This window comes from Neisseria lisongii (assembly GCF_028463985.1).
Taxonomy (GTDB): Bacteria; Pseudomonadota; Gammaproteobacteria; order Burkholderiales; family Neisseriaceae; genus Neisseria; species Neisseria lisongii.
The window spans coordinates 917,788-1,033,130 of sequence record NZ_CP116766.1; the positions used below are offsets into that span (position 1 = coordinate 917,788).

A 115,343-nucleotide genomic window follows, 5' to 3' on the forward strand; every position below is an offset into this window, starting at 1 on the left:
TCAAACACTGCTTCGGGTGTCGGCACTGCGCCGCCGCTGCGGTACAGCAACGGTACGGCCGAATTTCCGCCGCCGTATTCAATCAGCTTTTCATGTTCCCGATAAAAAAACGCCTCGCCCTGCGGCGGGTTTTCTTCAATCAGCATAATTGGATTCCACTTATCGTTGTTGTCGGAATAATTGCGGAAAACAGGTGCAAAAACAGGCAATTTCGGGTAGGATTAACCATTTTTTCAAATGCCGCATTTTTCCGCCCGCTCCGGATATAGCAAATCAATCTTCCAAACAAATTGATTTGCTATAGGCAGCTATAATATAGCAGAGCGGACTTTTCCGCCATACACAGAAACAGGCGGCCGGCAACCTCATGAAAACCTCATTAAGGAGACGCAATGAAATCAGTGAATATCGGGCTTTTGGGTTTGGGAACAGTCGGCGGCGGTACGGCCGCCGTGTTGCAGGACAACGCAGCGGAAATCAGCCGCCGTTTGGGTCGCGATATCCGCATCAGTGCCGTGTGCGATGCCAAAGCGGAACGTGCGGCGCAATTATGTCCGGATGCCGCCTTTGTTCAAGACCCGTTTGAACTGGTGGTGCGTGAAGATGTCGATGTCGTGGTCGAGCTGTTCGGCGGCACCGGCATTACCAAAGACGTTATCCTCAAAGCCATTTCCAGCGGCAAACACATTGTTACCGCCAATAAAAAACTGCTCGCCGAATACGGCAACGAAGTGTTTGCGCTGGCGGCAGAAAACAATGTGATGGTTCAGTTTGAAGCAGCCGTAGCCGGCGGCATTCCGATTATCAAAGCCCTGCGCGAAGGCCTTGCCGCCAACCGTATCCGCAGCATTGCCGGTATCATCAACGGCACCAGCAATTTCATTCTCACCGAAATGCGTGAAAAAGGCAGCGCTTTTGCCGATGTGTTGAAAGAAGCGCAAGCCTTGGGCTATGCCGAAGCCGACCCGACTTTCGATATCGAAGGCCACGATGCCGGCCATAAAATCACCATTATGAGCGCTTTGGCTTTCGGTATGCCGGTGGACTTCTCCGCCTGCTATCTCGAAGGTATCAGCAAACTCGACAGTCGGGACATCAAATACGCCGAAGAATTGGGCTACCGTATCAAGCTCTTGGGCATTACCCGCAAAACCGATAAAGGCATCGAACTGCGTGTCCACCCGACCCTGATTCCCGAATGCCGCCTGCTGGCCAATGTAAACGGCGTAATGAATGCCGTGCGTGTCAATGCCGATATGGTCGGCGAAACCCTGTATTACGGCGCAGGCGCAGGTGCTTTGCCGACCGCCAGCGCCGTGGTTGCCGACATTATCGACATCGCCCGATTGCTGGACGCACCGAGCGGATACCGTGTGCCGTATCTGGCGTTCCAACCCGATCAAGTGCAGCCGCAAACCCTGTTGCCGATGGACGAAATCACCAGCAGCTACTATCTGCGTGTCTGTGCCGCCGACAAACCGGGTACGCTCGGCCAAATCGCCAACCTGCTAGCCAAAGAAAACGTTTCCATCGAAGCCCTGATCCAAAAAGGCGTTATCGACCAAAGTACGGCAGAAATCGTGATTCTTACCCACAGCACGGTTGAGAAAAACATCAAAAACGCCATCGCCGCCATCGAAGCACTCGACTGCGTGGATACGCCGATTACCATGATCCGTATGGAAAGCCTGCATGACTGAGCCAAGCCCGCAAACCGCCGAAGAGCGTGCCGCCGCCACCCGCAAAGCCAAAGCCAAAATCCGCACCGTCCGCATTTGGGCATGGGTGATTATGGCTTTGCTGCTGGGTTGCTTTTTCCTGTCCCAATGCGCCCTTTCCAAGCCCAAAGCCAAGCAGGCCGTGATTGAATCCTGCGTGAAAAACATACCGTTTTCCGAAAAATGGCAGGCAGATTTAGCGCAGCAGGGGCTTGCCGGAAAAGGCGAACAAGTGGTCGAACAATACTGCGTCTGCGTTTGGGACGAACCGCTGGAAAAACTGACCGACAAACAGATTCAGTCGCTCAGCAGCATCAGCGCCGAACAGCAACTCGCCCTTTTGGGCGGCGCAGCCGCTTTCGAACAGCGCGACCGGCAATGTATTGCCGCCCTAAAGGCAGAATAACAACCGCCGCCATGCCGTCTGAAAACGCACCATCCGGTTTTCAGACGGCATTCTCTTGATTTTCCAACCGCTAACCTACCCTTAACATCATGTCCAAAAAAAGCAAACAAGAATTAGAAAACAACAAACTCAGCAAACGCCTGCGCCATGCCGTGGGCGATGCCATCAACGACTTCAATATGATCGAACCGGGCGACAAAATCATGGTCTGTCTCTCCGGCGGCAAAGACAGCTACGCCCTCTTGGACATTCTGCGCCAACTTCAAGCCAGCGCCCCGATTGAATTCGACTTAGTCGCCGTCAATCTCGACCAAAAACAACCCGGCTTCCCCGAACACGTTTTGCCCGAATACCTGCAAAGCATAGGCGTAGACTACAAAATCGTCGAAGAAGACACCTATTCCACCGTCAAACGGGTTTTGGAAGAAGGCAAAACCACCTGCTCACTGTGCAGCCGCCTGCGCCGCGGCATCCTCTACCGCACCGCCAAAGAACTCGGCTGCACCAAAATCGCCCTCGGCCACCATCGGGACGACATCCTCGCCACCCTGTTTCTCAACATGTTTTACGGCGGCAAACTCAAAGCCATGCCGCCCAAACTCGTGAGCGACAACGGCGAACACATCGTCATCCGACCGCTGGCGTATGTCAAAGAAAAAGATTTGATTAAATATGCCGAATTAAAACAATTCCCCATTATCCCATGCAACCTCTGCGGCTCACAGCCCAACCTGCAACGCCAAGTCATCGGCGATATGCTGCGGGACTGGGACAAACGCTTCCCCGGCCGCATCGAATCCATGTTCTCCGCCCTGCAAAACATCGTCCCCTCCCACCTTGCCGATACCGAACTCTTCGACTTCGCCAATCTGCAACGGGGTCAAACCCTCAAACACGGCGGCGACTTGGCATTCGACAGCGAAACCGTTCCCGAACGCTTTTCAGACGGCAGCGAAGATGAAGACGAAAGCACAACCGCCAAAACCGAACGCAAAATCATCAACATCCTCGCCAGCAAACCCAAAACCGGCTGCAGCGGCTGAACCGGAACACCCGTCATATGCTGAAACAGACTAATAGATAGCAGCTGACACATCATTGACTAACGCTGGGCAGCAGCTGATTTCAACACACAGCCGCCTGAAGGCGGCTGCTGATCGGTCGTTATGGCATTGGCATTGTCGGGCAGGTTTCAACACGCAGCCGCCTGAAGGCGGCTGATGGTATTTACATAATTTTTTTCCGCAATCGTTTAGTTTCAACACACAGCCGCCTGAAGGCGGCTGATTTTCAGACGGCCTAAGCGATAATGATATTGTTTGTTTCAACACACAGCCGCCTGAAGGCGGCTGAACAGACACTCCAAGCCCAACCAACCCATACCGAACGTTTCAACACACAGCCGCCTGAAGGCGGCTGAGGGAGTGGCGTTTTTTTACGGACTTGAGCAATAAGTTTCAACACACAGCCGCCTGAAGGCGGCTGATTTCTTTGCGTCCGACAGGTCGGGCTTCCTTGTTTTGTTTCAACACACAGCCGCCTGAAGGCGGCTGATGGTGCTGCGGTCGTTGCACCACCCGAAGTGATGGTTTCAACACACAGCCGCCTGAAGGCGGCTGACTATTGGTATGGCCCAGCGCTAAATCAGTCGTCAGTTTCAACACACAGCCGCCTGAAGGCGGCTGACGGGACACGAAAATCAACGCCCCGCCCGAAGTTGTTTCAACACACAGCCGCCTGAAGGCGGCTGAGAAGCCATTCGCCTGTTTAAAGAAGAGTTTGGTTTGTTTCAACACACAGCCGCCTGAAGGCGGCTGAAGCAGCGTTGCAATACGGCTGGCAGAGTATGCTTGTTTCAACACACAGCCGCCTGAAGGCGGCTGATGACCATCACGTTTTCAAAATTTCTAAACGATTGCGTTTCAACACACAGCCGCCTGAAGGCGGCTGAGGGAGCAGATGGAAGCAGAAAACAAGCAGCGGAAGGTTTCAACACACAGCCGCCTGAAGGCGGCTGATCTGAAACTTCAGTTCAAGGCAGCCCAGCGGGAGGGGTTTCAACACACAGCCGCCTGAAGGCGGCTGATTCACGCTGCTTGTCTGCCAAGTCAATCCAGCGTGTTTCAACACACAGCCGCCTGAAGGCGGCTGATTTCGTAAATACCACACCCCCGAAATGATAAGTAGTTTCAACACACAGCCGCCTGAAGGCGGCTGATTATCCGTTTTTCAGTTTGCCGCCACAGTAAATTGTTTCAACACACAGCCGCCTGAAGGCGGCTGAGTATGCCGCCGCCGAATTTTTCGCACCGGGTGCCGTTTCAACACACAGCCGCCTGAAGGCGGCTGAATGCCGAAAGCCTGCCCTCTTTTTCGGTTGCCGTGTTTCAACACACAGCCGCCTGAAGGCGGCTGAGTTGCTGCTTTCGACTGCAACCTGCAAGACTACCTGTTTCAACACACAGCCGCCTGAAGGCGGCTGAACATGGGTTAAGTCATTGATTTTCAGATGTGCTAGAACGGTTTCAACACACAGCCGCCTGAAGGCGGCTGATTCAGCGATGAACAGTTTAAGCTGTTGGAGGAGGTTTCAACACACAGCCGCCTGAAGGCGGCTGAGCCGGACAGCGTCAGGCATTGCAGACCAAAATCGTTTCAACACACAGCCGCCTGAAGGCGGCTGACAGCGTTTCTGTATTTAACCTTAGCGCATTAAGGAGTTTCAACACACAGCCGCCTGAAGGCGGCTGACCGCCCCGTTATTCGAAAACGGAAATTGCGGTTGTGTTTCAACACACAGCCGCCTGAAGGCGGCTGAAAAATTTTGAAAACGTGAAGTGAAAAATGGTTTTTGTTTCAACACACAGCCGCCTGAAGGCGGCTGATGGATAACATATTATTTAATAAGGTTTGACATAGTTTCAACACACAGCCGCCTGAAGGCGGCTGATGGTATTTACATAATTTTTTTTCCCCTTTCGTTTAGTTTCAACACACAGCCGCCTGAAGGCGGCTGAGGCGGCGGTTTGGGAAACCGTTTGCACACGTGCCGTTTCAACACACAGCCGCCTGAAGGCGGCTGACATCAAGATGTCTGCCCAAAGCAATCACGGTTTCCGTTTCAACACACAGCCGCCTGAAGGCGGCTGAAGCCTTTTTTGAGAGCCTTGCTGTATCAGGTTTTGAATACCTGTTTTCGCTAATCCCTCAAAAAATTGGATAAAATATACCACAATCGGAAATATTGACACAATGTTATCAAATAATATATTGATTATTAAAGAACTATATTCATCGCTAACTTACAAAGCTTTCTATGATTACTACAGGTTAGCGATGGATTAATTGAAATGTGAAAATAGCTGATTTTAGTCTCTGCTATAAAATCAAAGTATCTTGGAAAATATCAATTGCAATTTTTGTGCCATGATGTTCTACTTTCCTACGCCATTTGCTGCCTAGGTGGTAAAAGCGCAGGCTATCGGTTTTTGGGTTATAGGTTTTTAGTAGTTTTTCTCTTAAGACAACCCATTGATCAGGTGCAATATCGCATTCAAATACGGAATATTGTACGCGTACGCCGTAATCAAGGCAGTGTTTGGCAATTTGTCGCAACCGTGTTTTACCCGCTTTGTCTGCCAAGGATATATCGTAGGTAATCAGCATCAACATGTTTATTGGCTCTAAAAAGACATAAGTTTTCAGACGGCCTGCCGTTATTTAACGTACTAAAAACGGTGGGTATTCTGCCAAATCGCCACGCAGATGGCGTGCGAGCAGCAGGGCTTGGATATGAGGCAATAATCCGACAGTGATTTCTTCCTGTAGAAACGGATGTATTATTTTTTCCTGTTTTTTTGCTTGCAGTGTTTTGAAAATCAGTTTGCGGGTATCTTCTTTAATATTGACTGCGCCACTGACTTCCTGAACAAAATCAGTAGGTTTAATTTATCCTCGGTTAATTAAGGCCAGCACCATACTGTCTGCCCACCATGCCCGGAACTCTTCCAAAATATCTTGAGCCAAACTGTCTCTCCCCGAACGGTCGGCATGCAAAAAGCCTACCTGCGGGTCAAGCCCTATGCCTTGCAATGCGCCGCTGATGTCTCTCCCCAATATGCTGTATAAGAAGGATAATAAGGCATTCATACCATCTTTTGGCGGTCTTCGGTTGCGGCCTTGGAATATAAAGCCGCTTTTTTGGGAAATCAAATTTTGGAACACGCCGAAATACCGTGCGGCTGCATCGCCTTCGATGCCTCGTATCAGTGGCAAGGTATCGGCCTGTTTGAGCTGCTGCACGCTGTATGTCAGCGATAAAATAGCAGACTGCACCTCCGGTTGGTTTCCGTGATTGCGGATATGACGTTGCAACAGGCGTTTTTGGGATTGGATTTTGGCTGCGATAATGTTTTTGGCAATGGCAATCGGATTGGTTTCGGAACATTTGTATTGCGCTCGCCGCAAAAAAACGTTGCCGCTTTGCCTGCCTTGCAATCTTGCTAAAAAACGCCCGTGTTCACTGAAAAATACTAAGTTTACGCCTTTTTCTCCGCAAAAACCCATAAGATACGGCGATACCATGACGTTACCAAAGCAGAAAATATGTCCGATAGAATGAATCGGTAACTGTGCTACTTTTCTGCGTTCCTGTTCGACTACTAAGGTTTCCCGCTCTTTGTGTAAATAGCTGCCCTGAGTGGTAATGTAAAGAGTATTCTGCAGTTTTTTCATCGTTTTAACCCAGATTGCTCTCAAATATAAGATATTGGTTTGCAGTAGAGGGATTTTCAGACGGCATTAAATTTCAAATAATTCTCTGACATAACGTTTGGATTGATCCGATTTAAATAATTTGGGGCGGCAAATATCCAATAATGAGCAGGCTTTACAATGTTTTCCGTAAACCGGCGGCGGTGTGCTGCCGCTCTCCAATAATACCTGAACCTGACGAACCGTATCCAAAGTTTGCGCTCTCAGGCCGTCTGAAAATGCGACTGCATGGCGGTGTCTGGTTTGACCGTACCAAAGCGCTCCTTCCATGATATGTTTTCCGGTCATTTCTTCCAAACACAATGCCCCGGCACACAATTGGATTTCATCCATAGCCGTCGGTTTGGGCTTGCCACGCTTATATTCGACTGGCTTCAAGTAACCCGAAGCCAAATCGTGTTCCACCAAATCTAAAATGCCCGACAAGCCCAAACACTCTGCCGACACATGAACACTGCGCTCAAAACGTACCCCTTTACGGGTTTCAGGTTCACCTGAATCAACACGCTCGTGTAACGCATTGCCTTGTGCCGTCAAAATATTTTCCGCCCACGCCTGTTCGTTATGAATCAAGGCACACTGACGCGGGCAAAAAGCGTAATGTTGCAGGGCGGAAAGTGGGATAAGCATCTTAAAATCCGTCAATCTCTTCCGGAATCAAACCGTCTAAAGCAGCCAGAGTATAACTGCCGTCTGTATCAACATTCAGGCTGCTGTGTACTTTGGCGGAAGAATATTGTCCGGATTTGCAATCGTGTTCCCACCAAATCAATTTTAATACCTGCATACTGCCGTCAGGTCGGGCTGACGACGCATCGCCTTCAAACAGTTTGGTTAAAACCGTTTTGATTTTTGCTGCATCTTCATCAGAAAAGCCCGTGCGTTCTGCCAGTTGGGGCGACATCGCACCATAGGTAACGTAAATCCCATGATCAATACGGTGTTTCATGCCCATCGTATCGGAACTTTTCTTACTGCCGTCGCCTTCCCCGCTGACACTTTTGGTAATTTGCGTACTGGTAACGGTAACCGGTTCGACACTGAATGCGGATTGAATGGTTACAGGACCTCTCACCGCAATGGAAACACCGTCTTTACCATCGCCGCTAAAGGCAAATACTTGCCCGAAACTGCGGACATCCAACCATTTTTCACAGGCTTTTTTAGCAGTTTCATCTTTATTGGCTTTTTTACCATTAAACGCATCTGCTCCCAAACCGACTTCTTTGTCTTTGGCACGGTTGGCAAGACTGGTCATCCCGTCTGTTTTCTTTTCGTCAGATTGCACAAAAATGTTTTCCCCAAAATCTTGCAAGCGGTCACGGATTTTACGTTTCAGACACACATCAGTCATTTCGCCATAACCTTGAAAATCGGTACGCGGCCGGTTACCGTTTAGCGGATCGCCGTTCGGATTGGCATGATTTACTTTAATAATTAAGGCAAAATCGATTTTTTTGCTTAATGAAGAAGTAGTCAGTACATGATTCATTTTGGAAAATCCTTATTTATTTCAATCTGATTTAATCATTATTTGATTTATTACTCAATTCAGCAATCCGTTTGGCGATGGCCATTTTCTGACAATGATAACCCAATAAAAACTCACCGCTTAATTTACTGTCGTTAACAAAATCTGCACCGTCAAACAATTCCATAATTTCACCGATTGCCTGGCTACCCGTGTCCTTCCCATGGTTTCTCAAACGTTCCTGATAAGGGGTGAGCGCCAACTCGATATTCCGCCAAGTGCTGAACGGACGTTCGGCAAAACGTTGCATATAGCGCTCGGCGGTAGTGGAGCGCTTTTCTCCGGCCTGGCGCAAAGCATATGATTCTATGTTTTCAGCGATGGCCAATAATCTGCCGTATAAATAATCCCGCGAACAATTATTTAAGTCTAGGCTCATATCATAACTCCTTCGTTGCGATAAATTTTGATGGCGGGCACAATACCCTCGATATAAGGAACAGGCTACGCCAATGTTTCTTTCCCATTCCCAATGTTCATATCCGTTAGGATTACAGGCCGTCTGAAAACTCTGCCGCACCAAATCATAAGGGATATTAACAGCCGGGCCACCCGAAATCACTGGTAATAACCGAGTGTATAATTGCTTTTTAATCTTACCATCTTTATCGGCTGATTTCCCATACACAGCTTCGAAAACAGTATAAGGCGAAGGTGGTGCCATGCCCCAAACAATCCTGTTTTTTTGTGATTTTTTTGCATCGTCAGTTTGGATACTGTAACGTTGATACCATGAAAAATCATCAATCCACGCATCCAAATTGGCAAAATAATCTTTGGGAAGAAATTCTTGATAGTAAGTCAGGGCCGCCCGTCCCGGTGTTGCCGAATCCAATACCAGCAAAGACAGTTGCTCTGATTCGGACAATCCGGCTTGATAACCATGCAATTTCCGTTTCATTAATTTAGCCGCTTGATAACCGATATTAAGCGAATGCTGCTGAACATCTGTATGCTCTGCTTGCCTGGTTTGATCCGTATTGGCCGTGTATTGCGGACTGAAATCGGGGTTATCCCAATCGTCAATCCATTCCGTTGGTTCTATAAATACTTGCGGGACATCTGCTCCCGACACTGCCCACGTCACAATGACTTGATCTCCGTTGCGGATACCTTGTCTGTCAATCAACCAGCGTAATGCACTATGGGCTTTAGCAGAAGCTTCACGGGAGATACTGGCAAGATCATCGGCATGATAAGCTCGACCACGAAATGTGTAACCGCTGGTATCATTTGAAGAAATCAGCTTTGCCTTATCGCCTGTATGGCGTAACTTGGCCGGATGCATGGTCGCCAAAGGCGCTACTTTCCCTTGAATGATACAAAATCCTGTTTTATCAGACTGATCTTTCAAATAATCAATCCATGATTGATGAATTTCATGATCCAGCCATGTTTTTGTCTGAGGGTCGTTGTCTGATTCAACCTGCCAACATACCAATGCCGATCCAAAATCCAAATCAGCTGATTTCGGCAAAGTATTGAAAATGTCAGGTACTTCTCCCTGTTGATTCCATTTGGTCAAGAATTGATGATTGTCCACAGGTAAAACGTTGGCACGAACCAAATCGGCAACCACTTGCCCTTTCCGGACATATTCTAAAACTGCCTTTACTTTTGGGTGTCCATGCTCAGAATGGCACCACTTTTCTAATTGCGCCAAATAACCTTCAAAGTAAGCTTTTTTATGGCCACCGTAGTCTGCATAATCTTTGGCAACATATTGAATCTTATCTGCCAACGGATGCGGCGCTTCGCCACTGGTTCGGTTTTCCGAATTTTCAGTAGCCGGCAATATGATGTTGGTTTTAGGCGGTAAAACATGTGCCGTTCGGAAACAGCCTGATTCGCTGAGTGTAATGACAATATGTGCTGTCTGAACAGTATGTCCAATAGGTGTCAATAATTTATCATGCGGTAAATCTTTCTTAGAAATAAAATCATACGTTTCATACAGTTTCCGCATCCAGCTCATAGCCCCAGCTCCCTTGCCTCATATTCCACATTTTTGACATTATTGCGGTTAAACGGTTTTTCAGACGGCATCTCTCGAATAAACCGGGTTTCCAGTTTATCATGCTGATGAATTTGCGGAAGTTCGATAATGCCTTTTTCCATTTTAGCGGCCCAAAACCGGCTAATCAGTTCATTTTTTCCGGTTTCTTCAGGATAACCGAAACTGTGAAACATCAACCCAAATGCCAATACATCCACATCGTCATATGCACCTTTTCCCTCTCCGAATACGCATGGTTCGACATATCCCTGGCAATCTCGAGTCCCCAAAAAAATATCCTGTCTTCCGCCACGTTCAATCATACGTTTGGTAATCGCAAAGTGTTTGCCGTCGATTCGGTCGTCTGCCAATTCCTGCCAATGCTCGTTCCAAGTAAAATGTGCTTCCACTTGATATTCTACATCGTGTAAAAACGTATATAATGCCAAAGTATTGCCACCATCCCAATTTAACGGTTTCATGGATTTGCTCTGCATTCGGATCGGTTTCATGATACGGATACGGTCGATATGCCATATCAATGTAGGTTTCCAATAAATGCTTTTTAATATACCTTTAATGGCTTCATAGGTAGGAATTTGATAACTAAATTTTTCTCCGCCGATTTTTGTAACAGGATCAGTAAACAATGCCTGTCTACCCCAAACTTTGAAACTCACTTGATTTCGCATCTCAATCCTTTTCCTTACACATTAATGACATAGAAAATCCATCAAACCGACTTCATCTACCGATAAACCGTATTCGTCACTATAACAATTTTCACCCACTAAATCGACATAGTAAATGCCTGTATCCGCAATCTCCCGAATTTTTTCATCGTGAAGCAAACGGTTAAAAATATTAGGGAAAACATTCACGCTATAGCGCTGTGCTTTTGCTAAAGTTTCACGCATTTCTTTCGGATTCCATTCGGAACACAGCCTTCCAATCAGATCTTTTCCTTTCCCATACGGCACAATCACGGCACGAGTAGGCGCATCAATCACATTAAATTTCTGCCCTGCGCTTTTAAACGACTGTCTCAATAACAAAGGAAACTGCTTTTCCTTATATGAATATCGGGTCATATTGCGCTCATTATTACTCAGCCAATTAAATAAATTATCTTTATACTCTGCTAATGGATACACCATTTCATCGGCACGTTGATAAAAATAATATTTGAAATATTGCTGTAAATATTCAGGTAATAATACATCAACTTGTTCAAATTCTTTGCGGGAAGCCTGCTGCTGGGCTTCAAAAATTTCGGGGAGTGTATTTTGCAAACGCTCATTTTGCAGATTCAACACCCAAACAACTCCTTTATTTTCCTGACCCAATTCACCATGACGATTACACCGCCCTGCTGCCTGAGCAATACTGTCCAAGCCTGCCAAGCTCCGAATGACACATTTCATGGAAATATCTACGCCTGCTTCAATCAATTGCGTGCTGATGCACAAAACAGGCTGATTTTGCTGCAGTCGTTGTCTAATGGTATCTAGAATTGCTTTACGGTGTGCGGCGCATTGATTGGTACTTAGATGAAATAATGCTTCTTGATCAATTTGATTATTTTGGCAATAACGATATAAATCCTTTGCCCATCGTTTGGTATTAACAATAAACAAACAGCTTGAATATCGTTCAAACTGCTGCAATAAAAAACTGCCCGCCTCTTCTACCGACCAACCTTGCGTTTTTTTATTAAACTGCACATCAACACGTTTTAACTGATTGAATAATTCAGACACATTCTCCATAATTTCTGCATTATCAGGCAATCTTAGACCATTGAATTTAGAGTGAGGCAATTTATCTAAAACAGGTTGTGTTGCCGTACACAAAATTACACTGCTTTTCCCAAATTGCACCAGCCAGTTTAAAACATGGCAAAACAAATATGTACATTTAATAGGTAATGTTTGAATTTCATCAAAAATCAAAACACTGCGTGTCATAGCATGAAGATGGCGGACACCTCGCGTCCCTCCGGCAAACCATGCATCTAAAAATTGTACCATCGTGGTAAATACAATTGGCTTATCCCAATTTTCAGATAATAATTTGTTCTGCCAAGTTTGTTTTTCAGGATCAAGATTAGAATGATGCTCCAAAACCCAATCTTCGCCTAAAATATTGCGAACGGCTTGTGCGTTTTGGTCAATGATAGAAGTATAGGGAATAATATAGATGATGCGGTCAAGGCTATGCTTTTGGGCATGATGCAAGGCATAACGCAGACTTGCCAATGTTTTACCGCCGCCCGTCGGAACAGTCAGTGTATAGATATTTTGCTCATCGGTTTGTCCGCGTTTCAAACAGCCGTCTGAAATTTGTTGTCTAATTTTATCGATGGGGTAACGGATTTCAAATTGTTTTAAATGATATTCTAATTGTTCAATTGCGGAGTGCCAATCGGTTTTTTGCGTAAGCGTGCGAATACCTTTTTGTTGCTCACATTCAAAATCAGCACTATTAATTCGGTCGGCATCAATCAGACAGCTAAATAAAAATCGGGTAAAACAACCAAGATAAAATTCATTGATTTGACGACTATCCAGTTTTTGATGATGCTCTTTTAAAATATCTTTAAAGGTTTGATATAACTGCTTCGCAGCCGGTTGAATCAATGCCTCCGCTTGTTCAATAATCTCCTGATCCGCATTCATGAGACATTCAGTTAAATGAGTTTCCTCATCAGCTTTATCAATTAATCGTTTCCCCCAAATATTTTCGCCGTCACTATCCAAACAATCAATCAGCCCTGCTCCATGATGAGAGGCAATGCACAACCCCAATATCTGCCCAAATAATTCACCGAAATTTGGATTACAGGTGCTTAATTGCCGATAGACCCATTGCGCACCTGCCGTAGAATGGTCGATTTTTTTACCGTTAGGCAAGACATAATCATCAGCATCCGGATCGAACCCCGTTACCGCCATAATGTATTTTTGGAAAACTTTCGAATACTTACCAAAATCGTGCATCAGCCCCAACAATTCCCCAGCCGCATCTAAATTTAATTTCGCAGTTAATGCTGATGCAATTTGAGCAGTTTCGGTTAAATGGGTAAATAAAGTCTGTTCGACTTTATCAGATTTCCGAACATGCGCAATATAAGCTGATTTCATCAAATTGCTCTCAGAAATTTTATACCCGTTATTCCAAACATACCTATTACATTCAGCCCATTGATTAACGAACGCATTCGCCTGGCCATATTCATTATATCTTACTGATTTATATATGAAATTCTGGTTCCACCTATATAGCATTAGGCTTCTATCCAATTTTCAGACGGCTTGACTGTATTTTTCCGGCAACAGCGGTTTATTTACTGTGTAAAAAACGCTGTCCGCCTTCCCAGTCGCCTGCCAGCAGCATGGGGATTCCCTGCACGGATTTGGCGATGCTGTCGTCAATCTGTTGGCGCTGTTCGGCGCTGGGTTTGTTTAAGACATGGGCGTGTACCAAGGCTTTGTCGCCGGGGTGTTCGATGCCCAGCCGCAGGCGGTAGAAATTCGGTGTGCCTAATTTTGCCTGAATGTCTTTCAACCCATTGTGGCCGCCGTTGCCGCCGCCAAGTTTGAATTTGATGCGTCCGCACGGGATATCCAGTTCGTCGTGTACCACCAGAATTTCTTCGGGTTTGATTTTGTAAAACTGCGCCAGTGCCGCCACGGATTTGCCTGAAAGGTTCATAAAGGTTTGCGGTTTGAGCAGCCATACGTCGCCGCCCTCAACTGCCGCCCTCGCTGCCATGCCGTGAAATTTCTTTTCATCTTTGAACGTGGCTTTCCATTTCCACGCCAATTCGTCCAACAGCCAGAAACCGGCGTTGTGGCGGGTTTGTTCGTATTCTTGGCCGGGGTTTCCCAAGCCGACAATCAGTTTGATTTGGTTAGACATTTTCTGTTTCTCTGAATGATGTTTGGTTTCCGCCGAATGCGGTTTGATTGTGCATTCACGATATAGTTTCGCAGAAATCCGCTTTGCTGATTTTCAGACGGCCTCTGCCGCTGTTTCTTTTTCCAATACTCTGCGGCGGCGGGCTTCTTTGGGGTCGATTAACAGCGGGCGGTAGAGTTCGATGCGGTCGTTGGCACGCACGGGGGTATCGTCTTTGACTTTTTTGCCGAAAATACCCAGCGGAACGGTGTGGACATCTATGCCGTCAAAATGGCGGTCGATACCGCTTGCAATAACGGCTTGGCGCACGGTTGTGCCTTCTGCTGCCTGCACGGTCAGCAATACTTGGCGGTCGGGCAAGCCGTAAACAATTTCGATTTCAAGCATAACGGCGGTCGGCCTCTTTGATAAATGCGTCCACCAGCGTGGCGGAAAGGTGGTTGAACACCGGTGAAATCAGCGCCGACAGCACCGATCCGGCAAAATCGTATTCCAATTTAAATTCGACTTGGCACATATCGTCGCCCAAGTCGATAAAACGCCATGTGCCGCGCAGGGTTTTAAACGGCCCTTCGAGCAAATCCATTTTGATTTCCTGCCCCGGAATATTGTGGTTATGCGTGGCAAATGACTGGCGCACTTTCATATAGTCCATAAACAGTCGGGCTTTCAGCTCGTTGCCGCTGCGTTCGATGATTTCGGTTTTGCTGTACCACGGCAAAAACTGCGGATAATCTTCCACTCTGTCCACCAGCTCGAACATCTGCTTGGCACTGTGCAGCACCAGCACGCTTTTTTCTACTTTTTTCATGTGGTTTGAACCATTCGGAAAAACGCCATTATAAACGAATTTAAATGCTTTTTCAGAAACACTTTGCCTGATTATGCCGTCTGAAAAAGTCAAAACAAAACATAATCAAATCATTCTACACAAAGAAAAACGGCAACCCTCGGGGCTGCCGTTGCTTAGTGTTCCGCTTATGCTTTGTGTTCAGGCTGCTGCGGATGGTCGCCGGATTCGGAAGTGTCCACAGGCTCGGCCGCTTTATCTTCCGCAACCGGTGCTGCTTCGTTATCGGATTCTTTGCGGACGTTGTGGCTGTAATCTTTAGGCGGGCTGGGCTGTTTGCCTGCCATGATTTCCAACACCTGATCACGGTCGATGGTTTCCCAATCCATCAATGCCTTGCACATTACTTCCATTTTGTCTCGGTTTTCATCCAAAATTTTATAGGCAACGGCATATTGCTCGTCCAAAATGCGGCGGATTTCCGCATCGATGTCCTGCTGGGTTTTTTCCGAAATATTCTGAGAACGGGTTACGCTTCTGCCTAAGAACACTTCGCCCTCGTTTTCGGCATAAACCATCACGCCCATTTTGTCGCTCATGCCGTAGCGGGTAACCATTTCACGAGCCATTTGAGTTGCACGTTCAAAGTCGTTGGATGCGCCGGTCGAAATTCTGCCGACAAAAATATCTTCGGCAATGCGGCCGCCGAACAGAATCGAGAGTTGGCTCAGCATTTGGTCTTTATACAGGCTGATACGGTCCCGCTCCGGAAGCTGCCAAGTCAGACCCAAGGCACGGCCGCGCGGCATAATGGTTACTTTATGCACCGGATCGGTAAACGGTAAGCTTTCGGCAACAATGGCATGGCCGGCTTCATGATAGGCGGTGGCACGTTTTTCGTCTTCGTGCATCACCATCGAGCGACGCTCCGGCCCCATGTAGATTTTGTCTTTGGCATCTTCAAAGTCGCTTTGATCGACTTTGGTTTTGTTGCGGCGGCCAGCAAACAGCGCTGCTTCATTGACCAAGTTGGCCAAATCGGCACCGGAAAAGCCCGGCGTACCCCGTGCCAGCGAAGTCAGATCAACTGATTCGTCCAACGGCACTTTTTTGGCGTGTACATTCAGAATCTGCTCGCGCCCCCGGATATCCGGCAACGGCACAACCACTTGGCGGTCGAAACGGCCGGGACGCTGCAATGCCGGATCCAACACGTCCGGACGGTTGGTCGCCGCAATCACGATAACGGTTTGATTGCTTTCAAAGCCGTCCATTTCCACCAGCAGCTGGTTCAGCGTCTGCTCACGTTCATCATTACCGCCGCCCAAACCGGCACCGCGCTGGCGGCCTACGGCATCGATTTCGTCAATAAAGATAATGCACGGGGCGTTTTTCTTGGCCTGCTCAAACATATCCCGCACACGGCTGGCACCCACGCCGACAAACATTTCAACAAAGTCGGAACCGGAAATGCTGAAAAACGGCACGCCTGCTTCACCGGCAATCGCTTTTGCCAGCAGGGTTTTACCCGTACCCGGCGAGCCTGCCAGCAAAATGCCGCGCGGCACACGTCCGCCCAAGCTCTGGTAGCGGTTCGGCGCTTTCAGGTAATCGACGATTTCCTGCACCTCTTCTTTGGCCTCGTCGCAACCGGCAACATCGGCAAAAGTTACTTTATTGGTGTCTTTGTCCAGCAGGCGGGCGCGGCTTTTGCCGAACGAGAATGCGCCGCCTTTGCCGCCGCCTCCGTTTTGCATGCGCATAAAGTAAAACCATGCGCCAATCAGCAGCAACACCGGCAACAGGCTGTAAAACAGGCTGGCCAATGCGCTCGGTTTTTCTTCCGGTTTGACTTTGAAGCGGACATCTTTTTCCAACAGGGTCGGAATCAGTTGGTTGTCAAACGGGGCGTTGGTGAAAAATTCGCTTTTATCGGTGCGCTCGCCCTTAATCAGGTAGCCGCCGATAACCGAACCTTCGATATTCACACTCGCCACTTCGCCTTTATTGACTTGTTGGATAAACTGCGAATATTCGATCTGCTGGTTGTCTTCTTTTTTGCTCTGTACAGCGTTAAACGCCGCAATCGCTCCGATGCCGAAAACAACCCAAATCAATAAATTTTTAATGGTATTCCTCACTGATTCAGGCTCCATAATGAAGAGGTCAAACGAAAAAAGATTTTAAAACACGCTGCCCGTATTGTCAGCGTTTATTTTTGCCCAATAAATAAATCTCACTGGACCGATTGCGGGAAGCTTCAGGCTTGCGGGTCTGCACCGAGGTGAAAATCTGCCGCATTGCTGCCATATATTCCTGATAACCGTTACCCTGAAACACCTTCACCAGAAAATGGCCGCCGGTTTTCAAATGTTCGGCGGCAAAATCCAGCGCCAGTTCGCACAAATAAAAACTTCTTGCCTGATCGGTAACGGCATTACCCGACATATTGGGTGCCATATCGCAAATTACAAGGTCTAGCGGGCGATTATCCAACAATGCTTCAAACTGCGCCAACACATCGTTTTCCCGAAAATCGCCCTGAATAAACTCAACGCCCTCCACCGCTTCCATCGGTAGAATATCCAGCGCAAACACTTTGCCGCTTTTCCCCGCCAGCTTGGCCGCCACCTGCGACCAACTGCCGGGCGCACTGCCTAAGTCGGCAACCACTGTTCCGGGTTTAATCAATTTGTCTTTTTCATTGATTTCCAACAATTTATATGCCGCTCTGGCACGATAGCCGTCTTTTTGCGCCATATGCACATAATAATCATTGACATGCTCGTGCAGCCACGCTTTGGAAGATTTCGATCTTACTGCCATAACCGTTTCTTTAACAAAAAATATCTGCGCCATTGTACGTTATTTTTCTCCCGAATGAGCATTAAATAACGTACAATAACCTATTTTCACTATTTCAATCCCAAGCAATCATGACAGACCAAAAATTAAGCACCCAAGAAATTCTTGCCCTCAAAGCCCAAGCCCACCATCTGCATCCGGTGGTGATGGTCGGCCAGCAGGGTTTGACCGAAGCCGTAATTAAAGAAACCGATGCGGCGCTGACGGCACACGAATTGATTAAAGTCCGTGTTTTTGGCGACGACCGTGCCGAACGCATCGCCATCTGCGAAGCCTTGTGCGAAGCGGTTGATGCGCAACTGGTGCAGCATATCGGCAAACTGTTGGTGTTGTGGCGGAAAAACTTGGAAGCCTGATATATCGTGAATTCACGACAATAATGGGCTTCATTTGAACACTTAAGGCCGTCTGAAAACAGCGTTTCCCAATAAACCCTGTTTTCAGACGGCCTTGTCGTATGTCGCCCCAACTTTAAAATAGGGCGGGCCAATTCCGCCCCGTTTTAAAGTTCACGTTCAGCCACCCTCATTGCCACTAAAACCAACGCCACCACACAAACACCGCCGCCGCAATCATCACCAAATTGGCGACAACAATCGGTGTCCACCGGCGTGGCGCACGCTGCAACTTGACACCCCGTTCCGAGCGGCGCAGATAGAAAAACGGACTGAGCAGCATGGAAGCAGCGCAAATCAGAATCACCACCGCATAATAGATTTTTTCGCTACCCATCGTTTTTCCTTTCCCATCTTTCGCCAAAGCGTATTTTCAGACGGCATTATAGCAAAATATGCTACAATTCAGCCGTTTGCAACGGGCGGCATTGCGCCCGACATCTAGCAGGTTTACTGGAATTTCTACAAAAATCATTGATAAAGGTTTGATATAACATGATTTCTACCAACGGCATTACCATGCAGTTCGGCGCCAAGCCGCTGTTTGAAAATGTATCTGTCAAATTCGGCGAAGGCAACCGCTACGGCCTGATTGGTGCGAACGGTTCGGGCAAGTCCACATTTATGAAAATTTTGGGTGGCGATTTGGAACAAACCGCCGGCGAAGTGGCGATTGAAAACGGCGTGCGGCTGGGTAAGCTGCGCCAAGACCAGTTTGCCTACGAAGAAATGCGTGTTTTAGACGTGGTGATGATGGGCCACACCGAAATGTGGGCGGCGATGACCGAGCGGGATGCCATCTACGCCAATCCCGAAGCCACCGAAGATGACTATATGAAAGCCGCCGAGCTGGAAGCCAAGTTTGCCGAATACGACGGCTACACCGCCGAAGCCCGTGCCGCCGAGCTGTTGAGCGGCGTGGGCATTTCCGAAGACTTGCACAATGCGCAGATGAGCGAAGTCGCTCCGGGCTTCAAGCTGCGTGTGCTGCTGGCACAGGCACTGTTTTCCAAACCCGATGTTCTGCTCTTGGACGAGCCGACCAACAACTTGGACATCAATACCATCCGTTGGCTGGAAGGCGTGTTGAACCAATACGATTCCACCATGATCATCATCTCGCACGACCGCCACTTTTTAAACGAAGTCTGCACCCACATGGCGGATTTGGACTACAACACCATCACCATCTATCCGGGCAACTACGATGATTACATGCTTGCCTCCGCCCAATCCCGTGAACGTGCGTTGAAAGACAATGCCAAAGCGAAAGAGAAACTGCAAGAGCTGCAAGAATTTGTCGCCCGTTTCTCCGCCAACAAATCCAAAGCCCGTCAGGCAACCAGTCGTCTGAAACAGGCGGACAAAATCAAATCGGAAATGGTCGAAGTCAAACCTTCGACCCGCCAAAATCCGTATATCCGTTTTGAAGCAGACGAAAAAGCCAAGCTGCACCGCCAAGCCGTAGAAGTAGAAGGTTTGGCCAAACGCTTTGAGACCCAGTTGTTCAAAAACCTGAACTTCATTTTAGAAGCCGGACAACGCCTCGCCATCATCGGCCCCAACGGTGCCGGCAAATCCACCTTGCTCAAACTTTTGGCAGGCGCATTCGACCCGCAATACGCCGAAGGCATCGCAGCCGATTCCGGCAGCATCAAATGGGCGGAAAAAGCCAATATCGGCTATTACCCGCAAGACCATGAAAACGACTTCGATGTCGATATGGACTTGAGCGAATGGATGCGCCAATGGGGTCAGGAAGGCGACGACGAACAAGTTATCCGCGGCACGCTCGGCCGTCTACTGTTCGGCAGCAACGATGTCGTGAAAAAAGTACAGGTTCTCTCCGGCGGCGAAAAAGGCCGTATGCTCTACGGCAAACTGCTGTTGTTGAAACCCAATGTATTGGTTATGGACGAACCGACCAACCACATGGATATGGAAAGCATCGAATCCTTAAACATGGCGCTGGAAAAATACAACGGCACCCTGATTTTCGTTTCCCACGACCGCCAGTTCGTCTCCTCGCTCGCCACCCAAATCATCGAATTGGACGGCAAAGGCGGCTACGAACACTATCTGGGCGACTACGAAAGCTATCTGGAGAAAAAAGGCATCGCCTGATTCCAAATTCGCCAAAACACAAAAAGGGTTGATGATTCAACCCTTTTTTTCTTAACCATGCCGTCTGAAAATGAACAAAGTGAATTTCAGCACAGCTATAGTTAAAACACCGAATTTTCTGTACAAATCGGCAAGCTAAGTTGGTCCACCTGCACTTTGTTCCCCGTCCCGCTGGCGGGAAGGGGCTAGGGGAAGGGTGGCTCGTTGGAGTGTCATATTTTTTTCGGTTGATTTACTATAAAACCGAAGGTTTCGCTAAAATGAACAAAGTGAATTTCAGCAAAGCTAAAGTCTGAAACAGTTTATTCACCAACCACAGCTTATCGCCAAAGCCCACCTTTCCGACACTATTCCGAGTATAATATCCGGCCTGAACTGACCGATTTACCCGGAGCCGCCGATATGTCTGATTACCCTGATTATTCTGATACACCGTCTGAAAATGCCTTAGCATTGCCGCCGCATTCCATGGAAGCCGAACAGTCGGTTATCGGCAGCCTGCTGCTGGAAAATTCAGCGTGGGACCGCATTGCCGATGTGGTTTCAGTCGATGATTTCTACCGCCACGAACACCGCCTGATTTTCCGTTCGATTGCCTCGCTGATTAACGAAAGCCGCCCCGCCGACATCATTACCGTGCAGGAAGCCTTAGAACGCAACGACGAACTCGAAGCCGCAGGCGGCTTTAACTATCTGGTTACGCTGGCACAAAACACCCCCTCGGCCGCCAACATCCGCCGCTATGCCGAAATCGTACGCGAACGTTCGATTATGCGCCAACTGGCAGAAGTCGGGACCGACATCGCCCGCAGTGCCTACAACCCGCAGGGACGCAACGCAGGACAACTGTTGGACGAAGCGGAAAACAAAGTATTCCAGATTGCCGAAAGTACCGCCCGTTCCAAACAAGGCTTTTTAGAAATGCCGGCGCTCTTAAAAGAAGTGGTCGAACGCATCGATATGCTGTATTCAAGAGACAATCCGGACGAAGTAACCGGCATTTCCACCGGTTTTATCGATTTGGACAAAAAAACCTCAGGCCTGCAGCCCGGCGATTTGATTATCGTTGCCGGCCGCCCATCTATGGGTAAAACCGCATTTTCGGTGAACATCGCCGAAAGCGTCGCCATCGACAGCAAACTACCGGTAGCCATTTTCTCAATGGAAATGGGCGGCGCACAGCTGGTAATGCGTATGCTCGGCTCGGTCGGCAGACTGGACCAAAGCGTTTTAAAAACCGGCCGCCTGCAGGACGAACATTGGGCCAATCTGAACGAAGCCGTAGTCAAGCTGTCGGACGCACCGATTTACATTGACGAAACACCGGGCCTGACCGCATTGGAACTGCGCGCCCGAGCCCGCCGCCTCGCCCGCCAGCAAAACGGCAAACTCGGCTTAATCGTCATCGACTACCTGCAACTGATGAGCGGTTCCGGCCGCAGCGACAACCGAGCTTCCGAACTGGGCGAAATTTCCCGCTCACTCAAAGCCTTGGCAAAAGAATTGAACGTACCGGTGATTGCCCTCTCCCAGCTCAGCCGTACCGTCGAATCCCGCACCGACAAACGCCCGATGATGTCCGACTTGCGGGAATCCGGCGCCATCGAGCAAGATGCCGACCTGATTATGTTTATGTACCGAGACGAATACTACAATGCCGACAGCCAATACAAAGGCTTGGCAGAATGTATCCTCGGCAAACACCGTAACGGCCCGACCGGCAAAGTATATCTGACATGGTTGGGACACTTCACCAAATTCGACAACTCCGCCTTTACCCCTGATACTGCAGAAGATTAAAGCCGTCTGAAAACCGGTTTCCACACATACACAGGCCGTCTGAAAATCAGAAAACCCGATTTTCAGACGGCCTGTTTTTTTAATACTTGCCGCCCTGCAATGTATTTTGTATGATAAATGCCATAAAAATAAAGCCGCCAATATCGGCTAAATTAATCATACAAAAGCAGAAGGAGAAAACCATGTTCCGGCAACAAGGCTTGACGCTGATCGAGCTGTTGGTGGTGATGGCGCTTGCCGCCATTACCGCTGTGATTGCCTTGCCCGAAATGGTGCATTGGGCGGCAACTCGGCGGGTGGTGGCGCAGGCGGAGCGGTTGGCTAATCTGATCCGTTTCGCCCGTCATGAAGCCGTCCGCCTCAATCTTCCCGTCTATATCTGTCCCGTTCAAATCCGTAAAGACGGCAATCCTGATCAATACTGCGACACCCGCTACCTTAATCAGGGCATCGCCGCTTTTGCCGATGCCGACCGCAACCGGGCATATACCCGCAAAACCGACCTACCGCTACGCACGGTGATTTTCAACAGCAATGGCAGCGACACTTTGGCAAGCCGTATTGCCGTTACCGGTTTTTCCGGCAGTGCTTACGCTCAAGACCCTGTCTGGCTGTTTCAGCCTGACGGCCGTTTCGGACACGCTCCCGATGTTTCCGCCCCTTTTGCTTTTTCAGACGGCCTCGTCAAAATCATTCTGACCGACAGCCGTGCCGATACGCAGCAACAACGCCGCCAACGTGCCGCTATCGTCCTTATCGACCACAGCGGCCGGGTCAGCACCTGTCGCCCCGACGACAATCCGCGCTGCAGCTATACCGAATAGGTGCCACGATGTCCAATCCTCCGACTTCCCGCTTGCAAGGCCGTCTGAAAACGGGCATTGCCAATCCCAAAATACACGGCAACACCTTGCCGGAAGTGTTGGTTGCCATGCTGATTCTGAGCATCGGCATTTTGGCGTTTTTGTCCGACCAAACCCGCAGCGTGCAAACCGTCCGCACGGCCGAACAACACAGCGCCGTTGCCCAAATTCTGCAGAACCTGAGTGAAAATATTGCCGCCAATCCCTTAATGATTCAGGATAAAAACAGCGGCAGGCTGCTGAAATCCCATGTTCTGTATCACCGCAACGCCCAAAAAGTCCGCCCCTGTCATGCCGCCACACACACCGCCGCCGACTCCGGCACGCTGGCGGAAATCCACCTTTGCCGTTTCCAACAAGAACTGGCCGCCGCTTTGCCCGACACCGAGATTTATTTCAGCATTTGTGCCGACAGCGCCGGCATTCCGCCCGATATTCAAAACGGTGTGTTCAACGACTTTTGCGACCGGCGCACCGGCCTGAGCGCCGTTAAAATCGCTTGGCAGCCTGCAAATACCCAAAACGTTTACAGCCATCAGGCCTTGATTGCGGAGTAAACAGCATGAAGTCGAACAGCCCGCCCCTGCGCCACCACATTCAAGGCTTCAGCCTGATGGAATTTTTAATCGCCGGCCTACTGGCAGTTTTGGTATTGCTTGCCATACAGTCGGTTTATGCCAACAGCCGCCGCCTGCACCAAGCCGCAACGGCAAGATTGGCTGTGCAGCAAGACATTCGGCATACCGCCGCCCTAATTACACGGGACGCACGTATGGCAGGCAGTTTCGGCTGTTTCAATATGGCAGCGGCACACGCCGACACCGTAACGGCCGACAGCGCCGCCGACCATGCCGCATTCAGCCTGCGTTCGGACAAACAAGCATGGTTGCAGCCGATAAAAGCCCTTTCCGCCAATCTGCTGAACGCCGACGGTTTTCACGCTTCGGGTACAGTGCTGCTGTTTCGCTACGGCAGCGATACGCCGTCTGAAAACGCCGATATTTTCAGCAGCTGCACCAGCCTTGTCCGCCCGTCGGGCAAACCGCAGCAGATTCACAAATTATTGAACATTTCCGCCGCCGAATCCGGCGAAATTTCCGCCCTGCGCTATACCGTCCATGCCTACGCCGTCGGCAGCGCAGACGGGCAAAACGGCCTGTTCCGCCTGAGTATGCAAAACGGCGGCTGGAGCCGCCCCGAACTGCTGATTGCCGACATCAACAGTTGGCAAATCCAATATCTTTACGCCGATTACAGCGACTGCTCCGCGCCCGTTTTCCGCCACAGCAGCACCCTGCAAAACGGCACGCCGCAAGCGCTGACAATCGTCCTCAACCGCAACAGCCTGACCAGCCCCGACGGCCACCGTTTCTATCTACCCGACATCACCGCCCATATCCGAGGAGCAAACCAATGCACCGCCGATGCCGTCTGAAAACGAGTTTTTGCAAAGCTAAAACCGGTTTGAATACACCCCAACCGGCAGGCTGCGCCAAACAACAAGGCATTGTTTTATTTGTTGTATTAATGATGATGTTGGTAATCGCCCTGTTCAGCATCGCCGCCTCGCAGTCCTACCACACCGAGCAGCGCATCAGCGCCAACGATGCCGATCACCGCTACGCCCTCAGTCTGGCAGAAGCCGCCCTCAGCGCAGGCGAACAGTATGCTGCAACTTTGGCAGGCAAAGCACAACATTTCAGCGCCGATTGCCAAAACGGTTTATGCAGCGCCGTCAATACCGTCTCCCCGCACGACTACCCCGACATCACCGTATCCGGCACACCCACACAACCCGCATGGCTGCGGCAATGCGACAGCAAAAAAACCTGTCTTGAAAAAAACGGTAGAATATTCAATCACAAAAACAGCAAACCCAAACCGAGATACATCATCGAATTTATCAAAATCAACCCCGAAAACCATACCCCCGTGTACCGCATTACCGCCCAAGCATGGGGCAAAAACGCCTACACCAGCGCCATGATTCAATCATATATCGGCTATAAATAAATTATATTTTATTGATATATAAGGAAAAAGATGAAATATCCAAATACCGTCGGCGGAATGTCGCTGCTGGAAATGATGATTGCCCTCGCCATCTCCGCCGCCCTCTCCGCCTTTGCCCTGACCCAATACCGAAACCACCTTGCCAAAGGCAGACAAACTTTGGCATACAGCGAGTTGCTCCGCATTCACCAAAACCGGCAAACCGCACTGCTGAAAAACCCGTCTTGGTCGCTGCAAGAACGCCAAGCATACCTCGACCGCCTGCTCAAACACGACACCGTTCCCAAGGATTTAACCGACCATTACCACATCAGCGCCGTCCACAGCGACACCCAAAGCCATCTCACCGCCCAGCCCAAAGACCCTGCATTGCCAACCGTCTGGCTGGACGACGCAGGCCACGGCTATCTCTGTCAATCTCCCCATATCACAACCGACCCCGCAGAACGAGCCGATTGCCAAGCAATCCGATAGATACAAAAAGCCGTCTGAAAACCATGGTTTTCAGACGGCCTATTTATGCAATGGCTTCAATACCTTTATTTTTAACCAAGGTCAGCAGTTTTAAGGCTGTCCCGCTGGGTTTCTTTACTCCCCGTTCCCAATCAGAAACTTGGTTTTTGCTGATATTCAGATGAATGGCAAAAGCCGCTTGGGTCAATTCTTCCCGCTCTCTGATGGCTTTAATGTCGGCGGGAGCGAGTGGCTCGACTTGAGTCAGGTGTGCTTTGTCGTAACGTTTCATTTCACTATCGCTGATTACGCCGATTTGATGCAATCCGGCTGCCAAGTCGTGTAAAACTTCGCTTACTTCACTTTTATATTTCATGGTGTTATCTCCGTAAAAATACCCAATTCGACCAGCCTGTCCAGTTGGATACTGCTAACATTCAGATATGTAGCGGCAAAGGTTTTAAATTCCATCAGTTCTGCATGGCTGATATTTTCACGCTCGCTTTTGGCAAAGCCGTAAACGAAAAATGCTTTATCCCCGCATTTGAACAGAATAATGCTGCGATAGCCGCCACTCTTGCCCTGCCCTTTTCTGGCAATACGCTGTTTGATTACCCCGCCACCCAAATCAGCATCAACCAAGCCACTTTCAGCTCTGGCTACAGTTTCTTTTAATTCTTGGTCGCTTATGCCTTGCTTACGGGCAAATTTGGTAATGAATTTATTCTTGAATATCCGTATGATAGCCTTTCATTCATGCTAAGCATTATAGCATGACAAACACTTCTGCAACACACCAAGATACTGTATCTCAACACAAAAAAACCGCTAAATCCCTGATGAATTTAGCGGCTTGGGTATTACGACATATTCTGGAATTTGGTGGAGGCGGGGGGAATTGAACCCCCGTCCGAAAGTCCTCTACAAAGCGTTCTACATACTTAGTCGTGTCTATTTAAAAAATCTTGCTTCCCGCACGCCGACCGACAGGCCCTTGGGAAACCAGTTACCTTAAATCTTATTTTCCGACAAGTAACCCGGCGGAAAACCAGTCAATGTAAAATGACGTTGCGGTAGTCTAAACTACACAGCCCATTGACCAACTGCTGCAACGGCAGGCCTTAAGCGGCCAGTGCGTAAGTTTCGTCGTTTGCGACTATTTTGATTCAGTGTTTTACGGGAAATCTGAGACCCCGGTATGCCCGCATCTGCTTCGCAACCCCCGTCGAAACCAAGATCGCCCCCAGATAGGAACAGTCGATTATACGCAGTTTGCCCCTGCTTGCCAAGCGAAATGCTTGAGGCCGTCTGAAAATCGGGCGGCGGCAATGCCAAACCGGTTTTCAGACGGCCTGTTTGCTATCGTATCACTCAAACGCCGCTGCGTTCTTGTGCCAGAATCATCGAGCCGATACCGGAATCGGTAAAGATTTCCAGCAATAAGGCATTCGGCACACGACCATCGATGATGTGGGTGGCTTTTACGCCATTAACGGCGGCTTCGACGGCGGAACTGATTTTCGGCAGCATACCGCCATAGAGCGTGCCATCAGCAATCAGCTCGTCAATCCGTTTCGGGGTCAGATTGGTCAGCAGATTGCCCGCTTTATCCATCACGCCTGCGATGTTGGTCATCATCAGCAGCTTTTCCGCACCCAGCCGCTCGGCGAGTTTGCCCGCCACCAAGTCGGCATTGATGTTAAATGCCTCGCCGTTGCTACCGACACCGATTGGGGCAACCACGGGAATTTGGCCTTGCTCGACCAAGCCTTGAATCAGGTCGGTATCGATACTCTCTACCACGCCGACCCGGCCGATGTCGATGTTTTGCTGTTCGGGCGTATCCACCAGCAGTTTTTTGGCACGGATAAAATGGCCGTCCCGACCGGTAACACCGACGGCTTTGCCGCCGTGCATATTAATCAGCGACACAATTTCTTTATTGACATGGCCGCCCAAGACCATTTCGACAATATCCATGGTTTCCGAATCAGTTACCCGCATACCTTGGACAAACTGTCCTTCTTTGCCCAAGCGGTTGAGCATATCGTTGATTTGCGGGCCGCCGCCGTGAACCACAACGGGATTAATACCGACCAGTTTCAATAAAACAATGTCTTTGGCAAACCCTTCTTTCAAGGCGGGATCAATCATGGCATTGCCGCCGTATTTCACCACCACGGTGGCACCGGAAAAGCGGCGGATATAGGGCAAGGCTTCGGATAACACGGCGGCTTTAGCCGCTGCGGATAAATGTTCGATTGGGTTCACGGATACTCCTCGGATTGTTTTTCTTAAAAATACGGTAGATATTAATACCAACGGCCGTCTGAAACAAGCCGCTGCGTAAAAGGTTTCATCATTGCACGGAAATGTTTTAAAATGGCAGACATTCCGCAAGGAACTCTTTAGGACAATTCCATGATTAAAATCAGCACTTCATTCGATGCCGGCTCCGTTGTGGTCAAAGACGCAGGCGATCCGGCCAATATCCGCTTGGCGCTGCGTCCCGACAATGCCTCGGATTTCGCCCAATGGTTTTATTTCCGCCTGCAGGGTGCGGCCTACCAGCATTGCACCATGCACTTTGAAAACGCCGCCGCTTCGGCATATCCCGAAGGCTGGGAAGACTATTGTGCCGTCGCCTCTTACGACCGTCAAAACTGGTTTCGTGTGCCGACCCGCTACGAAAACGGCGTATTGACCATCGACCATACGCCGCTTGCCAACAGCGTTTACTATGCCTATTTCGAACCTTATTCTTACGAGCAGCATTTAAACCTGCTGGGCGACGCACAAGGCAGCGGGCTGTGCCAGATTGACGACTTGGGCAGCACGGTTCAGGGTCGCGACATCAATCTGCTGACCATCGGCAACCAAGTGGAAAGCGATTTGAAAATCTGGCTGATTGCCCGCCAACACCCCGGCGAAACCATGGCGGAATGGTTTATCGAAGGCTTTTTGGGCCGTCTGCTCGACCCGCAAGACCCAACCTCGCGCGCCCTACTCGACCGTGCCACATTCTACGTTGTCCCGAATATGAATCCCGACGGCTCGGTGTTGGGCAATCTGCGTACCAACGCCGCCGGTGCCAACCTCAATCGGGAATGGGAAAACCCTTCTTTAGAACGCAGCCCCGAAGTCTATTTCGTGCGTGAAAAAATGCAGCAGACCGGCGTGGACCTGTTTTTAGACATTCACGGCGACGAAGCCCTACCGTTTGTCTTTGTAGCCGGAACCGAAGGCGTGCCGTCTTACGACAGCCGCATGGCGGATTTGGAAACGCAGTTCAAACAGGCATTTTCCGCCGCCAGCCCCGATTTCCAAGACGAATACGGCTATGAAAAAGATGCGCCGAGCCAAGCCAATATGGGCATGGCAACCGCATGGGTAGGCGAACATTTCCGCTGTCTTGCCTACACGCTGGAAATGCCGTTTAAAGACAACCACAACCTGCCCGACGACGATTTCGGCTGGAACGGCCAACGCTCGCTGCGGCTGGGCGAAGCAATGGTTTCCGCCATTTGGAACGTGTCGGACAAACTGCGCTAAACCCAATCCGGCCAAACCCGTTTTCAGGCTGTCTGCATTTTCAGACGGCCTGTATCGTTATGATTTACCCTCGAAAGAATCCCAGACACCATGATTATCCACCCCCAATTCGACCCCGTCGCCCTCAGCCTCGGCCCGCTTGCCATACGCTGGTACGCCCTCAGCTATATCGCCGGCTTTATCCTGTTTCTCTGGCTCGGGCGGCGGCGGATTGCCCAAGGCAACACCGTTTTCACCCGTGAAATGCTGGACGACTTCCTCACATGGGGCATTATCGGCGTGATTCTCGGCGGCCGCTTGGGCTACATCCTGTTTTACAAACCGTCTTACTACCTCGCCAACCCGCTGGACATATTCAAAGTCTGGGAAGGCGGCATGGCATTTCACGGCGGCTTTCTCGGCGTTGTCGTTGCCATGTGGCTGTTCAGCCGAAAATACAAAATCAACACCCTGAAAACCATGGATTTTGTCGCCCCACTCGTCCCGCTGGGTCTCGCCTCCGGCCGCATCGGCAACTTTATCAACGGCGAACTCTGGGGACGCATTACCGACATTCACGCCGCATGGGCAATGGGTTTCCCGCAGGCACGCTACGAAGACCTCGAAGCCGCCGCCCATAATCCCCAATGGCAACAATGGCTGACCCAATACGGCACACTGCCCCGCCACCCTTCCCAGCTTTACCAATTCGCACTCGAAGGCATCTGCCTGTTTATCATCGTCTGGCTGTTTTCCAAAAAAGCCCGACCCACCGGCCAAGTCGCCGCCCTCTTCCTCGCAGGATACGGCTGCTTCCGCTTTATCGCCGAATTTGCCCGCCAACCCGATGATTATTTAGGCCTACTCACCCTCGGACTGTCCATGGGCCAATGGCTGAGCCTGCCGATGATTATCCTAGGCGCAACCGGTTTCATCTATTTCGGCAAAGCCAACGCTTTAAGCAAACAATGATACAGAAACAGCCGTCTGAAAACGGCTGTTTTTTATCTGTTTCGGCCAAACAAAAAACTTGACCTATTCCCCCTTCGCATTTATATAAAACACTTCCCCAACCGAAAGCGTGCATGCCCAAGCATGCACGGGACTGGTGTCAAAGTAGCCCACCCATTCAAAGCCAAAACATAAGCCGTCTGAAAACGAGTGTAATGAATTGCTGCACAATCCAAATCAGGTTTTCAGACGGCTTTGGTATAGCCATAATCTTTACAGTCCCGTGCATGCTTAAGGCATGCACGCTACGCCTTGTATTGCTTTGGGGTTATTTCACTATAGCGAATCAACCGAAAAAAATATAGCACCACAGCGAACCACCTTCCCCTAGCCCCTTCCCGCCAGCGGGACGGGGAACAAAGTGCAGGTGAACCAACTTAGCTTGTTACCCACCACATATTCCGACTGTCATTAGCTTGCCGATTTGTACAGAAAATTCGGTGTTTTAACTATATACATCTAATCAATCCATTATGTTGTGCTTAACCAACTCTTATATCTTGATTCAAATCAAAACACATTGAATTTACATTTAACAAACAAGCGGGAAACAGGCCGTCTGAAAATTGAGATTGGGCTTGAGCGGTTGAATTTATTGCAATCAAATAATCTCTGAAACGCCCAATTCATCAGGGATATATCGATATTGGATAGATTTTGACATTAAACATTCATTTCAACAGATATTTATAAAATCACTTAAAAATCTAATATCATTTTATTTTATTAATTTATCATCTCTTTTAAAAGTTAATAAAATGCGCCGTTGGCAAATTAAAAACAAAAATTGCCATTAACTTAACTTAACTTAACTTAACTTAACTTAACTTAACTTAACTAATGTTACTTATTGTTAAGGTTTGTTTGTTTGGTTAAGTTTTTTTATTAATTCACGCTATATACGGACATTTTAGCACATGAATAAGTTATTTAAAGTTATTTGGAATCATGCAACGTCTACTTGGGTCGCCGTTTCCGAATTAAACAAGGCCAAAGGTAAAACAAAATCTTCTTCTGCCAATAAAGCAGCAAAAGTATTGGCAATTTCCGTTGCCACAATCGGCGCAACAATTATCGGCTCATCGCAGGCAATGGCGGCGATTAGTATTAACTATAATGAGCTTACAACTCAAAAAGATCAATATGGGAATCATATTACTAGAATATATAGCGATCCAAAGCAGTCAGGCAATGATGATAGCATCTCTATTGGTAACCACAATACTTACGCTCAAAACAACGGGGTAGCGATTGGTACATGGAATACTTATGCTATCGGTCAGGCAGTTGCTATCGGTAAAACTGCAAACGGTGGCGGCGGTGACGGTGTGGCAATCGGTACTAATACCAAAGCAGGTGTTGGCACGGGTTCTGTTGCCATTGGTGGTAATGCAACTGTTAAGGGTTCTGTCAGCAGCGTGGCAATCGGTCAAAACTCAGAAGTAAATGATTCGGGTTATTCTTCCGTTGCGGTGGGTACAGGCGCTCGTGCAGTAAACTGCGGTACAGTTGCGATTGGTGGTAATGCCGTTGCTCATAATCAAAGCTCTGTGGCGTTGGGTTATGGCGCAAATGCTACCTTAGAACAATCTACGGCATTAGGTCATACTGCAAAGGCATCAAATAACTACACCACCGCAGTGGGTCAAAACTCAACCGCTGCTGGTTACGCCTCTACTTCTTTGGGTCGTGCGTCTAATTCTACTGGTGCTTATTCTATTGCATTGGGTTCACAAAGTTTGGCCGAAGGTGAACACTCCATTGCGATTGGTTCAAGCGTAGCCAATAATACTGCAGCAGGTTCAGCCTCTAAAGCCACTGGCAAATATGCGATTTCTGTTGGTTTAAGTTCAGTTGCCTCTGCAGAAAGTGCGCTTGCATTTGGTAAACAAGCTAATGCGACACAAGCCAATGCGACAGCCATTGGTACTAATGCCAAAGCGGATGGTCAATCTTCTATCGCATTCGGTTGGAATGCCTCCACTGGAGCAGAAGCTGATGGTGCGGTTGTAATCGGTAAAGATGCAATCTCAAACGATCCAGATTCTGTTGTTTTGGGTTCAGGCTCAAAAGGCGTGAAAGCGAATACGACTGTTACAACAACAAGTGTTGATGTATCTGGTATTGATTTTAATAAACCAATTAGAAATGAAAAAGGTGAGTTGGTATATCCATTCAAAGGTAAGGTTAAAGATGAAAACCACTATGTAAGCGTAGGCGCAAGCGACACTGATGCCCGCCAAATTAAATATGTTGCGGCTGGTGCAGTCAGTGCTGGATCTACCGATGCGATCAATGGCTCACAATTATTTGCTGTGGCAAAAACCTTATCTGAACAAAAATGGAATATCGCAACCGATGGTACTCGTGGTGCATTAAATACAGATGGTTCAGCTGCTGCAAATAATACAGCAAATACAACCGTTGGTTTTAACCAAACTGTAACCATTAAAGCGGGTAAAGGCTTAAAAATTGCCCAAAATGACAGAACGATTACGCTTTCTGCTGATATACCGAGCCATTCTACTGAAACGACTTGGAATTTAAAAGGTCCTAATGTCTCTTCAACCACAATCAATACTGCTGTTATAACTTCTGAAATTGCCAATGGTCATACCGTTGAATTTAAAGATGGCAACCACACCAAAGCCGATGTGCGTAAAGTTGGCACGACAACAACCGTTGCTTATCACGCAGACAGCTATCAAGGTGCTGGTCCTGTTTCTATTTCAGAAAATACCACAGCAACTAGCACTAATGCGAATAAAACTAAGGTTTATGATGTAAACGTAAATACATCAAATGTTGCATCTGTGACCAATCGAGCATCAAAAGCCGAGGGCAATAAAACGGGTGCAGTAGAATTAGGCAAAACGGGTAATCGACCACAAAACGGTTCTAATTTGGTAAATGCGACTACCGTTGTTAATGCAATCAATAATTCAGGCTGGCGTGTAACTACTGGCGAAGATGGCGGTAAACGTGATGGAAATGCTGCAACCGAAGAATTGGTACAACCGGGTGAGTTGGTGAAAATCAATGCCGGTAAAAATACCATTATCAAACAAGATGGCCAGACTATTACCCTTTCTGCATATAGCGTTACGGCTGAAGATAAGAGTGTTACTGTTACCCCAGATGATACTAATCACACTTTCAAAGTTAAAGCAAACTTGCCTAAATTCCAATCAGGCGATGAGAGCGTAACCGTTACCCCTGATGCAGCTAATCATACCTATAACATCACAGCGAAAAATAACATCACAGTGGTGAAAAAAGGTAAAAATGTTACTGTTGATGAACAAGTTAATGGCAATACCACGACTTATACCGTGAATGCGGAAAAAACCACGGTAAGCAATGGCTCGGATAAAGTGGTCGTTACGCCTAAAACTGATGCAACAACTGGCATTACCGATTATAAAGTTGATTTGTCTGAAGCGGCAAAAACCAATATTGATAAAGTGTCTAAAGGTTGGAATTATTCAACCAGCGGTAATACAAGCCCTGAAAATGTACAGCTTGGCGAAGAAGTGAAATTCGTTAATGGTACAAAAAATGTCAATATTACCCATTCTGGCAAAACCATTACGATTGGCGTGGATGATCCTGTAATTAATGGTAGCGATAATGTCAATGTTAAGAAAGGTGATGATGGCTCATTCACTATTACGGCAAAAGACAGCAAAACCGTTGTTGCAGCGGGTAAAAATGTTACCGTTGATACAGCAGTTAATGGCGATACCACTACTTACACCGTAAACGCGAATGCCTCTACTTGGACAATCAGCGGTAAAGCAGAAGTTACCGAAGGTGATACGACAGCCAATACCAACAGCACTGTTGGTAAAGATTCTAAAGGCGTCACCTTTGCAGACGGCAATCACACCACGGCAAGCGTTACCACTAAAGATAATGTTACTACGGTGAAATACAATGCTGATCATTATCAAGGCGAAGGCCCTGTTTCAATCAAGGCACTTGATAAGAAAAATGCGGACGGCACAACAACCTTTAATGTCAGCGTAAAAACCGAAGTTACACCAACCTACCCTACGGGTACTAATGGTAAACCGCTTGGTAATGTTTCGGTAACCAATGGCGATAATTTGGTGAACGGCACAACATTGTCTAATGCCATCAATAATTCAGGCTGGCGTATTACTACCAACACAACAGGTAATGCTCTGCGTGAAGGTAGTGCTGCGACCGAAGAATTGGTTAAACCGGGCGATTTGGTGAACATTATCGGTGGTAACAATACTAAGATCAAACAAGATGGTCAAAACGTTACCATTTCTGCATTTGATATTATAGCGGGTAACGACTATATCGATGTTAAAACAGATGAAAAGACCGGCAAAATTACCATTTCTGCGACCAAACCAGCGTCATCTGATCCTAGTTCTTGGGCAGTAGGTAACGCAACGGGCGAGAAAGTAAGCGATGTTAAAGCAGGTAGCCAAGTAAACTTCGTTAATGGCGTTGGCACAACAGCCGTTGTGGGTAAAAAAGAAGGGGACGATACCGTAACCAATGTTACCTTTAATGTTAATGCCACAAGTGATACATATACGCCAAATACAGCCAACGGCTCTAATAGTACCTTTAAGGTAACTAATCCAGATAATTTTGTTACTGGCAATACCTTGAACAATGCAACAAGCTACTTAACCGATAAAGGTATTAACTTCCAAGGCAATAATAACAAGAAAGATGCTATCCATAAAAACTTGGGTGCAACGCTGACTGTTAAAGGCGGTGCGAATAAACAAGATGGCACACCATCAAAAACAGTATCAGATAAAAATACCTATGTTGAAAACAGTGGTACTGAGCTGATCGTTAAGATCGCTGAAACACCAGAGTTTACAGGCGTTAATTTAACCAACGGTAGCAACACCGTTAATTTAAACCCAACCGCTGACAATACATTGACGTTCACCAATGCAAGCAATGGCAATATCACCTTAAGTGGTATTGCAACGGGTGCAAAAACCTTTAAACAAACCGAACATGATGTACCAAACACCAATACAAGCGGTCAAAATTACGAAAATATCAGCAACTTGCTTGATTTAGGTAACTCAACTGCCAACAACGCATTAACCGTTGAAGATGCCAAACATTTAGGCTGGGTGGTTTCTGCTAGTAAAAATAAAACTGGAGATAACACAGTTGCCTACGAAGATGCAGTAACTAACGCTAAAAAAGTTGATTTTGTGGGTGAAAACGGTATTCAAGTAAACGGCAAAACCGATGGCGATACTCGTACTATCACCGTTAAAGCAGATACCACAACATTGAACTTAAGCAACACCAACAAAGATGGCACGGTAACCAATGGCTCAGTTGTTGTTCCTAACGGTCAAGGCGATAAATTGGTTAATGCAACGACTATTGCAAATACTATCAACAATGTTTCTTGGGGCGTGGGTGGTAATGACGGCAAGAAAGTAGCCGATGTGAAAGCTGGCAACCAAGTAAACTTTGTGAATGGCGTTGGCACAACAGCGGTTGTAAAACCAGGTGCAAAAGATGGTGAAACCAATGTTACCTTTAACAGCGCTGTGGCTTATGTCAATACTGGCGAGAAAGCAAACGACCAATCAACCCCAAGCAATAATGCAACATTGGTGGGTCCAAAAGACTCAACCGAGGCGGTTTCATTACAAAATGTGGCGAGCGGTTTAGGTTTAACTAAAGAAGCAGCGAAAACCATTAAAGGTAAGGAATTTGCAGAGAAATTAGCCAATGCAACCGATGCTCAACTTACCAACGCTGTAAACGTGGGTGATTTGAAAAACACCGTTAATGCGACTTTAAGCAAAGTTGGCTTTAACTTAACTACTGCAAATGGTGATAAATCAGAAGTTACTGTTGCAGAAAGTGATGATGAGAAAACCCAAGCAGCAAAAGCTGAAAAAGCCCGTATCAACAACAACGAAACCTTTACTTTAGATCAAGGTAACGACAATATCGTTATTAAACAAATTGATAACGGTTATGAAATTTCTACCAATGCCACCTTAAAAGCCGATGAAGTGATTGTTGGTAAAGATGGCAAAGACGGTAAAAACGGCGTTGATGGCAAAATCGGCGTAAACGGTAAAGACGGCTCATCTGTGGTGTTAAATGGTAAAGACGGCTCTATCGGTTTGACTGGTCCGAAAGGTAAAGACGGTGTGGATGGTAAAGATGGTAAGTCAAGCTTAACATTCAAACCAGCTGATGGCACTGGCACGATCGATGAACGTGGTAAAGACGGTAAAGATGGTAGTGCAGCCAAAGATGCTAATGCGACCCGTATCGTTTACGAAACCAAAGATAAAGATGGTAAAGATATTACCCGTGAAGTGGCAACCACTGATGATGGTTTGTACTTCCAAGGTGATAACACTGAGGTGACCTTAGATCGTAAGCTGAACACTCGCTTAGATGTGAAAGGTGGTGCGGATAAAGATAAACTTTCCGACAACAATATCGGTGTTCAAGGTAGCATTGATAAGGATGGCAATCGTGTATTGGATATTAAATTAGCCAAAGAAGTGACTAATTTAACCAGCGTGGAAACGGTTAATCCGACTAACAATACCACAACCAAACAAACAGGTGATGGTATTACAATTACTCACAATCCGAAAAATGAACAAGGTAATCCGATCACAGAAGGTAAAAAACCGAATGTGAGTTTGACTATCAATGGCTTGGATAATGGTAATAACACTATTACCAACGTAACCAGCGGCTTAACCACTTATACCGATGCACCAAAAACTGGTTTGTTGGATTTAAGTAAAAAAGAAAACGGTGTTCCTGATACCAATGCAGCGACCGTTGGCGACTTGAGAAAAATGGGTTGGATTGTCACAACCAGCAAAGATGGTAAAGATAAGCCTTACTCAGACAAAGTACAAAATGCTGACACAGTTGATTTTGTGGGCGATGGCGTAACTGTAACTGGTGAAACTAAAGACGGTGTTCGCACAATTACCATTAAAGCTGAACCAACTAAAGCGAGCGAAACCAAGTGGACATTAAATGGTAAAGACGAAAATGGTGCTGACACTAATAGCACCGTTGGTAATGGCAATGCTGTGAACTTTGTTAATGGTGTTGGCACAACGGCAGTTGTGAAAAAAGGTAAAGACGGTGAAACCAATGTGACCTTTAACAGTGCGGTGGCTTATGTCAATACTGGCGATAAAGTAAACGACCAATCAACCCCAAGCAACACCACTAAATTAGTTGGCCCGAAAGACAGCACAGACCCAGTGGCGTTGAAAAATGTGGCAAGTGGTTTGCGTGATGTTGAGGGTGCAAATACCAATGCAACCACCTTTATTAAGGCGTTGAAAGAGTTAAATAGCACTAAAGAGACTGACAAAGCAACCTTAGAAACCGCAGTGAATGTGAGTGATTTGAAAAATGTTGCACAAGCAGGTTTGAACTTCACAGGTAACAATGCTGACCACCACGCCGACATTCACAAAAACTTAGGTGAAACCTTGACAGTGAAAGGTGGCATTACAACCATCGCTAAAGGTAATCCAAATGCAGGTAACGCATCAAAAGCCGTATCAGATAAAAATACCTATGTTGAAAATGATGGTACAAATCTGATCGTTAAAATTGCGGAAAACCCAGAGTTTACTGGTTTGAATTTAACCAATAAAACAACTGGCGATAACCCTGTAACCAGCACTGTAAACTTTGATCCAACCACCAATAAAGATGGCGATACAACCTTAACCTTAAATAATGGTACTACAGGTGGTAATGTCGTGATCTCTGGTGTGGCAAATGGCACAAATACTTATGGTGGCGTTTCTGCAGAAGGCGATAAATTAACCAAAGTTGGTGATAGCTATTACAAAGCAGATCAATTTGAAAACGGTAGCTTAAAACCTAATGCAACGCCAACTGCAGTGAAAGATGGAAACCAAACCAATGCATTAAATGGTCTGGCTGATTTAGCCACATCGGTAAATAGCAATGCAATTACCGTGGGTGATGCGAAGAAACTGGGTTGGGTTGTAACAACCAGTGAAGATGGCAAAGAAGATCATTATGCAGATAAAGTACAAAACGCTGACACTGTTGATTTTGTGGGCAAAAATGGCGTAACCGTAACCGGTGAAACCAAAAAAGGTGTTCGTACTGTTACCGTTGATGTAGATGCACAAAAAGTGGTAGAAAGTGCGCAATTACCAGTGGTTTATACCGATAAAAACGGTAAGAAAGTGTATAAAGTGAAAAAACCAGATGGTTCTTATGTCTTTAACACCCAACCAGATGGCAAGGGTACGGAAGTTAAGCCAGAAGATGTCATCGCCTCTATGAACAGCGGTGGTAATAACACTTCAACACCAGTGGCATTGCACAATGTTCAAAATGCAACGCAAACTTATGCTGTGGCACCAAAAGCCCCAACTACGGGCGATAATCCGCAACCATATATCCCTGCGAATATCACCAGTTATCTTAAAGGTGGTGATGCACCGTTTAGCAAATTGGCGAACTTAGATGCAGCAAATCCAAATGCGGCGTTAACCGTGGCGGATGCACGTAATTTAGGCTGGGTTGTTGGTGCTGGTAAAAATGATGGTGGCAACATTACCAATACCTATGCAGCATCAGTAACCAATGCTCAAGTGGTTGAGTTTGTGGGTGATGATGGCGGTATTATTACCGTTGAAGGTAAAACCCTTGAGAATGGTATTCGTCAAATCAAGTTGAATGTGACCAAAGATGCATTGAAAGGGCTTAAAGGCGATCCAGGTGATAAAGGCCCTGACGGTGATAAAGGCCCAACTGGCGATAAAGGCCCAACTGGCGACAAAGGTCCTGATGGCGATAAAGGCCAACCAGGCGACAAAGGTCCTGATGGCGATAAAGGCCAACCAGGCGACAAAGGCCCTGATGGCGACAAAGGCCAACCAGGCGACAAGGGTCCTGATGGCGACAAAGGTCAACCAGGTGATAAAGGCCAACCAGGTGATAAAGGTCCTGATGGCGATAAAGGCCAACCAGGCGACAAAGGCCCTGATGGCGATAAAGGCCAACCAGGTGATAAAGGTCCTGATGGCGACAAGGGTCCTGATGGCGACAAAGGTCCTGATGGCGATAAAGGCCCACCAGGCGACAAGGGTCCTGATGGCGACAAAGGCAGGCGACAGGGTCCTGATAAAGGTCCTGATGGCGACAAAGGCCCTGATGGCGATAAAGGCCAACCATGGCGACAAAGGCCCTGATGGATAAAAGGCCAACCAGGCGACAAAGGCCCTGATGGCGATAAAGGCCAACCAGGTGATAAAGGTCCTGATGGCGATGGCAAGGGTCCTGATGGCGATGGCGACAAGGTCCTGATGGCGGTCCTGATGGCGAAAAGCCAACCAGGCGACAAGGGTCCTGATGGCGACAAAGGCCAACCAGGTGATAAAGGTCCTGATGGCGACAAAGGCCAACCAGGCGACAAGGGTCCTGATGGCGACAAAGGTCAGCCAGGTGATAAAGGTCCTGATGCGACAAAGGCCAACCAGGTGATAAAGGTCCTGATGGCGACAAAGGCCCTGATGGCGATAAAGGCCAACCAGGCGACAAAGGCCCTGATGGCGATAAAGGCCAACCAGGCGACAAAGGTCCTGATGGCGATAAAGGCCAACCAGGTGATAATGGTCAACCAGGTCAAGGCGGCAACGGCGGCTCTGGCAACTTTAACCTAACAACCAACGGCGATACCTCCGTGATCGATGCAATTACCGATGCTGGTAAGAAAGCTGAAGCAACCCGTATCGACAACGGCAACACCTTTAATTTAAATGAAGGTGATAAGAATATCGTTGTTAAACAGATCAATAAAGGTTACGAGCTTTCTGCTAATACCAATTTCCAAATTGGTGAGAAAGGTGAACCGGGCGAACCAGGTGAAAATGGTGCGGAAGGTAAACCAGGAAAACCTGGCGTTGATGGCAAAATCGGCGTAAACGGTAAAGACGGCTCATCTGTGGTGTTAAATGGTAAAGACGGCTCTATCGGCTTGACTGGTCCGAAAGGCAAAGACGGTGTGGATGGTAAAGATGGTAAATCAAGCTTAACATTCAAACCAGCTGATGGCACTGGCACGATCGATGAACGTGGTAAAGACGGTAAAGATGGTAGTGCAGCCAAAGATGCTAATGCGACCCGTATCGTTTACGAAACCAAAGATAAAGATGGTAAAGATATTACTCGTGAAATTGCAACCACTGATGATGGCTTGTATTTCAAAGGTGATAATGACACCGTTTTAGATCGTAAATTGAATACCCGTTTAGATGTGAAAGGTGGTGCGGATAAAGATAAACTTTCCGACAATAATATCGGTGTTCAAGGTCGTATTGATGAGAAAACTGGTGAACGTGTATTGGATATTAAATTAGCCAAAGAAGTGACTAATTTAACCAGCGTGGAAACAGTTAATCCGACTAACAATACCACAACCACACAAACAGGTGATGGCATTACGATTACTCACAATCCGAAAGATGAACAGGGTAATCCGATCACAGAGGGTAAAAAACCGAATGTGAGCTTGACTATCAATGGTTTGGATAACGGCAATAACCAAATTGTTAATGTGGCAAATGGCACAGTGACTTATGGCGATAACGCAAGCAAAATTGGCGGTTTAACGAACAATACCAATGTGCCAGATAGCATCAAAAACTTGGCTGATTTGAACAATTCGAATGGTTCAAATGCAATCACTGTAAACGATGCGAAACGTTTAGGCTGGATTGTTCAAGCGTCTGAAAATGAATATAAAGATGCGGTGAATAACGCTAATATCGTGGACTTCAAAGGTAATGGTTCATTTGTAAGCGTAACGGGTAAAACAGACGAAGCAACTAAAGTGCGTACGGTTAGCGTGGATGTGGATGCACAAAAACTTGTGGAAAATGCACAGTTACCAGTGGTTTATACCAATAAAGAGGGTGATAAACTGGTTAAAGTTGGCAACAACTTCTATAAAGCTGGTGATGTTGTAAATGGTAAGCCGTCTGAAAATGCAACGCCAGTTAAAGCTGGTGATGTCATTGCCTCGATGAATAATGGCGATAACAGCACCACAACGCCGACAACTTTGGCTAATGTGAAATCGAACTTGCCTGAAACTCGTAATACAGCAGATGGCAATAAAGCAGTAACGACATCACAACAAGCTCCAAGCGATGTTGAAAACATCACTAACAACGCTGCAACAGCGGGTGATGTATTGAATGCAGGTTGGAACTTGCAAGGTAACGGTAATGCTGTTGATTTTGTGAAGACTTACGATACAGTGAACTTTGCAGATGGTAAGAATACCAATGTAAACGTAACCTCAGACGGTACGGTAAGCAAGGTTGTCGTTGATGTTAAAGATCAATTAACTTTAGGCAAACCATCTGAACCAGGTAAAGACGGCAAACCGGGCAAAGACGGTGTTGATGGCTTTATCGGCGTAAACGGTAAAGACGGCGTTTCTGGTGTTGCAATCAACGGTAAAGACGGTTCTATCGGCTTGCGTGGCCCGAAAGGTGCTGATGGTAAAGACGGTTCAAGTTTGACCTTTAAACCAGCTGAAGGCACTGGCACGATTGATGAGCGTGGCAAAGACGGCAAAGATGGCAGCACAGCCAAAGATGCTAATGCAACCCGTATCGTTTACGAAACCAAAGGTAAAGACGGTCGAGACATTACCCGCGAAGTGGCAACCACGGATGATGGCTTGTACTTCCAAGGTGATAACACTAATGTGACCTTAGATCGTAAGCTGAACACCCGCTTGGATGTGAAAGGCGGTGCGGATTCAACCAAGCTGACTGAGAAAAATATCGGTGTGGTTGGTCGCATTGACGAAGATGGCAACCGTGTTCTTGATGTGAAACTGGCTGAAAACATTGATTTGGGTGCTAAAGGCAGCGTGAAAACTGGCGACACCACCATCAATGATAATGGCGTAGCCATTAATAATGGTCCAAGCATTACCAAAGATGGTATTGATGCCGGTAACACAGTGATCACCAATGTCGCACCGGGCGTTAATCCGACCGATGCGGTGAATGTGAGCCAGTTGAAACAAAACATTGGTGATGTCAACAACCGTATCAACAAGCTGGATAAGGATTATCAAGCGGGTATCGCCGGTGTGGCTGCATTGGCCGGTCTGCCTGAAATCCATATGGCGGGACACTCTATGCTGTCTGCTGCGGTAGGCAACCATAAAGGTCAAAGCGCCTTGGCTGTGGGTTACTCACGCCTGTCGGACAACAGCAAAGTGAAGCTGAAAATCCAAGGTAGTGCGAATACCCAAGGCGATATCACCACCAGCGTTGGCATTGGTTACGCTTGGTAACAAGCTAATCTTTCCGACTAAATAAGAAGCAGACAGCGAAAGCTGTCTGCTTTTTTATCATGAATAAGCCAAAAGATAACTATAGTGGATTTACTTTAAAAGTAGTACAAGGCGGCGAGCCGAAGACAGTACAGGTAGTACGGGAAACCAAGTGTAGCGTGCTTGCCCAAACATGCACGTGTTCTTTAAATTCCACATGAATGCTGTCTGAAAACCGTAGGTTTTGCCAAAACGAGGGAAGCAAGTTTCTGCGTAACTAAAACCAAAGGTTTCGCTAAAATCAGGAAAAGGTGGTTTACGTTGTCATACTTTTAAAATGAATTCACTATATATAGTAAATCAACCGAAAAAATATGACACCACAGCGAGCCACCCTTCCCCTACCCCCTTCCCGCCAGCGGGACGGGGAACAAAGTGCCGGTGGACCAACTTAGCTTGCCGATTTGTACAGAAAATTCGGTGTTTTAACTATAGTTGGACATAAGAAAGCTGCACCTTTTAAAGTTGGAGGAAGTGTCCAACTTTTGGGGTACAATTCAACATTTTCAGACGGCCTCCCGTATATAACAAAATCATCTTTCTAACAAACAAACCATTCTTTCCCATTTACCGGCGGGGTCAGTAAAGTATCGGGCAATCTGAGCGATAAGGAAACCACCATGACCGCAAATTCCGCCCCACTGCTGCGCTTTATCACTGCCGGCAGCGTTGACGACGGCAAATCCACCCTCATCGGCCGTCTGCTTTACGACAGCAAAACCTTGTTGAGCGACCAAATCGACAAGCTCAACCGTGCCGCCGATAACGGCGAAACCCCTGATTTCGCCAGCCTGACCGACGGCTTGGCGGCCGAACGGGAACAAGGCATCACCATCGATGTCGCCTACCGCTATTTTGCCACTGCCAAACGCAAATTCATCATCGCCGACACTCCCGGCCACGAACAATACACCCGCAATATGGTAACCGGCGCATCCACCGCCGATGCCGCCATTATTTTGGTGGACGCTACCCGTGTCGATTTCAGCGGCGAGACCCCCGTATTGCTGCCGCAAACCAAACGCCACAGCGCCATTTTAAAACTCTTGGGCTGCCCGAATATCATCGTGGCCGTCAATAAACTGGATTTGGTCGGCTATGATGAAACCAAATATCAAGCAATTGTTGCCGCCTACCGTGCGCTTGCAGAACAAATCGAACTGAACGTATCGCTGCACTTCCTGCCAATCAGCGCCCTGCAAGGCGACAATATCGTCAGCGCCAGCGCCAACACCCCTTGGTATCAAGGTCTGCCGCTGCTGCCTTTACTCGAAAGCCTGCCCGTTTCCCGCCACAACGCCGCCGGTCAGCCCGCCTACTTCTCCGTGCAGCGTGTCGCCCGCCAAGACGGAAGCAGCAGCGACGACTTCCGAGGCTACCAAGGCCGATTGGAAGCAGGCCGTCTGAAAACCGGCGACGAAGTCAAAATCCTGCCCAACGGCCAAACCGCCCGCATTGCCGAAATTTACAGCCCCGAAGGCAAAACCGACAACGCCGAAGCCGGTGACGTATTGACCATCACACTAGACACCGACATTGACATTTCGCGAGGCAACGCCATTGTCGCCGCCGCCAGCCCGGTTGCACCGGAACAACAATTCCAAGCCGCCCTGTGCTGGTTTGACCACACCCCGCTGAACATCCGCCGCAAATACCTGCTGAAACACACCACGCAAACCACCGCAGTAAAAATCAGCGCCATCGACTATGTGTGGGACGTACACACCCTCAGCCGAGTGCAATCAGCGGACGATTTGAAACTCAACGACATCGGCCACGTCAGCCTGAAAACCCAACAGCCGCTGAACGCCACCGCATACGACGAAAACCCCGCCACCGGCGCATTTATCCTGATTGACGAAGCCACCAACCACACCGTCGCCGCCGGTATGATCCGCAGCCGCAACACAGCGGACAGTTTTGAAATTTAAAGCATCAAAGCCAAAATAAGCCGTCTGAAAACCGCAGGTTTCGCCAAAACGAACGTAACGAGTTTTCAGACGGCTTCAGTGTAATATTTACAGCCCCGTGCATGCTTAACGCATGCACGCTACACCTTGATTTAAAATGAAATTATGATATTCACAGACCTTTTTCAGGAATAACAGCTACGGTTAAACAGCCGTCTAAAAACAATATCCGATCGTAGCGTGCATGTCCAAGCATGCACGGGGTTGCGGTCAAAGTAGCCCACCCACTCAAAGCCAAACCATAAGCCGTCTGAAAACCGGTGTAATGAATTGCTGCACAATTCAAATCAGGTTTTCAGACGGCTTTAGCATAACCATAATATTTATAGTTAAAACACCGAATTTTCCATACAAAAGCAGGCGTATAGTAAATCAACCGAAAAAATATGACACCACAGCGAGCCACCCTTCCCCTTATATATTTCACTCCGTTAAGGGAGTGTAAATTTATCAGATAAGCCCTTGACAAGTTTAATTAACCGACTTTCAAGGGGTCTGAAATGTCAACAATTAACCGTGTTTCTACATATGCTGATGATGTCATCATGCAACCGTTGCCACTACGGGCTGAATGTGCGCAGCGCATTCAGCTTCCTTGTCTAAATAGTAACAACTGCATTGAGGGTAGCAACAACTCTTCAAATACTGCCAAAACCTTACCAATCGGCTATGAAAAATTTCTACCTAATGAAATGAAAGCTGATTTCAACCAGTTTTCTACTTCCCACAGAAAATCATCGGCTGCTTTAGAAATGAATGTCCGGCAATTTATTGAGGCATTCGGAATTAATCATGTCGGTTTTTTAACGCTGACTTTCGCCGATGATGTCCAAGATGTCAAAGAGGCTTCCCGTAGATTTCACAGTTTGCGGACGAATTTTTTAAGCAAACATTTCAAGCATTACGTTTGTGTATACGAACGCATGAAAAGCGGTCGTATACATTTTCACCTTATCGTCAATACACGTGAAAACATCCGCCGAGGTTTGAATTTCAGACAAATACAGGCCCGCAATTATACCAGTGCCAATAAAGCACTGCGACAATTATGGGCTTTGCTTCGTGAAAATATGGGCAAGTATGGTTTCGGGCGTTCTGAATTGCTACCGGTTAAGACCAACAGCAAAGGTTTGGCGAAATACGTCAGCAAATATATTAAAAAACACATTAACAGCCGTCTTCCCGAAGATAAAGGTTACAGGCTGATTCGCACTACGATTGATAAACAGAGTTTATGGAAAATTGCCAACAGTAATTTTTCATTTGTCAGTGCTGGTTCCCGACTGTGGCGGGAACAGCTTCAGAAATGGATTATTTGCATTGAACCGTATCTTAAACAATATGCCAGACAGGAGTTTGCCCGTGAATTAAAGCCGATTACCGAAGAAAACTACAGCCAGATTTTAAGCAGCCTAATTAGCCCCAAATGGGCATTTTATAACCGGGAAACCATTTTAAATATGTAAGGAATCCATCATGAGCGAACCCCAAAAGAAACAGGGATTTTTTGTTGTTGCTGCATTTGACCGCATGATTGTACGGGAACGTAAAAACGAAGACGGCAGCTATACCAAAACCCATTATGTCGGTTTGATTGTACGTACAGAAGAGGGCACACGTCTGTGTCAGGTACGCACCAAGCAGCCTGAAAAATACAGCCATTACAAACTGAATGATATTGTCAATATGGAAGTATTTCCACGGGCATTTAAAGACAATATCTATTATTCGGACGAGACATAATCAGAATTCACGGTTCGGGCTGCGCCGTGATGACCCCAATCAGCAGCCCACATTTTTTTGAAGGAGAAAATTATGAATATCCGAAACTTGAAACACAAAGCGAAATACGCTTTGGCAGTTGCTGCTGTCAGCGTTTTATCCGCTCCGGCAATGGCTGATGACTTGCTGACAACCGCCACGACTGAATTAGGCGGCTTGAAGGCAGGTATTTTGGCTTTTGGCGGTATCGTAATCGGTATTGCTATTGCATTGGCAACCATCCGTGTTGCTAAACGTGGCATTAATCAAGCCTAAGATAGGATATCGTCATGGGTTATCAAGTCGGCCGAATCTGTTATGAAACAAAAGAAGAGGCAACCAACGTCTTGATGACCCAAGTTGTACCGACGATAGACAAAGACGGGGTATTGCACCACCCCGTCTTTAACGGCACAAACTGGATATTTCATGAACAAGTCATACAGCCGTCCTTCCCAGAGTGTGAATTTGGTGCGTATGCCCAAGCAGGTAGAGAGATAGGCGGTTATATGGTTATGGCATTTGTTGCTCTGTTGATTGTTGTTATTTCGGTAAAAGCCATATCGTTGATAAGCGAAAGAGATGAGGAATGATACCCGAAGCAGAGTTCTTTGTTGGTATGTTGCCGAATGTATTGATAGCACTGTGCCTGTATGTATTGGCAGCAAAATGGTCTTAAGTATGCCAAGCTGATAGAATTCCTATTTTCAAGAACGTGATAGAAATAGGGGTTTGAAATGGTTATTACTGTTTTTAATATCATTTACATTTTACTGATTGGCTTACATCATTTTGGTATGTTGTATTTAGTAACGCCTTTTCGTATCTTTTTAGATATTTTATTTCTTCTTTTGAATGTTGTTTATTTTTTGCATAAAAGAATTGTAAAAAAGAGAAATCAACCAAAAGATGGTTTATTTACTGAAACAATACCACCTAACAAACCCTTATCCCCTAATTCAGAAGCCAAAAAATTTATGGCAGACTTAAATAAACTTAGAGAACAAAAAGGGGAACCTATAAAGATGAGAAAATGAGAAATTTATTTTTACTGATTGTACTTATTTTGTTCAGTCCATTTATTTGGGCTGATGAATTACATGTTTCAAAAAAGGGGAATGTTACCTACGTACGTCAAGCTACATCTCATTGGGATTCAAAGCCTTGGACAAAAACGGCAATTTCTGACAATCAGTATAGAAAGTTTCAAACACAGGCTTTAAAAACCCGATATGAATCAGCTCTTTCTAAAAAGACAGTCGAAACAACCGTTACAGCTACGGTTTCCCGTTCTGCTGTATTGAGTGGTGGTTTGTCAGTTGTTAAAAAAGGGGCAAGAATAGGATTAAAAGCAGTCCCGTTCGTTGGTGCAGCTTCTCTTGCTTATGATGCATATACCCTCTATCAAGCGTACAAAGATGTTAAAAATGACATCGAAGCGGCAGGTTATATATATGATGAATCTGCTGATGAATTCTATAAAAAAATGGGGGCCCGTAACTGTATTTGGGAACGTTACAGACGACCCAGCGGGTATGAAGACACAGTAGATGTAGACTGCTATCCGGTTTCTCCTGAAGTTATTGCGGAAATACGCAAAGGTGGTGAAGCTGGGGCAAAAGCAAAAGCCCAAATGGAAGAAGAAATGCGCAGTTTGGCAGAACCTTATATTTCTAAAAAATTTGCAAAACTAATAGCAAAAGGAGATAAAGGCTATGGCCCTGGCAGACCATACAGTTCATATAAGTTAGACAAATGTGAATGGAGTTTTAACGGAGGAAGTTGTTCTGTCAGATATGAAAATGATGTCCGTTGGCCGGTATTATTTACCCTTTATATGAAACCCACCAAAGAAGTCTTAGATTCCTCCAAATTCCAAGAAATCGCCACAGCAGCAATCGATAGAAACCCTACCCCGTTTATCGAAGCCCAAAACCGCCCCGGTTATCAGGAAAGTGTTTCCGTTGCCCCTAATACTTCCGTAGAAGTGGAGACCGAAGAAAACGGGCAGACACAGCAAGTCGTCATTACTTTCAGCCAAGACTCTCAAGGCCGTACCATATCCACCGTATCAGTCAATGGGCAAAGTGTCAGTGTAAGCAGCGGTAATCAGAGCGGAACCAGTCAGCCTGTCAATAACCAACCCGTTCACAGTCATCCCAATAGTACCGAATCAGAAAGTCGACGAAACAATCAAAGCAATGCGGCCGGAAAAGATGGTACTGATGGCAAAGATGGATTGGACGGAAAAGACGGAGTTGATGGTAAAGACGGTAAAGATGCTTCATTACTTTGCGAAGCCTTTCCCAATATATCTGCCTGTCAAGAATTGGGCAATGTTGAAGAACGGGATATCGAAATACCCGAACAGCAAGTCAGGCTGGAACTCAATCCGATAGACAGATTCAATCAATCGGCTGCCTGCCCCAGCCCTAAAACTTTCGAACTGGGTTTACTCGGCAGTTTTGAAGTTTCCTACGAAGTCCCTTGTCAAGTAGCCACATTACTCAGGCCCATATTGATATTAATCACAATATTAAGTTGCGGTGGATTTGTTTATTCTGCAATTAAGGAGTTGTAAATGTGGGCTAAATTATTGACAGGTGTATTAACCACCGTTGCCGGCAAAATCTTTACCGCATTAGGTATGTCGTTTATTTCCTATGTCGGTATCAATGAAATTCAAGATATGTTGATGAATGCTGTATCCGAGCAGTTGGGCGGACTGTCCCAAGATGCTTTGCAGATTGCCTATATTGCGGGAGTTGGTGTCTGTTTGAACTGGATATTCGGCACATTTGCTTTTATTACTTCCTTAAAAACCCTATCCAAACTATCTGCTACGATGGTAAAAAAATAGAGAGAAACCATGCTTTATCTGATTACAGGCGTACCCGGTTCGGGTAAAACCCTGAAAATGATTTCAGACCTAATGAACCGTAAAGATTTACAGAACCGGCCGCTTTATTTGGACGGCATTCCCGAAGTAAAAGGCGACATCATTCCTAATCAACCTATACCTGAAGGCGAATCTATGCAGACATGGCATAAATGGGCGCCAACAGGTGCTATTCTTGTCATAGACGAATGCCAGCGGGTATTTCGTCCCAGACCCAGCGGTTCAAAAGTTCCTGATTACGTTGCCGAACTGGAAACCCACCGCCATAAAGGCATTGATATTTTTTTGCTGACACAGCATCCTCGTTTGATAGACATCAATGTCAGAAGCCTTATAGGCCATCATTGCCATATCGGCAAAACAAACTTAGGCGTACGCCGCATGATTGAATGGGAACGCTTCGGAGACCCACAAAGCAAAACTGATGTTCAAAATGCTGTTAAAAGCGTATACACCTTAGATAAAAATGCCTTCGGTGTGTATAAATCCGCCGAAGAACACACCAAAATAAAAGTTAAACGGAGTAAAGCCATCTATATTTTGCCTGTAGCCATACTGGTTGTACTGATTGGCTGCTTTTATGTTTATAAATCATGGAAAACCATAGAAAAACCAACCAACACCGCTAAAAAAATTGAAGCGCAAGCTTCAAGCCCCGAAGCGGTCGGGGCGGTGGCTGCTCCGGCAGCAAACGACACGAACGCATCGGGGCAATACCCACCCCAAGAAAACAGCCTGCAAGCACCCCAAACCGAAGCATCTAAGCCCTATTTAAGCAAAGCAGATTACGAACCGAGAATACAGGGGCAACCCCATACCGCCCCAATATACGACAACATGAACAAAGCCGTAAAAACCATGCCCTATCCTGTAGCCTGTGTTCAAAACGGAAACAAATGTACCTGTTATACCGACCAAGCAACACCCATACAGGGATTCGATAAAAAACAGTGTTTGGACTTCGTCAAAAACGGAATTTACAATCCCTATTTGGATATTGCACAACAACTGTCGGAAAACAGTAACCGACAAATACCGGTAACACCTGTCGAACTTGAACCCGAAGTTTATGTATTAGGTAGTGAAAATCCTCAATCATCCGAATAATTCAAAAAACCAATCTTGCCCGTAACATTTACAGCAACCTATGCCAAGTCAAGGGGAGGATGTCCAAAAAGATTTGTAAAGACAGTTTTATCGTCTTTACAAATCTTTTTGGATACCCCTTGACGCTCCAGCCTAAAATACGCTCAAAGCAAGGTTGGGGGAGCGTTTTATTCCCCCAACCTCTGCCACATGGCGAATGTCGCCGAAGGCAAAACCTTTAAAGTTTCAAGCCCTGAATATAAACAGGTATATTGAGGGCTTGGTATTTGACGAAATACCCGGCAAAGCCTGCGACTTCGCCCATTTCCCTTAAGAATCAATCTTGCGGGTTAGAAAGAAGCGCAGGCTTTCGTACATCTCAAGTTTGAACACTATCCGGGGCAGACAGCCCGCATCCATAAGGTAAAACAATGTACTACTTAGGAATAGATATTTCGAAACACACCATAGACTGCTGTCTGATTTCAGACGGCTGTTATTACGAAAAACAATTCAGCAATACCGAAAAAGGCTTTCAAAACCTAGAACAGTGGCTTGTCGGACACCATGCCACCGAAAACCTCCATTGTTGCTGCGAAGCCACCGGAATCTATTATGAAAAACTGGCCGAATACCTCTACTGCCGCTACATTATCAGCGTAGAAAACCCAAGAAAAATCAAAGGTTATGCACAATCCAAACTCCAACGGACCAAAAACGACAAACAAGATGCCAAACTTATAGCAGAATACTGCCGGACAAACAAACCGAAGCACTGGCAGCCACCAACACCTGAACAAAAACAATTACAGGAACTGACCCGCTATTTAACATACCTGAAACAACGGCGTGCAGCAGAACAGACCAAATGCCACCAATCCCCTGACTACATCATCAAACATATACAGGAAACACTCATCCATCTGAACCATCAAATCCGCACCGTTAACCAACAGCTTCAAGAATTTTATAAAACCCATCCCGAATACGACACCCAACGCAGACAGCTTCAAAGCATCACAGGAATAGGAGAACAGTCCAGCGCAACCCTCCTATCCGCATACAAACGCCATCAATTTACCAACTCAAAACAATTTACCGCCTATTTCGGTCTTGACCCGAAACAGCACCAATCAGGAAGCAGCATTAAAGGCAAAAGCAGAATATCCAAAATAGGTAGTGCAGCACTCAGAAAAAACCTGTATATGCCCGCCTTAGTAGCCTACCGCTGCAACGCCTTTCCCCAACTTACAGCCCGTTTGAGAGCCAAAGGAAAGCCGCCCAAACTGATAATTACCGCCATTATGCGTAAATTGGCTGTTATCGCATTTACCTTGTTAAAAAACGGCGAAACATTCGATAAAACCCGATACCAATAAACACAACCGTCTAAAAACAGCACCCTGAAAAAATCAGGGTGCTGCCTATGCTTTCTATTAAGAAATGTAAAATTTATTGACGTAGCAATACACTATCTAACCCCTTCCCGCCAGCGGGACGGGGAACAAAGTGCAGGTGGCCAACTTAGCTTGCCGATTTGTACAGAAAATTCGGTGTTTTAACTATAGGTTGAGGTTAGCGAGGCACGAGCGTAACCCAATAAAACCTTATGTTTCAAGGTATTTCCAATCGTGTTGGGTCTCGACCCAACCTTGTATAAGAAACACCAACCACAAGATAAAATAAAAAGCCCCCGACAGAAGCAGCTATCAGGGGCGGGATTGAAAACAGAGTTGTACGCCAACCTTGGGCTTCAAAGCCCGCGACGTAGATAAAAGCCTGTTTTCAATGTCCAAACACCCCGAATAGTATCATAGACATGCTGTGCATAGTCTGCATTCACAAGGTTAGGAGCATGATGGACACCCCATTTTATTTTATCGGCATCGATATTGCCAAGTTAAAGTTCGATGTTGCGGTTAAAAAATCCGCAAAAGTGTATCAACACCACCAGTTTGAGAACCATCCGCAAGGTTTTGCTGCTTTGAGCGAATGGCTGAACAGCTTTTCGGATAAGCCGCTCTATATCGTGATGGAAGCGACAAACGTCTATCACGAAAGGTTGTGCGAATACTTATATGCGGCCGGACATTCGGTAGTCGTGATTAATCCCAAATGTGCCGCCAACTTTGCCAAAGGTTTGAACTTACGTTCCAAAACCGACAAAGCGGATGCCAAATTACTTGCCCGCTTAGCCGAAAGCTATGTTCATGAGTTTGACCTGTGGCAACCGAAGGGCAATAACGAAAAAGCCTTATTGCGCCAACTTCGTCATCTCGAACATTTAAAAGCAGCGCTGACCAAAGAAAAAGTCCGGCTGCAGATGCTGTTGGACGAGTATGCGATGGCTTCGTCCGAACGTCTGATTGCTTTTCTTGAGTGCGAAGTCAAAACCGTTGAAACGCATATTCATCAGTTGGTGAAACAGGATGATCAGTTGAAACACAACCATCATCTGCTGAGCAGTATTCCCGCCATCAGCAAAACCACAGCCTGTTGGCTGCTCGCCATACTGGGCGACGGCACTCGGTTTAAAAACGGACGTGCTGCTGCGACCTACGCCGGACTGACCCCGATGGTCAGACAATCGGGAACGAGTGTAGATAAGCGGGTCGGTATCTCCCGTATCGGACAGAGTGATTTGAGGAAGATACTCTATATGCCGGCCGTGTCGTTTTGCTTTGGCAAATATAAGGACAGTATTTACAGCCCGTTTGTCCAACGCTTGCTGGAGCGTAATAAACTGGCAAAAAAAGCCGTGATTGTGGCTCTGATGCGTAAACTCGTGACCATTGCCCAATCTGTATTGAAGTACCAACAACCCTTTAACGAAGAACGCTATGCGAAAATGTGTCTGGATAAGGCTTGATTTGTTGGGGGGCTTATAGTATCTACGCCCTGTTTAAAAAAAACTGTATGAATTATTCAGTGAATTTACTATACAGCCCTGTGCATGCTTAACGCATGCACACTACACCTTGATTTCAAATGAAATTATGATATTCACAGACCTTTTTCAGGAATAACAGCTACGGTTAACTAGCTGTCTAAAAACAATGTCCGATCGTAGCGTGCATGCCCAAGCATGCACGGAATTACTGTCAAAGTAGCCCAAGCATTCAAAGCCCAAACCATAAGCCGTCTGAAAACCGCAGGTTTCGCCAAAACGGACGTAACGAGTTTTCAGACGGCATGGGTATGGTATTCAAAACCTGCACCTTGTTTCAGGCAAAGTGTTTCAGCTGTTTAAAATGCTTTTTCAAAGCTGAGGAATACTTTGTGTTTACGGTAGCTGTGCAGGGCATCGATGTTGCTTTTTACTCGGGTCAGACGCCAGTTGAGTTGGGGGGTGATGCCCCAGACGTTCAGGCGGGTGTTCCAGAGGGTGAGCGACAGTGCGCGGTTGTGGTCTTGGCGGCGGGTGTCGGTGAAGATGTAGTGGGTGCCGTCGTAGCGTTCGTTGTAGCGGTTGAATACGAGGCGGCTACCAAAGCCGGCCGGCCAGCTTTGTCCCCAGCCGATGTAGCCGCCCAGGCGTTTGCTGCTGGAACTTGGGGCGGCGTGCATTTTTTCCCGACTGCCGTTGATGCCGCCAAACAGATAGGTTTGGCTGCCTGCGAGATAGGTTGCGCCTATGCTCAGGCTGCTGTCTCGACCGTGGCGGTGTTGGGTGTAGCTTTTCCAGCCTTGGGAGCTGTTGGCGGAGAGCCGCCAGCGGTCGGTTATCCAGCGGGATATGCCGCTGTCGATGCCGGTTTTGCTGTAATAGGGTTCGTTGCCGTAGCGGCGTTTTTCCCAAAAGGGTAAGAGGTAGCCGTCTGTTTTAAGTGATTTGAAACGGTAGCCGCTGAATACTTTGAGGGTCATGTCGTCATAGTCGTGGCGGTTCCAGTAGCTGGTGCCGTCTAATGATGCACCTATGCCCAGATAGTGGTGGCCGCTGAGGCTGTAGTCTTTGTCGGCTGAGAGGCCGTAGGAGAAGCCTTTGGCTTTTTTGGGTAGGTATTCTTCGTTTTTGGTGAGGGCCAGTCCGGGGAATTGGGGGGTGGTGATGGTTTTTTCGGCGGATACGTTGTTAATGTTGTTGTCGGCTTCGTAATTGAGGTTGCCTGAGAAGCGCCAGCGTTGGGCTTCGGTGATGGCATTTTCGTATTCTGTGATGCGGGGTAAAACGTCTTCCGGTAAGCCGGCGTTTTTGGCTTCGTTAAAGGTGGTTTGGGCATCTTTGAGCTGTTTGTCTTCAAACAGCATGGCGGCCAAGTCGAGTTTGACGGCGGGTAGGTCGGGGTTTTGGGCCAACATGCGGCGGTAGCTTTTGATGGCTTGACTGTGTTTGCCTTCGGCACGCCATAGAGCGCCTTGGGCGAACTCGGCCACTGCGCCGTAGTGGCGCATGGTAAGGGCTTGGTTAAGCAGGGGTTCGCTGAGGGCGGGGTTTTGCTGCATTTCTTCTATGCTTGGGGGTGTGGCTGCTGCGGTTTCCTGTGTGTTGTCGGGTTGGCTCGGGCTGAGGCTGTCGCCGATTTCGGGCTGCTGCGGGGCTTGCTGCGGTAATACTTTGTCTAAATGGCGGTCGGCATCGCTTTCGGGAGCGGCTTGGGCATAGCTGCAGGCGAGCAGTAAGAGGGTTATGGCTGTTTTTTTCATGTGGTTTCCTGTTTTTTGAAAAAAGGCCGTCTGAAAACTTTGAACTGTCCCCAAAAAGTTGGACACTCCCTCCAACTTTAAAAGGTGCAGTTCACTTCTTCAGCGGCCTTTTAATCGGGGTTATCGTGGATTCACTTAAAGGTGTAGGCTGGGTCGCCACCCGCACAATGTGAAATTCACCATATGAAATTCACTGAATCCGTGCGTGCTGCGACACACGCTACACCAAATTCACCGGTAGCGTGCATGCCTGAGCATGCACGGGTTTGGTTCTATCGTGAATTTGGAATGTGATATTCACTATGTGGCACTCACTGAATCCGTGCGTGCTACGGCACACACGCTACACCGAATTCACCGGTAGCACGCTTGCCTGAGCATGCACGGGTTGGTTCTATCGTGAATTTGGAATGTGATATTCACTATGTGGCACTCACTGAATCCGTGCGTGCTGCGGCACGCACGCTACACCAAATTCACCGGTAGCACGCTTGCCTGAGCATGCACGGGTTTGGTTCTATCGTGAATTTGGAATGTGATATTCACTATATGAAATTCACTGAATCCGTGTGTGCTGCGGCACACACGCTACACCAAATTCACCGGTAGCACGCTTGCCTGAGCATGCACGGGTTTGGTTCTATCGTGAATTTGGAATGTGATATTCACTATGTGGCACTCACTGAATCCGTGCGTGCTGCGGCACGCACGCTACACCAAATTCACCGGTAGCACGTAGCACGCTTGCCTGAGCATGCACGGGTTTGGTTCTATCGTGAATTTGGAATGTGAAATTCACTATGTGGCACTCACTGAATCCGTGCGTGCTGCGGCACACACGCTACACCGAATTCACCGGTAGCACGCTTGCCTGAGCATGCACGGGTTTGGTAATCTATCGTGAATTTAAAATGTGCTAAACATTCGATAACGACGCTATCTCCCCCAAAAAGGCCGTCTGAAAACTTCTTCAGCGGCCTTTGGTTCAAGGATTTAGTGTTTAACGTTTGCCGATAAAGCCGATTCGGTTCTCGCCATCATGAGTGGTGATATTCAAGATACCGCCGGCTTCTTGGGCTTTCGGGCCGCCGAAGACCATTTTGCCCGTACCGTAAATGGTTGCGGCTTCGTCTTTATGCGAACCTTTCATCCAAGCAGTCAGCTCCACATCTTTACCGGCGGCACGCAAGGCCACATCTTTACCGGCATTTGCCTGCGGCATGCCTTGGGCAACTTGAAGCTGCTGTTTGAAGCCGCTGGCAAAGAATAAATCGCGCGGTTTGCCTTGGCTGTCTTTATCCAAACGGCGGTTGGTAATCTTACCGTTTACGGCCACTTTTTGAGCAAAGCCGTCTGCACCTGCGGTGAATTTGGCATTCAACGTCAGCTTGCCGTCTTGTTTGCCGTCTTTGCTGTTATAGGCAAGGCCGCTATAAGTGGCCTGCAAACCTTGGATACCCGGCTTGTGCGGATCATCAACATACAGCGGCAGGTTTTGTTCGCCGTTTGTAAATCTGCCAAGCTTGTCGAATACCTGAATATTGTATGGCCCTGCCTGATATTTGCCTGCGCCGTCTTTATATTTCCAGGCGGTCAGATTCAGATACGCCTGATCCACGCCGTTGGCCTTGCCGATATCGTAGCTGTAAATTGCAACTTTAGGATCATTACTCTGCTTATCTGAAAGATAAGCAAAACGTTGCGCCAATACTCGTTTATCGGCAAACACGCCTTGCTTCACTTGCTCTACTGCGGCAAAAAAACCTTGGCCATGTCCTGAGTTATAAAAGAATGGCTCACCTGGAATTGATTTTTCAATCAAATACTTATTATTTAAAGCATCATGACGAACAACATACTCTCCTTTCGGCAATGCAATTTTAAAGCCATCACCATAACGAGTACCAGGTTCAAAACCAATCAACTCAGCTTTAATTCCAGGTTCAATAGCGATATCATCTGCCTTTAAGTCAAAATACTGACCAAGCGAAAGATTGACATCCCCTTTCTCATCGTCATACCCTTCTGTACGCCCGCCTAAAACTAGATAAGTATCCGGTTCTTTTATACTAAATGTAGCAACTCTACGACCTGTCAAATCATAAAACTGTTGTTCTACTGACGGCTCATGAAGTAAACGTCCGCCCAAAGCAGTTGATTTCTTCTCTGCACTGACTTTCCAAAAAGGGGCTTTTGTTTCATTATCAACAAATGCTTCAATTTCGTTCACTCCTGGTAATACATCAAGCAAAGGATACTCAATTAGCCTCCATGATCGATAGATATCTCCGCTCGGATTTGCATTACCTGTCGGACTCACTTCAGACAGCAAAGCCAAGCCCACTCGAGCAAATCTACTTGTGGTTGCATTTAAAATATCAACGGTTGTACCATCTTCATAATCCAGCCCAGCTTGTTTATAAACCTCAGTACCAATTCTATTGACTTCGGTTAATGGATTAGGGAAATAGCTATCTTTAGCAAGAACAAAATTTCCCTGGTATGAATCAGATGTTATATCAATCTTATCCCACCCATCTCCAACTTCTTTTCTCATAATATTCTTCGGACTAAACACCTTGATACCGCTATGAACATAAAGATTCGGCTGCGCAGAAAAATCATCAGCAACCGCTATATCAATTTCTGATGAATTAAAGAGTTCATAAGGAGCTTTACTACTATAGTTACTTAATGCGTCTTTACTCAGTTGAGCCAATTTCTGATCCAAATCCCCACGCAGTGCTTTTTTCCTTTCCGCTTCAATCTGATCATAAACTGCTTGCACTTCCTGCTGCAGCGCATTTGCGGCGGCAAGCGCTGCTTTATCGGCTGCTGCCTGTTTATCCGCTGCCTGTTTCAGGCTTTGGGCTTCGGCCAGCTGTTTGGCGGCTTGGGCTTGCAATGCTTGGGCTTGAGCCTTAGTTGCTGCGGTGGCATTGGCTACGGCTTGGTCGGCCTGAGTTTTTGCGGCTTGGGCGGCATTGACTGCAGTTTGAGCTTTTTGGGCGGCAGTTTGGGCGGCTGTATTGGCGGCCTCGGCGGCTTGTACTGAGGCGTTGGCTTTGGCTACTGCGTCTGCTTTAGCGGCGGTAGTGCTGCCTGCTTTGGCGGCATCGGCTGCGGTTTTAGCGGCAGCGGCGGCTTTGGCGGCGGCTTCGCTGCTTTGTTTGGCAGTTTGGGCTGCTTTCAGGCTGTCGGCAACGCCGGTGCTGGATTTTTGTGCCTCTGCCAATGCGGCTTGGGCTTTTTGATCTGCAGTTTGGTGTTGAGCATCTTGGGCTTGGGCCTGTTGATAGCTTTTTTGTTTTTCTGCGGCCAGTTTGGCTGATTGGTTTTTCAGCTCTTGGCTGGCTTTGAGTTGGGCTTCAATCTGTTTCAGACGGCTTTCGGTTTGCTGTTTGAGCGCTTCTACTTGTTTTTTCAGATCAGCGGCTGCTGTCTTCTCGGCCTCGGTTTTGGCTGCTGCGATGGCGGCATTCGCTTTGTTTAAGGCATCTTGTGCGGTTTGCTGCGCTTTTTGGGCTTGGGCCAATGCGGCATTGGCAGTTTTTAGGGCTTCGGCTGCGCTGCGGTCGGTGGCAGCGGCTTTGTCTGCTGCGGTTTTTTTATCCGCTGTGGTGGTTTGGTTTTGCTCGATGCTGGTGAGCTGTTGTTTGATTTGTTTGGTTTTGATGTCTGTTTGTTCGACATCTTGGGTCAGGCTTTGCAGCGCTGAGCGCAGGGCTTGCAGGCTGCTTTGGGCGGATTGTTCGGCTGTTTGATAGCTTTGCGGCTGGGTTGCGCCGGTGATCAGATTCCAGTCGATCGGTTTGTCGTTGACGCTGCCGCAGGCGCTTAATACGGCGGCACATACGCCGGTTAATACGAATTTGGTTACCGGAAGTTTGTGTTTTTGAGAAGTCATATACCTATCCTCTAAGTTTAGTGGCTTGCTGTCTGCTCCGTCGCTGCAGCGGTAGAGAACAGCTGCATTGATGGGCCAAACGGCACTTAAGATAAATCGATTTTTGACTGCTGCTGTGATACAGCAGGCATATCGGCAACTTGCCTTTATGCTGCTTAGATTGTAAACTTTTGAAAATTAAAAGACTATAATAGGTTAGGTTAGGTTAGGTTAGGTTAGGTTAGGTTAATTATTGTTTGATTGTGTTAATTTTTATGGGATATTTAGAGTTGATAGCCTATTTTCAGATGGCATAATGGCTGGCGACGGAGAAGGTTTTTTAAACAAGGAAGATGATGCCGTCTGAAAATTGGGCTTGCGGTTTGTATATAGTGAATTAACCAAAAAATATGACAACCCAAGTGAATCACCCTCCCCTAGCCCCTTCCCGCCAGCGGGACGGGTGGTTCACTTGGGTTGTCATATTTTTTGGTTAATTCACTATATATGGTGGATCCACTTAATACTCCATACAATTTAATCCGATACCTGTAGCAACTGTATTTTTCACCCCGTCGGGCAAAAATACAAAAACGGTTAGTCTGAAGGCCGGTCTGAACAAAACCGGCAATACTTCAACATGATCAAACAGCACTCACTGCCGCCAAACGATCCCGCATCATCGCATTCAGAATCGTCAGCAGCTTACGCATACAGGCCGTTACCGCCACTTTGTACGGCTTACCCCGCAAACGCAGACGTTGGTAGAAGTCCTTAATCCTCGGTTCGTAGTGTGCCGCCACCATCGCCGCCATATACAGCGTTTTGCGTACAGCACTGCGCCCGCCGAAACAGCGGCTTTTAAACTTCATTGTGCCGCTTTCTTTCACATAAGGGGCGACACCTACCAAACCGGCAATCTGTTTATGCGATACTCTGCCCAATTCCGGCAACATCGCACATAAGGTCGCTGCAGTAGTCGGGCCGATACCTTTGATGCTTTGCAGCAGACTGCTTTTGTCGCCAAAATGAGTGTCGTTATGTTCTTCGATCTGTCTGTCCAAAGCAGCAATCAGTGCGTCGAAATGTGCGATCAGTGCTTCAACACTTTGAATCTGTGTTTCATGTACCTGCTGCAAACGGTTTTTTTCGGCACTGCGCATTTCAACCAGTTGAGTGCGGCGGCTGATTAAGGCTTCGAGGATTTCTTCTGCCTCACTCGGCGGCGTATAGAGCTGCCGTTCCCAATCGGGCTTTTGTGTGATTACCTGTGCGTAAAACGCCAACATTTTGGCATCGGCCGCATCGGTTTTGGTGAGTGATTGCGACTGTGCGAATTGGTGCGTCTGACGGGGATTGGCAATGATGACTTTGAATCCTGCCCGGTGCAGTGCTTTGGCCAATGGGATTTCCAGTCCGCCGGTGCTTTCCATCACAACCAGTGAGACCTGATGTTTTTTCAGGTATTCGATGGTGTGGAGAAAGCCTTTTTGGTTGTTGGTCTCGGTTTTGGTCTTTTTGGAAGACGTGATGCCGATAACGAAGTTTCGTTTGGCGATGTCGATACCGCCGTAGTTTTGGGTACTCATCATAAACCTGTCTTGCATTCGGTTGTGTTGTCGGGCAACTGTCCGGTTGTGTTGATGGGTTGCCCGGCTTCCCTAAGCTACACAGCGGTTGTTGAACCTTGGGTGCGCACGGGTGGCGGCCGGGCGGGTGTTGCTTGTTATGATACTGGAAGTTGGATATACAAGGGTGCGAGCCAAAGCACGCACCTGTTCTGTGAGTTTTAGTCGAAGCCGTCTGAAAATCTGATTTCAGCTTCACAGAAACTCGCTTTACTCGTTTTGGCGAAACCTGCGGTTTTAGCTTTGCAGAAACTCGCTACGCTCGTTTTCAGACGGCATTCATGGGGAATTTAGAGAACACGTGCATGCTTTGGCATGCACACTACACACAATTCCCCGTCCCGCTGGCGGGAAGGGTGGTTCACTTGGGTTGTCATATTTTTTGGTTAATTCACTATATATATCTTATTTGAAACAAAAATATGCCGTCTGAAAAGCAGGTTTTCAGACGGCATGAACGTAAAACTCAATAAACTGCACACTATAGTGAATCAACCGAAAAAATATAACACCACAGCGAGCCACCCTTCCCCTAGCCCCTTCCCGCCAGCGGGACGGGGAACAAAGTGCAGGTGGACCAACTTAGCTTGCCGATTTATACAGGCGTAGGTTGGGTCTCGACCCAACACGATTGGAAATACCTTAAAACGTAAGGTTTTGTTGGGTTACGACCCAACCTACGCCCTATTCTCTTTTTTAAGTAAATCCACACTATACAATTTTCAGACGGCCTATAACCCCAGCTCTCTCAAGAATCGGATGTCGTCGGCCCAGCCGGATTTGACTTTGACCCACACTTTTAAAAACACTTTGCTGTCAAACAGTTTTTCCATGTCCAAGCGGGCTTCGGTGGAGATTTTTTTCAGGCGTTCGCCGCCTTTGCCGATGAGAATGGCTTTCTGGCTGTCTTTATCCACCAATACGGCGATGTAGATGCGCAGCAGCCCGTTTTCGGTTTCTTCAAACTGTTCGACTTCGACATTCATGGCGTAGGGTAATTCTTCGCCGAGGTAGCGGAACAGTTTTTCGCGGACAATTTCCATGGCGAGAAAGCGGCTGGATTTGTCGGTAACCATGTCTTCGGGATACATCGGCACGCTTTCGGGCAGGTAGGGTTTGAGCAATTCGAGCAGATTGGCAATCCGCAGCCCGTGTTTGGCGCTGACGACTTCGTGTCCGGCAAAGGCAAATTCGCTGCTGACTTGTTCGACAAAGGCTTCCAAATCGTATTTGTTTTTTGCTTTGTCGATTTTATTGACCACTAAAATCACCGGTGTATGTTTGGGAAACTGTTTCATCACAATGCGGTCGGCATCGGTAAAACGCATGGCTTCAATCACGAAAACGGCGACATCCACGCCGCTCAGGGCTTCGGTAACGTTTTGGTTGAGGCGGTCGTTGAGGGCGTTGCGGTGGGCGGTTTGAAAGCCGGGGGTATCGACAAAGACAAACTGCGCTGTGTTGTCGGTATAGATGCCGGTTACACGATTTCGGGTGGTTTGTGCTTTTTTGCTGGTAATGCTGATTTTTTGCCCGATTAAGTGGTTCATCAGTGTGGATTTGCCGACATTCGGACGGCCGACAATGGCAACAAAGCCGCAGCGGTAATCCTGTTGCGGCTTTTCGTTATTCAAAAAGGTTTCGATGTCCATAATATGATTTTAAACAATGTTTTATTTGCGGGATTTTTTTAAAGGGAATTTCTTTTCCAGCCATGCGAGCGCTTCGGCGGCGGTTTCTTGTTCGGCGGCTTTGCGGCTGCTTCCCTGTGCTTGGCAGACAAAGCCCAGTTCGCCCAAATCACAGGAAATAACAAACTGGATTTCGCCGTTGCAGCAGATTTGGTCTTCGATACGGTATTTCGGCAACGCCAAACGGCGTGCCTGCAGCGCTTCCTGCAGCGTGGTTTTGTTGTCTTTGCCCTGATTTTTGAAATCGACCTGCTTCACCCGTTCGGCAAACAGGCGGCGTACGACTTTTTCGGCTTCGAAAAAGTCGGCATCAAAACTGACGGCGGCAAACATGGCTTCCATAGCATCGGCGAGAATCGAAGGCCGTCTGAAACCGCCGCTTTTGAGTTCGCCCGAACCGAGATACAGCCCGTCGCCGACATTGATTTCCAAGGCGATTTCCGCCAACACGCCTTCATTGACCAAATTGGCCCGCAGGCGGGAAAGCTCACCCTCGGTGAGTTTGGGGAACGTGTCATACAGCATTTTGGCAACGGTATAATTCAATATTGCATCGCCGATAAATTCAAAACGCTCGTTGTGCGCAGCGCTGAAACTGCGGTGGGTCAAGGCTTGGCGCAGCAATTCGGGGCGGCGGAAGGTGTAATCCAAACGTTTCTGAATCGCAAGATGTGCCTGCTGTTTGATTAAATCGGACTTCATAATCGGTTTCCTGAATAGAATAAATGCAGCCCGAATGTGTTTCCATACTTTGCCGCAGCGGCGTTTTGCCAATACGGAAACACTTTAAGGCTGAAAAACGGCGATTATACCATTAATCTGCATTTATCAGGCAGCGGCGCAGGAATATCGGTGCGAAAAGCCGCCAAATCGTGTAAAATTGCCCCACTCTGTTTGACATTTGACATCATGAATATTTTTGCACAGGCACTCTCCGCCGCCCTCGACCGCTGCATCGCCACCAAAACCGTCAGCGAACAAGGCCGTCCGGTCGGCTTTCTCTACCGTGAAGCGCCAGTTTTCGAACACGACAGCGGCTGGCGTTTTTTCAGCGGCGACGAAAGCGACGAATACACCGACAACCCCGATAATTTCACCGTCTGCAGCATCGCCGACATCACCGAACACAATCCCGAAATCACCGCCCTGTTAAACGAAACCGAAGGCGCTTGGGAATGGACGGAAAACGGCACATTCCAAGCAGTCGCCGACTGGCAGCCGCAAGACTGACCCGCCCATTCTGTTTTCAGACGGCCTCAATGATAAAAGGCCGTCTGAAAATCCACTATTTTAAGGAATGAAAAATGAACCTGATTCAACCCAACCTCAACGGCAGCAAGCTGCGTATCGGCATCGTCCAAGCCCGTTTTACCAATGAAATCGGCAGCAAAATGCTCGAAGTCTGCTGCAATACGCTGCAAGAATTGGGCGTGGCAGACGAAGACATCACCGTTGCCACCGTACCCGGCGCATTGGAAGTGCCGCTGATTCTGCAAAACATGGCTTCTTCCGAACAATACGATGCGCTGATTGCCATCGGCGTAGTGATTCGGGGCGAAACCTACCATTTCGAGCTGGTTTCCAACGAATCCGGTGCCGGCGTAACCCGTGTCGGTTTGGACTACAATATCCCGATTGCCAATGCGATTCTGACCACCGAAAACGACGAACAGGCCATTGTCCGCATTGAAGAAAAAGCCTCCGATGCCGCCAAAGTCGCCGTAGAATGCGCCAATCTGGTCAACCGTCTGCTGGAAGAACAGTTTGACGACGAAGACGATGAATAACCATCGGCCGGAAAACTTTGACTATCCTATTTTCAGACGGCCTTAATCATAAATAAAGATGCCGTCTGAAAACCGTTACACAGAAAGAAGCAACATGAAAACTCCCCGCCGCCGCGCCCGCGAACTGGCCGTACAGGCTTTGTACCAATCCGAATTAAACAGCACCGCTGCGCCAGAAGTGGCGAAAAACATTCAGGATTTGCCGGAATTTGAAAAAGCCGACACCGAACTCTTCAGCAAACTGTTTATCGGCACCCACAGCCGCAAAGCCGAATACATGGACTTAATCCGCCCGCTGATCGACCGTGACGAAAAAGACCTCAGCCCGATTGAACGTGCCGTCTTGCTGATGGCCTGCCACGAGTTGAGTGCCATGCCGGAAACGCCGTATCCGGTGATTATCAACGAAGCCATCGAAGTAACCAAAACCTTCGGCGGCACCGACGGCCATAAATTTGTCAATGGTATTCTCGACAAACTCGCCGCCCGACTGCGCCCGAACGACCCGAAACGCTCGTAAGGCATCAATCAAAAACAAGCAAGCCGTCTGAAAATTTGATTTTCAGACGGCTTGGTTTTTATTAGTACATTTAAAATGTATGCCCAAGTTCAGCAACACAGGTGGGCAACAAATTGCCCGCCCTACTCCTGTATTTAATTAAAACCGATGTTTAACCCACCCGATAAAACGCCAAACTTCCGAGCAGGTTTTGGAAACGGTCAATCCGTTTGTTGCCCGCCATAACCGCCCGTTCCCGAATGCGGATTTTGTTTTTGGCGCACAGTAAATCAAAATCTTTCAGGGTACACCAATGGATATTCGGCGTGTTGTACCAATGATACGGCATCCGTTCGGATACCGGCATATGACCGCCCAAAGTAAGTTGCAGGCGGTTGCGCCAGTAGCCGAAATTCGGAAAGCTGACAATCGCCTGATCCGCCACCCGCATCAGCCCGCGCAAAATCATTTCGGTGTTCTGCATCGACTGAATAGTCTGGCTCAACACAATCACGTCAAACGAATGGTCGCAAAACTCTTCCAAACCCCGTTCCAAATCGGCCTGAATGACGTTCACGCCCCGAGCCATAGCAGCGATGACGCTGTCGGTGTTGATTTCGATGCCGTAGCCGCTGCATTTTTTATGCGTTACCAGTGCCGATAGCAGCTCGCCGTCGCCGCAGCCCAAATCCAAAACTCTGCTGCCTTCGGGAATCCAGTCGTAAATCAGTTGTAAATCGTCGCGCAAATTCATGATCGGATATCCTTGTACACATTGTTCATATAGGCCGCCACGGCACGGATATACGGCTCGTCTTCCATCAAAAATGCGTCGTGGCCGTGATTGGATTTGACTTCGATATACTGCACGGCTTTGCCGGTGGCAATCAGGGCATTGACCAATTCTTTGGAACGTTCCGGCGAAAAACGCCAGTCGGTGCTGAAGCTGGCAACAAAAAATTTCGCCTGTACATGCTGCACGGCTTTGCTCAGGCTGTTGCCGGCATCCGCTGCCGGATCGAAATAGTCTAAGGCTTTGGTCATCAGCAGATAGGTGTTGGCATCGAAGCGTCCGGCGAATTTGTCGCCCTGATAGCGCAGATAGGATTCTACTTCAAATTCAACGCCATATCCGTATTGATAGCCGTCTGAATGCAGTTTTCTGCCGAATTTTTTACCCAAACCGTCTTCCGCCAAATAGGTAATATGCCCCATCATACGGGCAATTTTCAAACCCCGTCCCGGCAAGGTATTGCGGCGGGCGTAATGCCCTTCGTTGAAATCAGGATCGGTGAGAATCGCCTGCCGTGCCACATCGTTGAACGCAATATTCTGGGTGGAAAGTTTCGGTGCGGAGGCAATCACCAAGGCATGACGCACACGGTCGGGAAAATCAATCGTCCACTGCAAAGCCTGCATTCCGCCAAGGCTGCCGCCGACCACTGCCGCCCATTGGCGGATACCGAAATGGTCTGCCAGCATGGCCTGCGATTTTACCCAGTCTTTGACCGTAACTACCGGAAAATCGGCACCGTAATCCTGTCCGGTTTGCGGATTAAGCGAAGTCGGTCCGGTGCTGCCGTGGCAACCGCCCAAATTGTTCAACCCGACCACAAAAAAGCGGTCGGTATCAATCGGCTTGCCCGGCCCGACCATATTGTCCCACCAACCGGGATATTTATCCTCGGCCGAATGCCGTCCCGCCACATGGTGGTTGCCCGAGAGGGCATGACAGATTAACACGGCATTGCTTTTCTGTTCGTTCAACTGCCCGTAGGTTTCGACCATTAAGTCAAAGCGGGACAAAACCCGGCCGTTGCTCAATGTCAGCGGCGTATCGAATGCGATTTTCTCCGGTCTTACAATGCCGACCGAACCTGCGTTTTTCATAACTCTTCCCACCCATACGGCAAAACGGTATTATATAGCGAAACAAAACGGGAAATCTATGGCATGGCTGAAATGTCGCTTTTCCCCTGTATTTTCCGCACAATCTTTCCCACCAATCAGGAAATAAAATGAAGAAACTCTGTCTGCTTCTTGCCGCTTGTTTTGCCGTTGCCGCCTGCGACAAAATCAAAGATCAGGCGGTCGGCACATTAGCAGCCAATATGGATAACCACACCATACGCAACGAGTTTGTAACAAGCTGCGCTCAGGAAGGTCTGAATATTCTGCCCGCCGCCGGTCAGGAAAATGCCGAATCTTTGTGCGGCTGCCTGTATGACGAAACCAAAAAAATGTATGCAGATGAAACGGAGTTTTTCAAAGCCATTCTTGACTTGGGCTTGAACACCGATAAAGATGACCACCCCTATTATCAGAAAATCGCACAAGTTTCTGCGCAATGTGTGAAACGGGTCGTGCAATAAGCCTTTTCAGACGGCATACCGCCAACCAAACGGAAATTAAACCATGATCGGCCGACTATTACGCATTTTTTTCCTGTTTGCACTCGCTGCATTTCTGGTCAGCCGCCTCTTCAGCCGCCGCCAGAAACGTGCATTACGGGAAGTTGCCCAAATCAGCGCTTGGGTCTTGCTCGGCGCTTCGCTGGCCACTTTGGTGTGGTATCTGGTGATGCTGTATTTCAAACATATCCCTGATGCTTATTGAGTTTTAATGTTCAAATCCTAACAAGATAAAACGATGCCGTCTGAAAACCGGATTTTCAGACGGCATCGTTTTATTCTTACAGCCTCTCTTTACGGCATGGCCTGTATCACGCCAAAAACAGTTGGTATGCTTTATTGTCGGTTTCTTCCTGATAGATATAGCCCAAGCTGTCCAAAAACTCGGCGAAGGCGGCGTTGTCTTTCGGCGGCACGTCCACGCCGACCAGAATCCGGCCGTAATCGGCACCATGGTTGCGGTAGTGGAACAGTGTGATATTCCAGTCGCTCTGCATATGGTTCAAAAAGCGTGCCAATGCGCCGGGACGTTCGGGAAACTCGAAGCTGATTAGGCGTTCGTTGCCGACTTTGTCGGTACGGCCGCCGACCATGTAGCGGATATGGATTTTGGAAATTTCATCATGCGTCAAATCCACATTCGGCAATCCGGCTTCGGTCAGTTGGCCGCTAATCACCGCCAAATCCTGCGAACCGGCCGTCTGCATACCGACAAAGATATGCGCCTGACTGTCGTCGCCGTAGCGGTAGTTGAACTCGGTGATGTTGCGGTTGCCGATTAAGTTGATGAATTTGCGGAAGCTGCCGGGGCGTTCGGGAATGGTAACGGCGAAAATGCCTTCGTTGCCCTCACCCAATTCGCTGCGTTCGGAAACGTGGCGCAGACGGTGGAAATTCATATTGGCACCGCTGGTTACGGCAATCAGGGTTTGGTTTTCGGCTTTTTGTCCGGCAATATAGGTCTTCAAACCTGCCAGCGCCAATGCGCCTGCCGGTTCGGTAATGCTGCGGGTGTCGTCAAAAATATCTTTGATGGCACCGCAAATGGCATCGGTATCGACCGTGATGATGCCGTCGAGCAAATCACGGCACAGGCGGAAGGTTTCTTCGCCGACCACTTTGACCGCTGTGCCGTCTGAAAACAGGCCGACATCTTTCAGATGGACGATTTTTCCCTGTTCCACCGACTGCTTCATGCAGCATGAATCGTGGGTTTGCACGCCGAATACTTTGATTTCGGGGCGGACTTGTTTGATAAACGCCGCCACGCCCGCCGCCAAACCACCGCCGCCGATGGGTAGGAACACGGCATCAATCGGGTTGGCATGTTGGCTGACAATTTCCATGCCCACCGTTCCCTGTCCGGCAATCACATCAGGATCGTCAAACGGGGCGATATAGGTCAGCCCTTCGGCCGAGGCCAATTCCATTGCATAATCATAGGCATCATTGTAGGAAATGCCTTTGAGTACCACTTCACCGCCCCGGTTTTTTACCGCATCGACTTTAATCTGCGGCGTGGTTTCCGGCATCACAATCACGGCACGGCAACCCAAACGCTGCGCAGACAGCGCCACGCCCTGCGCATGGTTGCCGGCGCTGGCGGCAATCACGCCTTTATCGAGCAAATGTTTCGGCAATTTTGCCATTTTGTTGTATGCACCGCGGATTTTAAAGGAAAACACGGGCTGCAAGTCTTCACGTTTGAGCAGAATATTGTTTTTCAGACGGCCTGACAGGCTGCGAGCCTGTTCCAACGGGGTTTCCACGGCCACATCGTACACAGAGGCGGTTAAAATGCGGATTAAGTAATCGGAATAAGAAAGCGGTGCGCTCATGGTGCGAAAATCCATTCTTGTTTTATTTCAATGATTTTGACGGTAAGACAGGCAAACGCCTGCAGCAGAAGCTCATGAAAAAAGCCGAAAGGTAAAACCATACCCCCGAGGCCGTCTGAAATCAAGAAAAATATTAGCAGACAGCGTTTGTTGGTATAATACCTCACTTTGGTTTCTAATCTTTTCCGCCCCCAAAAAGCGGAACATTCCCCCGCATGATGAAAAAAATCCTACTCAGCCTGCTGATTTCCGGCTTATTGATGCCCGCCGTTTCCGCCGCCCCGACCGCTTCGCCGAACAGCGCAGCAGAAGTTAGCGTAGAAGCGCCGCCCGCCATAACCGATCCCGCCGCACCGCCGCAAATCAGCGCCGCTGCATATTTGGTGAAAGACTTGCAAAGCGGCACCGTATTAGCGCAATCCGATGCCGACAAACCCGTCAATCCGGCTTCGCTGGTCAAAATGATGACCGCCTATTTGGTGTTTCAGTCATTGGAAAACGGCGCACTCAAAACCGATCAGAAGCTCACCGTTTCCACCCAAGGCCATGCCGCCGCCGGCTCCCGTATGTTTCTGTCGCCGCAAACGCCCGCCTCAGTCGATGACCTGCTCAAAGGCATGATTGTCCAATCCGCCAACGATGCCGCCCTGACGCTTGCCGAAGCCGTCGGCCAAGGTTCGGTAGAAACTTTTGTCGCCCAAATGAACCAAACCGCCCAACGGCTCGGCATGGTGCATACCCGTTTTGCCAATCCAACCGGCATCGGCAACGACAATCAAAGCAGCGCCGCCGATTTATCGCTGCTCGCCGCCGCCCTGATTCGGGATTTTCCGCAACACTATCCACTGTTTTCCATTAAATCGTTTAAATACAACCATATCGAACAGCCCAACCGCAACCTGCTGCTGTTTCGAGACCCCAATGTGGACGGCCTGAAAACCGGTTACAGCGAAAGCAGCGGCTACCATCTCGCCGCTTCCAGCAAACGCAACGGGCGGCGGATTGTATCCGTATTAATCGGCGCAGAATCCACCGAAGAACGTGCCGCCGAAAGCGGCAAACTGCTCAACTGGGCATTACAGGCATTCGACACCGCCAAACTCTACCCCGCCGGACAAAGCCTGTCGCAAATCAAAGTCTATAAAGGCAGCAGCAACACCGTCAATATCGGCTTTTTAAACGATGCCTACATCACCGTCCCCCACGACAGCACCGGCGGCAGCATCAAACCGATTTTGGAAACCGAACAGCCTGTTTTGGCACCGATTGAAAAAGGCAGCGTGCTGGGCAAAATCAAAATTGTCCAAAACGGCAAAACCGTCGCCGAACAAAACGTCGTCGCCCTCGAAAGCGTCCCCGAAGCCGGCTGGTTCGGCCGCATTTGGGACAGCATTGTGTTATGGTTTCAATCACTGTTCGGCAACAGCTGATTGCTCCGACAAAACAAAGGCCGTCTGAAAACGGAGATTCCGCTTTTCAGACGGCCTTTTTGCTGCTTAAATTAAACGTTCAGCAGTTTTACCACTTTTTCCGCTACTTCGGCAAGGGCAACGGTTTGCTGCTCGCCGCTGCGGCGGCAGGCGTATTCTACGTTGCCTTCTTTCAGACCACGGTCGCCGATAACGATGCGGTGCGGAATGCCCAGCAGCTCGGAATCGTTGAGCAGTACGCCGGCACGCTCGTCCCGATCGTCGAGCAATACGTCCACGCCTTGTGCGGTCAGGGTTTGGTAGAGTGTATCAGCGGCTTCTTGTACGGCGGCGGATTTTTTGTAGTTCATCGGCACAATCACCACGGTAAACGGTGCCATGGCTTCGGTCCAGATAATGCCCCGCTCATCGTTGTTCTGTTCGATGGCGGCGGCCACCACACGGGTTACGCCGATGCCGTAGCAGCCCATTTCCATGATTTGCGATTTGCCGTTGTTGTCCAAAAATGAGGCATTTAGGGCTTTGGAATATTTGTCCCGCAGTTGGAACACATGGCCGACTTCGATGCCCCGTGCCAATTTCAGACGGCCTTGGCCATCAGGGCTGATGTCGCCTTCGACCACGTTGCGCAAATCGACAAATTCCGGCTCGGCGGCATCTCTGCCGAAATTGAAGCCGGTGTAGTGGTAATCGTCCTGATTGGCACCGATAACCCAGTCTGCGCCTTTTTCGGCGGCAAAATCGGCGTAAACCTTGCCCTTGAAGCCGACCGGACCGAGCGAACCGCCGTTGGCACCGAATTGCGCCGATACCGCTTCCGGCGCAGCCATGGTCAGCGGTGATTTTACGCCCGCCAGTTTCTCGGCTTTGATGTCGTTAAACTCGTGATCACCGCGCAGCAGCAGCAGCACCAATTCACCTTCCGCCTCACCTTCGACCACAATCGATTTCAGCGTTTTCTCGGCGGGAATATTCAAAAATTCTGCCAATTCCGCAATCGTTTTCACATTCGGCGTGTGGATTTTTGACAACTCTTGCGCCGCAGCGGCACGTTCGCCCGCCAACGGCAAGGAAGCGGCCAATTCGACATTGGCGGCATAATCCGAAGTGTCGCTGTAGGCAATCACGTCTTCGCCGCTTTCCGCCAACACTTGGAACTCATGCGAACCCGTGCCGCCGATGCTGCCGGTATCCGCCGCCACCGGACGGAAATCCAGACCCAAGCGGGTGAAAATGCGGCAATAGGCATCATACATGGCTCGGTAGGTTTCCTGCAGCGATTCAAAATCGGCATGGAAGGAATAAGCGTCTTTCATCACAAATTCACGCGCCCGCATCACGCCGAAACGGGGGCGGATTTCGTCGCGGAATTTGGTTTGGATATGGTAAAAATTCTTCGGCAACTGCTTGTAGCTGCTGATTTCCTTGCGGACAATATCGGTAATCACTTCTTCGCAGGTCGGACCCATGCAGAAATCGGCATCTTTGCGGTCTTTCAGACGCAGCAGCTCTTTGCCGTAAAATTCCCAGCGGCCGCTTTCCTGCCACAATTCGGCGGGCTGCACCACCGGCATCAGCAACTCTACGCTGCCTGCCCTGCCCATTTCTTCACGCACGATGTTTTCCACTTTGCGCAACACACGCAGCCCCATCGGCATCCATGTGTACAGACCGGCGGCATTGGCTTTAATCAGACCGGCACGCAGCATCAGCTTATGGCTCGCCAACGAGGCTTCCGAAGGCGCTTCTTTCAAAGTTGAAATAAAAAATTGACTGGCTTTCATCTTATTTGAGCTTCATATTAAAATCAGCGCCTATTGTACAGGGAAACACGGCATTTTAGTATCGTGAATTTTACCCGTCGGCTGTTTCCGCCACCGCAGCCCGAACAACGTGGTTTTCCCTGCGAAAAATGCTGATTTGGAAGCTGTCAATGAATTTTTGTACACAAAAACACATTACATTGTTTTACCTGAATATTTTGTCTCCCCATTGACCAAAATCAGCAAAAATAAAATAACTTATTGATTTTTAATGATTTATTATTGACTATTTTTTAATCAAAAACAAGTTCGTACTGTCTGCAAAGAATTTTTTTCATTTTCCTAAGGTTTACCCACAAACTTATCCACAGACTTTGTGGGTAACCCGACAAGCCGCCGACAGCAAGCCTCAACTTGCCGTTTTGTATGGAAAAGAAACCGTTTCCGCTATAAAATAGCATGCCTTTTCTGATTGAAAGCCGCCCATGCCGCCGCCCATTGTCCTCGCCGCCAGCCATAAAATGTTCAACGGTTTGCAGCAGTCTTACCGACTGCCCGCAACGGCAACCGGTTTTGAGCTGTTTTTGCCGCCGCAGGCGGTTCAGGGCTATCGTGTACCGGCGCTGTATTGGCTGACCGATGATGAACATCAAGATTTTGTCCGCACCGGCGGCGCACAGCGTTTTGCCGCCCAATGGGGCATGGCTTTGGTTACGCTTGCAGGCAAACAGGCCGAAAACTTAAACACGCTGCACCCGCTGCTGCAACAAACCTTTCCGATTGCCGAAGAGTGCAGCATTGCCGGTATCGGCAACGGCGGCGATACCGCTTTGCAACTGGCATTGTCGGAACACGCCGATTATGCCGCCGTATCCGTTTTTTCCCCCAAAGGCGCAGCCGCCTGCATGGAATATTTACCCGCCGCCCGCAAACTACCGATACTGATTGACCACGGTAGCGAAGAACAGCCCGACTATCCGCTCTGGTCGCCGCAAAATTTGACCCAAACCGCCCGCAGCCTCGGTTTTCAGGTTTTACTGAAAACACGCCAAGGCTACAGCAACAACGGTTTTCTGCACACCAGCTTTATCGACACCCATATCGAGTTTCACGCCGATGCGCTGGGCTTATAGTCAATCCGCTATATTAAGGCCGTCTGAAAACCGAAGGTTTCGCTAAAACGAGCGAAGCGAGTTTCTGCGCAGCTAAAACCGAAGGTTTCGCTAAAACGAGTGAAGCGAGTTTCTGCGAAGCTAAAACGAGCAAAGCAAGTTTCTGCGAAGCTCAAACCGTATTTCCACATCGTCCATTATCCCGTTCCAATCCGAAGAAAGCCGACCCGAAATGTCCCGAATTGCCGCCCTGCCCGATCACCTTGTCAATCAAATTGCCGCCGGCGAAGTGGTAGAACGCCCCGCCAATGCGCTCAAAGAAGTTGTCGAAAACAGCATTGATGCCGGTGCAGACCGCATTGATGTCGAACTCTCCGGCGGCGGCATCAAGCTGATTCGGGTCAGCGACAACGGTAGCGGCATTCATGCCGATGATTTGCCGCTGGCGCTGCACCGTCACGCCACCAGCAAAATCAAAACCCTGAACGATTTGGAACACGTTGCCAGCATGGGTTTTCGCGGCGAAGGTTTGGCGAGCATTGCCTCGGTCAGCCGCCTGACCCTGACCAGCCGTCAGGCGGATGCCGCCCATGCGGCACAAATCAAAGCGCAGGACGGCGAACTCAGCGCAGTCGGCGCTGCCGCCCATCCGGTCGGCACCACCGTGGAAATCGCCGAACTGTTTTTCAACACGCCCGCCCGCCGCAAGTTTCTCAAATCCGAAAACACCGAATACGCCCACTGTGCCACCATGCTCGAACGCTTGGCGCTGGCGCACCCGCAAATTGCGTTTTCGCTCAAACGGGACGGTAAAACCGTGTTCGACTATCCGGCGCAGCCGCTGCAGGAACGCATTGCGGCGATTGTCGGCAACGATTTTCAGACGGCCTCATTGCCGGTGGACAGCGGCAACGGCACGCTGCGGCTCTATGGCGCAGTCGCCAAACCGACTTTCGCCAAAGGCCGCACCGACAAACAGTTCTGCTTTGTCAATCACCGCTTTGTGCGCGACAAAATCATGCTGCACGCCGTCAAACAGGCGTATCGGGATGTTTTGCACAATGCCCTGACACCGGCGTTTGTCCTCTTTCTCGAGCTGCCGCCCGAAGCGGTTGATGTCAATGTCCACCCGACCAAAACCGAAATCCGCTTTCGGGACAGCCAGCAGGTGCATCAGTTGGTGTTCCACACCCTCAACAAAGCCCTTGCCGATACCCGTGCCGACTTAACCGAAAGCGTCAGCAATGCGGGCAACGTTCTGCACGAAATGATGGGCGTGAATATGCCGTCTGAAAATGAGCAAAGTGGGTTTGGCCGACAAACAGATCAGCACTTCGCTTCCCAAACCAACCATTCCGCAGGTAACATTCCGGCCGTATCAGGCAACGGCAAAACCACCCCCATGCCTTACCAAAACGCCCGCAACGCCCAACGTCCGCTCTCGCTCAACGAAAGCCGTGCTGCCCTGCAGACCTATGCCGAACTGTTCAAACCCAGCGATAACACCCTCCCCGCCGCATTCGCACAAAACAGGCCGTCTGAAAACAGCCTGTCAAATGCCGATACGCCCGACAATCCGCCCGAAACCCCGCCGCTGGGTTTCGCCATCGCCCAACTGCTCGGTATCTACATCCTTGCCCAAGCCGAAGACAGCCTGCTGCTGATTGATATGCACGCCGCCGCCGAACGGGTCAATTACGAAAAAATGAAAACCCAACACGCCCAAGGCAATCTCAGCAGCCAACGCCTGCTGCTCCCCGCCACCTTTACCGCCTCCCACCAAGAGTGCGCCACCCTTGCCGATCACAGCGAAACCCTGACCCGCTTCGGCCTCGAACTCTCCGATCTGGGCGGCAACACCCTCGCCGTACGCAGCGTTCCCCAACTGCTCGCCAAATCCGATCCCGTCGCTCTGACAAAAGACGTGTTGCACGAGTTGGCACAAACCGGAAGCAGCCAAACCATCGCCGAACGGGAAAATCAAATCATGGCCACCCTCTCCTGCCACGGCTCCGTACGCGCCGGCCGCCGCCTGACCCTCCCCGAAATGAACGCCCTGCTGCGCGATATGGAACGCACCCCCCGCAGCAACCAATGCAACCACGGCCGCCCGACCTGGGTCAAACTCACCCTGAAAGAACTCGACGCTTTGTTTTTACGGGGGCAATAAACAGCGGGATAAGCAAAGGCCGTCTGAAAACCATGATTTTCAGACGGCCTTTGCTTCATCTCAAGTGATTATTGCCTATCGTGAATTCACTTTAAAAGTATTACAGCGTTGGCTCGCCTTGCCGTACTACCTGTACTGTCTGCGGCTCGCCGCCTTGTACTACTTTTAAAGTGAATCCACTATACATAGCCGATTTTCAGACGGCCTCGCCGTTAAACTGCCGCCGGATAAAGTAATCCAATGCGGTTTGGCGTTTTTTGATTTTGCCTACGGATTCGTTCCATGCGGGTTGTCCGCCCCAAAAGACAAAGTGTTCTCTGGCACGGGTAATGGCGGTATAAAGCAAGGCGTTGTTCAAGCCTGAAGTGATGTCTTCGCTTTCGGCTGCTTCGCTGCTCGGCGGGAGCAGCCAGACTTCCCGATATTCCGAGCCTTGGCTTTTGTGTACTGTCATGGCGAATGCGGATTCGCAGTCGGGTAGGCGGCTGATGGCGATTTTTTTGAACCCGTCGCCGTCGGGGAAATAGGCTGCCAAGTTTTCTGTGTCTTCGCTGTCGGGCAACACCAGCCCGATGTCGCCGTTAAACAAATCCAAGCTGTAATGGTTGCGGGTAATCATGATAATCCGTCCGGCAAACCATGTGCCGTCGCCCTCAATCCGGCGGCGTTGGCGCAGATATTCGGTATATGCCTGATTAAAGGTTTCTGCGTCCTGCCGCCATGCGGTCAGCATCACAATATCGGCGATGCGGCTGAATGCCTGCGGTAAATGGTTGCTGTCCACTGCCTGCCAAAAGGCTTCCTGTTTGCGGTAAAACTGCTGCACCTGCGTGCGGACATCGCCCGATACGGCCGCCAATTCGTTTGGAAAATGTGCAAACTGCGCCCATGAAGCGGAAGTATCGCCTGCTACCACAGCCCTTGCCACGCAGCCGATACCGCTGTTTTCTCCGAAACGGTGACTGAAAGTCAGGCGGGCGATATTGGCGGACAGGGGCGGCGGGTTGTCTGCTACAGGAAAGGCGAAGTCGGGTAAGTAGCGGCTTAGTTTTTGTGCGGTTTCCCGATTCAATACGGTCGGTTGCGACAATGCCGCCAACACGGCACCGACACCGACAGACGGAAGCTGGTCGGCATCGCCGAGAAAAATGACCCGACAACCTTCGGGCAAGGCACGCAACAGCTGCAACAGCAGCGACACATCGAGCATAGAAGCCTCATCCACCACCAATACATCGACCGGCAACGGCGTGCGGCGGTCAAACTGCGGCTGCATTTGCGGCGGGCGCAGTTTCAAAAGGCGGTGGACGGTCTGCCCTTCCAACTGTGCCAAATGTTGTGCGACTGCCGGTGGCAAATCAAAGCGGGACAAGGCACTGTGCAGCGCCCGTGCCATATGTGCCGCAGCTTTACCGGTCGGGGCGGCCAAGGCGATTTTCGGCAAGGTGGCGGCGTTGCTGCAAATCAGCCCCAGCAGTTTGGCAACGGTGGTGGTTTTGCCCGTTCCCGGGCCGCCGATAATCAGCATAAAGGTTTGCAGCAGCGCCAATGCCGCTGCATCACGCTGCCCTTTGCTGTCGGTATCGGGAAACCATGCGGCGAGATTGGCTGCAGTCTGCTGCTCGTTTGCCACGCTGATTTTGCTGTGCGCCAGCCGTTTGATTTCCTGCGCCAAATCCCGTTCAAGCTGCCACAAACGGCCTAAAAACAGGCGTTTGCCGATTAAAATCAAAGGGGTGTTGCCGTCCTGCCCGACCAAATCGGTTTGCGCCGCCAATAAAGTGGCCTGTTCATCGTTGAGCCAGATAAACGAATGGCCATGGCTCAAGGCGGTGAACAACTGTGCTACAAACGGCCCTGCAATCTTAGCCTGTTCGGGCGAATGGTGTTGCAGCAGCCAATCTGCCGCCTGTGCTGCTGCCTGTTCTAATTCCACAGAAAACATTTTGGGTTTGCCTTTTTTTGGGTAACGGTGAAAGGCCGTCTGAAAATGGACATAGTAAATGAGTTAAATCAGGACAAGGCGAGGCAACGCTGTAACAGTTTGACTCATTCGCTATAAAAGCCGCTATAAAAGCGGATTTTCAGACGGCCTTGCCTATATTTGATGATGAATTTAATTTCAAGGCGGAACAAGACCATGCCGCATTATTTTAAAGTGCATTCACTATCGGCTGCGCAATGCGCCGTCCTGCATGGTCAGCACCCGGTCGAAACGCCCTGCCAGTTCGTCGTCGTGGGTAACGACCACCAGACTGGTTGCCAACTCGGTTTTCAAGTCCAGCATCATATCCAGAATATTTTGCGCATTTTTGCGGTCGAGGTTGCCGGTCGGCTCGTCGGCAAGCAGGCAACGGGGGCGGGTTACCAAGGCACGGGCAATCGCCGCACGCTGGCGTTCGCCGCCGGACAGCTCGCTCGGACGGTGCAGCATACGCTGTTTCAAACCGACTTTATCCAGCATTTCCGCTGCTCTTGCTTCGGCCTCGGCTTTGCTGTTTTTACCGATCAGCAGCGGCATCATCACGTTTTCCAAAGCGGAAAATTCGGGTAGCAGATGATGAAACTGATACACAAAACCCAGATATTGGTTGCGCAACAGACCGATCTGTTTTTGGTTCAGACTGCCCAAATCCCGCCCCATCAGCAACACCCTGCCCTCCGAAGGTTTGTCCAAACCGCCGAGAATATGCAGCAGCGTGGACTTGCCGCTGCCGGACGAGCCGATAATGCTGACACTCTGCGCCGCCGCCACTTCAAAATCCAAGCTGCGCAATACTTCGACATTTAACGCACCGTCAGCATAGACTTTGCGCACCTGTTCGCATTTCAAAACAATATCATTCATAACGCAAGGCCTCCGCAGGTTGGGTTTTTGCCGCGCGCCAGCTCGGATACAGCGTGGCGGCAAACGCCAGCAGCAGCGAGATGGCGGCAATCAGTGCCACATCTTTCATATTCACGTCGCTTGGCAAGTAATCGATAAAGTAAATCTGCGAATTGATTAAATGTACGCCGAACAAACCTTCGAAAAAGGCAACGATTTTGCCGATGTTCCAGCCCAGCAATACGCCGCAGACCACGCCCGCCAGCGTGCCGAAAAATCCGGCAAAAGCGCCCTGTACCATAAAAATCTTCATCACACCGGAAGGCGGTAGCCCCAGCGTACGCAAAATGGCGATATCGGCCTGTTTTTCGGTAACCGCCATCACCAATGACGACACCAGATTAAAGGCGGCCACGGCGATAATCAGCAGCAGAATGATAAACATCATGCGTTTTTCCAATTCCACCGCTTCAAAATAGCTGCGGTTGCTGAACGTCCAATCCCGCACCCAGATTTTTTCCTGATCGGCTTTCGGAATCAGGTTGGCGATAAATGCCGGCGCTTCCTGCGGGTGCGCCAGTTTCAGCCGCAAACCGCTCACGCCCTCGCCCATGCGGTACAGCACTTGGGCATCGGCCAAATGGGTCATCGCCAAGGCATTATCGACTTCAAACACGCCGGTTTTGACGATGCCGACCACGTTGAACTGTTTCAGCCTCGGCACAACACCGGCGGGCGTTACGTTGCCCTCGGGCGTAATTACCGTTACTTTGCCGCCGACTTGTGCGTCCAGTGCCTGCGCCAGACCCTCGCCCAAGATAATATCGAATTCACCCGCTTTCAAATCATCAAAGCTGCCGGCCGGCATATTGTTGCCGTATTCGACCACGTTTTTTTCTTCAGACGGCAAAATGCCCCGAATCTGCACGCCACGCACTTCACCTGCGTTTGCCAGCAATGCCTGATCGGTAATAAACGGAGCGCTGCCCAAGACTTCTTTTTTATCCTGCACCAAACGCCGCAAGTTCTGCCAGTCGCCCTCGCCGCTGTCGAAATAGCCGATTTCGGCATGGGCGGCGACATTCAACAACTGGCCTCGGATTTCTTTTTGAAAGCCGTTCATCACCGACAACACCACAATCAGGGCGGTTACGCCCAAGGCAATTCCGGCAATCGAAACCAAAGTGATAAACGACATAAATCCGTTGCGTTTTTTCGCCCGCAGATAGCGCAGGCCGATCCAAGTTTCTAAAGAAGCCATGCTTGTGCGCCTCTCCTGTTGATTAAACTGAAAGGGGGTATTGTACTGTATTCGGCGGATATATAGTGGATTCAATTTAACAGTAGAACAAGTCGGCGAGCCGCAGACCGTACAACCAGTACGGGACAGGTTTTGTCCGGATTGTTGTTTAATCCGGTTACAAAAACCGTTCTCTTTGAGCCGGGCGAGCCAACGCTGCCATACTTTTAAATTGAATTCACGATAGCGGACTCACTTTATTTTTTTCAGATAACAACAGGCCGTCTGAAAACCGTATCATAGTGGTTTTCAGACGGCCTGTTCAGCCGGATAAGCAGCGGTTATTTCTTTTTCAGCGCTGCATTCAGCACGCAGCCGAGTACGAAGCCGACCAGCGCCGGTATCGCCCAGCCCAAGCCGAGGTTGTAAAACGGCAAGGCGTTGTTGATGATTGCAGCGGTTTCATCGCTGAAGCCGAAAGCGGCTTTGTATGCGTCCAAAATGCCGACAATCAGCGTGGCGAAAATGGTGCAGACATACACAATGCGGCTTCCGTTGAAGAAATTATGCAGAAACGCCAGCAGAATAATCACCACTGTCAGCGGGTAAAGCAGCATCAGCACCGGAATCGAGAAGCTGATAATGCCCGCCAGACCTTTGTTGGCAAAACCCATGGACACCAGCGTAAACAGTACCACAAAAGATTTATAGGAAATTTTCGGGCATAAGCGGTTGAAGTATTCGGCACAAGAAGTAATCAGGCCGACCGAAGTACTCAGACATGCCAAAAATACAATCACGCTCAGCAGGATATTGCCGCCGAAGCCGAAATAGTGCTGCGCCGTTTTCGACAACACCAAGGCACCGTTTTCCTGCATACCCAAACCGGCCACGCTGGTTGCGCCCATATAGCCGATTAAAAGATACACCACCGCCAGCGCCACAGCAGCAATTGTACCGGTAATGGTGGTGGTACGCAGCAGCTCGGCACGGTTGTCCACACCCATGGCACGCACAGCATCAATCACGATAATGGCAAACACCAGCGATGCCAGCGCATCCATTGTGCCGTAGCCCTCCAAAATACCTTTTGAAAGCGGCTGGGTGGCAAAATCGCCGACCGCAGGCTGCAAATCGCCCATCGGATACATGGCGGCATAGCCGACCAAAGCTGCAATCGTCAGCAGCAGCGCCGGTGTCAGCACTTTGCCGACACGGTCCACCAGTTTGCCCGGCGACAGCGCCAGCCAGTAAGACACGCCGAAGAAAAACACGCTGAACAGCGCCAGCCCCAGCGTATGATCGCCCTCGCCCAAAAACGGTACGACACCGATTTCAAACGACACCGTCGCCGTACGGGGCGTGGCAAACAGCGGGCCGATGGCCAGATACAGCGCAGCGGCAAACGCAATGCCGTACCACGGCGTTACCCGTGAAGCCAGCATTTGCACATCACGAGAGCCGGAATAGCCGATGGCAATCACGCCCAACAGCGGCAAACCGGCACCGGTAAGCAGAAAGCCGAACATCGCAGACAGCCAGTTTTCACCCGCCTGCTGGCCGAGCAGCGCCGGGAAAATCAGATTACCGGCACCGAAAAACAAAGCAAACAGCATCAGGCCCACGGCCCACAGCGATGCTTTTTGCGTTCCGTTTGAAGAACTCATAAACACACCTATTTTTCTTATTGAACAATCAATCTCGGACAAACGCCGCATCCGCACGCCGCACGCTGCAAACCAAGTGTATCTGCAAACAATGCGGCAATCCGGCTTATCGGAAATTGCCCGAACACTGCGCCGACCAAGTGTCGGCAAATGTCTTTTTACCTTTGACGGAAACCGTCAGTATGATAAAAATTTAAAACATATGTCAAGAATAGTCAAAAATTTGATAACCATCAACTTATTTCTGCAATTTAATCATCAACCGCAGCAAATGATTGATTTTTCGATACCGGCAAACAACCGGTTTGCAGCAGAACATACCGAGGCCGTCTGAAAATCGGGTTTTCAGACGGCCTCAAGAATTTTGCAGTCAGACAGGCTTAAGCGTGTACCGTAATGCCTGATGTTACGGTTTGGGTATTGGTTGCAGACAGGAACGAAGCGGCCAGTTCGCTGCAGCAGCCGCAACAGGTGGCCACGCCCAGTTGGTCCTGCAATTCGCCCATGGTGCTGGCACCGGCGGCAATGGTTTCTTTGATTTCGCGGTCAGTAATGGCGTTACAGATACATACAAACATTTCTGTGCTCCTGTGTTCATACCTCAAAAAATGAGATTAAGTATTATTTATTTTTGACAAATATAAATAAAAACTGTTTTCATTGCAAGCGGTAAAAACCGGATTATTCATTGTATTTTTTTAGCGAAATTTGAATATTTATTGATTTTGGAAATGAATTGACGCACGTACCGATTACAGCTAAACGAATACACCGTCCGGTTTCGCCAAAACGAGAAAAGCGGGTTTCTGCGAAACTATAGTGAATTCACTAAAAAGTAGTACAAGGCGGCGAGCCGCAGACAGTACACGTAGTACGGCAAGGCACAGCAACGCCGTAGCGAAAGTTAAGTTAATCCGCTATAAAACCACATTTTCAGACGGCCTTGCCGCTTCTCGGGTGATGCACGTCCACCACCGATTGCAGGCGTTGGTTGGCGACGTGGGTGTAAATCTGCGTGGTGCTGATGTCGGCATGGCCGAGCAGCAGTTGGACGACACGCAAGTCGGCACCGTGATTGACCAGATGAGTGGCAAAGGCATGGCGCAGGCCGTGCGGGCTGACGGTTTGGATACCGGCGGCTTCGGCGTAGTGTTTGACAATCATCCACGCCAGTTGGCGGCTCAGGCCGCAGCGTTTCTGGCTGACAAACAATTCATCGCACAATGCACCTTTAAGCAGCTTGGAGCGGGCTTCGCTGTAATAACGTTCGACCCAGTACACCGCCTCTTCACCCAGCGGCACAATGCGCTGCTTGTTGCCTTTGCCCAAAGTCATCAGCCAACCTTTGTTCAAATCGAGCTGCGCCAAATTGAGTTTGACCGCCTCCGTTACCCGCAAACCGGCGGCATACATCACTTCCAGCAGGGCTTTGTCCCGCAGGCCGTGGGCGGTTTCGGTATCGGGGGCGGCAAGCAGGCGGTCGATTTGCGCTTCGGTAATCAGCTTGGGAAGCTGCTGCGGCTTTTTCGGGGCTTTGAGAAAACGGGTCGGATTGTCTTCCCGCCCGCCGTTTACTTCCAGCCATGCGTACAGCCGTTTGCAGGCGGAAAGCGCCCTTGCCTGCGAGCTGTTTTTTTCGCCCTCGGCATACACCGCCGCCGCCAAATCGGCGGCGGAAACGTTCAGCCAGTCAAAACCGTTTTCAGCTAGCCTTGCCGAAATTTTCGCCAAGTCCCGCCGGTAACTTTGCAGGGTGTTGTCGCTCAGGCGCTGCTCCAGCCACAGGTGTTCGAGCAGACGCTCGGTCAAATCGTCCATGCGGTTTTCAGACGGCCTCGGCACGCAGGGTTTCCAGCACTTCCTGCGCATGGTCTGCTACTTTGACTTTGCGCCATTCATGCACGATTTCACCTTGGGCGTTTAATACAAATGTACTGCGTTCGATACCCAAATGCTCTTTGCCGTAGAGTTTTTTCAGCTTGATGACGTCAAACAGTTTGCACACGGTTTCATCGGCATCGCTCAATAACTCAAACTGAAAGCCTTGTTTGGTGCAGAAATTTTGGTGGGTTTTCACGCTGTCTCGTGAAATGCCGACCACGGTATAGCCCAAAGCCTGAAATTCGGGGAGGCGGGCATTGAAATCCAAGCCTTCGGTGGTGCAACCCGGCGTATTGTCTTTCGGATAAAAATACACCACCAGCGGCAGATGTGCCGCCGAATCGAATACGCCGCCATTGCTTGAGGGCAAAGTGAAATGGTAAGACATAATGCGCTCCTTATGATGATGCCGCCTGACGGCTGAATGCGATAAAGGCTTCTTTTTTCGCCATTGCTTTGCCCGAATCAATCGCTTCACGGGCAGCTTCCACACCCACCGCCAGCGATTCGGCCACATTACCGGCATAAAGTGCGGCGGCGGCGTTCAGCAAGACAATATCTCTGGCCGCACCGTGTTTGCCGCTCAATACTTCGTCGATTTTCAATAAAGATTCCCGACTGTCGGCCACTTTGATGTCGTCCAGATTGTTGCGGATTTCAATACCGAAATCTTCGGGGCTGATGTCGTATTCCCGGATTGTACCGTCTTTCAGTTCGGCCACACGGGTTGTGCCGGTCAGCGTGATTTCGTCCAAACCGCCCTCGCCGCACACCACCAAAACATGTTTTGAACCAAGCTGCTGCAATACCCGCGACAAAATGCCGCACAAATCGATATGGAACACGCCCAAAAGCTGATTGGCAGCGTTTGCCGGATTGGTCAGCGGGCCGAGAATATTGAAAATACTGCGGAAACCGAGCGAGCGGCGCACCGGCGCAACATGGCGCATGGCGCTGTGGTGGTTTTGGGCAAACATAAAGCCGATACCGGTTTGGCGGATACTCTGCGCCACCTGTTCCGGCGACAGGTTCAAAACCACGCCCATCTGCTCCATCACGTCCGCCGCCCCGCTGGAAGACGACACCGAACGGCCGCCGTGTTTGGCGACTTTCGCCCCCGCCGCCGCCGCCACAAACATAGAAGCAGTCGAAACATTAAAAGTTTTCGCCCCATCGCCGCCGGTGCCGACAATATCCACCACATCATCAGCATTATCCAGCGGCACTTTGGTCGAAAATTCACGCATTACCGAAGCGGCGGCAGTAATTTCAGAAACAGTTTCCACCTTAATCCGCAGACCGGTCAGAATGGCGGCAATTTGCTCGGGCGGCACTTGCCCGCTCATAATCTGACGCATCAAATCGGTCATCTCATCGTAAAAAAGCTCGTTGTTGCTGATCAGGCGCTCAATGGCCTGTTGCGGCGTAATCATGATTTCTTCCTTTATGTGTCCGATTGCTTTATACCGTCTTTAGTGAAAAATATCCGCCAACACAATTTTGGCAGCAATATCTCGGGCAGCATTTTTCACGACATTTTTGGGATTGCCGCCAAATGCACCAATAGAAAGTGTTGCTTGTGTCGTAAATGTAGCGAGTACTTTACCCTTTTCACCTGCTTTTGTACTGATAACCTTGACTTTGATATCAGCTCTTGCCTTGCCTGCACCAAAGCCGACAAAATAGCGTAACGCACGATTTCCCTTGTTATAAATAATCTTATATTTGATTTCCGTATCTACAGGCTGATCTTGGTTAATATGTCTTCTTAACTGATTGTCTAAAACCCTCTCAAAATACGTATTGATCGCATTCAACTCAGGATTTTGTTGCGAACCTTCATCAACAATCTGATAGTTATACTGAGTAGGAGCAGCGTTATCGGCTTGCACAAGAGTTCTGGTACTTGTACAGGCCGTCATTGCCAAAATACCTAATGTGATAAAAAGAATTTTAAGTTTTGACATAAAAATCTCCCCTTATTTAATAAATATAGCTGAAACAAAAAAACAGTTTTTCAGACGGCCTGCAAATATCTTTTAATGCTGCGGTTTGAATTCTTCCAGAAAATTGCGCAGCATTTCATGGCCGTGTTCGGTCAGCAGCGCCTCAGGGTGGAACTGCACGCCCTCCACCGCATACGTTTTATGGCGCAAGCCCATAATTTCGCCGTCTTCCGTCCATGCGCTCACTTCCAGACATTCCGGCAGCGATTCACGTTCGACCGCCAAGCTGTGGTAGCGGGTGCAGTTCACCGGATTGGGCAGATTGCGGAACATGCCCGTGCCGTTATGCAGCACCGGCGACACTTTGCCGTGCATCAGCGTTTTTGCCCGCACCACTTTGCCGCCGAATGCCTCACCCATGGTTTGATGTCCCAAACACACGCCCATAATCGGCAGTTTGCCGGCAAAATGCTGCATGGCCGCCACCGAAATGCCCGCCTCTTTCGGCGAACACGGCCCCGGCCCGATCACCAGATAATCAGGGTTCAGGGCTTCAATTTCCGCCAAAGTAATATCGTCATTGCAGCGCACCAGCACTTCCTGACCCAATTCGGCAAAATATTGAACAATGTTGTAGGTAAAACTGTCGTAGTTATCGATAAAGAGCAGCATAATGCAACCTGTTTATACATAAATGGCAATGTCGCAATAATGGCACAATTAGCGTTTTTCTACTAGCCCCGATGCCGTCTGAAAACTGCTTTCCCAAAGATAAACAGCCGCACCTACAAGCTCCGTCGGCTGTCAAACCGCCGGCGTACGCCGCTGATCGGATCGTCAAATTCAATGCTTTTTGCCAGCAGTTTTAACGGCTTATCATAATCTTCCAACCCCGCCGCCAGCGGTTCGGGATACAGCGCATCATTGACAATCGGCATCCCCAAACTGAGCATATGCACCCGAAGCTGGTGTTTTTTGCCGGTGTGCGGATACAGGCGGTATAAGCTGTATTCGCCGCGGTTTTCCAGCAAATCTACCGTGGTAAACGCATTCGGTTCGCCCGCCGTTTCCTGCGTCAGATAAAATTGTTCTCCCCGCTCCATGCGTGAGCAAATATGGTGCGGATAATTTAAATCCAAACGGGTCGGCGCAAGGGCTTCGTAGGTTTTGGTAACGGTTTTGTTTTGGAACATGGTTTGATAATCCCGCCGGGATTCGGGGCGGTGCGACAGTAAAATCACGCCGGCGGTGTCTTTATCCAAACGGTGCAGCGGCGTGATGTCGGCCACATTCAAATGTTGCAGCTCCGGCCGCAGCCGCAGGCGGGTCAGCAGCGTTTCCCTCAAAAAACGGCCGCTGGGCGTTACCGGCAGGAAATGCGGTTTGTCCACCACAATCAAATGTTCATCAATATGCAGAATTTCTTCGGCAAACGGAATCGGTAGCTCATGCTTCCGGCTGATTTCCCGATAATAAAACACGGTTTTCCCCGCTGCAAACGGCGTTTGCACATTTAATGCCCGCCCCGCTTCGTCCACCACAAACCCGCTTTCCAGCCGCCGCCGCCAGCCTTCTTCGCCGACAAAGGGAAAACGTTCGCATAAAAACGCCAGCAGTGGCAAACCGTAAAAACGTTTGTCGTGCGGCAGCACCAGATAGCTGGGCTTGACCCCGTCCAACAGGGGCAGAGGGCTTAAAGGTCGGCTCATGGGCGTTTTTTCCGAATCAATACAGGCCGCCATTTTACCCTGTTATGCCGCCGCTTGGCAGAGGCCGTCTGAAAAACGGCTGTCGTGAATTTCACAACACGCCAACAAACTGTAAAAATCGGCTATAATTACCCCCTATTTTTGATGAAACCCTTTGCAACATGGCACAAAAAATCCAATCCGTAAAAGGCATGAACGACCTTTTGCCTGTCGAACAGAAAGATTTCAAACTCACCGCCGCCTTTTGGCAGGCGTTTGAAGACACCGTTACCCGCTGGACAAAATCCTACGGCTATCAGCAAATCCGTACACCGATTGTCGAGCAGACCGGTCTGTTTGTCCGTTCTATCGGCGAAGAAACCGATGTAGTCGGCAAAGAAATGTACACTTTTTCCGATTCCAACGATGCCTTAAGCCTCAGCCTGCGGCCGGAAGGCACGGCTTCCTGTCTGCGCGCCGTGGTCGAACACAACCTGCTCTACAATAATCCGCAAAAACTGTGGTATATGGGGCCGATGTTCCGCCGCGAACGCCCGCAAAAAGGCCGCTACCGCCAGTTTCACCAAGTCGGCATCGAAGCCTTGGGCTTTGAAGGCCCCGACATTGATGCCGAAATTGTCGCTATGTCCGCCGATTTGTGGCAGAAACTGGGCATTGCCGAACATCTGACCTTGGAAATCAACAGCTTGGGCAACCGTGAAGAACGTGCCGCACACCGTGCCGCCTTGGTCGCCTATTTGAGCAGCCACGAAGAGAAGTTGGACGAAGACAGCAAACGCCGTCTGAAAACCAACCCGCTGCGGGTGCTCGACAGCAAAAACCCCGATTTGCAGGACATCTGCAACGCCGCTCCCCGCCTGACCGACTATTTGGGCGAAGAATCACTGGCGCATTACCAACGTTTCAAAGCCATGCTCGGCGGTTTGAACATCGCCTATGTGGAAAATCCACGCTTGGTACGGGGTTTGGATTATTACAACCACACCGTTTTTGAATGGACCACCGACAAACTCGGCGCACAGGCAACCGTGTGCGGCGGCGGCCGTTATGACGGGCTGATTGAAGAATTGGGCGGTAAACCCGCCGCTTCCATCGGTTTCGCCATGGGCATCGAACGCCTGTTGCTGCTGGTGGCGGAATACGGTTCGCTCCAAGCTGATGCCGCCCCCGATGTGTACACCGTCCATCAGAGCGAAGGTGCCGATTTGCAGGCAATGAAATACGCCCAAACCCTGCGTGCCGCCGGTTTCAACGTCTTGCAGCATTCCGGCTACCAAAGTCTGAAAGCGCAAATGAAAAAAGCCGACAACAGCGGCGCACGTTTTGTGCTGATTGTGGCGCAGGACGAACTGGCCGCCCAAACGGTTACGCTCAAAGACATGCAGGGCAAACACCCGCAGCAGACCGTTGCCGCCGCCGATTTGATTCATACTTTACAACAATGGAAGAACGCATAAATGGCCGCCCATATCGAAGAACAACAGGAATTAGACAATTTCAAATATTTTTGGAAACGCACCGGCCGCTGGATTTTCGCCGTGCTGATTTTGGCAGCGGCCGCCTATCTGGGCTATACCGTGTACCAAAACCATCAGGCGGAAAAAAATCAGGAAGCCGCCGCTGTATTGGTCGGTTTGGTTGAAAAAGCGCAGCAAAAGGCCGATCCCAACGCCATCAACGCCGATTTGAAAAACCTGCAGGAAAACTATGCAGACACCATTTCTGCGGCACAGGCAACCCTGATGGCAGCCGCCACCGAGTTTGACGCAGGCCGTTTAGACATTGCCGCCGGCCATCTGCAATGGATTTTGAAAAACCAAAACGAGCCGCTGGTACAGGCATTGGCAGCGCAGCGTTTGGCCGTGGTTTACCTGCAGCAGAAAAAATACGATGATGCACTAAATGCCTTAAATACCAAAGTAGAAAGCGATTTCCAACCGCTGCTGCTGGAAACCAAAGGCGATGTGTACGCCGCCCAAGGCAACACCGCCGAAGCCGCCAAAACCTACCAACAGGCTTTGGATCTGCTGACCAAAGAATCGGTAAACCGTGATTTGCTGCAACTGAAAATCGACGCACAAAAATAAGTTCCGCCCGCCGTTTTTCTCGGCAAACCCCGCTTTTCAGACGGCCTCGACCACTGATAAGGCCGTCTGAAAACAGCAGTGCGGTTTGCAGCAAAGCGCAACAAAAAAACAGCACCATCGGGTTGCCCGGCCGACATAATGCCGCAACCCGATATCGTCATTTATAGTGAATATTCACGATATAAACCAAACCCACATAATATTTTGCCTGCACTGCGCAGGAAACGACAACGGCATTCCGTTTGACATCATCAATGCCGCCATAGAAAGAAAACAATGAAACCAACCATCGCCTTAGTGGGCCGCCCGAATGTCGGCAAATCCACCCTGTTCAACCGCCTGACCCGCACCAAAGACGCTTTGGTACACGACCTCCCCGGCCTGACCCGGGACCGCCATTACGGCCACGGCAAAGTCGGCAGCAAACCTTATCTGGTGATTGATACCGGCGGTTTCGAGCCGGTGGTGGACAGCGGCATTCTGCACGAAATGGCCAAACAGACCCTGCAGGCTGTGGACGAAGCCGATGCCGTTGTCTTTCTGGTGGACGGCCGCACCGGCCTGACCCCGCAGGACAAAATCATCGCCGACCGTCTGCGCCAAAGCCCCCGCCCGGTGTATCTGGCGGTCAATAAAGGCGAAGGCGGCAACCACGCCGTATTGGCAGCCGAATTTTACGAACTGGCGCTGGGTGAGCCTTATGTGATTTCCGGCGCACACGGCGACGGCGTGTATTATCTTGTGGAAGATATTTTAGAGCAGTTCCCCGAGCCGGAAGATGAAGAAGAAACCGCCAAACATCCGGTATTTGCCGTTATCGGCCGCCCAAATGTCGGCAAATCCACGCTGGTCAATGCCGTGTTGGGCGAAGAACGGGTGATTGCCTTCGATATGGCCGGCACCACCCGGGACAGTATTCACATCGATTTCGAGCGGGAAGGCAAACCGTTTACCATTATCGACACCGCCGGCGTGCGCCGACGGGGCAAAGTCGATGAAGCGGTAGAAAAATTCTCGGTGATTAAAGCCATGCAGGCGGTCGAAGCCGCCAACGTTGCCGTCTTGGTTTTGGATGCCCAGCAAGACATCGCCGACCAAGACGCTACCATCGCCGGTTTCGCCTTAGAAGCCGGACGAGCCTTGGTGGTGGCGGTCAATAAATGGGACGGTATCAGCGAAGAGCGCCGAGAACAAATCAAACGGGACATCAACCGCAAACTCTATTTCTTGGATTTTGCCAAATTCCATTTCATTTCCGCCCTTAAAGAGCGTGGCATCGACGGTTTGTTTGAAAGCATTCAGGCCGCCTACAACGCCGCCATGATTAAAATGCCGACCCCGAAAATCACCCGTGTGCTGCAAAGCGCCTTGGAACGCCAGCAACCGCCCCGCTCCGGCTTGGTGCGCCCGAAAATGCGTTACGCCCACCAAGGCGGCATGAATCCGCCGGTAATTGTGGTACACGGCAACTCGCTGCACGCCGTGTCAGACAGCTACACCCGCTATCTGACGCAAACCTTCCGCAAAGCCTTCAACCTGCAAGGCACACCGCTGCGCATTCAATACAATGTTTCGGAAAATCCGTATGAAAACAAAGATGAAAAGCCGAAGAAAAAACCGCTGCGCCGTGTATCCTTGAGCAACCGCATCGAAAAACGGGAAGGCCGCAAAGAAGAAAAAAGCCGCTTCAAGAAAAAAGCCAAAGTGAGCGTGAAAAAACTGCAAAGCAAATAAAGCAAGCCCGTTTTCAGACGGCCTTGGCAAGGGTACTAAGCATACAGGCCGTCTGAAAACAGACAAACATGCCGCCATAACGCAAAAAAATGCGATTTTTTTCACCGAAACGCTTGGTAAAACCCAAATTCAAGGCTACAATTCAAAAACGGCTGATTTCAGACAAGCCATCTTAAAATCATAATAACGGAGTAAAAAACATGACAGCTAAAGGACAAATGTTACAAGATCCTTTTTTGAACGCCCTGCGTAAAGAGCATGTGCCGGTTTCCATCTATCTGGTAAACGGCATCAAACTGCAAGGCCAAGTCGAATCTTTCGACCAATACGTTGTATTGCTGCGCAACACCTCGGTAACGCAAATGGTTTACAAACACGCCATTTCCACCATCGTTCCCGCCCGTGCCGTAAGCCTGCAACACGAAAACAAAGCCCCGGCCGCATCCAATCTGGTGCAGGTAGAAACCGTTCAGGCAGCTGCAGAATAATTGCCCACCAAGCGATACCTTACTGTTTTCAGGCAGTAAGGTATTTTGTTTTGCACCCGCACAAATAAAGTTTCATCAAAAATAAATGTTTCAGGTACAATAGCGTAAATTCGCTATACAGCCGAAACACATTCACAACCACCCCCAAAATACCGCTATGCAATACCTGATTGTCAAACACAGCCATATGTTTTTCGTTGCAGTAAGCATCTTACTGTTCAACATCCGCTTTTTCCTGCTGCAACGCCGCCCCGACAAAAGCCTCGCCGGCATTTGGAAAGCCCTTCCCCACCTCAACGACACCATGCTGCTGTTTACCGGCCTGTGGCTGATGAAAATCACCCACTTCACCCCGTTTAACGCACCATGGCTGGCAGGCAAAATCATCCTGCTGCTTGCCTACATCGCATTGGGCATGAAAATGATGCGCACCCGCCCCCGCTCCGGCGCATTCTACCTACTTTACCTCACCGCCATGGCCTGCGTTATCACCATCGTTGCCTTCGCACGTTTAAAACCCTATTTCTAATGCCGTCTGAAAACGCCGCACATCAGCCCTGTCTTTATGTACGGCATTTTCAGCCCAACCGTTTCACAACCCATGAATACCCGACACACCGCCATCATCGCACTCGGCAGCAACCTCCAGCAACCCAAGCAGCAAATCCGTGCCGCACTCGCCGCCATTGCCGCCCATCCACAAATCGAAGTCGAACACATTTCCTCACTCTACCTGAGCAAACCGGTCGGCTACGACGACCAACCCGACTTCATCAACGCCGTATGTGCCGTCCAAACCACACTGGAAGACAGCGAATTACTCGCCGAGCTCAACCGCATCGAAGCCGAATTCGGCAGAAAACGCACATTCGCCAACGCTCCCCGCACACTGGATTTAGACATCATCGACTACGCCCACCGACAAAGCAGCGACCCGCACCTGACCCTCCCCCACCCCCGCGCCCACCTGCGCAGCTTCGTCATGCAGCCACTGGCAGAAATCCTCCCCGATTTCCAACTGGGCAAACACGGCACCGCTGCCGAATTAGCCCAACACCTCGGCAACGAAGGCATACAGCGATTGCCTGCATAATAAATATAGTGAAATAATCCCAAACTACACTACAGTATTGGCTTCGCCTTATCGCACTATAGTGAATTCACTTTAAAAGTATAACGCCTCAGCGAACCACTCTCCCCGCTAGCAGGACGGAGAACAGTGTTCAGGTAGCGCAACTTACTTCTTACCACATATTCTGATTTCCTACTGTCATTGACTTGCCGATTTGTACAGAAAATTCGGTGTTTTAACTATAGGTGAATACCTAGGTTAATCTATTTATTAAACCAAATTGTCAACAACGCCCTATCAAAAAATGCTAAGATAACCGCCATATTTTGCTTACAGACATCAAACGGAATTTCCCTATGAACACCCTGTTAAACCAACTCCAACCCTATCCTTTTGCCCGTTTGCGGGAAGCCATGCAGGGGCTGGCTGCGCCCGAAGGCATGAGTGCCGTGCCGCTGCATATCGGCGAACCGAAACACCCTGCGCCCAAAGTCGTTACCGATGCGCTGACCGCTGCTTTGCCCGAACTGGAAAAATATCCGCTGACCGCAGGTCTTCCCGAATTGCGCCAAGCCTGCGCCGACTGGCTCAAACGCCGTTACGACGGTTTAACTGTCAATCCCGAAACCGAAATCTTGCCGGTTTTGGGTAGCCGGGAAGCCCTGTTTTCCTTTATCCAAACCGTGTTGAACCCCGTTTCAGACGGCCTCAAGCCGGTCGTTGTCAGCCCCAACCCGTTTTACCAGATTTACGAAGGGGCAACCATTTTAGGCGGCGGCGAAATCCATTTCGCCAACTGTCCCGCCCCATCGTTCAACCCCGATTGGAACAGCATTCCCGAAGATGTTTGGCAACGCACCCGCTTGGTATTGGTCTGCTCGCCCAACAATCCGAGCGGCAGCGTGTTGCAGCTTGAGGACTGGCAGCAACTCTTTGCCCTGCAAGACCGCTACGGCTTCATTATCGGCTCGGACGAATGCTATTCCGAAATCTATTTTGACGGCAACAAACCCATCGGCTGTCTGCAGGCGGCAGCACAATCCGGCCGCAGCTATCAAAATCTGGTCATGTTTACCAGCCTTTCCAAACGCTCCAACGTCCCCGGTATGCGTTCGGGTTTCGTTGCCGGCGATGCCGGTTTGCTGAAAAACTTCCTGCTCTACCGCACCTACCACGGCAGCGCCATGAGCATTCCCGTGCAGCGTGCCAGCATTGCGGCATGGAACGATGAAGAACACGTCAGCGCCAACCGCCGCCTGTATCAGGAAAAATTCGACAAAGTCATTCCGATTTTGAAACAAGTGTTTGATGTCGATATGCCCGACGCTTCATTTTACATCTGGCTGAAAATTCCCGACGGCGACGACTTGGCATTTGCCAAAAAACTATGGCAGCAAGCCGCCATTCAAGTATTACCCGGCCGCTTCCTCGCCCGTGAAACCGAACAGGGCAACCCCGGCGCAGGCTATGTCCGCATTGCCTTGGTTGCCGATGTAAACAGCTGCATCAAAGCCGCCGAAACCATCGTTTCACTCTACCGCTAACCTATTCATGCCGTCTGAAAACGAGCGAAGCGAGTTTCTGCGCAGCTAAAACGAACGGCGTGAGTTTCTGCAAAGCTAAAACAAGTGAAACGGGTTTTGCGAAGCTAAAACTGTAAGTTTCACTAAAAGCTAAAAGAAACACAGCCAATCCCCATTTTCAGACGGCCTCCAATTAATGGCGGCACTTAATCGCCGCCATTGATTTTTCAAACTTGCCCCACATCATCTTTCCTACTAAAATTTTCCCGTTCCCCTCCCCAAACAACAAAGGAAAATCATGCTTTTCGTGCTTTCTCCCGCCAAAAACCTCAACGAAACAGACCCGGCTCCCATCAAAAAATACACCCAAGCCGACTTGCTGCAGGAATCCGAACTGCTGATGCAGCAACTAAGCCGCCTTGCCCCGCAGCAACTGGCCGAACTGATGCACGTTTCCGACAAAATCGCCCTGCTCAATGCCGAACGCAACGCCGCATGGCAGCTACCGTTTACCCCCGACAACGCCAAACAAGCCGTATATATGTTCAACGGCGATGTGTACGAAGGCCTAAACGCCGCCACCCTCAGCCCAACGCAAACCGACTACCTGCAAAACCACGTCCGCCTGCTTTCCGGTCTCTACGGCTTATTGCGCCCGCTGGATTTAATCCAGCCCTACCGCCTCGAAATGGGTACACCGTTTGCCAACAGCCGAGGCAAAAACCTGTACGAATTTTGGGGCGGCCGCATTACCGAGCTGCTGAACCAAACACTTGAAGCCGCCGACAGCCGGATACTGATTAACCTTGCCTCGCAGGAATACTTCAAATCCGTACAAACCAAAGCCCTCAACGCCCGCCTGATTACCCCCGTTTTCAAAGACGAAAAAAACGGCCAATTCAAAATCATCAGCTTCTACGCCAAACGTGCCAGAGGTTTAATGGTGCGCTACGCCGCCGAACACTGCATCACCGATCCCGAACAACTGAAAAACTTCGACAGCGAAGGCTACGTTTTCCACCCCGCTTCGTCCAGCGAACAAGAGTGGGTCTTTATCCGGGAACAACAATCGCATTAAAAACAAAAAATTAAATCTTTTTCTTCCCGCCAGACTTGGCAAAAGGGAAAAATTTGATTAATATACACGCTTCAAGAAAAGGAAGCGTGGCAGAGCGGTTTAATGCAACGGTCTTGAAAACCGTCGAGGGTTGATAGCCCTCCGTGAGTTCGAATCTCACCGCTTCCGCCATTCTTGAAATCCTTAAACAGGAAGCGTGGCAGAGCGGTTTAATGCAACGGTCTTGAAAACCGTCGAGGGTTGATAGCCCTCCGTGAGTTCGAATCTCACCGCTTCCGCCAAATATAAAAAAGCTGCTCATTCGAGCAGCTTTTTTTATGGTTAGATAAAAACCATTCAGAGAAAATCATATTCAACTTAATGAAGTTAATAGAAAAATTAAAAATATTCCGGTAAGTTTTTCAAATAAAAATAAGCTCTGGCCGTCTGAAAACCATGTTTTCAGACGGCTTAAATGTGCATTAAACCAAAAAACAAACAAGAATAAGTTACATCACTCTGCTGCATACGATTTTCCCAAACCTACGGCTGCTGTACCTAAGATTAGTATCCTAACTTTAACGTATTTAAATTACACTTTACATCAGCTATTTCATTGCCTTTATTATAAACACTCACTCCAGCAAAATCTCTACCATCATCAGATGTACCAAAAGAAATGTCATAAGTATAGGTGCCATTTTTTAAAGTATACCAAGTTCCACCAACGCCACCATAGGCACTATGCTCTTCCACCTCAACTTCATTTAGCGCTTTTCTTAATATAATTTCTGGAGACTTTAAATTCCTTCCAAATGAATAGGTATAATAATTATCTGATTTAGTAAGAAAAATTTGTTTCCCCGTATTTGTTTTACAATAAAAAACAAGCTGGCCATCATTCGCATAAGCCGTGTTAAATATTAAACCCATAACTGCTAAAAAGAAAATTTTGCCTAATTTTTTCATATAAAACTCCATTTTATATTGATTTTAAATAATATTTAAGATCACATACTAGCATCAAAAAGTGTAGAAATTAATTATTTTTATAGATATTGAATTTGTTCTTGCCCATTTCTTAATCAACTCGATTTATTATCGAAAATTCAATCTGATAATCAGCTTTTCCACAAGCTGTTCACATCTTCTTCTATTTTTCTGTGTATTTTCAGACGGCCTTCCGTGGGCTATTTTTTCAAAAATGCCCGTTTGAGCATGATGAAACGGTCTCGTTTGTCCAATATCGGGCGGTTGTGGAATACGTCGTATTGGGCGGCATCGAGTTTTTGCAGAATCAGTTGCCCGCCGATAATAATCATGCGCAGCTCGAAGCCGATTCGGCCTTTCAGGGTTTTGCCCAAGGGCGAACCGGCCTGCAGCATTTTGAACGTGCGGCTGCATTGGTAGGCCATCAGACGGCGGAAGGCGAAATCAGCGTTGCCCTCGGCGATGTGTGTTTCGCTGACTTTGAATTTTTCCATATCGTCTAAAGGCAGGTAAATCCGCCCTTTTTGCCAGTCGGCGGCAATGTCTTGCCAAAAGTTAATCAGTTGCAGGGCGGTACAGATGCCGTCGCTTTGGGCGATGCTCAAAGGGTCGTTGCAGCCGTAGAGGTGCAGCATCATTCTGCCGACGGGATTGGCGGAACGGCGGCAATAATCGACCAATTCGCCGAAATTTTGGTAGCGTTTTTTTTCGATGTCTTGGCAAAATGCCGACAATAAATCGTAAAACGGTTCGAGCGGCATTTGAAACGGGCGGACGGCTTCCCGTTCGAGCCGCTGCATCAGTTCGGTTTGCGGGGTTTGCTTTGCGGCAATCCGATCAAGTTCGGCACGCAGGGCGGCCAGTTGTTCCAAGCGGCGGCTGTCGCTCAAGTTGCCCTCGTCCGCCCAATCGTCTGCGGTGCGGGCAAAGGCATAAATGGCGTGTATCGGGCGGCGTAGGCGGCGGGGCAAGGCCCATGAGCCGACGGGGAAATTTTCGTAATGTTCGACAGACATTGTGTTTTCGCTAAAAGTGGTTTTGATAGGGTTTTCGGGTGAATTACGGCTTCGCAAAAAGCTGTCTCGCTCGTTTTGGAGAAACCTGCGGTTTTAGCTGCACAGAAACTTGCTTCGCTCGTTTTAGCGAAACCTGCGGTTTTCAGACGGCTTTTATCCTCGGTTAAATGGTATCACAACAGCGGACTCATCAGGCGGACGGTGTTTTCTACCAGCATCCACCATTTGGAACGCTGTTGCCAGCCTTTGACGGTAATGCAGTGGCTTTCGGCAAGATAGTTTTGCTGCAATGCGTACACTTGGCGGTTGATGTCCTGATTATAAACCGCCAAACTGATTTCCAAATTAAGGAAAAAGCTGCGCATATCCATGTTCACTGTGCCGAATAACACGTAATCGTCATCAACCGTCATGGTTTTGGCGTGCAGCAGGCCGCCGTGGAACAGGGTCAGGTGTACGCCGGCTTCGAGCAGCAGCGGATAGTAGGCTCGGGAAGCATAGCGCACCATCAGCGAATCGACTTTCTCGGGCAAAATCAGGGTAACGTCCACGCCCCGTTTGGCGGCCATGGTCAGCGCCATCAGCAGCGGTTCGTCCGGCACAAAATACGGTGTGGTAATGGTAATTTGGCGGTTGGCGGCATGAATGGCGGCGATAATGGTTTCGTAAATCACATGGTCGTTTTGGGCGGGCGCAGAGGGAATCACTTGGGCGGTAATGCTGCCCTGTTTCATTTTATCGGGCAACATGGCGGCAATCCGCTCTTCGTTTTTGCGCAGATAATCCTGAATGCCGTGCAGCTTATCATCGTTTTCCACCGCCACATCAGCAAAAAATACCGCTGCCATTTCCAATACCATCGGGCCGGTGCAGCGCATCATCACATCCACCCATTCGCCGACACCGGAATTTTTCTTGAAAAATTTGGGATCGACCAGATTAAAGCTGCCGGTATAACCGATTTTTCCGTCCACAATCAAAATCTTGCGGTGGTTGCGCAAATCAGTACGGGTAAACAGCGTGCGCAGCAGCCCCACCGGCAACGATTCGTCAATCTGTACGCCCGCCTGTTTCAACTTTGCATACCAAGTGCTGTCGAAAAAGCTGCGGCTGCCTACTGCGTCTGCCAAAATGCTGCAGTCCACGCCCCGCTGTGCGGCTTCGGCCACGGCTTGAAGCAGCGTTTCAATCCGTCCTTTCGGTTCGATAATGTAAAACACCAACATGCAGGAATATTCGGCGGAACGGATGTCCGCCAGCATGGTTTCGATAATATCGTCGGTTGTGGAAAGCAGCCGCATGGCGTTGTGGGCGGTTGCGCCCAAACCGGTGGCACTTTCCGCCGCCCTGCTGATACCCCGATAAGTCGGCGGCAAGGTTTCTCTTGCGTGTCCGTACATACCCGACAGATAGGTTGTGCCGAAACTTTGATAAAAACGGCTCATCTCGCCGCTGCGTTTGGCCCGTGCCGTTCCCAAACGGGGTTCGCCAATCAACAGATACGCCACCGTGCCGAACAGGGGAAACAGAAACAGGATAATCAGCCATGCAAAAGTCGAGCCGATATTTTTCTGTTTATACAATACCCGCAGCATACACATCAACGCCGCCGAGGTGTGCAGCACTAAAAATACCGTAGCCCATTCGATTTTCATAAAAAAAGCCATGTTTGCTCCAAGCGTTTGTGTGATAAAGGCCGTCTGAAAACGACACAACGGCGTTTTCAGACGGCCTCCCCTGATTTTTTTATTATTTAAACCCTGAATTAGTGGATTTTGCTGCCGATTCGGCTCAAATCGCCGAAGTTCATCCAGATAAAAAAGGCTTTTCCGACAATGAATTTGTCGTCCACAAATCCCCAATAGCGGGAATCTTCGCTGTTGTCCCGATTGTCGCCCATCATGAAATAATGCCCTTGCGGTACTTTACAGGTAAATGCCGAACCGTCCGGCTCGTATTGGCAATGTTCACGATACGGGAAGGTATTGCGTACATTTTGCGGAATAAAGCTCGGCAATTCGTCCATTTTCAGCACTTGGAAACTGTGTCCGCCGATCTGTTCCCGATAAGATTCGGTTACGATGTCCACCACGCCGTAACGCTGGGTATTTTCGGCATAACTCAAACTTCCTTCCGGCTGTTCGGCAACGGTTTCGCCGTTAATCGTCAAAACTTTATTCCGATATTCCACCGTATCGCCCGGCAAACCGATCACCCGTTTGATGTAGTTGATGTCGGGATTTTCCGGATAGTTGAACACCGCCACATCGCCCCGCCCGACTTTGCCGGTTTCAATCAATACGTTATTAATAATCGGCGTACGGATCCCGTAGGAAAATTTATTGACCAAAATAAAATCGCCGACCACCAGCCCCGGCCGCATCGAACTGGACGGAATTTGAAACGGCTCGACCACAAATGCCCGCACGACAAACACCAGCAGAATAATCGGAAAAAAGCCGCTCATATAATCGCTCAAAGGATTCGGATCGCGATGGTCGGGAGCGTTTTTCAGACGGCCTTTGTGCAGCAGCCACAATACGCCGGAGACTGCCACAAAAATCAGCAGCACGGCGGTAAAGCTCATAAATGATGAAAGCAGCCCGAACAAGCCCGCCAATACCAGCAGATACGCCCATTGCAGGCCGTTGCTCCATTGCCCGTTTTCGCCGCGCTCTTTGCTGCTTTTCACATACAGCACCACGCCGATGATGATGGCGGCAACCGCAGCCAGTAATAGTTTAGAACTCATGTGTTATCACCTCTTGTCAATCGTTAGGCCGTCTGAAAACAGGAAACGGCATAAGCGTTATTTGGTTTGCTGCTGCACTGCATACTGCTGCACAAAATTCCGTTTGTACGCAATATGGTTGCGGATATTTTCCGCAGCATCTTTTTCGTCCCAAATCTGCAATTCCCACGGATAGTAAAAATTGCTGGCATTTTTAAAGTAAACATGGATACCGATATAGCCGCAGACATCGCGCAGATACCAGTTTTTCAAACCGTATTGCGTTTTCCAGCCATCCAAGCGGTTTAATATTTCCGCAATATCCGGCGAGGGCAAAATCACCCGTGCGCCGAAAATATCGTTCAAAATATTATTCACCGGATATTGGTTTTCCCTCGCCAGATAGCGGCGGATTTTGTCTTCGATACTTTCGCCGGTTTTGACACGGTAGAAAAAATCAATGCCCCGAATATCGGCAAACGCCAGATAATCGTTTACCGCCTCATGCAGATTCAGCCGGTAAGACAAAATATGTGCCACCGACACTTTGTGCAGCGTATGGCTGAGATTGATTTTTTCCACCTTGCCGGTTTCAAAATAATCCTGCGAATATTGGGCATGGATTAAGTTGATTTCACGGATCAGGCGTTCGGTTTTTTCGACATTGGTTTCCATGTTTTCCCGCTTTAAGGCCGTCTGAAAATGCTGCTCTCAGACTTTGCCTTATTTATCGCTCACCTGCAAAATCGCCAAGAATGCACTTTGCGGAATTTCCACATTACCCACCTGTTTCATGCGGCGTTTGCCGGCTTTTTGTTTTTCCAACAGTTTTTTCTTACGGGTAATATCGCCGCCGTAACATTTCGCCAAAACGTTTTTGCGCAGGGCTTTGACGTTTTCACGGGCGATAATCTGGCTGCCGATGGCCGCCTGCACGGCAATATCGAACATCTGGCGGGGAATCAGTTCGCGCATTTTGGAAGCCAGTTCCCGACCTCGGTGAACGGCGCTTTGGCGGTGGACAATCAGGCTTAATGCGTCCACTTTTTCGCCGTTTACCATGATATCGAGTTTGATCAAATCAGACGGTTGGAATTCTTTAAACTGGTAATCCAAAGAAGCGTAGCCTCGGGAAGTGGATTTGAGTTTGTCGAAAAAGTCCATCACCACTTCGTTCATCGGCAAATCGTAGGTCAGCATTACTTGGCGACCCATATACTGCATATTGACCTGCACGCCCCGTTTTTGGTTGCACAGCGTCATCACGTTGCCGACATATTCCTGCGGCACCAGAATGGTGGCGGTGATAATCGGCTCTAAAATGGTTTCAATGCTGCCGATGTCGGGCAGTTTGGACGGATTTTCCACTTCGATGGTTTCGCCGTTTTTCAAAACGACTTCGTAAACCACGGTCGGCGCTGTGGTAATCAAATCCATATCGAATTCGCGTTCCAAACGCTCCTGCACGATTTCCAAGTGCAGCAAGCCCAAGAAACCGCAGCGGAAACCGAACCCCAACGCCTGCGATACTTCCGGCTCGAATTTCAGCGAAGCATCGTTGAGCTGGAGTTTTTCCAAAGCGTCCCGCAGGGCTTCGTAGTCGTGGCTTTCCACGGGATAAAGACCGGCAAATACCTGACTTTGCACTTCTTGGAAACCGGGCAGCGGTTTGTCGGCAGGCCGTGCCGCCAGCGTGATGGTGTCGCCGACTTTCGCCGAACCCAATTCTTTAATGCCGGTAATCAGAAAGCCCACTTCACCGGCTTTCAATTCCTGTTTCTGCACCGATTTCGGGGTAAACACGCCCAACTGCTCGACTTGGGTTTCGGCTTTGGTACTCATAAACTGAACTTTGTCTTTCAGTTTCAGACGGCCTTCTTTCACCCGAATCAACATCACCACGCCGACATAATTGTCAAACCACGAGTCGATAATCATCGCCTGCAGCGGCGCATCTTCATCGCCTTCGGGCGCAGGGATTTTGGCGATGATTTCTTCCAAAACATCTTCCACACCGAGACCGCTTTTGGCGGAACACTGCACTGCACCCACAGCGTCAATGCCGATAATGTCTTCGATTTCCTGTTCGACACGCTCGGGATCGGCGGCCGGCAGGTCGATTTTATTCAATACCGGCACCACTTCCACCCCCAAATCAATGGCGGTATAGCAGTTGGCAACGGTTTGCGCTTCCACGCCTTGGGAAGCGTCCACCACCAGCAGCGCACCTTCGCAGGCAGACAGCGAACGGGAAACTTCGTAGGAAAAATCGACGTGTCCGGGGGTATCGATGAGATTGAGCTGATAAGTTTGGCCGTCTCTGGCTTTATAGTTGAGCGCAGCGGTTTGGGCTTTGATGGTAATCCCCCGCTCTTTTTCAATATCCATGGAATCCAGCACCTGCGTGCTCATTTCGCGCAGCTCCAAGCCGCCGCAGTATTGAATGAAGCGGTCGGCCAGCGTGGATTTACCGTGGTCGATGTGGGCAATGATGGAGAAATTTCGGATATTTTTCATCTTATTGTCGTTGTAACAGGTTGAATGTTTGAAAAGGCCGTCTGAAAAAACAAAGCGAGTTTCAGACGGCCTCTTCCGAATAGGTTTGAACAGCTCGCTATTTTAGCGGAAATTTACTGTTTTTGCATGATTTTCTTTATGTCCGGACGCAGTTACAGTTTCGCCGCCAGTGCCGTAACCATATCGGCGGAAGACACCGCAGCGGTTTTCAGAAATTCCTCAAAACTGATATCCGCTTTTTCGTCCGCCGAATCGGAAACCGCACGCACCACCACAAACGGCACGTCCAACTGATGGCAGGTTTGGGCAATCGCCGCTGCCTCCATTTCCACTGCTTTCACTTCGGGAAAATGCGCCCGAATCGCTGCCACGCCTTCGCTGCTGTGAACAAACTGATCGCCGCTGACAATCATGCCCGCCGTTACCGCAGCCCCTTCAAACGCCGCCGCAGCCTGCGTTGCCGCCACCATCAGCGCCTCATCGCTGCGGTAAGCCGCAGGCAGACCCGGCACTTGCCCCCACTGATAGCCGAAAGCGGTTACATCGACATCGTGGTGCGCCACTTCATGACCAATCACCACATCGCCGACTTTCAAACCGGCACCAATGCCGCCGGCGCTGCCGGTATTAATCACGCATTCGGGCGCAAACTGCTGCACCACCCACGCTGTCGCCACCGCTGCATTAACCTTGCCGATGCCGCTTTTCACCAAAATCATCCGCTTGCCGCCAAAGCCGCCTTCGTAGGCTTCAAACACGCCGAACGTATACCGCTGCGGCGCTTCCAAGCGGCTGCGCAGCAATTCGATTTCCTGTTCCATCGCACCGATCACGGCGATTGTTTTCGGGTTCATCATCATTCCTTTTATTGTTTAATTTGAGCGAAACCGCCAAATATTTCAGATATTTTTCACAACAGGCCGTCTGAAAATCCACCGTTTCAGAGCGGCACAAAACCTGTTTTATGTAATACACCGTTTTCCATCTGCCACACTTCTTCCGCCAGCACCGCCGCATCTTCCGCATCATGCGTAACCACCATCATCGGCACGCCGCTGCGCTGCTGTATTTGCAATACTTCGGCACGCATGGCCTGCCGCAAATCGGCATCCAAAGCGGAAAACGGCTCGTCCAACAGCAATAATTGCGGCTCGACAATCAAGGTGCGTGCCAAAGCCGTACGCTGCTGCTGCCCGCCCGAAATTTGGTGCGGATACAGATGGGCAACCGCTTCAAGCTGCAGCAGCGACAGCCAGTGTTGCGCTTTTTCAGACGGCCTTTTTGCCGGATTGCGCCACGATTGCACACAGCCGAAATCGATATTCTGCGCCACCGTCAAATGGGGAAACAGGGCGTAATTCTGAAACAGCAGCCCCACTCTGCGGCGGCGTGCCGCCACATCGGTTTGAGCGTCAAACCAAGTTTCTCCGTTAAAACGGATATGACCGCCGTCGGGCTGCAACAATCCTGCCAACAGCTGCAGCAGCAGGCTTTTTCCCGAACCGGAACGCCCGACCACCGCCAGTCGGGCGGTATCCGACTGCAAACGGACATTCAGCCCGAATGCCCCCTGTTTTTTCTGCAGCACAATATCAAACCGCATTTACCGCTCCCGACTCCGTATCCTCATCAAACGCCCCGCCGCCAGCAGCACCGCAATACACAGCAGCGATACAGCCGCCACCAGTGCATTTGCCAAGGCTTCATCGCCCGCCTGCACGGCTTCGTAAATCGCAATCGACAGCGTCTGCGTTTCGCCCGGAATGCTGCCGGCAATCATCAGCGTAGCACCGAATTCGCCCAAAGCACGGGCAAACGCCAGCAAAATGCCCGACAAAATCCCCCGCCACGCCAGAGGCAGGCTGATCCGGAAAAAAACGGCGCAGCGGCTCAAGCCCAACACTTTTGCCGCCTGTTCCAACTGCGGATCGACTTCTTCAAAAGCCGCCCGTGCCGGTTTGAAAATCAGCGGAAACGTTACCGCCACCGCCGCCAACACTGCACCCTGCCAAGTAAAAATCAGATGAATGCCGAAACTCTGTTCCAGCCAGCGCCCCAAAGCACTGTTGCGCCCGAACGCCACCAACAGATAATAGCCCAGCACCGTCGGCGGTAACACCATCGGCAAGGTCAGCAGCGTATCCAGCAGCGAGCGCCCCCAAAACCGGCAACGGGCAAACGCAAATCCCGCCGCCACCGCCAGCAGCGTATTGAGCAGCGTGGCCGTTGCCGCAATTTTCAGCGACAGCAGCAGAGTGGTGATTAGCGGGATATTCATCTTTCAATCGGGAAAAATGCCGTCTGAAAACCGGAGAACACTGCGCTTCGCAACACGCTGTTTCCCGATTTTCAGACGGCATCAAGCAAGGTTTTTAAATCAAAGCGGCAACCCAGGCTTCAATCGAAGCGAGCATTTGCGGCAATTTCGCCGCATCGCTGCCGCCAGCCTGCGCCAAATCCGGACGGCCGCCGCCTTTGCCGCCGATCTGTTCTGCGGCAAATTTCACCAAATCGCCCGCTTTGACTTTTGCCATCAGCGGTTTGGATACACCGGCGCACAACGATACTTTTTCGCCGTTTACCGCTGCCAGCAAAACCACGGCTTGGTCGGATTTTCCGGTTAAATCGGTTACGATTTCACGCAATGCGCCTGCATCGGCTTCGATTTGGGCGGCAACCAGTTTGGCTGCACCCAAGTCTTTGGCGTTTTCCAGCAGTTTGGCACCGGCATAAACCGCCAATTCGGCTTTGGCTTTTGCCAAATCTTTTTCCAAGGCTTTGCTTTGGGCGGCATTGGCTTGGATTTTCGCCAACACGTCTTTTTCGGTTTGCGCTTTGACTTCGCCGATCACGTCTTTAATCAAACGCTCTTGGTTTTGCGCCCATTTCAAGGCGTTCAGGCCGGTAATCGCTTCGACACGGCGCACGCCTGCGGCAATGCCGCCTTCGGAAATGATTTTGAACAGACCGATGTCGCCGGTGCGGGAAACGTGAGTACCGCCGCATAATTCGGTTGAAAAATCACCCATTTTCAAGACACGCACTTCGTCGCCGTATTTTTCGCCGAACAGCATCATTGCGCCGGTTTTTTGGGCATCTTCCATGCTCATAATGGCGGCTTCCACGGCCACGTTTGCCAGAATCGCTTCATTGACACGACGTTCCACTTCGGCGATTTCTTCAGCAGTTACCGCCTGCGGGTGGGAAATATCGAAACGGGTCGATTCGGCGGTAACCAGCGAGCCTTTCTGCTCGACATGGCTGCCCAATACATCGCGCAGGGCTTTGTGCATCAAGTGGGTGGCGCTGTGGTTGCGCATATTGGCATTGCGGATATCGTTGTCGATTTTGGCGGTAATGGCATCGCCGACTTTCAGACGACCTGCAACCTGCACACCGAACTGGCCGAATACGGCGGCTTTGATTTTCTGCGTATCACGCACTTCAAAGCGGTTTTCTCCGGCAAAAATATAGCCGACATCACCGATTTGGCCGCCCGATTCGGCGTAAAACGGTGTGAAATCAATCACCACTGCGCCGCTTTCTCCTTCTGCCAACTCGTTTACCGCTTCGCCGTCTTTATAGAGCGCCAATACGGAAGCCTCGGTTTGGCGTTCGGTATAGCCTTTAAATTCAGTGTCTTTGCCTTCGTATCCCAACTGGGTATTGGCTTTGAAACTTTGGGCGGCACGGGCGCGGTTGCGCTGTGCTTCCATTTCCCGCTCGAAGCCTGCTTCATCCAATTCGATGTTGCGTTCCCGGCAAATATCGGCGGTTAAGTCGTATGGAAAACCGTAGGTGTCGTAAAGTTTGAAGATGATTTCGCCGTCAAGTTTTTTGCTGTCTTTTGCCAAAGCGTTTTCCAGTAAAGCCATGCCGGTTTCCAAAGTTTGGGCAAAGCGGCTTTCTTCGTTTTTCAGGGCTTCTTCGATTTGCGCCTGTTTTTCTTTCAGTTCAGGATAGGCATCGCCCATTTCTTTCACCAAATCCGGCACCAGTTTGTGGAAAAACGGCTGGTTTTGACCGAGTTTGTAACCGTGGCGCACGGCACGGCGGATAATGCGGCGCAATACATAACCCCGGCCTTCATTGCCCGGCAATACGCCGTCGGCAATCAGGAACGAGCAGGAACGGATATGGTCGGCAATCACTTTCAGGCTCGGCTCGTCCATGCTGAATGCAGCGCCGGTTTCCCGTGCCACGGCTTTGAGCAGGCCTTGGAACAGGTCGATTTCGTAGTTGCTGTGTACGCCCTGCATTACGGCCGCCATGCGCTCCAAACCCATGCCGGTATCGACAGACGGTTTCGGCAACGGATTCATGTTGCCCTGTTCGTCCCGATTGTATTGCATGAATACGCAGTTCCAAATTTCAATCCAGCGGTCGCCGTCTTCTTCCGGGCTGCCGGGAATGCCGCCCCAGATTTCTTCACCGTGATCGTAGAAAATTTCGGAACACGGGCCACAGGGGCCGGTGTCGCCCATCTGCCAGAAGTTGTCGGACGCATAACGGCCGCCTTTGTTGTCGCCGATACGGACGATTCTGTCGGCGGGCATACCGATTTCGTTGAGCCAGATGTTGTAGGCTTCATCGTCTTCGGCGTAAACCGTTGCCAGCAGTTTTTCTTTCGGCAAATTGAGCCATTCTTTGCCGGTCAGAAAACCCCATGCGAAGTGGATGGCATCACGTTTGAAATAGTCGCCGAACGAGAAATTGCCCATCATCTCAAAAAAGGTATGATGGCGGGCGGTGTAGCCAACGTTTTCCAAGTCGTTGTGTTTACCGCCGGCACGCACGCATTTTTGGGCGGTGGTGGCACGGTTGTACGGGCGTTTGTCAAAGCCTAAGAACACATCTTTAAACTGGTTCATACCGGCATTGGTAAACAGCAGGGTCGGGTCGTCGTGCGGCACCAGCGAAGACGAGCGGACGATTTGGTGTTGGTGTTGTTCGAAATATTTCAGGAATTTTTGACGCAGTTCGGAGGTTTTCATAGTCGTTTCTGTCTGTATCAGTAATCGGTATGCCGCTTTGCGGCGGCGGTCTGTTTTAAAAATAAAATACGGAAATCAAACGGTTTTCAGACGGCCTTGGGGTTGCTGCAGGCCGTCTGAAAAGCGGTAGGCATCAAGCCGCTATCTTACCGCAAATCTGCCAGCCAAGCCAAGCAGACGGCGATTCCGACTGCTCTGAAAATTCGCTATTGTGAGTTTGCTATAGCACATTAACCAAAAACGTTTTACAACTCAAGTAAGCCACCCTTCCCCTAGCCCCTTCCCGCCAGCGGGACGGGGAATCGGGTGTAGCGTGCTTGCCTAAGCATACACGTGTTCTTTAAATTCCACAGGAATGCCGTCTGAAAACCGTAGGTTTCGCCAAAATGAGCGAAGCGAGTTTCTGCGAAGCTAAAACTCATACAATGAGTTTCTGCGCAGCTAAAACCGTAGGTTTCGCTAAAATCGGGAAAAGGTAGCTTGCGGCGTTATAATACTTTTAAAGTGAATTCACTATATATACCCGTTTTCAGACGGCCTCTGTCGTTTTACAGCGGCTGAATCGGAATCATGCGGTTTTGGCGTTTGGCTCCGTTTTCGCCGTAATTGGTTTTCACATAATCTTCGACAATCTGTAAAAACTCGGCGGCGATATGGTCGCCTTTCAGGGTTACTTTGCGTTCGCCGTCCACATAAACCGGCGCAACCGGCGTTTCGCCTGTACCCGGCAAGCTGATGCCGATGTCCGCCAGTTTGCTCTCACCCGGTCCGTTGACCACGCAGCCCATCACTGCCACGTTCAGCGATTCTACGCCGGGGTAAATATTGCGCCATACCGGCATTTTTTGGCGCAGATAGTTTTGCACATCTCTTGCCAACTCTTGGAACACTGTGCTGGTGGTGCGGCCGCAGCCCGGACAGGCGGTTACCATCGGGGTAAACGAACGCAATCCCATGGTTTGCAGAATTTCCTGACCGACCACCACTTCCTGCGTACGCGGGCTGCCCGGTTCGGGCGTGAGCGAAATGCGGATGGTGTCGCCGATGCCTTCCTGCAGCAATACCGACAGCGCAGCGGTGGAAGCGACAATGCCTTTGCTGCCCATGCCCGCTTCGGTCAAACCCAAATGCAGCGGATAGCGGCAACGGCTGCCCAGTTCCCGATAAACCTGAATCAAATCCTGAACGGCGCTGACTTTGCACGACAAAATGATTTTGTTTTCCGGCAAGCCCAAATCTACGGCTTTTTGTGCCGATTCCAGCGCCGACACAATCAGCGCTTCTTTCATCACTTCATCGGGCGACTTGGGTGCAGCGGAAGCCAAATTGACATCCATCATGCGTTTGGCTAGGCTCTGATCCAGCGATCCCCAGTTTACGCCGATACGCACGGCTTTATTGTTTTCGGCCGCTGTGCGGATCATAAAGGCAAATTTTTCATCGCCTTTTGCACCTTTGCCGACATTGCCCGGGTTAATCCGGTATTTCGCCAGCGCTTTGCCGCATTCGGGAAATTCTGCCAGCAGGCGTTCGCCGTTGAAATGGAAATCGCCGATCAACGGCGTGGTATAGCCCATATCGTCCAAACGCTGGCGGATTTCCGCTACTTTTGATGCCGCTTCGGGGCTGTTTACCGTAATCCGCACCATTTCCGAACCGGCATCGCTTAATTCTTTGATCTGTTGCGCAGTGGCGGCGGCATTTGCAGTATCGGTATTGGTCATCGACTGCACCACCACCGGCGCTGCCGAGCCGACAACGATATGGTCTATGCTTACTTGATGGGTTTCTCGCCGCTGAATGGTTTTCATTTGATTTGTCCTAAGCCTGCGGAATACACTGTTTCCGCTGTGGTTTTGATGATGGGTGTGTCCGGTTTATTTGCGTTCTGCACCATGTTCCGAGGCCGTCTGAATTTGCAGCAATGCCGCTTGCGCCGCTGCGAAATCCGGCCGCAGCGCCAATGCCTGTTTCAAAGCCTGTTCTGCTTCTGCCGCCAGCCCCATGCGACCGCTGCAAATACCTTTGTTGAGATACGCAATATGCGGCGTAGGATAAGTCGGATCGGCAAGTGCTTTATTAAAATGAGGTAATGCCGCTTCAGGGCGGTTCAGACTGTTGCAGACAAACCAGCCGTAATTATTATTGATTTCAGCACTGTTCGGCTGCAACGCCAACGCACGATCGAAACTTTCCTGCGCTTTATTGTTGAGATTGAGATACTGATAAATTTGAGCCCGCACCAGCCATGCGGTGCTGCTGTTGCGGTCGAAACGGACGGCGGCTTCGATGTTGTCGGTGGCATTTCGGTAATCGCCGGCATTCATATACGCCAACGCCAAACGGGTTTTGATGTCCGCCATACGGGCATCACGTTCGGATACGTTCACGCCCGACATGGCGGCACAACCTGCCAGCAGCAACACTGCCCACAACCACTTTCCGCCTTTCATCAACTGCCTTTCTGTTCCACAATAATCTGCTGCCATTTCTGCTGGCGGCGGGTTTTGTCCTGCACCTGCCCCGCCAGTTGGCCACAGGCGGCATCAATATCGTCGCCCCGTGTTTTGCGCACCGTAACCACAAACCCTGCCTGTTGCAGAATATCTCTGAATACTCTGATATTTTCGTTGCTGGAACGTTCGTAGCCCGAATTGGGAAACGGGTTAAACGGAATCAGGTTGAATTTGCACGGCACATCTTTAACCAGTTCAATCAATTCCCGTGCATGTTGGGCTTTGTCGTTGATGCCGTCCAGCATCACATATTCAAACGTGATGAAATCTCTCGGCGCTTTCACCAGATAACGCTGACACGCCGCCATCAGTTCTTTCAGCGGATATTTTTTGTTCAGCGGCACAATTTCATCACGCACTTGGTCGTTAGAAGCATGCAGCGACACTGCCAACGCCACCGGCACGGCATCACGCAGCCTGTCCATCTGTGGCACCATGCCCGAAGTGGAAACCGTTACCCGACGGCGGCTCAAGCCGTAGCCGTGGTCGTCAAGCATAATATTAAGCGCCGTTACCACATTGTCAAAGTTCGCCAGCGGCTCGCCCATGCCCATCATCACCACATTGGAAATCACCCGCTCGTTTTTCGGGGTAACGCCCATGGCCTTATTCGCCCACCACAGTTGGCCGATGATTTCAGCTGCCGTCAGATTGCGGTTGAAGCCTTGGCGGCCGGTCGAGCAAAACGTGCATTCCAAAGCACAGCCGACCTGAGAGGAAATACACAGCGTTCCCCGTTCGGCTTCGGGGATAAAGACCGTTTCCACGCCATTACCCGTTCCGACATCGAGCAGCCATTTGCGTGTACCGTCTGACGACTGCTGCGCCGTCATTAATTCCGGCACGCCGACCACTGCCTGTTCGTTGAGTTTTTGGCGCAGCGATTTTGCCAAATCCGTCATCTCATCAAAATCCGCCGCCGCACCTTGGTGCATCCAACGCATAACCTGTTTGGCACGGAACGGTTTTTCGCCCATTCGGGCAAAATGTTCGGTCAGGCCGTTTAAATCAAAATTCAGTAGATTGGTTTTCATGTATTCTTAGTAGGTTTAAGCCGGCAATCATCTGCCGTTTATGGTTAATTTTGCCGTTCAATAAAATAAAACCCTGCATATCAATACAAGACCTTATTTTATTGAAGGCCGTCTGAAAATGCCGTCTGAAAAGAGAAAACCCGAAAACCTGTATCCGCAAGCCCAAGAGCGGCTGCGGATACAGGTTTTCGGCTGCCTGAGTATCGGCGGAATACGGACTTTCCGCTTTTCAGACGGCCTGTTTGCCGGTTTTAGCGGGAACAGATTTCGCTTTGGCTGAAGAAATAAGCGATTTCGATGGCTGCGTTTTCCAAGCTGTCCGAACCGTGTACGGCGTTTTCACCCAAAGAGTTGGCAAAGTCGGCACGGATGGTACCGGCTGCCGCTTCAGCCGGATTGGTTGCACCCATCAATTCACGGTTTTTGGCAACGGCGTTTTCGCCTTCCAACACCTGAATCATCACCGGACCACTGGTCATAAATTCCACCAGTTCGCCGAAAAACGGACGCTCTTTATGCACGGCGTAAAAATCCTGCGCTTCACGTTTGCTCAGATGTTTCATCTTGGCTGCCACGATGCGCAGACCGTTGTCCTCAAAACGGCTGTAAATTTTACCAATCACGTTTTTCGCAACCGCATCAGGTTTAACAATAGAAATGGTACGTTCAATAGCCATTTTCTTTCCTTTATATTAAGTGGTTGATTATTATATCTTGTTTTCCAAGACAGTTATTCAAGGCGGAAACCGCCATTTTATAGCGAAACGCATTTGTTTTCCAGATAGGGCAAACTTGTGCCGCACCGGAAAACAAGGCATTTTCACAATGATTGAAACAGGCAACCGGCGCTGCCGGCCGCACGCTTTATGCTTTCGCCTTGCTCAAAGTCAGGTGCGGCTGCGCCAAATAGGCTTCCGACTGCATTTCGGTCATACGGCTGGCGGTACGGGTAAATTCTTCGGCAAAATCGCCTTCGATATAAATATCGTCCACCGCTACCTCGCCCGTTGCACACAATTTCACTCTGAAATCGTATAAAACGTCAATCAGCCAAGTCAAACGGCGGGCTTCTGCTTTTTCCTGCGGCGTTAAGCGTTCCAAACCCGACACAAACACAATTTCATAATGTTCTGCCAGATACAGATAATCCGCCTGCGATCTCGGGCCGAAACACAAAGCACGGAAATCAAACCATATCGCATGATCCGCTTTCGCCTTGTGCGGAATATCCCGACCATGAATCACGCTGATGCCCGGATTGAGCTCTGCCAAACCCGACATTTCGCAGAACAGTTCTTCCAGCTTCTGCTCGTTTTCCTGATTATTCGGCACAAAAAAGATTTCCGCAGGCTTGAGCGTACGCAGGCGGTAATCCTCGCCGCCGTCCACATTCAACACCGTCAAACTCGACTCAATCAGCGCAATCGTCGGCAAAAAACTGCTGCGGTTCTGCCCCTGCGGGTAAAGTTCGGACGGTGCATAATTGGAAGTGGCCACCAATACCAAGCCCTCGCCCAACAGATTTTCCAGCAAACGCCCCAAAATCATCGCATCGGCAATATCGCTGACGTGAAATTCATCGAAACACAAAACCCGTGTTTCCTTCGCAATTTCCGCCGCCACCGCCTTCAGCGGATTGGCCTCGCTTTTCAAGCCTTTCAGCCGCTCGTGGATTTCCGCCATAAACGCATGAAAATGCACCCGGCGTTTGCGTTTATACGGCAAACAGCCGAAAAAAGCATCCATCAAAAAACTCTTGCCCCTGCCGACACCGCCGTAAAAATACAGCCCTTTAGGCACTTGCGGCGAACGCAGGCTGCGCCCTAAAAAACGGTTGCGCTTGCGTTTAAACATCATCAATTCGGTCCACAACCGATCCAGATATTCAATCGCCATTTCCTGAGCCTTATCGCTGATAAAGCCCGGCTGCTGCGCCGCCGCCTGATACCAGCTCAAAGGGCTGTGATTGCCGAAAGCCGGCGGCACAAAAAGATTTTCTCTATCGCTCATTCTTTAACCTTATTTGAATAATCGGCCGCTATTATATAGCGGTTCAAGATTTTCCGATACAAAGCAACTGCACACTGCATGCCGCATCATTATATCGATTGCCGCTTATCCAAATACAGCAAATTAAAACACATCACCGGGCCGAGTTTCCCAAGCGGCAACACAGCCCGTTTACCCAAACACCGTTTTCAGACGGCATGCGTGTTTATATCACATATTTCCCGCCGCCGTCATCGCCATTTCACCAAATTCGCAACGTATTTTTTTAGAAAAACCAAATGTTTATGTATTAATAAACAATCTATCCAATCATGCCAATCGATATAACTATCGTTAAAATACTGAATTTTCTGCGCAAGTCAATAACCTACAATCCACATAACCGAGCAACCGCACCCATTCTCCAGCTTACACACTTGAGCCTAACTAAAGCCAAACTGTAGCACCTAAGGTTATTCCAACTATAAATTCATCTCAGGTAGCACGACAACCTTACATAAACTGATGACATACAAAGCAAATTTAGAATACATACTCAAAAATCAGTTATCCCGACATAATTTAGCACTTTCGATGTTAACATTATTTTATTATTTATTTACAAAATTTTTCGCAAAAAAAAAAAAAAAAAAAAAAAAAAAAAAAAAAAAAACGTAACAAACCGGACTATATAATCATTGAAAATTTACACTCAAAATCAGTTTTCACACCCAAATCTACATGACTGGTTAACTTGATTTGACACTGTAAATTTTTTTAACAGGCTGACGGGTCAAGTCAGCACTTGATAATTAATTTTTTGAAAAGGCCTTTCAACGATGAAAATTACAACTGCTAAAACCACTTTATCCGTTGTTATTGCCGCCTTGTGCGCAAACAACGCTTTTGCCGAAAATGCTGCTCCTCTTGATGGTACTACCACTTCGGCCCCAAATACCATCGTACTTACCGCTCCACCGGCTGAGACAAAGACAAAAGCAATTATTGGCTTTGATGTCCCATATGTTAAATTGCCAACAGTGGATACTTCTGCGTTAGACAACGCTACTGCCCTCCCAGGCCTTAAAGTAATTCCAAAAAAGTCGTTATCGATCCAACTACCCATGCTGCCACTCTGACTGTTGCTGCTGTTCCAAGTGAAGCACCGTCCGTAATAGATAATCCTTTGAATTTGCCTCTTGTGAATGAAGATAAACCAACTTTGGATGTCGATGCCCTGAAACCGGCAATTGCAGCTGAAAAACCTGTTCTGAGTCTTGATAAACCAACTCTGAATATCGACAACCTGAAAGCAGAAATCGCAAAAGGCGACACTAAAATTATCGCTAAAAATCCTGTTTTGAATCCAAAAACCAATACTGCTGTTGTCCCTGTTGCAGCTGTTCCTAACACGAACAACTTAACTGCTGAAAAACCAACTTTGGATACACTCAACTACCCTGGTTCTATCCATGAGTTAGTTGACCAATTCCACACTGCAGCTATTGAAGCCAATGCAGATAATATCACTGCCAACAAAGCCGCTATTGAAGCTAATACCATTAACATTACTGCTAATGCTATTGCTACCAATAAAAACACTGCCGGTGTAGCTGCCAATGCAGATAATATCACTGCCAACAAAGCCGCTATTGAAGCTAATGCCATTAACATCAACACTAATGCTATTGCTACCAATAAAAACACCGCCGGTGTAGCTGCTAACAAAGCTGCTATCGCTACTAATGCCGCTGGCGTAGCTGAGAACAAAGCTGCTATCGACGCTAACACTGTTTCTATCACTCGCAACACAGCCGGCATCGCTGCTAATACTGCTGGTATCGCTGCCAACAGAGCTGCAATCGATCGCAATACGCAAGACATCAAAAATTTGAACAAAGACATGAAACGTGGTTTGGCCAGCACCGCTGCGCTGAACGGTCTGTTCCAACCATACCAAGTTGGCAAAGCTAACCTGACTGCTGCTGTGGGTGGTTTCAAATCTGAAACTGCATTGGCCATCGGTAGCGGCTACCGTTTCAATGAAAACCTTGCTGCCAAAGCAGGCGTGGCATTCAGCACCAGCGGTAGCGCTGCTGCTTACAATGTTGGCGTGAATTTTGAATGGTAATCCTTTGAAAATAGTTGAGTAATCAACATATTTTCAAACACAAAAAGAGCAGCTTTACAGCTGCTCTTTTTCTATTGGCATAAAATATCGAGGGAGAATATGACATCACAGCCCCCCCCCCTTCCCCTAATCTCTTCTCACCAGCGGGACGGGGAAGCGTGTAGCGTGCTTGCCTAAGCATGCCCGTGTTCTTTAAATTCTATCGTGAATTCACTTTAAAAGTATTACAGCGTTAGCTCACCTAGCCGTACTACCTGTACTGTCTGCGGCTCGCCGCCTTGTACTACTTTTAAAGTGAATCCACTATACATGAATGCCGTTTAAAACGAGGGGAACGAGTTTCTGTGCAGCTAAAACCGTAGGTTTCGCTAAAATCGGGAAAAGGTGGTTTTCGTTGTGATACTTTTAAAGTGAATTTACTATATGCCTCAACATACACTGAGTTTGTTAATATTACATCTATGCCGTCTGAAAACAAGCGTAGTGTATCGCTCAACTTGAAAAACTGAATTTATTAACCATTTCTATCGTTATTGTGCCTATCGTGAATTCACTTTAAAAGTATTACAGAGTTGGCTCACCTAGCCGTACTACCTGTACTGTCTTCGGCTCGCCGCCTTGTACTACTTTTAAAGTGAATCCACTATATTCCCGCTCCCGCTTGAATAGGAATAATGGGTTGAGCGAATTTAGAATGTGCCGAAAATTCAATTAATTCATCATATCAAGACCAAACAGGCCGTCTGAAAATCAGGTTTCGATACTGCGAAATCCGATTTTCAGACGGCCTGTTGTGATTAATTATATAGCGGATTTAATTAATTTTCGATACAAGGCAGCAAGCCGCAGACAGTACAAGTAGTACGGCAAGGCGCAGCAACGCAGTAGCGAAAGTTAAGTTAATCCGCTATACCGTCAGCGGAACAAATCCAACGCCTTAACAAACACCATCACCACGCCGTAAAGCAGCGGAATGCCGACCAATGCCCAGCGCCACCAGACGGCTGC

Annotated in this window: 97 protein-coding genes, 2 tRNA genes, 1 other RNA gene, 1 pseudogene and 1 CRISPR repeat array (2 of these 102 only partly in view); of the genes and pseudogenes, 46 read left to right on the top strand and 55 right to left on the bottom strand. The window is 49.2% G+C overall.

The features are described from left to right. Window positions 1–146: the beginning of an Mth938-like domain-containing protein gene (locus PJU73_RS04120; RefSeq protein WP_237091243.1), read on the bottom strand. 223 nt of this gene lie to the left of the window's left edge; only the first 146 of its 369 coding nucleotides appear in the window; its start codon is at window positions 144–146; the stop codon falls past the left edge of the window. Window positions 147–392: 246 nt separating this feature from the next. On the opposite strand from PJU73_RS04120, the gene PJU73_RS04125 reads away from it, so the two are divergent. From PJU73_RS04125 to ttcA, 3 genes are all read left to right on the top strand, one after another. Continuing rightward, window positions 393–1,700, top strand: a complete 1,308-nt coding sequence (locus tag PJU73_RS04125; protein ID WP_237091242.1) for a homoserine dehydrogenase — start codon at window positions 393–395, stop codon at window positions 1,698–1,700. After that, entirely contained in the window at window positions 1,693–2,124 is a 432-nt protein-coding gene (locus PJU73_RS04130) for a hypothetical protein (RefSeq protein WP_237091241.1), read from the top strand. The genes PJU73_RS04125 and PJU73_RS04130 overlap by 8 nt, the downstream gene beginning before the upstream one ends. Window positions 2,125–2,213: 89 nt before the next feature. Continuing rightward, entirely contained in the window at window positions 2,214–3,167 is a 954-nt protein-coding gene (gene ttcA / locus PJU73_RS04135) for a tRNA 2-thiocytidine(32) synthetase TtcA (RefSeq protein WP_237091240.1), read from the top strand. 79 nt (window positions 3,168–3,246) lie between these two features. After that, window positions 3,247–5,274: a CRISPR direct-repeat array (repeat unit 32 nt; unit sequence GTTTCAACACACAGCCGCCTGAAGGCGGCTGA). Between the two features lie 228 nt (window positions 5,275–5,502). On the opposite strand, the gene cas2 is transcribed toward ttcA, so the two are convergent. The 12 genes and pseudogenes from cas2 to PJU73_RS04195 form a co-directional block, all read right to left on the bottom strand. Then, a complete protein-coding gene (gene cas2 / locus PJU73_RS04140) occupies window positions 5,503–5,796 on the bottom strand; it encodes a CRISPR-associated endonuclease Cas2 (protein WP_237091239.1) in 294 nt (97 codons plus the stop codon). A gap of 48 nt (window positions 5,797–5,844) precedes the next feature. Further along, window positions 5,845–6,858: pseudogene (cas1c, locus tag PJU73_RS04145) on the bottom strand (type I-C CRISPR-associated endonuclease Cas1c). A gap of 66 nt (window positions 6,859–6,924) precedes the next feature. After that, complete coding sequence (cas4, locus tag PJU73_RS04150; RefSeq protein ID WP_237091238.1) at window positions 6,925–7,527, bottom strand: CRISPR-associated protein Cas4; 603 nt, start codon at window positions 7,525–7,527, stop codon at window positions 6,925–6,927. A gap of 1 nt (window position 7,528) precedes the next feature. Further along, window positions 7,529–8,389: a type I-C CRISPR-associated protein Cas7/Csd2 gene (cas7c, locus tag PJU73_RS04155; protein WP_237091237.1), complete on the bottom strand. Its 861-nt coding sequence runs from the start codon at window positions 8,387–8,389 to the stop codon at window positions 7,529–7,531. 31 nt (window positions 8,390–8,420) lie between these two features. Further along, window positions 8,421–10,403 (bottom strand): type I-C CRISPR-associated protein Cas8c/Csd1, encoded by a 1,983-nt coding sequence (gene cas8c, locus PJU73_RS04160; RefSeq protein ID WP_237091236.1) that lies wholly within the window; start codon window positions 10,401–10,403, stop codon window positions 8,421–8,423. Beyond that, window positions 10,400–11,116 carry a type I-C CRISPR-associated protein Cas5c gene (gene cas5c / locus PJU73_RS04165; RefSeq protein WP_237091235.1) on the bottom strand — a complete coding sequence of 239 codons (717 nt, stop codon included), beginning with the start codon at window positions 11,114–11,116 and terminating at the stop codon, window positions 10,400–10,402. The genes cas8c and cas5c overlap by 4 nt, the downstream gene beginning before the upstream one ends. Window positions 11,117–11,137: 21 nt before the next feature. Beyond that, a complete protein-coding gene (gene cas3 / locus PJU73_RS04170; protein WP_237091234.1) occupies window positions 11,138–13,567 on the bottom strand; it encodes a CRISPR-associated helicase Cas3' in 2,430 nt (809 codons plus the stop codon). A 199-nt stretch (window positions 13,568–13,766) separates the two neighbouring features. Further along, window positions 13,767–14,345 carry an aminoacyl-tRNA hydrolase gene (pth, locus tag PJU73_RS04175; RefSeq protein WP_237091233.1) on the bottom strand — a complete coding sequence of 193 codons (579 nt, stop codon included), beginning with the start codon at window positions 14,343–14,345 and terminating at the stop codon, window positions 13,767–13,769. Between the two features lie 93 nt (window positions 14,346–14,438). Continuing rightward, the gene (locus tag PJU73_RS04180) at window positions 14,439–14,732 is read right to left on the bottom strand and encodes an RnfH family protein (protein WP_237091232.1); all 294 of its coding nucleotides are present in this window, start codon (window positions 14,730–14,732) and stop codon (window positions 14,439–14,441) included. Beyond that, window positions 14,725–15,156: a type II toxin-antitoxin system RatA family toxin gene (locus PJU73_RS04185; protein WP_237091231.1), complete on the bottom strand. Its 432-nt coding sequence runs from the start codon at window positions 15,154–15,156 to the stop codon at window positions 14,725–14,727. The genes PJU73_RS04180 and PJU73_RS04185 overlap by 8 nt, the downstream gene beginning before the upstream one ends. Before the next feature lie 167 nt (window positions 15,157–15,323). Beyond that, the gene (gene ftsH / locus PJU73_RS04190) at window positions 15,324–17,291 is read right to left on the bottom strand and encodes an ATP-dependent zinc metalloprotease FtsH (protein WP_272903543.1); all 1,968 of its coding nucleotides are present in this window, start codon (window positions 17,289–17,291) and stop codon (window positions 15,324–15,326) included. Window positions 17,292–17,340: 49 nt separating this feature from the next. After that, entirely contained in the window at window positions 17,341–17,961 is a 621-nt protein-coding gene (locus PJU73_RS04195; protein WP_237091229.1) for an RlmE family RNA methyltransferase, read from the bottom strand. 110 nt (window positions 17,962–18,071) lie between these two features. On the opposite strand from PJU73_RS04195, the gene yhbY reads away from it, so the two are divergent. After that, window positions 18,072–18,356, top strand: coding sequence for a ribosome assembly RNA-binding protein YhbY (yhbY, locus tag PJU73_RS04200; protein ID WP_237091228.1), 285 nt, complete (start codon window positions 18,072–18,074; stop codon window positions 18,354–18,356). Between the two features lie 178 nt (window positions 18,357–18,534). On the opposite strand, the gene PJU73_RS04205 is transcribed toward yhbY, so the two are convergent. After that, window positions 18,535–18,732: a hypothetical protein gene (locus PJU73_RS04205; protein WP_237091227.1), complete on the bottom strand. Its 198-nt coding sequence runs from the start codon at window positions 18,730–18,732 to the stop codon at window positions 18,535–18,537. Between the two features lie 158 nt (window positions 18,733–18,890). Here PJU73_RS04205 and PJU73_RS04210 point away from each other — a divergent pair, with 158 nt between their 5' ends. The 7 genes from PJU73_RS04210 (at window position 18,891) to PJU73_RS04240 (ending at window position 25,669) form a co-directional block, all read left to right on the top strand. After that, window positions 18,891–20,519, top strand: a complete 1,629-nt coding sequence (locus PJU73_RS04210; RefSeq protein ID WP_237091226.1) for an ABC-F family ATPase — start codon at window positions 18,891–18,893, stop codon at window positions 20,517–20,519. Between the two features lie 402 nt (window positions 20,520–20,921). Further along, window positions 20,922–22,319 (top strand): replicative DNA helicase, encoded by a 1,398-nt coding sequence (dnaB, locus tag PJU73_RS04215; protein WP_237091225.1) that lies wholly within the window; start codon window positions 20,922–20,924, stop codon window positions 22,317–22,319. Between the two features lie 182 nt (window positions 22,320–22,501). Beyond that, window positions 22,502–23,143 carry a GspH/FimT family pseudopilin gene (locus PJU73_RS04220; RefSeq protein ID WP_237091224.1) on the top strand — a complete coding sequence of 214 codons (642 nt, stop codon included), beginning with the start codon at window positions 22,502–22,504 and terminating at the stop codon, window positions 23,141–23,143. An 8-nt stretch (window positions 23,144–23,151) separates the two neighbouring features. Continuing rightward, window positions 23,152–23,739 carry a type IV pilus modification protein PilV gene (pilV, locus tag PJU73_RS04225; RefSeq protein WP_237091223.1) on the top strand — a complete coding sequence of 196 codons (588 nt, stop codon included), beginning with the start codon at window positions 23,152–23,154 and terminating at the stop codon, window positions 23,737–23,739. Window positions 23,740–23,744: 5 nt separating this feature from the next. Further along, entirely contained in the window at window positions 23,745–24,617 is an 873-nt protein-coding gene (locus PJU73_RS04230) for a PilW family protein (protein ID WP_237091222.1), read from the top strand. After that, window positions 24,596–25,195, top strand: a complete 600-nt coding sequence (locus tag PJU73_RS04235; RefSeq protein WP_237091221.1) for a pilus assembly PilX family protein — start codon at window positions 24,596–24,598, stop codon at window positions 25,193–25,195. Before PJU73_RS04230 ends, PJU73_RS04235 begins: the two co-directional genes overlap by 22 nt. A gap of 30 nt (window positions 25,196–25,225) precedes the next feature. Then, window positions 25,226–25,669 (top strand): prepilin-type N-terminal cleavage/methylation domain-containing protein, encoded by a 444-nt coding sequence (locus tag PJU73_RS04240; RefSeq protein ID WP_237091220.1) that lies wholly within the window; start codon window positions 25,226–25,228, stop codon window positions 25,667–25,669. Window positions 25,670–25,712: 43 nt separating this feature from the next. Here PJU73_RS04240 and PJU73_RS04245 read toward each other — a convergent pair whose 3' ends face one another. The 4 genes from PJU73_RS04245 to argB form a co-directional block, all read right to left on the bottom strand. Continuing rightward, a complete protein-coding gene (locus tag PJU73_RS04245; RefSeq protein WP_237091219.1) occupies window positions 25,713–26,024 on the bottom strand; it encodes a helix-turn-helix domain-containing protein in 312 nt (103 codons plus the stop codon). Continuing rightward, a complete protein-coding gene (locus PJU73_RS04250) occupies window positions 26,021–26,389 on the bottom strand; it encodes a type II toxin-antitoxin system RelE/ParE family toxin (protein ID WP_237091272.1) in 369 nt (122 codons plus the stop codon). Before PJU73_RS04250 ends, PJU73_RS04245 begins: the two co-directional genes overlap by 4 nt. A gap of 139 nt (window positions 26,390–26,528) precedes the next feature. Continuing rightward, window positions 26,529–26,893, bottom strand: a transfer-messenger RNA (tmRNA) gene (gene ssrA, locus PJU73_RS04255). Between the two features lie 126 nt (window positions 26,894–27,019). Beyond that, entirely contained in the window at window positions 27,020–27,919 is a 900-nt protein-coding gene (argB, locus tag PJU73_RS04260) for an acetylglutamate kinase (protein WP_237091218.1), read from the bottom strand. 150 nt (window positions 27,920–28,069) lie between these two features. Between argB and PJU73_RS04265 the strand changes: the two genes are divergently transcribed. The 16 genes from PJU73_RS04265 (at window position 28,070) to PJU73_RS04340 (ending at window position 53,193) form a co-directional block, all read left to right on the top strand. Beyond that, a complete protein-coding gene (locus PJU73_RS04265; protein ID WP_237091217.1) occupies window positions 28,070–29,200 on the top strand; it encodes a M14 family metallopeptidase in 1,131 nt (376 codons plus the stop codon). Window positions 29,201–29,290: 90 nt separating this feature from the next. Beyond that, window positions 29,291–30,151 carry a prolipoprotein diacylglyceryl transferase gene (gene lgt, locus PJU73_RS04270; protein ID WP_237091216.1) on the top strand — a complete coding sequence of 287 codons (861 nt, stop codon included), beginning with the start codon at window positions 29,291–29,293 and terminating at the stop codon, window positions 30,149–30,151. Window positions 30,152–31,107: 956 nt separating this feature from the next. Beyond that, entirely contained in the window at window positions 31,108–39,444 is an 8,337-nt protein-coding gene (locus PJU73_RS04275; protein WP_272607634.1) for an ESPR-type extended signal peptide-containing protein, read from the top strand. A 126-nt stretch (window positions 39,445–39,570) separates the two neighbouring features. Then, window positions 39,571–39,915, top strand: coding sequence for a collagen-like triple helix repeat-containing protein (locus PJU73_RS04280; RefSeq protein ID WP_272607636.1), 345 nt, complete (start codon window positions 39,571–39,573; stop codon window positions 39,913–39,915). 20 nt (window positions 39,916–39,935) lie between these two features. Continuing rightward, a complete protein-coding gene (locus PJU73_RS04285) occupies window positions 39,936–42,569 on the top strand; it encodes a YadA-like family protein (protein ID WP_272607637.1) in 2,634 nt (877 codons plus the stop codon). Between the two features lie 659 nt (window positions 42,570–43,228). Continuing rightward, on the top strand, window positions 43,229–44,539 hold the full coding sequence (locus PJU73_RS04290; protein WP_237091214.1) for a sulfate adenylyltransferase subunit 1: 1,311 nt from the start codon (window positions 43,229–43,231) through the stop codon (window positions 44,537–44,539). Window positions 44,540–45,123: 584 nt separating this feature from the next. Continuing rightward, window positions 45,124–46,044 carry a rolling circle replication-associated protein gene (locus PJU73_RS04295; protein WP_237091796.1) on the top strand — a complete coding sequence of 307 codons (921 nt, stop codon included), beginning with the start codon at window positions 45,124–45,126 and terminating at the stop codon, window positions 46,042–46,044. 10 nt (window positions 46,045–46,054) lie between these two features. Next, a complete protein-coding gene (locus PJU73_RS04300) occupies window positions 46,055–46,321 on the top strand; it encodes a hypothetical protein (RefSeq protein ID WP_237091769.1) in 267 nt (88 codons plus the stop codon). Between the two features lie 72 nt (window positions 46,322–46,393). Next, window positions 46,394–46,615: a major capsid protein gene (locus tag PJU73_RS04305; protein ID WP_237091770.1), complete on the top strand. Its 222-nt coding sequence runs from the start codon at window positions 46,394–46,396 to the stop codon at window positions 46,613–46,615. A gap of 14 nt (window positions 46,616–46,629) precedes the next feature. Then, window positions 46,630–46,932 carry a hypothetical protein gene (locus PJU73_RS04310; RefSeq protein ID WP_237091771.1) on the top strand — a complete coding sequence of 101 codons (303 nt, stop codon included), beginning with the start codon at window positions 46,630–46,632 and terminating at the stop codon, window positions 46,930–46,932. Window positions 46,933–47,076: 144 nt separating this feature from the next. Further along, complete coding sequence (locus PJU73_RS04315; protein WP_237091772.1) at window positions 47,077–47,376, top strand: hypothetical protein; 300 nt, start codon at window positions 47,077–47,079, stop codon at window positions 47,374–47,376. Continuing rightward, entirely contained in the window at window positions 47,373–48,920 is a 1,548-nt protein-coding gene (locus PJU73_RS04320; RefSeq protein ID WP_237091773.1) for an IgG-binding virulence factor TspB family protein, read from the top strand. The genes PJU73_RS04315 and PJU73_RS04320 overlap by 4 nt, the downstream gene beginning before the upstream one ends. Next, entirely contained in the window at window positions 48,921–49,199 is a 279-nt protein-coding gene (locus PJU73_RS04325; RefSeq protein ID WP_237091774.1) for a DUF2523 family protein, read from the top strand. A 9-nt stretch (window positions 49,200–49,208) separates the two neighbouring features. Beyond that, the gene (locus PJU73_RS04330) at window positions 49,209–50,345 is read left to right on the top strand and encodes a zonular occludens toxin domain-containing protein (RefSeq protein ID WP_237091775.1); all 1,137 of its coding nucleotides are present in this window, start codon (window positions 49,209–49,211) and stop codon (window positions 50,343–50,345) included. 410 nt (window positions 50,346–50,755) lie between these two features. After that, entirely contained in the window at window positions 50,756–51,703 is a 948-nt protein-coding gene (locus PJU73_RS04335) for a transposase (RefSeq protein ID WP_237091776.1), read from the top strand. A 476-nt stretch (window positions 51,704–52,179) separates the two neighbouring features. Next, window positions 52,180–53,193: an IS110 family RNA-guided transposase gene (locus tag PJU73_RS04340; protein WP_272607501.1), complete on the top strand. Its 1,014-nt coding sequence runs from the start codon at window positions 52,180–52,182 to the stop codon at window positions 53,191–53,193. A gap of 377 nt (window positions 53,194–53,570) precedes the next feature. On the opposite strand, the gene PJU73_RS04345 is transcribed toward PJU73_RS04340, so the two are convergent. The 5 genes from PJU73_RS04345 to rnc form a co-directional block, all read right to left on the bottom strand. Then, window positions 53,571–54,971 carry a porin family protein gene (locus PJU73_RS04345; protein ID WP_237092015.1) on the bottom strand — a complete coding sequence of 467 codons (1,401 nt, stop codon included), beginning with the start codon at window positions 54,969–54,971 and terminating at the stop codon, window positions 53,571–53,573. A gap of 1,000 nt (window positions 54,972–55,971) precedes the next feature. Next, window positions 55,972–58,506, bottom strand: a complete 2,535-nt coding sequence (locus PJU73_RS04350; RefSeq protein WP_237092016.1) for a hypothetical protein — start codon at window positions 58,504–58,506, stop codon at window positions 55,972–55,974. 995 nt (window positions 58,507–59,501) lie between these two features. Beyond that, window positions 59,502–60,464 (bottom strand): IS110 family RNA-guided transposase, encoded by a 963-nt coding sequence (locus PJU73_RS04355; RefSeq protein ID WP_443094077.1) that lies wholly within the window; start codon window positions 60,462–60,464, stop codon window positions 59,502–59,504. 752 nt (window positions 60,465–61,216) lie between these two features. Then, window positions 61,217–62,137, bottom strand: a complete 921-nt coding sequence (gene era, locus PJU73_RS04360) for a GTPase Era (protein WP_272607638.1) — start codon at window positions 62,135–62,137, stop codon at window positions 61,217–61,219. A 21-nt stretch (window positions 62,138–62,158) separates the two neighbouring features. Beyond that, the gene (rnc, locus tag PJU73_RS04365; RefSeq protein ID WP_237090489.1) at window positions 62,159–62,878 is read right to left on the bottom strand and encodes a ribonuclease III; all 720 of its coding nucleotides are present in this window, start codon (window positions 62,876–62,878) and stop codon (window positions 62,159–62,161) included. A 207-nt stretch (window positions 62,879–63,085) separates the two neighbouring features. Between rnc and PJU73_RS04370 the strand changes: the two genes are divergently transcribed. The 3 genes from PJU73_RS04370 (at window position 63,086) to nusB (ending at window position 64,483) form a co-directional block, all read left to right on the top strand. Then, the gene (locus tag PJU73_RS04370; RefSeq protein ID WP_237090490.1) at window positions 63,086–63,406 is read left to right on the top strand and encodes a DUF2185 domain-containing protein; all 321 of its coding nucleotides are present in this window, start codon (window positions 63,086–63,088) and stop codon (window positions 63,404–63,406) included. Between the two features lie 74 nt (window positions 63,407–63,480). Then, on the top strand, window positions 63,481–63,963 hold the full coding sequence (gene ribH / locus PJU73_RS04375; RefSeq protein ID WP_237090491.1) for a 6,7-dimethyl-8-ribityllumazine synthase: 483 nt from the start codon (window positions 63,481–63,483) through the stop codon (window positions 63,961–63,963). A 94-nt stretch (window positions 63,964–64,057) separates the two neighbouring features. After that, window positions 64,058–64,483, top strand: coding sequence for a transcription antitermination factor NusB (gene nusB, locus PJU73_RS04380; protein ID WP_237090492.1), 426 nt, complete (start codon window positions 64,058–64,060; stop codon window positions 64,481–64,483). Between the two features lie 151 nt (window positions 64,484–64,634). Here nusB and metW read toward each other — a convergent pair whose 3' ends face one another. Together metW and metX are read right to left on the bottom strand one after the other, a co-directional pair. Further along, window positions 64,635–65,216, bottom strand: coding sequence for a methionine biosynthesis protein MetW (gene metW, locus PJU73_RS04385; protein WP_237090493.1), 582 nt, complete (start codon window positions 65,214–65,216; stop codon window positions 64,635–64,637). After that, window positions 65,213–66,352 carry a homoserine O-succinyltransferase MetX gene (metX, locus tag PJU73_RS04390; RefSeq protein WP_237090494.1) on the bottom strand — a complete coding sequence of 380 codons (1,140 nt, stop codon included), beginning with the start codon at window positions 66,350–66,352 and terminating at the stop codon, window positions 65,213–65,215. The genes metW and metX overlap by 4 nt, the downstream gene beginning before the upstream one ends. A 128-nt stretch (window positions 66,353–66,480) precedes the next feature. On the opposite strand from metX, the gene PJU73_RS04395 reads away from it, so the two are divergent. Both PJU73_RS04395 and PJU73_RS04400 read left to right on the top strand, forming a co-directional pair. Then, window positions 66,481–66,834: a hypothetical protein gene (locus tag PJU73_RS04395; protein ID WP_237090495.1), complete on the top strand. Its 354-nt coding sequence runs from the start codon at window positions 66,481–66,483 to the stop codon at window positions 66,832–66,834. A 43-nt stretch (window positions 66,835–66,877) separates the two neighbouring features. Further along, window positions 66,878–67,078: a protein MIGRI gene (locus PJU73_RS04400; protein ID WP_237090496.1), complete on the top strand. Its 201-nt coding sequence runs from the start codon at window positions 66,878–66,880 to the stop codon at window positions 67,076–67,078. A 106-nt stretch (window positions 67,079–67,184) separates the two neighbouring features. On the opposite strand, the gene ilvA is transcribed toward PJU73_RS04400, so the two are convergent. Next, window positions 67,185–68,711, bottom strand: a complete 1,527-nt coding sequence (ilvA, locus tag PJU73_RS04405; RefSeq protein WP_237090497.1) for a threonine ammonia-lyase, biosynthetic — start codon at window positions 68,709–68,711, stop codon at window positions 67,185–67,187. A 218-nt stretch (window positions 68,712–68,929) separates the two neighbouring features. Here ilvA and PJU73_RS04410 point away from each other — a divergent pair, with 218 nt between their 5' ends. Next, a complete protein-coding gene (locus tag PJU73_RS04410) occupies window positions 68,930–70,141 on the top strand; it encodes a D-alanyl-D-alanine carboxypeptidase family protein (protein ID WP_237090653.1) in 1,212 nt (403 codons plus the stop codon). Between the two features lie 71 nt (window positions 70,142–70,212). Here the strand turns inward: PJU73_RS04410 and PJU73_RS04415 are convergent, their stop codons facing one another. Next, the gene (locus PJU73_RS04415) at window positions 70,213–71,925 is read right to left on the bottom strand and encodes a proline--tRNA ligase (protein ID WP_237090498.1); all 1,713 of its coding nucleotides are present in this window, start codon (window positions 71,923–71,925) and stop codon (window positions 70,213–70,215) included. A 464-nt stretch (window positions 71,926–72,389) separates the two neighbouring features. Between PJU73_RS04415 and PJU73_RS04420 the strand changes: the two genes are divergently transcribed. Then, a complete protein-coding gene (locus tag PJU73_RS04420; RefSeq protein ID WP_237090499.1) occupies window positions 72,390–73,037 on the top strand; it encodes an alpha/beta hydrolase-fold protein in 648 nt (215 codons plus the stop codon). 211 nt (window positions 73,038–73,248) lie between these two features. Further along, window positions 73,249–75,186: a DNA mismatch repair endonuclease MutL gene (gene mutL, locus PJU73_RS04425; protein ID WP_237090500.1), complete on the top strand. Its 1,938-nt coding sequence runs from the start codon at window positions 73,249–73,251 to the stop codon at window positions 75,184–75,186. A gap of 196 nt (window positions 75,187–75,382) precedes the next feature. Here mutL and recD read toward each other — a convergent pair whose 3' ends face one another. The 11 genes from recD to PJU73_RS04480 all read right to left on the bottom strand — a co-directional run bounded on the left by recD (window position 75,383) and on the right by PJU73_RS04480 (window position 86,456). Beyond that, the gene (recD, locus tag PJU73_RS04430; RefSeq protein WP_237090501.1) at window positions 75,383–77,131 is read right to left on the bottom strand and encodes an exodeoxyribonuclease V subunit alpha; all 1,749 of its coding nucleotides are present in this window, start codon (window positions 77,129–77,131) and stop codon (window positions 75,383–75,385) included. 222 nt (window positions 77,132–77,353) lie between these two features. Beyond that, on the bottom strand, window positions 77,354–78,034 hold the full coding sequence (gene lolD, locus PJU73_RS04435) for a lipoprotein-releasing ABC transporter ATP-binding protein LolD (RefSeq protein ID WP_237090502.1): 681 nt from the start codon (window positions 78,032–78,034) through the stop codon (window positions 77,354–77,356). Beyond that, window positions 78,027–79,274 carry a lipoprotein-releasing ABC transporter permease subunit gene (locus PJU73_RS04440; RefSeq protein ID WP_237090503.1) on the bottom strand — a complete coding sequence of 416 codons (1,248 nt, stop codon included), beginning with the start codon at window positions 79,272–79,274 and terminating at the stop codon, window positions 78,027–78,029. The genes lolD and PJU73_RS04440 overlap by 8 nt, the downstream gene beginning before the upstream one ends. 320 nt (window positions 79,275–79,594) lie before the next feature. After that, complete coding sequence (brnQ, locus tag PJU73_RS04445; protein ID WP_237090504.1) at window positions 79,595–80,920, bottom strand: branched-chain amino acid transport system II carrier protein; 1,326 nt, start codon at window positions 80,918–80,920, stop codon at window positions 79,595–79,597. 380 nt (window positions 80,921–81,300) lie between these two features. Then, the gene (locus tag PJU73_RS04450; protein WP_237090505.1) at window positions 81,301–81,498 is read right to left on the bottom strand and encodes a (2Fe-2S)-binding protein; all 198 of its coding nucleotides are present in this window, start codon (window positions 81,496–81,498) and stop codon (window positions 81,301–81,303) included. A 355-nt stretch (window positions 81,499–81,853) separates the two neighbouring features. Then, complete coding sequence (gene xerD / locus PJU73_RS04455; RefSeq protein ID WP_237090654.1) at window positions 81,854–82,738, bottom strand: site-specific tyrosine recombinase XerD; 885 nt, start codon at window positions 82,736–82,738, stop codon at window positions 81,854–81,856. 7 nt (window positions 82,739–82,745) lie between these two features. Next, window positions 82,746–83,189: a peroxiredoxin gene (locus PJU73_RS04460; protein WP_237090506.1), complete on the bottom strand. Its 444-nt coding sequence runs from the start codon at window positions 83,187–83,189 to the stop codon at window positions 82,746–82,748. 10 nt (window positions 83,190–83,199) lie between these two features. Continuing rightward, entirely contained in the window at window positions 83,200–84,234 is a 1,035-nt protein-coding gene (trpD, locus tag PJU73_RS04465) for an anthranilate phosphoribosyltransferase (protein WP_237090507.1), read from the bottom strand. 39 nt (window positions 84,235–84,273) lie between these two features. Further along, window positions 84,274–84,768, bottom strand: coding sequence for a DUF4410 domain-containing protein (locus PJU73_RS04470; protein ID WP_237090508.1), 495 nt, complete (start codon window positions 84,766–84,768; stop codon window positions 84,274–84,276). 72 nt (window positions 84,769–84,840) lie between these two features. Beyond that, window positions 84,841–85,419 carry an aminodeoxychorismate/anthranilate synthase component II gene (locus PJU73_RS04475; protein ID WP_237090509.1) on the bottom strand — a complete coding sequence of 193 codons (579 nt, stop codon included), beginning with the start codon at window positions 85,417–85,419 and terminating at the stop codon, window positions 84,841–84,843. Between the two features lie 113 nt (window positions 85,420–85,532). After that, the gene (locus PJU73_RS04480) at window positions 85,533–86,456 is read right to left on the bottom strand and encodes a pseudouridine synthase (RefSeq protein ID WP_237090510.1); all 924 of its coding nucleotides are present in this window, start codon (window positions 86,454–86,456) and stop codon (window positions 85,533–85,535) included. Between the two features lie 161 nt (window positions 86,457–86,617). Between PJU73_RS04480 and hisS the strand changes: the two genes are divergently transcribed. The 10 genes from hisS to PJU73_RS04530 all read left to right on the top strand — a co-directional run bounded on the left by hisS (window position 86,618) and on the right by PJU73_RS04530 (window position 94,719). Next, window positions 86,618–87,913, top strand: coding sequence for a histidine--tRNA ligase (gene hisS, locus PJU73_RS04485; protein ID WP_237090511.1), 1,296 nt, complete (start codon window positions 86,618–86,620; stop codon window positions 87,911–87,913). Next, window positions 87,914–88,543 (top strand): YfgM family protein, encoded by a 630-nt coding sequence (locus PJU73_RS04490; RefSeq protein WP_237090512.1) that lies wholly within the window; start codon window positions 87,914–87,916, stop codon window positions 88,541–88,543. A gap of 276 nt (window positions 88,544–88,819) precedes the next feature. Beyond that, window positions 88,820–90,277 carry a ribosome biogenesis GTPase Der gene (gene der / locus PJU73_RS04495; protein WP_237090513.1) on the top strand — a complete coding sequence of 486 codons (1,458 nt, stop codon included), beginning with the start codon at window positions 88,820–88,822 and terminating at the stop codon, window positions 90,275–90,277. A gap of 200 nt (window positions 90,278–90,477) precedes the next feature. Further along, window positions 90,478–90,765 (top strand): RNA chaperone Hfq, encoded by a 288-nt coding sequence (hfq, locus tag PJU73_RS04500; RefSeq protein ID WP_237090514.1) that lies wholly within the window; start codon window positions 90,478–90,480, stop codon window positions 90,763–90,765. A 157-nt stretch (window positions 90,766–90,922) separates the two neighbouring features. Next, entirely contained in the window at window positions 90,923–91,294 is a 372-nt protein-coding gene (locus tag PJU73_RS04505; protein WP_237090515.1) for a SirB2 family protein, read from the top strand. A gap of 72 nt (window positions 91,295–91,366) precedes the next feature. After that, window positions 91,367–91,858, top strand: coding sequence for a 2-amino-4-hydroxy-6-hydroxymethyldihydropteridine diphosphokinase (folK, locus tag PJU73_RS04510; RefSeq protein WP_237090516.1), 492 nt, complete (start codon window positions 91,367–91,369; stop codon window positions 91,856–91,858). A 335-nt stretch (window positions 91,859–92,193) separates the two neighbouring features. Then, entirely contained in the window at window positions 92,194–93,381 is a 1,188-nt protein-coding gene (dapC, locus tag PJU73_RS04515; RefSeq protein WP_237090517.1) for a succinyldiaminopimelate transaminase, read from the top strand. Between the two features lie 277 nt (window positions 93,382–93,658). Beyond that, window positions 93,659–94,438 carry a peroxide stress protein YaaA gene (yaaA, locus tag PJU73_RS04520; protein ID WP_237090518.1) on the top strand — a complete coding sequence of 260 codons (780 nt, stop codon included), beginning with the start codon at window positions 93,659–93,661 and terminating at the stop codon, window positions 94,436–94,438. A gap of 80 nt (window positions 94,439–94,518) precedes the next feature. Further along, a tRNA-Ser gene (locus tag PJU73_RS04525) sits at window positions 94,519–94,609 on the top strand. A 19-nt stretch (window positions 94,610–94,628) separates the two neighbouring features. Next, window positions 94,629–94,719: transfer RNA gene (locus PJU73_RS04530), tRNA-Ser, on the top strand. A 262-nt stretch (window positions 94,720–94,981) separates the two neighbouring features. Here the strand turns inward: PJU73_RS04530 and PJU73_RS04535 are convergent. The 16 genes from PJU73_RS04535 to PJU73_RS04610 all read right to left on the bottom strand — a co-directional run bounded on the left by PJU73_RS04535 (window position 94,982) and on the right by PJU73_RS04610 (window position 113,330). Beyond that, entirely contained in the window at window positions 94,982–95,386 is a 405-nt protein-coding gene (locus PJU73_RS04535) for a hypothetical protein (protein ID WP_237090519.1), read from the bottom strand. Window positions 95,387–95,607: 221 nt separating this feature from the next. Then, on the bottom strand, window positions 95,608–96,423 hold the full coding sequence (gene hpnC, locus PJU73_RS04540; protein ID WP_237090520.1) for a squalene synthase HpnC: 816 nt from the start codon (window positions 96,421–96,423) through the stop codon (window positions 95,608–95,610). A 173-nt stretch (window positions 96,424–96,596) separates the two neighbouring features. Beyond that, window positions 96,597–98,090 (bottom strand): cardiolipin synthase, encoded by a 1,494-nt coding sequence (gene cls, locus PJU73_RS04545; RefSeq protein WP_371871474.1) that lies wholly within the window; start codon window positions 98,088–98,090, stop codon window positions 96,597–96,599. Between the two features lie 98 nt (window positions 98,091–98,188). Then, window positions 98,189–99,175, bottom strand: a complete 987-nt coding sequence (lepB, locus tag PJU73_RS04550; RefSeq protein ID WP_237090522.1) for a signal peptidase I — start codon at window positions 99,173–99,175, stop codon at window positions 98,189–98,191. 57 nt (window positions 99,176–99,232) lie between these two features. Next, window positions 99,233–99,829: a GTP pyrophosphokinase gene (locus PJU73_RS04555; protein WP_237090523.1), complete on the bottom strand. Its 597-nt coding sequence runs from the start codon at window positions 99,827–99,829 to the stop codon at window positions 99,233–99,235. Between the two features lie 48 nt (window positions 99,830–99,877). Then, window positions 99,878–101,671 carry a translation elongation factor 4 gene (lepA, locus tag PJU73_RS04560; RefSeq protein ID WP_237090524.1) on the bottom strand — a complete coding sequence of 598 codons (1,794 nt, stop codon included), beginning with the start codon at window positions 101,669–101,671 and terminating at the stop codon, window positions 99,878–99,880. Between the two features lie 152 nt (window positions 101,672–101,823). Then, window positions 101,824–102,525: a 5'-methylthioadenosine/S-adenosylhomocysteine nucleosidase gene (gene mtnN / locus PJU73_RS04565; RefSeq protein ID WP_237090525.1), complete on the bottom strand. Its 702-nt coding sequence runs from the start codon at window positions 102,523–102,525 to the stop codon at window positions 101,824–101,826. Window positions 102,526–102,611: 86 nt separating this feature from the next. After that, entirely contained in the window at window positions 102,612–103,274 is a 663-nt protein-coding gene (locus PJU73_RS04570) for a sulfate/molybdate ABC transporter ATP-binding protein (RefSeq protein ID WP_237090526.1), read from the bottom strand. Next, a complete protein-coding gene (gene modB, locus PJU73_RS04575; protein ID WP_237090527.1) occupies window positions 103,275–103,949 on the bottom strand; it encodes a molybdate ABC transporter permease subunit in 675 nt (224 codons plus the stop codon). A 94-nt stretch (window positions 103,950–104,043) separates the two neighbouring features. Then, a complete protein-coding gene (gene alaS, locus PJU73_RS04580; RefSeq protein WP_237090528.1) occupies window positions 104,044–106,665 on the bottom strand; it encodes an alanine--tRNA ligase in 2,622 nt (873 codons plus the stop codon). 548 nt (window positions 106,666–107,213) lie between these two features. Further along, window positions 107,214–108,476, bottom strand: a complete 1,263-nt coding sequence (gene ispG, locus PJU73_RS04585) for a flavodoxin-dependent (E)-4-hydroxy-3-methylbut-2-enyl-diphosphate synthase (protein ID WP_237090529.1) — start codon at window positions 108,474–108,476, stop codon at window positions 107,214–107,216. Between the two features lie 66 nt (window positions 108,477–108,542). Beyond that, entirely contained in the window at window positions 108,543–109,118 is a 576-nt protein-coding gene (pilW, locus tag PJU73_RS04590) for a type IV pilus biogenesis/stability protein PilW (RefSeq protein WP_237090530.1), read from the bottom strand. Continuing rightward, on the bottom strand, window positions 109,118–110,215 hold the full coding sequence (gene rlmN, locus PJU73_RS04595) for a dual-specificity RNA methyltransferase RlmN (protein ID WP_237090531.1): 1,098 nt from the start codon (window positions 110,213–110,215) through the stop codon (window positions 109,118–109,120). The genes pilW and rlmN overlap by 1 nt, the downstream gene beginning before the upstream one ends. A 251-nt stretch (window positions 110,216–110,466) precedes the next feature. Continuing rightward, complete coding sequence (ndk, locus tag PJU73_RS04600; protein WP_237090532.1) at window positions 110,467–110,892, bottom strand: nucleoside-diphosphate kinase; 426 nt, start codon at window positions 110,890–110,892, stop codon at window positions 110,467–110,469. A 187-nt stretch (window positions 110,893–111,079) separates the two neighbouring features. Beyond that, window positions 111,080–112,225, bottom strand: coding sequence for a cell division protein ZapE (gene zapE, locus PJU73_RS04605; RefSeq protein ID WP_237090533.1), 1,146 nt, complete (start codon window positions 112,223–112,225; stop codon window positions 111,080–111,082). 772 nt (window positions 112,226–112,997) lie between these two features. Continuing rightward, window positions 112,998–113,330: a hypothetical protein gene (locus tag PJU73_RS04610; protein ID WP_237090534.1), complete on the bottom strand. Its 333-nt coding sequence runs from the start codon at window positions 113,328–113,330 to the stop codon at window positions 112,998–113,000. Between the two features lie 60 nt (window positions 113,331–113,390). On the opposite strand from PJU73_RS04610, the gene PJU73_RS04615 reads away from it, so the two are divergent. Further along, window positions 113,391–114,335, top strand: coding sequence for a YadA-like family protein (locus tag PJU73_RS04615; protein WP_272607651.1), 945 nt, complete (start codon window positions 113,391–113,393; stop codon window positions 114,333–114,335). Window positions 114,336–115,250: 915 nt separating this feature from the next. Here PJU73_RS04615 and PJU73_RS04620 read toward each other — a convergent pair. Further along, window positions 115,251–115,343 carry the 3' portion of an L-lactate MFS transporter gene (locus PJU73_RS04620; protein ID WP_237090535.1) on the bottom strand. The gene runs 1,449 nt beyond the window's last position, so the window shows 93 of its 1,542 coding nt (coding positions 1,450–1,542); its start codon lies off the right edge, out of view; its stop codon occupies window positions 115,251–115,253.

Bases quoted from the DNA above. Each gene is read 5' to 3' on its own strand.
- PJU73_RS04125 (WP_237091242.1), top strand. From the start codon at position 393: ATGAAATCAGTGAATATCGGGCTTTTGGGTTTGGGAACAGTCGGCGGC.
- PJU73_RS04130 (WP_237091241.1), top strand. From the start codon at position 1,693: ATGACTGAGCCAAGCCCGCAAACCGCCGAAGAGCGTGCCGCCGCCACC.
- ttcA (WP_237091240.1), top strand. From the start codon at position 2,214: ATGTCCAAAAAAAGCAAACAAGAATTAGAAAACAACAAACTCAGCAAA.
- cas2 (WP_237091239.1), bottom strand. From the start codon at position 5,796: ATGTTGATGCTGATTACCTACGATATATCCTTGGCAGACAAAGCGGGT.
- cas4 (WP_237091238.1), bottom strand. From the start codon at position 7,527: ATGCTTATCCCACTTTCCGCCCTGCAACATTACGCTTTTTGCCCGCGT.
- cas7c (WP_237091237.1), bottom strand. From the start codon at position 8,389: ATGAATCATGTACTGACTACTTCTTCATTAAGCAAAAAAATCGATTTT.
- cas8c (WP_237091236.1), bottom strand. From the start codon at position 10,403: ATGAGCTGGATGCGGAAACTGTATGAAACGTATGATTTTATTTCTAAG.
- cas5c (WP_237091235.1), bottom strand. From the start codon at position 11,116: ATGCGAAATCAAGTGAGTTTCAAAGTTTGGGGTAGACAGGCATTGTTT.
- cas3 (WP_237091234.1), bottom strand. From the start codon at position 13,567: ATGAAATCAGCTTATATTGCGCATGTTCGGAAATCTGATAAAGTCGAA.
- pth (WP_237091233.1), bottom strand. From the start codon at position 14,345: ATGTCTAACCAAATCAAACTGATTGTCGGCTTGGGAAACCCCGGCCAA.
- PJU73_RS04180 (WP_237091232.1), bottom strand. From the start codon at position 14,732: ATGCTTGAAATCGAAATTGTTTACGGCTTGCCCGACCGCCAAGTATTG.
- PJU73_RS04185 (WP_237091231.1), bottom strand. From the start codon at position 15,156: ATGAAAAAAGTAGAAAAAAGCGTGCTGGTGCTGCACAGTGCCAAGCAG.
- ftsH (WP_272903543.1), bottom strand. From the start codon at position 17,291: ATGGAGCCTGAATCAGTGAGGAATACCATTAAAAATTTATTGATTTGG.
- PJU73_RS04195 (WP_237091229.1), bottom strand. From the start codon at position 17,961: ATGGCAGTAAGATCGAAATCTTCCAAAGCGTGGCTGCACGAGCATGTC.
- yhbY (WP_237091228.1), top strand. From the start codon at position 18,072: ATGACAGACCAAAAATTAAGCACCCAAGAAATTCTTGCCCTCAAAGCC.
- PJU73_RS04205 (WP_237091227.1), bottom strand. From the start codon at position 18,732: ATGGGTAGCGAAAAAATCTATTATGCGGTGGTGATTCTGATTTGCGCT.
- PJU73_RS04210 (WP_237091226.1), top strand. From the start codon at position 18,891: ATGATTTCTACCAACGGCATTACCATGCAGTTCGGCGCCAAGCCGCTG.
- dnaB (WP_237091225.1), top strand. From the start codon at position 20,922: ATGTCTGATTACCCTGATTATTCTGATACACCGTCTGAAAATGCCTTA.
- PJU73_RS04220 (WP_237091224.1), top strand. From the start codon at position 22,502: ATGTTCCGGCAACAAGGCTTGACGCTGATCGAGCTGTTGGTGGTGATG.
- pilV (WP_237091223.1), top strand. From the start codon at position 23,152: ATGTCCAATCCTCCGACTTCCCGCTTGCAAGGCCGTCTGAAAACGGGC.
- PJU73_RS04230 (WP_237091222.1), top strand. From the start codon at position 23,745: ATGAAGTCGAACAGCCCGCCCCTGCGCCACCACATTCAAGGCTTCAGC.
- PJU73_RS04235 (WP_237091221.1), top strand. From the start codon at position 24,596: ATGCACCGCCGATGCCGTCTGAAAACGAGTTTTTGCAAAGCTAAAACC.
- PJU73_RS04240 (WP_237091220.1), top strand. From the start codon at position 25,226: ATGAAATATCCAAATACCGTCGGCGGAATGTCGCTGCTGGAAATGATG.
- PJU73_RS04245 (WP_237091219.1), bottom strand. From the start codon at position 26,024: ATGAAATATAAAAGTGAAGTAAGCGAAGTTTTACACGACTTGGCAGCC.
- PJU73_RS04265 (WP_237091217.1), top strand. From the start codon at position 28,070: ATGATTAAAATCAGCACTTCATTCGATGCCGGCTCCGTTGTGGTCAAA.
- lgt (WP_237091216.1), top strand. From the start codon at position 29,291: ATGATTATCCACCCCCAATTCGACCCCGTCGCCCTCAGCCTCGGCCCG.
- PJU73_RS04275 (WP_272607634.1), top strand. From the start codon at position 31,108: ATGAATAAGTTATTTAAAGTTATTTGGAATCATGCAACGTCTACTTGG.
- PJU73_RS04280 (WP_272607636.1), top strand. From the start codon at position 39,571: ATGGCGAAAAGCCAACCAGGCGACAAGGGTCCTGATGGCGACAAAGGC.
- PJU73_RS04290 (WP_237091214.1), top strand. From the start codon at position 43,229: ATGACCGCAAATTCCGCCCCACTGCTGCGCTTTATCACTGCCGGCAGC.
- PJU73_RS04295 (WP_237091796.1), top strand. From the start codon at position 45,124: ATGCAACCGTTGCCACTACGGGCTGAATGTGCGCAGCGCATTCAGCTT.
- PJU73_RS04300 (WP_237091769.1), top strand. From the start codon at position 46,055: ATGAGCGAACCCCAAAAGAAACAGGGATTTTTTGTTGTTGCTGCATTT.
- PJU73_RS04305 (WP_237091770.1), top strand. From the start codon at position 46,394: ATGAATATCCGAAACTTGAAACACAAAGCGAAATACGCTTTGGCAGTT.
- PJU73_RS04310 (WP_237091771.1), top strand. From the start codon at position 46,630: ATGGGTTATCAAGTCGGCCGAATCTGTTATGAAACAAAAGAAGAGGCA.
- PJU73_RS04315 (WP_237091772.1), top strand. From the start codon at position 47,077: ATGGTTATTACTGTTTTTAATATCATTTACATTTTACTGATTGGCTTA.
- PJU73_RS04320 (WP_237091773.1), top strand. From the start codon at position 47,373: ATGAGAAATTTATTTTTACTGATTGTACTTATTTTGTTCAGTCCATTT.
- PJU73_RS04325 (WP_237091774.1), top strand. From the start codon at position 48,921: ATGTGGGCTAAATTATTGACAGGTGTATTAACCACCGTTGCCGGCAAA.
- PJU73_RS04330 (WP_237091775.1), top strand. From the start codon at position 49,209: ATGCTTTATCTGATTACAGGCGTACCCGGTTCGGGTAAAACCCTGAAA.
- PJU73_RS04335 (WP_237091776.1), top strand. From the start codon at position 50,756: ATGTACTACTTAGGAATAGATATTTCGAAACACACCATAGACTGCTGT.
- PJU73_RS04340 (WP_272607501.1), top strand. From the start codon at position 52,180: ATGATGGACACCCCATTTTATTTTATCGGCATCGATATTGCCAAGTTA.
- PJU73_RS04345 (WP_237092015.1), bottom strand. From the start codon at position 54,971: ATGAAAAAAACAGCCATAACCCTCTTACTGCTCGCCTGCAGCTATGCC.
- PJU73_RS04355 (WP_443094077.1), bottom strand. From the start codon at position 60,464: ATGCAAGACAGGTTTATGATGAGTACCCAAAACTACGGCGGTATCGAC.
- era (WP_272607638.1), bottom strand. From the start codon at position 62,137: ATGGACATCGAAACCTTTTTGAATAACGAAAAGCCGCAACAGGATTAC.
- rnc (WP_237090489.1), bottom strand. From the start codon at position 62,878: ATGAAGTCCGATTTAATCAAACAGCAGGCACATCTTGCGATTCAGAAA.
- PJU73_RS04370 (WP_237090490.1), top strand. From the start codon at position 63,086: ATGAATATTTTTGCACAGGCACTCTCCGCCGCCCTCGACCGCTGCATC.
- ribH (WP_237090491.1), top strand. From the start codon at position 63,481: ATGAACCTGATTCAACCCAACCTCAACGGCAGCAAGCTGCGTATCGGC.
- nusB (WP_237090492.1), top strand. From the start codon at position 64,058: ATGAAAACTCCCCGCCGCCGCGCCCGCGAACTGGCCGTACAGGCTTTG.
- metW (WP_237090493.1), bottom strand. From the start codon at position 65,216: ATGAATTTGCGCGACGATTTACAACTGATTTACGACTGGATTCCCGAA.
- metX (WP_237090494.1), bottom strand. From the start codon at position 66,352: ATGAAAAACGCAGGTTCGGTCGGCATTGTAAGACCGGAGAAAATCGCA.
- PJU73_RS04395 (WP_237090495.1), top strand. From the start codon at position 66,481: ATGAAGAAACTCTGTCTGCTTCTTGCCGCTTGTTTTGCCGTTGCCGCC.
- PJU73_RS04400 (WP_237090496.1), top strand. From the start codon at position 66,878: ATGATCGGCCGACTATTACGCATTTTTTTCCTGTTTGCACTCGCTGCA.
- ilvA (WP_237090497.1), bottom strand. From the start codon at position 68,711: ATGAGCGCACCGCTTTCTTATTCCGATTACTTAATCCGCATTTTAACC.
- PJU73_RS04410 (WP_237090653.1), top strand. From the start codon at position 68,930: ATGAAAAAAATCCTACTCAGCCTGCTGATTTCCGGCTTATTGATGCCC.
- PJU73_RS04415 (WP_237090498.1), bottom strand. From the start codon at position 71,925: ATGAAAGCCAGTCAATTTTTTATTTCAACTTTGAAAGAAGCGCCTTCG.
- PJU73_RS04420 (WP_237090499.1), top strand. From the start codon at position 72,390: ATGCCGCCGCCCATTGTCCTCGCCGCCAGCCATAAAATGTTCAACGGT.
- mutL (WP_237090500.1), top strand. From the start codon at position 73,249: ATGTCCCGAATTGCCGCCCTGCCCGATCACCTTGTCAATCAAATTGCC.
- recD (WP_237090501.1), bottom strand. From the start codon at position 77,131: ATGTTTTCTGTGGAATTAGAACAGGCAGCAGCACAGGCGGCAGATTGG.
- lolD (WP_237090502.1), bottom strand. From the start codon at position 78,034: ATGAATGATATTGTTTTGAAATGCGAACAGGTGCGCAAAGTCTATGCT.
- PJU73_RS04440 (WP_237090503.1), bottom strand. From the start codon at position 79,274: ATGGCTTCTTTAGAAACTTGGATCGGCCTGCGCTATCTGCGGGCGAAA.
- brnQ (WP_237090504.1), bottom strand. From the start codon at position 80,920: ATGAGTTCTTCAAACGGAACGCAAAAAGCATCGCTGTGGGCCGTGGGC.
- PJU73_RS04450 (WP_237090505.1), bottom strand. From the start codon at position 81,498: ATGTTTGTATGTATCTGTAACGCCATTACTGACCGCGAAATCAAAGAA.
- xerD (WP_237090654.1), bottom strand. From the start codon at position 82,738: ATGGACGATTTGACCGAGCGTCTGCTCGAACACCTGTGGCTGGAGCAG.
- PJU73_RS04460 (WP_237090506.1), bottom strand. From the start codon at position 83,189: ATGTCTTACCATTTCACTTTGCCCTCAAGCAATGGCGGCGTATTCGAT.
- trpD (WP_237090507.1), bottom strand. From the start codon at position 84,234: ATGATTACGCCGCAACAGGCCATTGAGCGCCTGATCAGCAACAACGAG.
- PJU73_RS04470 (WP_237090508.1), bottom strand. From the start codon at position 84,768: ATGTCAAAACTTAAAATTCTTTTTATCACATTAGGTATTTTGGCAATG.
- PJU73_RS04475 (WP_237090509.1), bottom strand. From the start codon at position 85,419: ATGCTGCTCTTTATCGATAACTACGACAGTTTTACCTACAACATTGTT.
- PJU73_RS04480 (WP_237090510.1), bottom strand. From the start codon at position 86,456: ATGAGCCGACCTTTAAGCCCTCTGCCCCTGTTGGACGGGGTCAAGCCC.
- hisS (WP_237090511.1), top strand. From the start codon at position 86,618: ATGGCACAAAAAATCCAATCCGTAAAAGGCATGAACGACCTTTTGCCT.
- PJU73_RS04490 (WP_237090512.1), top strand. From the start codon at position 87,914: ATGGCCGCCCATATCGAAGAACAACAGGAATTAGACAATTTCAAATAT.
- der (WP_237090513.1), top strand. From the start codon at position 88,820: ATGAAACCAACCATCGCCTTAGTGGGCCGCCCGAATGTCGGCAAATCC.
- hfq (WP_237090514.1), top strand. From the start codon at position 90,478: ATGACAGCTAAAGGACAAATGTTACAAGATCCTTTTTTGAACGCCCTG.
- PJU73_RS04505 (WP_237090515.1), top strand. From the start codon at position 90,923: ATGCAATACCTGATTGTCAAACACAGCCATATGTTTTTCGTTGCAGTA.
- folK (WP_237090516.1), top strand. From the start codon at position 91,367: ATGAATACCCGACACACCGCCATCATCGCACTCGGCAGCAACCTCCAG.
- dapC (WP_237090517.1), top strand. From the start codon at position 92,194: ATGAACACCCTGTTAAACCAACTCCAACCCTATCCTTTTGCCCGTTTG.
- yaaA (WP_237090518.1), top strand. From the start codon at position 93,659: ATGCTTTTCGTGCTTTCTCCCGCCAAAAACCTCAACGAAACAGACCCG.
- PJU73_RS04535 (WP_237090519.1), bottom strand. From the start codon at position 95,386: ATGAAAAAATTAGGCAAAATTTTCTTTTTAGCAGTTATGGGTTTAATA.
- hpnC (WP_237090520.1), bottom strand. From the start codon at position 96,423: ATGTCTGTCGAACATTACGAAAATTTCCCCGTCGGCTCATGGGCCTTG.
- cls (WP_371871474.1), bottom strand. From the start codon at position 98,090: ATGGCTTTTTTTATGAAAATCGAATGGGCTACGGTATTTTTAGTGCTG.
- lepB (WP_237090522.1), bottom strand. From the start codon at position 99,175: ATGAGTTCTAAACTATTACTGGCTGCGGTTGCCGCCATCATCATCGGC.
- PJU73_RS04555 (WP_237090523.1), bottom strand. From the start codon at position 99,829: ATGGAAACCAATGTCGAAAAAACCGAACGCCTGATCCGTGAAATCAAC.
- lepA (WP_237090524.1), bottom strand. From the start codon at position 101,671: ATGAAAAATATCCGAAATTTCTCCATCATTGCCCACATCGACCACGGT.
- mtnN (WP_237090525.1), bottom strand. From the start codon at position 102,525: ATGAACCCGAAAACAATCGCCGTGATCGGTGCGATGGAACAGGAAATC.
- PJU73_RS04570 (WP_237090526.1), bottom strand. From the start codon at position 103,274: ATGCGGTTTGATATTGTGCTGCAGAAAAAACAGGGGGCATTCGGGCTG.
- modB (WP_237090527.1), bottom strand. From the start codon at position 103,949: ATGAATATCCCGCTAATCACCACTCTGCTGCTGTCGCTGAAAATTGCG.
- alaS (WP_237090528.1), bottom strand. From the start codon at position 106,665: ATGAAAACCTCCGAACTGCGTCAAAAATTCCTGAAATATTTCGAACAA.
- ispG (WP_237090529.1), bottom strand. From the start codon at position 108,476: ATGAAAACCATTCAGCGGCGAGAAACCCATCAAGTAAGCATAGACCAT.
- pilW (WP_237090530.1), bottom strand. From the start codon at position 109,118: ATGAAAGGCGGAAAGTGGTTGTGGGCAGTGTTGCTGCTGGCAGGTTGT.
- rlmN (WP_237090531.1), bottom strand. From the start codon at position 110,215: ATGAAAACCAATCTACTGAATTTTGATTTAAACGGCCTGACCGAACAT.
- ndk (WP_237090532.1), bottom strand. From the start codon at position 110,892: ATGGCTATTGAACGTACCATTTCTATTGTTAAACCTGATGCGGTTGCG.
- zapE (WP_237090533.1), bottom strand. From the start codon at position 112,225: ATGAGCGATAGAGAAAATCTTTTTGTGCCGCCGGCTTTCGGCAATCAC.
- PJU73_RS04610 (WP_237090534.1), bottom strand. From the start codon at position 113,330: ATGGGTAGTTGGATCGATAACGACTTTTTTGGAATTACTTTAAGGCCT.